Raw genomic sequence first — 111,484 nt, forward strand, 5'->3', positions numbered from 1 at the left:
TCCTCGGGATGATATTTCGCCTTGGGGCTGAACGGGAATTCCGCCTCCGGACCGAACACATGGACGTGCGCGTCGACCGCGCCCGGCGGCGGTACGAATGCTGGAGCTGATGGCGTGTCGATCCAGGTCTTGGTGCGGCTCATGCGTAGATCACCCCGTCCATCAGCTTTCGCGCGGTGCGCAACAGGGCGGCGCTGCTTACCTGGCCGTGCGCGTCGATCTCGAGCACGCAACTCATCTCGCCGGTCGGATGCTCCACCGATAACGTCTTGCGGGATCCGTCGGGCACCGCGGCCACCTCAGCCGCGGGGGAACCCTCGATCAGGCAGGCGGTCGCAACGCTGACCGCGCCGAGCACGCCGATCGTGGCGTGCGCACGATGCGGGATGAAACTGCGCACGCTAACCGCGCCGCCAAGCGCGGGCCGCGCGACCAGCATCATCTTCGGCACCGACTTTTCGGTGACGTCGCCCAGGTTCATCATCGGTCCGGCCTTCAGCCGGATCGCTTCGATCCGCGCCTTGAGCGCCGTATCCCCGTCCAGCGTATCGCGATCCTCGTAACCGGTCGCGCCGACGTCGCTGGCCCGGAACACCACGCAGGGCATGCCGTTGTCGATCAACGTACAGGCGACGCCATCGATCATGTCCGCCGCATTGCCGGTCGGCAGGAGCGTGCCGCACGACGACCCCGCCGTATCGCGGAATTCGAGCGGGATCGGCGCCGCGCCGCCCGGTACCCCATCGATCCGCGCATCCCCCGCATAGCTCACCGCGCCGCCAGGCGTCTGGATCGTCGCGATCGCAATCTGGCCGGTATTGGCCATGAATATCGCGACGCGCGTCTCGTCGCCGGTCGCCGGAACCAGGCCGCGCTCGATCGCGAACGGTCCCACGCCGGCGAGCATGTTGCCGCAATTCTGCGCGTCGGTGACGATCGCCTGATCGACGAACACTTGGAGGAACAGATAGTCGACATCGACCCCGTCCCGCGCCGATCCGGAGACGATCGCGACCTTCGACGTCAGCGGGTCGGCCCCGCCCATGCCGTCGATCTGGCGCGGATCGGGCGACCCCATCGCCCGTAACAGAAACGCATCGCGCGCTGCGGTATCGACGGGCAAGTCCTCGACCAGGAAGAATCCGCCCTTCGACGTCCCGCCGCGCATCCACGTGCAGCGGACGCCATCACTCATATTTCAGGCCCATCGCCTCGAGCTTGCCGCGCATGTCGTAGATATCGAGGCCAAGCTCCCCAGCCGCCAGCCGCGCTCGCTTCGACTCCTCGGCCGCTTCCCGCGCCTGCGCCTTTTCCAGCACCGCGGCGGCATCGGCGCGCCTCACGACGCACACGCCGTCATCGTCGGCGACGATCACGTCGCCCGGCTCCACGGCCGTTCCCGCGCACACGATAGGCACGTTGACCGACCCCAGCGTCGCCTTGACCGTTCCTTGCGCGAATATGGCTTTGGACCAGACCGGAAAGCCCATCTGGGTCAGGTCGCGCACGTCGCGCACGCCAGCGTCGATCACCAGCCCCCGGCATCCCCGCGCCATTGCCGAGGTGGCCAGCAAGTCGCCGAAATAACCGTCCTCGCACGGGCTCGTCGGGGCCAGCACCAGGATGTCGCCCGACTGCAACTGTTCGATCGCGATATGGATCATCCAATTGTCGCCGGGCGGCGCGGAGATGGTGACCGCAGACCCGGCAATCCGCGCACCCGGATAGATCGGACGCAGCCGGCTGGCGAGCAGGCCGATCCGTCCCTGCGCCTCGTGCACCGTCGCGACCCCGGCGGCGGCTAGCCCGTCGATCACCGAACCTTCTGCGCGAACGATATTGCGGACGACACGTGCCATGAGACGCTCCTTGCGAACTCCCCGACTAGGCCCGGCGCCCGGATGCTCCCAATTGGAATTGCGCGGGGGTCATAAGTTATTGCTATAGGATCACCATGGTTCGGCCGTTCGACCTCAATCTCCGCCACTTGCGCTCGCTGTCCGCCATCGCTGCGCGGGGCAGCATGAACGCGGCGGCAGAAGCCGTGAACCTGTCGCAGCCGGCGCTCACACAAGGGCTGGCCAAGCTGGAGCGGCAATTGGGCGTCGCGCTGTTCAATCGCCGATCCGACGGTGTCGCCCCGACCGAAGCCGGCGCGTTGATGGCCGAGCGGGCCGACGCAGCCTTTTCGTACCTCGCTGCCGCGATGCCGCGCCGGGGCGCGCGCACCTTCGCCCGGTCCGAGCACTTGATGACGGCGAGCCAGGCTCATGCCTTCCTCGCGCTTGCCGACGCCGGCAGCTTCGTCGCGGCGGCAGAGGCTACCGGCGTCTCGCAGCCCGCGCTGCACCGCGCCGCGCGCGATCTGGAAATGATTTGCGGTGTCGCACTCGCCGAACGGCGCGGGCGCGGCGTCATACTCACGGCGGCGGGACGGCGGCTGGCGCGAGGCATCCGGCTGGCGGCGAGCGAGATCGCGGCGGGCATCGCCGACCTGAGCGGAGAGGCGGAAAGCGGGCTGGTATCCATCGGATCGATGCCGCTGAGCCGCGCGCTGATCGTCCCCTATGCGATTGCCGGTTTCGTCGGCGGCGCGCCGCGCGCGGTGGTCGACGTCACCGAGGGGTCGTGGCGCGAACTCGTCGATCCGCTGCGCGACGGGATCATCGACATCATGGTGGGGGCGCTCCGCGACGAGACTCCGCACGGGCTGGACCAACGCGCCCTGTTCACCGATCGGCTGGTGGTGATCGGCCGCGCCGGCCACCCGCTGGCGACCATCACGGACCCCACGCTGGAGGACCTGGGGCGGTTCGGCTGGATCGTCGGCCACGCCGGAACCCCGCTGCGCGCACATTGGGACGCGCTGTTCGAGGGGCGGGACAAGCCCGAGGCGCTGATCGAATGCGGGTCGGTCATGGTGATCCGCGGCGTGCTGGGCGACAGCGACCTGCTCACCCTCCTGTCGCCGGACCAGGTGGCGCTGGAAATCGAGAGCGGGCTGCTCACCGCGATCGGCCCACCGTTGACACAGGCAGTGCGGACGATCGGCATCACGACCCGCACCGGCTGGCGCCCCACGGCGGCGCAACGGCGCTTCATCGCCTTGGTCGAGAAGGCGGTGGTGGAAACAAGAATTCCAAAATCCCAATAGCTGGTCCGGGAATTGGATTGGCAGTGGTGAGATGGGCTGGCCTAGACGCCGGTCGTGGAATCCACATTCGCCTTTATCGGGTTCGGGGAAGCCGGCGCCGCCTTTGCGAGTGGCGCCCAGGCGCGCGCCTATGACCGGAAGACCGATTTCGCGGAAACCCGCGACGCCAAGCTGGCGGATTTCCGCGCGGCGGGCGTAACGGCCTGCCTGTCCGATACAGAGGCGCTGGACGGGGCGACGGCCGTCCTGTCGCTCGTCACCGCCGACCAGGCACTGGCCGCCGCCGAGGCCGCCGCACCGAGCCTCAGCCCCGGGACGTTGTGGTTCGACATGAATAGCGTCGCCCCGGACACCAAGCGCGCCGCCGCCGTCGCGATCGAGGCAGCGGGCGGTCGCTATGTCGATGTCGCGATCATGTCCCCCGTGCATCCCGCCCGGCTCGCGAGTCCGCTGCTGGTCGCCGGTCCCCATGCGGTCGCTGGCGCCCAGGCGCTGGCCGCTTTCGGCTTCGCCAGTGTCGCGACGGTGCCCGGCGATGTCGGCGCGGCATCGTCGATCAAGATGATCCGATCGGTGCTGGTGAAGGGGCTCGAAGCGCTTACCGCCGAATGCTTCCTCGCGGCGGAGGCAGCCGGCGTTACCGATGCCGTCGGCGCATCGCTCGACGCGAGCTGGCCGGGCGTCAGCTGGGCGGCGAAGGCCGACTACAATCTCGAACGGATGATGGCGCATGGCGGCCGTCGCGCCGCCGAAATGGAAGAGGTGGCCAAGACGCTCGACGCGCTCGGTACCGGCGCGGCGATGACGCGCGGCACGATCGAACGCCAACGCGCGATCGGCGCGCTCGGTCTGACCGCGCCTCCCGGCCTTCGCGCCAAGATCGCCGCTATAAGAGGTGCAGCATGACGCTCGTTATCGACTGTCACGGCCACTACACCGTGCTGCCCAAGGCCCATGACGCGTGGCGCGAGGAGCAGATGGCGGCGTTCAAGGCCGGCACCCCCGCCCCGCTTTATCCGGACATTTCCGACGACGACATCCGGGAGACGATCGAAGCGAACCAGCTTCGCCTCATCAAGGAGCGCGGCGCGGACCTGACCATCTTTTCCCCCCGCGCGTCGGCCATGGCGCCGCATGTCGGCGACGAGGCGGTGGCGAAGGAATGGGCGCGGCGTTGCAACGACCTGATCGCGCGCGTCGTGGGACTGTTTCCCGATACCTTCGCCGGCGTCTGCATGTTGCCGCAGAGTCCCAAGGCCGGGATGGAAGCGAGCATCGTCGAACTTGAACGGTGCGTCACCGAACTCGGGTTCATCGGCTGCAATTTGAACCCCGATCCGGGCGGCGGCCATTTCACTCATCCGCCGCTGACCGACCGCTATTGGTATCCGTTCTACGAAACAATGGTCGCGCTCGACGTGCCGGCGATGATCCACGTCTCGGGAAGCTGCAACCCGGCGATGCACGCGACCGGCGGTTATTACATCGCCGCCGATACGATCGCCTTCATGCAGTTGCTGGAGGGCGATCTGTTCGCCGATTTTCCGACCCTGCGATTCATCATCCCGCACGGCGGTGGCGCGGTGCCTTATCATTGGGGGCGGTATCGGGGCCTGGCGGACATGCTCAAGAAGCCCGCGCTCGACACGCATCTGATGAACAACATCTTCTTCGATACCTGCGTCTATCACCAGCCGGGGATCGACCTGCTTGCCGACGTGATCGACAACAAGAACATCCTGTTCGGCAGCGAGATGGTTGGCGCGGTACGCGGCATCGATCCGACCACCGGCCATTATTTCGACGACACCAAACGCTATGTCGACGCGCTCGAGATCAGCGACGCCGAACGCCATGCCATCTTCGAGGGCAACGCGCGCCGCGTCTTCCCACGCCTCGATGCGAAACTGAAGGAGCGCGGCCTATGAGCCAACCACGCGACATCCACGCCTATCTCGCGGAGTTCGAGGATATTCCCGGCACGCGCGTGTTCACCGCGGCGCGGGCGCGCCAGGGTTATCATCTCAACCAGTTCGCGATGAGCCTGATGAAGCCCGAGAACCGCGAGCGATGGAAGGCGGACGAGGCTGCCTATCTCGACCAATGGCCGCTCTCGCCCGAGCAGAAGGCGGCGGTGCTGGCCCGCGACTATAACCGGCTGCTCGACCTCGGCGGGAATATCTACTTCCTGGCCAAGGTGTTTTCGACCGACGGACTCAGCTTCGTCCAGGCGGTCAGCACCATGACCGGCGTGTCGGTCGAGGAGTATCAAGCGATGATGATCGGCGGCGGGCGCTCGCCCGACGGCGTCCGCTCGAAGAGGGAACAACGCTGATGGCGCGGATCACGGCCGGGGTTGGCTGCAGCCATGTTCCGTTGCTTGGCGTGGCGCACGACCAGGGCAAGGATCGCGATGCGTATTTCGGGCCGATCTTCGCCGGGTTCGACTGGACGCGCGCGTGGGAGAAGGCCGAGCAGCCCGATGTCGTGATCCTGGTCTATAACGACCATGCCTCGGCGTTCGACATGAAGATCATCCCGACCTTCGCGATCGGCTGCGGCGAGCGGTACAAGCCCGCCGACGAAGGCTGGGGTCCGCGCCAGGTGCCCGACGTGATCGGCCACCCCGACCTTGCCTGGCATATCGCACAGAGCCTGATCCTCGACGAATTCGACATGACGATCATCAACGAGATGGACGTCGACCATGGCCTGACCGTGCCGCTCAGCATGATGTTCGGCCAAGTCGAGCAATGGCCGTGCACGGTCGTGCCGCTCGCGGTCAACGTCGTCACCTACCCGCCGCCCTCGGGCAATCGCTGCTGGGCGCTGGGCGAAGCGATCGCGCGCGCCGTGGCGAGCTTCCCGGAGGACCTCAACGTCCAGGTCTGGGGCACGGGCGGCATGAGCCACCAGCTGCAGGGACCGCGCGCCGGGCTGATCAACCAGGACTGGGACAATCGCTTCCTCGACGGGCTGATCGGCGACAGCGATGCGCTGCGCCACATCCCGCACATCGAATATCTGCGCGAGACCGGCAGCGAAGGCATCGAAATGGTCATGTGGCTCATCATGCGCGGCGCGCTCGGGCCCGCCACACGGCTGCTCCACCGCCACTACCACGTCCCCTGCAGCAATACCGCCATCGGTCATATCGTGCTGCAGCCGACCTGAACGATGAAGGCCGCTCCGCTTGCCGGGAGGGGCCAGGAAGGAAAGAAGACATGAAAATCGCCCTCGCCGGCGCCGGCGCCTTTGGGGAAAAGCATCTAGACGCGCTGAAGCTGATCGACGGCGTCGAGGTCGTCTCGGTCGTCGGCCGGCGGCTGGAGGCGACTCAGGCGGTCGCCGCCAAATACGGGATCGGGCACGCCTGCACCGATCTGGCCGAGGCGCTGGAACTGCCCGGTCTCGACGCGGTGATCCTGGCGACCCCCACCCAGATGCATGCCGACCAGTCGATCCAGTGCCTGGCGGCGGGCAAGCATGTGCAGGTCGAAATTCCGCTGTGCGACAACCTCGCCGATGGCGAAGCCGTTCTGAAGAAGCAGCAGGAAACCGGGCTGGTCGCGATGGTCGGCCATACGCGCCGGTTCAACCCCTCCCACCAGTTCATCCACAATCAGATCGCGGCGGGCGAACTCGCGGTCCAGCAGATGGACGTCCAGACCTATTTCTTCCGCCGCAAGAACATGAACGCCAAAGGTGAGCCGCGGTCGTGGACCGACCATTTGCTATGGCATCACGCCGCGCACACCGTCGATCTGTTCGCCTATCAGGCCGGCCCGATCGTCGCCGTCAATGCGCTGGAAGGCCCGATCCATCCCGAGCTCGGCATCGCGATGGACATGTCGATCCAGCTCAAGAGCGAAAGCGGCGCGATCTGTACGCTGTCGCTCAGCTTCAACAATGACGGGCCGCTCGGCACGTTTTTCCGCTACATCTGCGACAACGGCACCTGGATCGCGCGCTATGACGATCTCGTGACCGGCCGGGAAGAACCGGTCGATCTGGCCGGCGTCGCCGTTTCCACCAACGGCATCGAATTGCAGGACCGCGAATTCGTCGCCGCAATCCGCGAGGGGCGCGAGCCCAACGCCAGCGTGGCGCAAGTGTTGCCCTGCTACCGCGTGCTCGACCAGCTGGAGAGGCAGTTGAAGCGATGACCCGTGCGCGGGGCCAATCGCGATTTCGTATCCCGGCTTCGCGGCACGCTCAGGTAACGTCGTGAAGACTCAGGTCGCGATCATCGGCGGCGGTCCCGCCGGTCTGCTGCTCGGCCATCTGCTGCGCGCCGACGGGATCGATTGCGTCCTGATCGAGCGCCAGAGCCGCGAGCACGTGGTCGGCAGAATTCGCGCGGGCGTGCTCGAAACCTGCACCACCGACCTGATGACGCGGCTCGGGCTCGACCGGCGGATGAACGCGGACGGGATGATAGAGGGCGGGTTCAACCTGGCGTTCGGCGAGCGCATGACTCGGATCGACATCGCGGCGCTCACGGGCCGCCACGTCACCGTTTACGGCCAGACCGAGCTGACGCGCGACTTGATGGACGCCGCCGCCGATCGCGGGCTGACCACCATCTACCGGGCCAGCGACGTCGCGCTGCACGGCGTGACCGGCGACCGCCCCTTCGTGACGTTTTCGGTGAACGACGAACCGCTCCGCCTCGACGCCGACTTCATCGTCGGCTGCGACGGCTTTCACGGCCCCTCGCGTTCGGCCATTCCCGGCGATGGTCATGCGTTCGAACGAGTCTATCCGTTCGGCTGGCTCGGCATCATGGCCGACGTGCCCCCCTGCCACCCGGAGCTGATCTACTCCAACGGCCCGCGCGGCTTCGCGCTCGCATCGATGCGCTCGCCGACGCGCAGCCGCTATTACATCCAGGTGCCGCTGAGCGAGAGGATCGAGGATTGGCCGGAAGAGCGGCTGTGGGACGAACTCGCGTTGCGGTTCGATCCCATTTCCCAGCACGGCATCACGCGCGGCCCGGCGCTCGAAATGTCGATCGCGCCGTTGCGCTCCTTCGTCTTCGAAAAGATGCGTCATGGCCGGCTTTTCCTCGCGGGCGACGCCGCGCACATCGTCCCGCCGACGGGCGCGAAGGGGCTGAACCTCGCCGCGTCGGACGTCATCTATCTCGCCGAGGGGCTGATCGACCGGTATCGGCGGGACGATGAGGCCATGCTGGCCGCCTATGAGGCACGGGCGCTCGCGCGGATCTGGAAGGCCGAGCGGTTCAGTTGGTCGCTCACCCGGCTGATGCACCGCTTCCCGGAGGAAGGCGCGTTCGAACATCGGATGCAGGCCGCCGAGCTCGACTATGTCGCGTCCTCGATCGCGATGCAGACGGCGATCGCCGAGAATTACGTGGGCTTGCCGTTGTAGCGTCGCGGCGCGCTATCGGCTCAATCGGCCGGTCGAGCGCTCCAAAGCGTCCGCCGCCGCATGCTCTACGCCGCTACCGGTCCAGGCGACGAACTGGTCAGGCCGGACCAGGATCAGGGTCGCGCCATAAGCGTCGCGCAAGCCTGGATTCCCGTCCTCGACCACGTCGAGCGGGACGCCCAACGCCGCAGCCGCTTCCTTGAAAGAACTCACGACACCCGCGTCCGCACCGAACGCCAGCAAAGTGAAGCCCGTCCCCAGCGCATCGTGGACATTCATCCCCGAGGACAAGATCTGCGGCGCGAGATGACGCCCCGCCTCCGCCGCATAGCTGTGCGATCCCAGCGCGGTGCATCCCGACGCCGGATCGCCAAACACAATGGGCGATCCGCGATAATTGGGTTCGAAACGGATAACTTCACCCGATGCCCCGGCGCGCCGTTCCCCCCATGCATCGGCGAACGCTTCGGCGTCGCGTTCGGGATCATAGCTTTCCAGAAACGCGCGGTCGGTTTCGATCGACTTCGCGATGAAATCGGATGCGGTCGACGCGAACACGCCGTGCCGCTCGGCATGGTAACTCGCCAGCAAGGCGTCCCCGCCCCAGCCCTGCACCGTCGCCGCCAGCTTCCAGCCAAGGTTCCGGGCATCCTCGAACCCCGTGTTGATCCCGTACCCCCCATAGGGCGGGTGGCTGTGCGCGGCATCGCCCGCCACGAAGATTCGTCCTTTCCCGTACGCGTCGGCGATCGCGAAACGCAGATCCCAGAAGCCGACATGATCGATTGCGACGTCGAACGCCGCGCCCACCGCCTCGTGCAGCAACGAGACGAAATCGAACCCCGGCTCCCGCGCCTCGGGCGGCACCGGCGCGTGGAAGAACCAGTCGTCGTCCAGGCTTACGCGACCGAAGAATAGCCAATATCCCTTCTGCGACGGGTGAAGCACGTTGTAATAGGATTTACCGGGAAACCGCTCGAGCAGACGGCTCAATTCCTTGGAACGGAATACCAACAGCACCATCAGCCGGTCATGGTCGGACAGCGACTGGCTGATCCCCGCCTGCTCGCGCGCGATCGAGCGGCTGCCATCACAGCCGACCAGATACCGGCCCGTCAGCCGTTCGCGCTCGCCGGTGCGCGAGACGATCGAGAGTTCGGCGTGGTCGTCATTCTGCAAGGCCCCATCAACGGTCCAGCCATAGCGCACGTCGACGCAATCCAGTTCGGCGGCTCGCGCTCGCAAGACCGTTTCGGTCGCGTATTGCGGCAATCGTTCGTTGTCGGCGGCGTAATAGGACCGGACGACATCGCGTTGCAGCCAATCGTAATGATGCCCGCTCAACAGCGTGCCGTAGGCCGTCAGCCCGCCGATCCCATATTCGACCGGGATGGTGCGGGCGGCGCGCAGCGCATCCTCGCAATGCCAGCTGCGAAAATGCTCCATCGTCCGCTGGGTCAGGTTCTGGCCCTTCGGGATCGGCTGCGGCGTCGAATGCCGCTCGACGACGATCGTCCGTACGCCGCGCTGGCCGAGTTCGATCGCCAGCCCCATACCGACCGGCCCGCCGCCCGAGATCAGCACGTCGGCATCGACCCGCGACGTGGCGCCGGCAGCTTCGTTCGCCATCATGTACCTTTCAGTTGCAGCGCAACGGACGAGCGATCAGGAGTCGCGCGTATTCCACTCATCGACCAGGATGTCGCCGCCGCGCGTCAGGACTTGTCCGTCGACGGTGACTTCGGGCTTGTCGATCACGCCTTCGAGCCGGACGTTAGCGTGGCATGTGCCCCCCAGCGCGATCGTGTCGCCGACGCCGATATGAACGGCGCCGTATTTCTTCTTGTCGGTGCGCATCAGGCCCGTCGGGGTCACGCGCGGGTTAAGGCCGATCGCGATCTCTGCCGGGCAGTTGTAATTGTTGGGGTTGGGCCGCCGTTCGAGCAAGTCGCGCCAGATCGCTGCGCCGCGCCCGCCCTCGACATTCGTCACGCCCCCCCTTTCCACTGTCAGGATCAACGGCTCCTCCAGCCGGCCGGTGCTGTGCGCGGTAAGGTCGAACACGATCCTCCCCTCGCCGGTCCCCTCTTCCGGGCAGACATGCGTTTCGCCGTCGGGAAAGGCGCAGCCCGTGCCGCCCTTGCCCATCGGATGCGGAATACCCGCGATCGACCGGCCTATCCGCCCGCGGATCCCGGCGGTCAGATCAGTGCCGTTGGGGCATCGCACGCGCACGGTTTCTCCCGCGGTAAAGACATCCGCGAGCTTCTTGCCCAGCCGGTACAGGGCCGGGTAATCGGCGGTCCCCGGACCGCCCGGCGCGAGCATGTCCGGCGTTAGCTCCTCCATCAACACCACGCGCTTCATATGATCGCGCATGCGATGCGAGAAATCGGAGTGCGCCATCGCAGTGCTGGTGAGATAGAGGCACAGATCGGTTTCGGGGTCGATTCCCGCCGCGATCAGCGGCTGCGGCGGGTTCCTGGTGTGTCCCTCGCGCTTGTTCATGATCGTGACGAGCGGTTCCGCGCCCAGTTCGGTCGCCGCCGCCTGCGCCGCTTGCCACAGGCTCGGGTCCATGCCGGTATCCGTCAGGATCATCACCCGTTCGCCGGGCTGGACGTTGTTGAGTTCCAGCGGGGTCCGCAAGACCTTGGTCAGATAGGCAAGATCAGTCATTGGCGCCCCCCGTTCGGCATTGCGGATTCGGCTGCGCGGCGGCGGCGGTCGGCCCGGCCGAGCGGGATAGTGCACAACAGAGCAATCGTGGCGGGTACCACCATCATGCCGAGCGTGTGCGATACATCGAGCTTGAGGTCGATCAGCACGGCCGCGGTCAGCGTGCCGATCACGTTGCCCAACCGGCTCATCATGTTGCCCCAACCGACGCCGGTTGCCCGCACTGCCTTGGGATAGAGCGTCGCGTACAACCCACGTTCCGCAGTGTGCGACCCGCTCGACAGCAAGCCGGCGATCAGCAGCATGCCCGTCCAGACCGGCACCGATGGCGGGACGACCAGGAACAGCGCCATCGTCACGATCAACGCCAGGAAAGCGAACCGCAGCGCGACTGCCGCCCGGCCGATATCGACCAGAAAGGCGAGGACGATGCCGCTCATGACGCCCCCTATGGACACGATCGCGGGCGCACGGGTGGATTCGCCGAGCGTCCAGCCGATTCCCGTCAGCATGGTCGGCAGCCAGTTGAGCATCACGAACAGGATGGACGCGTTGCAGAAGCCGAGCAGCCATAACGGCAAGGTGACGCCTATCAGGCCGGGTTCGAACAGCCGCAGGATCGGCCCCTTGCCCGCCAGTCCTTCCGACGGCTCTGCTTCCTCCCGGACTTCCACCGACGCGCCGCCGCGAAGGGCTGCGCCGATGACCAGCCCGAGCGCGATGCCCGCAACGCCACCGATCACGAACAGGCCGCGCCATCCCAGCGCCGCCGTGATGCCTGCGGCGCCGAACCCGCAAAGCGCGCTGCCGAGCGGGAGGTTCGTGGCGGCCAGAACAACCAGCAGGGCCCGCCGGTTACGCGGGAACTGATCGGCCATCAACGCCACGACGTTGGCGGTGGCGACACCGAACGCCAGGCCGGAAATGAAGCGCCACGCCACGACTTGCGTGATCGAGGCCGCCGTGGCGGTCAACGTCACGCAGATACCGAGCAGAACGGTCGAGATCGTCACCGTCCATTTGCGGCTGAACCGGTCGCCGATCGGCGCAAGGAAGCCGTTGCCGATGATCGCGCCGATATTGAGTGCGACGATCGCCGTCCCCAGCCGCGTCGCATTGACCCCCAGTTCCTTGCCAAGCGTGGGCGCCGCGATCGGCATCGCGGCCATATCGTATCCCTCGATCAGGAAAGTCAGCGCGCACAACAACAACGCGAACCACTGGTATCCGGTCAGGCCAAGCGGCCCGAGCGAATGCCTGACGGACAATCCCTCAATCACGGGCCCGCGCCATCAGAATCGTGTGGTCAGCGTCACACCGACTTCTCGCGGATCGCCATACACTCCCTGCCCCAGCCCACGTTGGTTGTTGCCGACGACCAGATAGGCCTTGTCGGTCAGGTTGGTCGAATACACCGCCAGACTTATCCGCTCGTTGGCGGACGTGAAGGTCATGCGCGCGTTGAGCAGGCCATAAGCGGGCTGCAGGATGGTCGCGGCATCCGTGCTCGCTTCCTGCTGGTGCGATTTGTAGCCATAGTCGGCGCGCAGCGAGAGCTTTTCGCCGCCCGCGAACCGCACGTCATATTGCGCGCCGAGCGAATACGACCATTTGGGCGAGCGCGCGAGTTCCGACTTCAGCGTGATGCCCTGCGCCGTCCCGATATCGGTGTAACGCGCGTTGAGATAGCCACCCGCGAAGTTGATGCGGAACGCCGGCGTTATGACCGCGGCCCCTTCCACTTCCACACCATCCATCTTCGCCGCGCCGACATTCTGCGTGAAGGTCGTCGTCGTCCCGGGGAACGACGCGGTCAGTTGGAGATTATTGTAGAGCGCGTGGAAATAGGTGGCGTTCAGGCGCAACTTGCGGTCGAGCAGGTCGGACCGGAACCCGAACTCGTAATTGGTCATCGTCTCGGCATCGTAAGGCGAAAAACCGTTGTTCGGCAGCGTCACGTCGTATCGGTCGTTGAACCCGCCGCTGCGGAAACCCTTCGACCAGGACGCGTAAGTCATCAACGTCGGCGTCCATTGCGCTTGCAGGACGACGCGCGGCGAGAAATTGGTGAAGTTGCCCTTGTTCTGGCCGACCACGAGAGGCTGCGTCGGCCTGCCATTGTCGGTCGATGCGAACGTCCGCTTGTATTCGCTGGTATAACGGCCGCCGACGGTCAGGCTGAATACGTCGGAGAAGTTATATGTTCCTTCCCCGAACAGCGCCTTGCTGGTGCCGTGGATTCGCACTTCTTCGTTGCGGGGCAACGTGCCGGGCACGTCGGTCCCTTCCACCCTGATGCGCGAGTTGCTCGGCTTGATGTCGAACAGATAGGCGCCGACGATCCACTTCAGGTTCGGCAGGTTGCCGATAAGCTGAAGCTCCTCCGAATACTGACGGTGGTGACGCGATTCATATTGCTCGTAATAAGCGTACGGTGTTCCATCGCGATCGATGCTGTTCGATAGCGCATTCTTGCGCCAGGATGAGATCGACTTGATGTCGAGCCATGACGCCACCGACCAGTCCATCGTGACCGCGACACCGCCGACCTTCTGCCGCCGGAAGACGTCGCGGCTGGCATAGTTGGTGTAGGGATCGCCGGTCAGATATTTGGTCAGATCGATGCCGATCGCCTTGTATCTCTTGACGTTGCTGTCGTTGGGATCGACCGACAGGATCACGTTGCCGTCCCCGCGCGTGTCGTAGGTCGTATAGTCGCCCGTAATGCGGATCGAGAAGGAGTCGACCGGCTTCCCCACCACGTCCGCGCTAAGGAAGCGCGTGTTGAGGTTGTTGACGTCCTTATTGTTGTAAAGGCTGCGCACCGTCCCGTCGCGTGTCAGGACCGCGCCAGTGAATCGCGTGCGCAGATTGTCGGTTACCGGAATGTCGACGACCCCCGTCACCGCGATGCGGTTGTAGGAACCGTAGGTCATGCGAAGCTGCCCGCCGAATTTCTCCTTGGGCTCCTGCGTGATATATTGGATCGCGCCGCCCAGCGCATTCTTGCCGAACAGCGTTCCCTGCGGCCCGCGCAATACTTCGATGCGCTTCGGCTCGACCACCTGCAGCAGGGCACCGTCGGCGAACCCCTGATAGATGCCGTCGATATAGAGCGCGACCGGGGACTCGTCCTCGATCGCCGAACGGACGGTGCCGACCCCACGGATCGCATAATTGCCGAAGGACGGCCCGGTGCCGCCGCCCGCCGCGACCACGTTGGGGATGAAGTTGGTCAATTCCAGCATGTTGGTCGCGCTGCGCGCCTGGATGTCGTCGGTGCTCAGCGATGTAACCGACACAGGCACGCGCTGGAGGTTTTCCTCGCGCCGACGCGCGGTGATGACGATGTCGCCGAGACCGACGCTGGAATCCTGCGGATCGGCGGCCGGGGCCAGCTGGCTCTGCGGCGCAGGTGCATCCGTCGCCGCCTGCGCGAGAGCCTCCACTGGCGCTATGGCCGTCATGGCGGCGCTGGCGGCCAGCAATTTCATGAAGCCGGCCCGCCCCCGGCCCCTGAGTGCCGGAACTCGCTGCATCACGTCTTCCAAGGCGTCGCCCTCCCAATGTTCGGCGGTCTTCCGCTCGCTGTGCCAGGGCCGTCGTGGCAGGCCCGTTAGTGATGGGGGTATTCGGTTCGGGTCGGGCCTTGTCAAAGCCCCCTGCCCGGCTATCCCGCCTAGTTGGAAGAGAATTTCGCTGAACGGAATATTCGGGTTTTAGCCTGCCCCGAAAGCGGTCAGCCGACCAGCAGCGGCCGCAATTCGCACACGTTCGGAATCGAGTCGACCCGCAGGACCTGCTCGATCAGCCGATCCGCCCTGTCGCCCAGGATCGGCGCCAGCAGGTCGCTCGCCTTGGCAACGATCTCCGCCTCGCTCATCGCGTTTGCGGGCGTCCCGCGCACATGCAGGGCGTGGTGGCGGAAAATCTTCCCGTCATGCGTTTCGACCTCGACCAGCGCATCACGGCCCAGCCCGATCGTGTCGGAGGGAATGATCGTCACGCGTTCGCGCATCGCAAGCACCGCCGGATCGCGCATCCTCGCCTCGTCATGCGACGAATGGAAGGTCAGCGCGCCATCGACCGCCAGCAGAGCGAGCAGGTGCGCGGCATTAACGTTGGGCATGTTCCCGGTCACGACGCGCGCGCCGGTCGCACCGATGGTCGCGGCTATGCGCGCGATTGCGGTGGCGGTCAGCCCCTGATCCCGCATGATGACGTCGAGCGCATCGAGCGGTGCCTGCGCGGGGGTCGCGACGCACCATTTCTTGATCGACGTCTCGGCGACGTCGAACCGATCGCCGAGCGCCTCGATCGCCAGATACGGGTGCTGGGCGGAAAATGCCGAGAAAAAGCTTGGCGTGCCGTCCAGAACGTCGGCGACCCCGGTCATTCCCGATGCGACCATCAGCGCGGCCTGCACGCCGTTGCGCGCCGGCATGCCGGCGAAGTCGAACGCTTTCTCGATATGATCAGGGTCGCGCCGCCATGTCGTGATCCCTGCGCATTGCTGCGCCGCATACGACAACGCGAACCGGAACCGCCGCTCGTCGAGGTCGAGCAGGACACCCGCTGCCCCGGCCGCTCCGAACACGCCGCCGAACGCATGCGTATCGAAGCCCCGACCGAAAAAATCGTAGGAACCCAGCGCGAGCGCCATCCGGCAGCATAGGTCGTACCCAAGCGCGATCGCGCGCAGCAACATGACGCCGTCGGCTCCGGTCTTTTCCGCGACGGCCAGCGCCGCCGGAACAACCACGCTGCCGGGATGCGTCAACGATGCGGCGTGGGTGTCGTCGGTCTCGTCGGCATGAGCTGTCATCCCGTTGATGAGCGCCGCGTCGGCCGCGCCCAGCATCAGCGCGGTACCGGGTACGCAGGCGGCTGCCCCGGCCAGGGTGTCGGCATAGGCGATTGCGGCGACCCCCGCCGGCAACCGCGTGCCGGAAATCATCGCGCTGAGCGTATCGAGCAAATGCAGCCGCGCGCGCTCGGCGGCTTTTTCGGGCAACGGGCGGGTGCGGGCGCCGGCGGCATAGGCAGCGAGCGCGGCGGTTATCGGCGCGGCATCGCTCACGCGCGGAACAGGCCACCGTTGACGTGGATCGTCTGACCAGTGACATAGCGGAAATCAGGGCCAGCCAAAGCGCGCACGACGCGCGCAATGTCTTCGGGTGCGCCGAGACGACGCATCGGGATGTTCTCGATCGGCTGGTGACGAGCCGCGCGTTCGGGGGGGTCGTCGGACGCCGCAACGCTGCCCGGCACGACGCAATTCACCGTCACACCCATCGGCCCGAAATAGGTCGCGAGCGATCGTGTCATCCCGATCAACCCCATCTTCGCCGCCGATACATGAGGTGTCTGCGGCGCGCCCAGGATCGCGAACAAACCGCCGATGTTAATGATCGCGCCGGACGCGTTGCGCGCGAGATAGGGTTCTGCGGCCTGCGCGCAGAGAAAGGCGCCGTCCAGCACAATATCGGTAACACCGTGCCACTCCTGAAGCGTCAGGTCGGACAGGCCCGAATGCGGGCGTTTCGCCGCGTTGTTGACGAGAATATCCAGCCCGCCCAGCGTATCGCTGCCGCGCGCCACCATCTCGCAAACCTGATCGCGATCACGCACGTCTGCCTTGATCGCAACCGCGCGCCGCCCGAGTGCCTCGATCTCGCGCAAGGCGTTGGCCGCTTGGCTCTCATCGTTCGAATAATTGATGATGATGTCGGCGCCAGCCCCCGCCAGTTCGCGCGCGATGGCAAGGCCGATCCGGCGCGATCCGCCCGTGACCAGTGCCACTCGCCCTTCCAGATCACGCACCATTTCCTGAACTCCAGTCATCGTGGCGGCGGCGGCCAAACGGGGTCGCGAGCCCATCTCCGGCGGCCAGCGGTCCGGCGCGTCTACCCGGGTGGCCGTGCGAGGATCAATTGGTTCTTCCTGCCCTTACCCGTCAATTCCGACCACCGGAATTGTCCGGCCCGCCCCTTTCCGTTTCGCCGGCAACGAGTATTTCTTCGCCAATATTTCCATCTTTTTGCGGGATTTCATGTCAGCGTTCATCGACCGTCTTTGCAACGCCGTCCTGACCTCCGCCAGTCGCGATGAGGACGTTCGGCGAGAGATTGGCCGCACCGTCGCCGACACCGTCGCGGTCGCGGCCGCGGGCTTCGCGGAGCCGGTCACGCAGTCGACGATCAGCGCCTATGCCGGTGCCGGTCCGCGAGCCTGGAACGGAACCGCGATCGAAAGCCGCGACGCCGCGGTGATGGTAAACGCGGTCGCCGCGCACGCGCTGGATTTCGACGACGTCTATCTGGACAGCGGCAGTCATTCGAGCGCGGTCATCGTTCCAGCGGCCCTGACGCTCGATGACGGACCCAGCCCCGACATGGTGATCGACGCCTGCGCGGCTGGGCTGGTCGCAGCACGCGGCGTCGGGATGATGCTGGGGCGCAAGCACTACCAGCGCGGATGGCATGCGACGAGCACCGTGGGCGTCTTCTCCGCGACGGCCGCCGCCGCCACGATCGCCGGGCTCGATTCGATCCGCCTCCGGTACGCGTTCGGGCTGGCCGCCGCGATGGCCGGGGGGCTGCAGTTAAACTTCTCGACGATGGCCAAGCCAGCGCATGCCGGGTTCGCGGCCAGCGCCGGCATCCGCGCGGTGCGGCTTGCGGCCACCGGTGTGACGGCGGCGGACGACATTTTCGCGCCCGGCGGGTTCGGCGACCTGTATGATGCGGAAAACCAAGGGGAGGACGACGATGTCTTTGCGCTCCGTCCCGACCGCGTCGCGGTCAAGCTCTTCCCCTCCTGCTACGCCACGTCCCGGCTGATCGGGGTCGCGCTCGACGCGCGGAGGGAAACCGGGCCGATCTTCGCGAATGCGGACGTGACCGCGCGGCTCACCACACCTGCGGGCAGCTTGCGCGTGCTGAAATACGACCGCCCGACCGACGGCGCACAGGCCAAGTTCTCACCGACCTTTCCCGTGGCGGCGGCCTTGCTCGACGGATCGCCGGTGATCGCGCATTTCACCGCGGAAGGCGTGACGCGTTCCGACATTGCGGACATGATCGACCGCCTCGACATCGTCGAGGACCCAGATCGCTTCTACGACGGCAATCTTGAGACGGGTTCCGTCACGCTCGAAATCTTCGATCGGGACGAGAGGATCGTGATGCGGGAGCGCTCGGCGATTCCCGGCACCGACGCGGATCCCGTCACGCGCGATAAGGTTCGCGACAAGGCTGCCGGCTGTTTCGCGGCGTATCGCACGTCGTTCGGGGAGGACTTCCCCCTGTTGGCGCGCGTTCGCGCCATCCCGGAAGTCGCCCACTGGATCGATTGATTGCATTAGAGGATTTTATGACCGATTTCGCCCACCTGACGCAGGTGCTGCGTACACCGCTCGAACTGAACAACGTCAAAGCCGGTCAGAAGGTAATGATCCTGACCGACACCGGCATGGATCCCATCCTGTGGCAGGCGTTGCAGGCCGCGACGGATCAGCTCGGCGCCGAGCCGATCGTCGCAATCATGAACAAGCGCGAGACCCATTCGACCGACCCGCTGCATCCCCTGATGGCCGCCGCGCTCGATGACGACACGGATCTGTGCCTCTATCTCACTAGCACCGCGATGGCGCACGCCAAGTTCAACGACGCGATGCAGGATGCGGGCAAGAGCATCGTGCTGATGGAGGAACTGACTCCGGCGATGCTTGCGCCCGGCGGGCCGGCCACCGCAGACTATCGAGCGCTGGACCGTCTCGGCAAACGGATCGCCGAGGCCTTCACCGCGGGAGACACCGTGCGCGTGACGTGCCCCAACGGCACGGACCTGACCGCGAACATCACGGGCCGGATGGGCCGGTCGATCGCAGGCTTCCCGTTCCCGATGGGCACGGGATCAGGCTGCGCCTTCCCCGACGGCGAAGCACACGTCTGTCCCGTCGAGGGCACCGGCGAAGGACGCATCGTTTTCGATCTCACCGCGCACAATACCGGACTGCTCGAAGAGCCGATCGTGATGACGGTGGAAAAGGGCTTCGTGACCCGTATCGAGGGCGGCCGCGGCGCGGCGATCTGGCGCGATACGCTCGACCGGTTCGCGGACCCCAACAACTACAACTGCCCGGCAGAGATCGCGATCGGGCTAAATCCGCGCGTGACTCCGACGGGCCTGATGCGCACCGACAAGAAGAAATACGGCGCCGTCCATATCGGTATCGGCGATACGATCGCGCTCGGAGGCACCTGTCATGCCCGGCTCCGCCTCGAAGGGGTCATCGACAAGCCCGAAGTCACCGTCGACGGCGAGGTGCTGACTCGCGGCGGCGACATCCTGGTCGACGAATGGAACACGCGCGACTCCTGATCGCGCGTGTTCGATCAGTAGGCACGCATCCGCGCACTGTCATTGGCGTGGCTGAGCGCCGCCGCCCGCTCGCGCAGGATGGCGCCAAGTTCGGGTTCGCGCGACGGGTCGAAGCGGAATTCGGGGATCGTGAGGCACAGGCTGCCCACCGGCTTACCCGCACTATCGCACACCGGTGACGCCAAGCCCACCGCGCCCGCCATTCGCTGCGCGTTGGTCCGGGCATAACCACGCGCCGCGATGAGCCGCAGTTCCTCCCGAAACTCGGGATAGGGCGGCAACTCCGCCCCCGTCACCGGGGAGGGGCCGGTCTTGAGATAGATCGCCCGGATTTCGTTCTCGCACAGCGTCGCCAGGATCGCACGCCCCGACGCCCCCCACGCGATCGACAATTGTGAGAAAAGCTCGGGCCGATACGTCAGCGGATTTGGCGCCGCCACCGTGTGCACCAGCGTGAGCTTGTGTTCGGACGGCAGGTAGAGCGTCAGCATGCTGAACTCGCCAGATTCCGCCGACAGGCCCCGCATGATCGGGTCCGCGAGTTCGGTGAATCCCAGCTTGCGCGATACCAGGCATCCGAGCCGATACAATTCGCCCCCTACCCGATAGCTTTGAAAGCGCTTGCCGCGTTCGACGAAGCCCTGGTCCATCAGAAGATGAAGCAAGCGGTGAGCGGTGCTCGGCGGCAACGCCAAGTCGCGCGCCAACGTCGTGACCGCGACTTCGCCATCCTGTTCGGCGAGATAGCGGATTAACTCCGACGTTCGCGCTACCGTGCCGGTCGGACGCTCACGGGCACTTTCTTGCAGCATTTCCCCGTCCCATTCTTTCTTACTTTGGTCGGAGTTTTCGCCCCTCGGTCACGTTAGTCAATAATATCGGAAACTTGTTCCGTTGAGCGGAACGATTTCAGTGAACGGACAAGCAATAGGGGGAGGGCATCGGCCCTCCCCTGGCCGTCACGCGTCGGCCTTGGCCGTCCGCCAGCCCTGGTGATAGGTTTCGCGCGCGACGCGCGAATAGGGCACCGGACTCACCACCGCGCGGACCTCGATCTGCTTGTGTGGCTCGACCGTGGTCTTGCGGGTCCCGCCATCGGGTTCGCCCCACACGACGCGCAGCTCGGTGCCGACCGGGATTTCCGGATCGATCGTCGCGAGGCTAAGCGCGGCCTTCTCGTTATAGCTATAGCCGGTGAACATCGACAGGCCGACGGTGCGCCCGCCTGCGTCGACGACGCGGTCGTAGTTGGACGAGGCATAGTTCGCCAGCGGCAGATCGAAGAACTTGTACTGTTCGCCATCGGGATCGAACAGCGACGCGAAGATCTTCGCCATGTCCTCGCCGTTCCAGGCCAGTGTGACCTTGCGGCGCTGGCTGTCCGTATCGAGCGACTCGAGCGCCTCGCGGCCATGGAAGTCATGGTCGAACTTGACGAACGGGCCATAGCCCAGCTCGTACGGCGTCAGATAATAGTCCTCGATATTTTCGGACACGAAGCTGCCGCCAATAGCGCCAGTCGCCTCGTAGCTGTCCGCGCCCAGCCACTCGCGATAGGGCTTCAGCTTCTCGCCGGTATAGATTGCGGGCAGCGGCGAGGGAATCCAGCCGCTTTCGAGCGTGTTCGATGGGTAGGCTCGGCTGCCGCACGGCACGATGCCGAATTCCTTGCCCGCCTCTAGGATCGCCGCACGGATTTCCTCTTGCTCGTCATAGGGACCCCAGATCTCGAGGCCTGGTGCGCCCGACATGCCGTGGCGTAGCGTGCGCACCTTGCGCCCGGCGATGTTCATCTCGCTCATATTGAAGAATTTGAGCTGCTCGAGCGGGCCGCCGTGCAGCTTCTCGATGATCGCCCAGGCGTTCGGACCCTGAATCTGGAAGCGCCAGTTCACGCGCTTGACCGGCTTGCCCATTGGCCGTGACGGACTGCGATCGTCCTTCAGGATCTGAACGTTGTAGCCGCCAGTCTCGGCATGGAACATCAGCCAGTTCGCGGCGGGAGCGCGGCCGACATAGACGAACTCTTCCTCGGCCAGCCAGAACAGGATGCCGTCGCCGATGACGTGGCCGTAGGGCGTCGTCGGCACATATTGCTTGGCCTTGTTGACGGCGAAGCCCTTCATCGAATTGATGGCTGTATCGCTGATCAGCCGAAGCGCATCCGGGCCGCTGATGAACAGGTCGACCATATGGTGCGACTGGTCGAACAGCACGGCGCTGTGCTGCCACGCCCATTGTTCGGAACGCCAGTTATGAAATTCGGCCGCGACGACCGGATAGATGTACGCGCCGATCTGCGAATTGCGGAGCATCTCCACCGGATTGCCGGCGGCGCTCAACACCTGTTCCAAATTGCTTGCTGACATAATGCGATTCCTATCCTCGACCTACAATGTTCAAGCCGCCGGCTACGCGGCGCTTGCCCCTTTTTATGCGTGACAATATTGGTATGCAATACATACAATATTAAACGCTCTGGGGAAGATGACGAAATGACCCGAATGGCCCATATCCTCACGCTATCGTGCGCGGACCAGCCCGGCCTGGTCGCCGACATCGCCAGCCAGCTTTTCGCGGGCGGGGGCAACATCCTTGAGGCTCAGCAATTCGACGACGTCGAAACCGATCGCTTCTTCATGCGAATACTGTTCGACGCCGCGCCCGATGCCGGCGAGGCGATCCGCGCGCGTATCGCGGATGCCGCCACACGTTTCGAAATGACCTGGCGGATGCGCGAACGTGACCGGCGGACGCGCGTGCTACTGCTCGTATCCAGGATGGATCATTGCCTGGGCGACCTGCTATATCGCACGCGCATCGGCGAACTGCCGATGGACGTGGCCGGCATCGTCTCCAATCACCCACGCTCGGCGCTCAACGTGTCGTTGATCGGCGACATCCCGTTTCATCACCTGCCGATCAAGCCCGATACCAAGCCGCAGCAGGAAGCGCAGATCAAGGCGCTGGTCGATCAGACCGGCGCCGAGCTGGTGGTGCTGGCGCGATACATGCAGATATTGTCGGATGATCTCGCGACCTTCCTGTCAGGACGCTGCATCAACATCCATCACAGTTTCCTGCCCGGCTTCAAAGGCGCCAAACCGTACCACCAGGCGCATGCGCGTGGCGTGAAGATGATCGGGGCGACGGCCCATTACATCACTGCAGACCTCGATGAAGGGCCGATTATCGTGCAGGATGTCGAGGCGGTGAGCCACGCCGATACGCCCGAGGACATGGTCCGCAAGGGCCGCGACATCGAACGGCGCGTGCTGGCCCGCGCGGTGCGCTATCAGTTGGAGGATCGCGTCCTGCTGAACGGCACCAAAACCATCGTTTTTACTGGCTGATCCGTCGTGGCGGTAGTGATTGACGGCAAGGCGCTTGCAGAGCGCGTGACACGCGAGACGGCGCTGCGTGCAGCGAACCTGACCTCCGAACGGGGGATCGTTCCGGGACTGGCGGTGATCCTGATCGGTGACGATCCGGCCAGCCGAATCTACGTTGACCGCAAGGTCGCGCAGGCAAGCAAAGCCGGGGTGCGTTCGTTTGAGCATCGCCTGCCCGCCGACACGCCGGAACAGGAATTGCTGCGGCTGATCGCGGCGTCCAACGCGGACCCCGCGGTGCACGGCATCCTTATCCAATTGCCGCTTCCGCCCCAGATCGATTCGGCGCGCGTGCTCGACGCGATCGATCCGACGAAGGACGTCGATGGCTTTCATCCCGTGAATGTCGGCAGGCTGTCCACGGGGACCGGCGGATTGGTGCCGTGCACGCCGCTCGGATGCATGCTGCTGTTGGAAACGGTAATCGACGATTTCAGCGGGCTGAAGGCAGTCGTGATCGGCAAATCGAACATCGTCGGCAAGCCGGTGGCGCTGCTCCTCCTCGAACGCGAATGCACCGTGACGGTCACGCATATCCTCACCCGGAACCTTCCAGAGATCGCCCGCACGGCGGACATCTTGGTGGTGGCCGCGGGTAGCCCGGGGCTGGTCGAGGGTAGCTGGATAAAACCCGGCGCGGTGGTAATCGATGTCGGCATCAACCGCGTCTCCGGCATCGACGGCCGGGCGCCGATCGTTGGCGATGTCGCGCGCGAAGGGGTGGATCATGCCGCCGCAATCACGCCAGTGCCGGGCGGTGTCGGCCCGATGACGATCGCATGCCTGCTGGCCAATACAGTGCGCGCCGCCGAACGCCATGGCGTTTGAAAGCGAAGCGCTGCACGAAGTCACGGTGACCGCGCTTCAAGTCGCGGCGGACATTGGCGTTTACACACACGAGCATGGTCGCCCCCAGCCGTTGCTCGTCGACGTCATCGTTCGGATCACACCGCCCGAGGCTGACCGGCTGGAACAGAGCATCGATTACCAGCGCATCGCCGACGACGCTTACAAACTAGGCACCAGCCGCATCGCGCTGATCGAAACATATGCGCTGCGATTGGCGCAATGCTGTCTTTCGCATCCGCGCGCCCTTGCCGCCGAAGTTCGTGTTTCCAAACCCGGCGCGTTGCGTGGGGCGCTTGCGGGTACGCGCGTCCTGCTGACTCGGACGCTCGCATGACGCGGATGTCGAATACTGGACCTTGTCGCCGTAATCGCGCAGGGCATCTACAGATGAATCTTACTGACGGGGGTTGGTGTTGACGCAACCAAATTATGCGCCGCCAACGGACGACGGGGGGATCGGCGCCATTGGCGACATCCTGGGGTTCCATATCCGCCTGGCGCACGGCGCAGTCTATCGCCACTTCATGGACACGTTCGAGCATCTCGGACTGACACAGAAACAGGTCTCCGTGCTGTGGCTGATGGACGACCATCCCGGTATCGCTCAAGCAGAACTCGCGAGACGGCTCCAAATGGATCGCGCCACCGTGATGGCGATCGTAAACCGGTTGCAAGCGCGCGACTTTCTCGAGCGAGGCCAATCGAGCGAGGACCGGCGGCGCCAGACGCTGACGCTGCGCCCTGCAGGGAAGGCCGCGCTTGTGGAGGCGCGCAAGGCGATCGCGGAACATGAGAAATGGCTGAAGCAGCGTTTCAACAAGCGCGAATTCAAGCAGCTGATCGGACTGCTGACGCGAATACACGGCTAGAATTCAGATCGAATAGAAATCGACGACCGTGGGAATGGTATCGTTTAGCAGCACGATTTTCTTAGCGGCGATCCGCCATGCGCCGCTCTCCATTCTTAGCCGATGCTGATAGCGGCCGAAAAAGGAATGGCTGCGCTCCGCGCGTACATCGTGCAAGTGCACGACGAAGGATGCGGTGACATCCGCCACTTCCGCACCGCTGCTCGAGACGACCACATTGCTGATGCAATGGACGCAGCGCGGTCTCGGCCTCGACGCGACCGATTGCCCGGATCTCGCACGGACGACACGATCCTCCAAACCGGTGCGGCCTTCGTAATAGATCAATGACAACTCTACGCCCGGGTCGGCGGTCAGCGTCTCCTCATCCCGCCAAGCGGGCATCCAGAATATCGCGTCGTGGGTGTAGAGATTGAGCCATTCGTCCCACCGCCCGTAGTCGAGCAGCGCGGCCTCACGGTAGAGCAGGTCTTCCGCTTCGGCGCGGTTCAGCGTCATGGCCTCAATCCCTCGAGCACCGGGCCCAGCCGCCGAGCCCACTCGCGATAATAAGCGTGGTAAAGCGTCTCGTCGCACAGCTGCGAATCCGCGAGCACGCTGCGCGCCGGGGCGACGCCGATCGCATCGGACAACGGGTTGCCGCCTTCTCGGCTCGCCATCATGCCGCGCGCATAGCCCTGCAGCCACGGATCAACCGGGCTCGCATGGCCGCGCTGGCAGCTTTCATAAGCTGTCGTGTCGTCGGGCGTGGCCATCCCGGAAGGATTGAAGAAATCCTCATACTGTCGGATCCGCTGGCGGCGTGCCGCGGCGCTTTCGCCTTTCGGCGCGATGCACCAGGTCCGCATCAGCGTGCGCCCGGACGCAAGCGGCTGGATGACTCGCAACTGGCTCGACGCATTTTCGGCGATCTGGAGGTTCGGGAAGATCGTCAGGTTGCGCATGTTGAACACCCAGTCGCGCCCCGCATCGCCGTGGCGCGCGCGGATCGCGTCGGCGCTTTCATGCAGCGGATGAGCCTCCGCGTCGCCGATACGCCCCCAGTTGAGCACGTGGCCGTGATCAAAACTGTAGCTGCCGCCCTGTACGCCCTCGGCATCTTCGCGCCACGCCTGTGATTCTTCCCAGATGGATCGCACGGCGGTCGCGCCTTCGCCGCACTGCCGACGTTCCATGATCTTTATGTAGGAGGGGTGCGTCGAGGTGAAGTGGTAGGCGTCCGAACAGTTTTCGAGCTGGAGTTTCCAATTTGCGTCATAGGTGAAGCTTACCGCGCCGGGCACCAGCTCGATCCCCGCCTCGGGTTGGCCCACGACCAGGTCCAGGAAGTGCGCGGCCTCGCCGAGATGCTCCGCGAGCGGCGGGACGCCAGGCTCGAGACTGCCGAACAGGAACCCGGCATGTTCGGCAAAGTGCGGCAGCGCAGCGAGATCGTGACCGTCGCGGTCGAACGACTCGGTATAGCAACCCGCGCGCTGCCACTTGATCCCGCGGTTCCGGCCCGCGCTGTCGAATGTCCAGCTGTGGTACGGGCAGACGTGGAGACGAGAATTGCCCTGCTGCGTCTGGGCTACCTGCGCCCCTTTGTGGGGGCAGGAATTGACGAAGGCGCGCAACTGGCCGTCGCCGTCGCGCATCACCAGGATCGGGACCCTGCCCGCTCGCGTCGTGAAGAAATCATGCGCGGCGGGCGCTTGCGACGCGAGGCCGAGAAATACCCAGCCGCCCTCGAAAATGTGCTGCATCTCGAGTTCGAACAGCTCAGGCTCGCGAAATATTGCGCGATTGACGCGGAACACGCCGTCGCCCGGACGATCGTCGATCAACCAGGACAAAGCGGCCGTCACGCCGTGGCGCCTGTGGACTCGACCTCGCTTTGGGATACTGCGGCGGCGTAACGGCGTCCGGCTCGCCAGAAGCACATAGCGGCCAGCACTGGGGTTATGGCGATAAGCAACATCGAATAGCGGATCGCTTCGTGGCCGAGGCGATCCTTGAGCAGATCGTTGACGATCCCGACCGCGGTCGGGCCGAGCGCATTGCCGATCAGACTGGCGCCGAGCAACACTACCGAGATGGCCAGTGCGCGGCGGCGTGGGCCAACGATCGTCACGACTGCGGCGAAGATCGGCGCCTGGTGGATCAACGTGAAGAAACTGCTGATCGCAAAACCGCCTATCCAGGCGGCGTAGCTATTCCCCAGCAGGAACACGGCTTCCGCCGGGCCGGCCAGCAGGCAGGCGATCGCCGGAATGCCGATCCGCCAAAACGCGCGATCCTTGGGCAGTCGGTCGATCAGCGCGCCCCCCATCAGGATACCGGCAAGCCCGATCAACCCGCGCGTCGGGCCGACGATGTTCGCAACCTCGCTGACAGACAAATGATGGACCCGCACGAAAAAGGTCGGCGTCCACGCCCCCGCCGCCCAGACATTCGCCCCCATCAGTGTCACACCCGCGAAGATCCACGCAAAGCAGCGGTCGGAAAAAAGAGCGGCAAGATCTCCCCAAAGCGACCGCGCGAACGATAGGCGGGCTGGCGCCGGAGACATGCGCGGCGGTTCCTTGACGGTGAACATCGTCACCAGCGCGAGAATGACGCCCGGCAGTCCCATCACCACGAACATCGCGCGCCAGCCGTAGTGCTGGGCGATCCACCCGGCGAGCGGGAAGAGGGCGATATAGGCAAGCGGCGCGGCGGCACCAAAGATGGCGAGCGCCAGCGGCCGGCGATCCGGCTTGAAAAGATCGGCAATGATCGAGTTCGACGGCGCCATCCCGCACGCCTCTCCCGCGCCCATCAGCAACCGCACGGCGCCCAGCTGCCAGATCGTCGCGACGTAGCCGGTGAGCGCCGTCATCACGCTCCAGAACGCCAATCCGGCGGCTATGATGTTGCGCCGGTTCACGCGGTCCGCGAGCCAGGCGATCGGGATGCCGAGCGTCGAGTAAAAGAGGATGAAGGCGAGGCCGGACACCAGGCCAAGCACCGTATCGGACGACCCCAGTTCTTTCTTGATCGCTGGCAGCGCGAGTCCGAGCAGCGAGCGGTCGAGGTAGTTGAAGACCGAAACGAACGTCAGCACGATCAGCGGCCATGTCGCCGGCCACGGCCAGGGCGACCGATCGGCGGCGCGTGCGTCGCTCACAGCCGCGACGCCCGCGTTTCTTGTGCGGTGATGAATTCGAGTAGTGCCGGCTGGCCCGCCTCGGTCGCCGCTATACCGCGCCGTATCGCCGGGACAATCTCGTCGGGTTGGGAAATGCGCTCGCCATACCCCCCCATTGCCCTTGCAAACGCGGCATAGTCGCCCGAAATGTCCGTCGCGCGGAACCGGTCAGTGGCGACCGGCATGATCGGCAACTCGATCGCCATGGCCGAGTTGTTGAGCAGGATCGACAGGATCGGCAAGCGCTCCCGCACGGCCGTCTCGAAATCCATTCCGGTAAAGCCGATCGCGGCATCGCCCCACACATTGATGCACAATTTGCCGGGACAGGCGAGCTTCGCCCCCATCGCCAGCCCTAGCCCGTAACCAAGCTGTGTCGATTTGCCCCAGCCGATATAGCTGAGCGGTGTCCGCGTCTTCCAATAGGGGGTCAACTGGTCGCGCGGAGAACCCGCGTCATGCGTGATGATCGTGTTGGCGACATCCACCGTGTGCTGCAGGTCCCACAATACGCGATAGGGACTGAGCGGCGTGTCGTCGCTTTCGAGCAGCGGCAACCAGCCGGCAAGCCATTGCGCCTCGATCTCGGCGATCTCCGCCGCGACAGGCCCGGGATCGCGCGCGCTGGTCAACCGGTCACGGCATGCGTCGACCAGCATCGCCAGCGTCAGCCGCGCGTCCCCGATCAGCGCGTCGATGCACGGCACGCCCTTGTTGAGGTCCGCGGGGTCGAGCGTTGCGTGAACGATGTTCGCCCCCACCGGCATGGAGACCCCGAAAGCAGTCTCCGAAAAGCTGCAGCCGATGCCGAGGATGAGATCGGCCCGGTCGAGGAAGTGACGTAACTGGCCCGGAATCGCAGCCCCGCCGGATCCCAGCGCGAGGGGATGCGTCTCATCGAACGCGCTCTTGCCCTCTAGGGTCGTGGAAACGGGCGCGGCGAGCAGCTCCGCGAGCACCCGCAGCTCGGCATAGGCCTCGGCCCAATGTACGCCCTGCCCGGCATGAATGACGAGCCGTTTGGCCGCCACCAGGCGCTCGGCGACGCGCGCGATCGCGTCGGGATCGGGCGCGGTGCGCGTCGAGACAACAGGCGTATAGGCCAGCGGCTCGGGCATGTCCTCCTCGAGCACATCCCACGGCATCTCGACGAGAGCGGGGCGCAACCGGCCGTTGCGCAGCGCGGTAAAGGCTCGACGCAGAATGGCGGGCGTTTCCGCAGCAAGCAGAATGGGCTCGGCTGTCTTGGTGATGTCGCGCATCGCGATGCAGGCGTTGTAATTGTCCGGCACATGAGCGATCCGCCGCGCATAGCCTTGCGGCAAGACCAGCACGGGCACGCTCTCGGAATAAGCCTGAGCCACCCCTCCGTACGCGTTTTCGGTTCCCGGCCCATGTTGCATGGCGAACACGCCCATGCGGCGGCCGCGCGTCATGCGCGAGAGGGCGTCCGCCATATGCAATCCGGTCCGTTCCTGCCGGACGATTACCGTGCGGATACCGGCCGCGGCAGCCTGTTCGAGCACCGCGTTCCGCGGATAACCGAAGACGACGTCGATCCCCTCCAGCCTGAGGATTTCGGCAATCGCCGTGCTGACTTTCATGACCCGGCCGCGTCTCCGGGGCCGAGCGGCCGCTCTCCCACCACCGTGGTGCGGATCAAATGGCGACGCTCATACTTGAAATCGTGAATGCCGCGATGCAGCGTGAAGCGATTGTCCCACACGAGCAGCGTATCCTTATGCCACTTCACGCGGCAGTGATAATGGAGGTGCTGTGCCAGACTCTGCAGGTAGGCCAACAGCGCGCGGCTCTCCTCCTCGCTCCAGCCGACGAAGTGTTTGAAATAGGCGGTCGTCGCGAACAGAGCCTTACGCCCCGTAACGGGATGAGTGCGGACCGCCGGATGAATATTCTCTAGCTGATCCTCCGCGAAATCGTGGCTCTCCCGCAGCCGCAGCCGCTTTTCCGGCGCGAGCTTTTCGTTTTTCGACCAGATGTCCTTGCCCGAATAGACAACCTGCAGCCCGTCGAGCAGCGCCTTCATCCCCGATGAAAGGTTTTCATAGACCAGATAAGCATTGGAAAAGGCGGTATCGCCCCCCCATTGCGGCACTTCCAATGCGCGCATCACTATGCATTTGGGCGGGCGCAGGAGGAACGGGCTGTCGGTGTGGAAGTGTTCGAACGAGGGCACGACATTTTCCGGTTCGTGCGCCTCCCGACGAACCTCCTGCATGTCGCGGTGACCGTCATAGATCGGCGCTTGCGGCAACTCGGTGAGTTCCCCGAAATGCCGCGAAAAGGCCTTATGCTGCTCCGGCGTCAAATCCTGATCGCGAAACACGATGACGAGAAAATGCTCGAATGCCTTCATGATCTCGGCGAGCACCTCGGGGTCGAGATCCCCACGCAGATCGACCCCGCTGATCTCGCAGCCGCAAGCGCCGGAAATAGGCGTGACTCCGATCCGATGAAACTCGGGCATCGGCAGCCCGGCGACTATCGGTTGCCCGGCCGGGTCCCTGGGTTCGACGAGGTTCGGCTGACTGGCCACGAAAGTTCCTTACAAAATGAACTGAGGCGGTAGCCGGAGACGGCTTGCGGCCACCTCCGGCATCCCCCTGGATCAGAAGTTGCGCTTCAGCGTCACCGCCCAGGTCCGCGGTTCGCCAGGCGATCCCTGGATCGAGTTGGTCGAACCACGATTGTCGAAAATGTCGGTGTAATAGAGTTTGTTGGTCGCGTTGCGGACTTCGCCGGAAATCTCCCAATCACCGTTGGACGTCGCATAGGTGAGTCGGAGATTCAGCAGCGTTCGCCCAGGGACGAGTCCGAAAATATCGCGCCCCCCGGTCGCCGCGTCGACGTTGTTGGAGTTGCGGTTGAACGCATCCTCGTGCGCGACGTCGAAGCGCGGCGTCAGCGTTCCCGCCGAGCCGAGCTCGATCTTATACTGGGCGCTCACGCTCCATTGCCACGGTGAAATATAGACGCCCTTGTCCTCAAGCCCGATGCCGGAACTGGCCGCGATCGCGCTGATCGATGTGTACCTGAAGTAAAGATACGCGAGCGAGGCGTCGATCGACAGGCCCCGCAACGGACGGAGCGACAGCTCGGCTTCGAAGCCTTTGACGTCGGCCTTGCCGGCATTGAGCGGCAGTGCGCATGGCGTAACCGGCGCAAACGGGCAGCTCGAAACCGAGACGAGGATGTTGTCGTATTTGTTGATGAAAGCCGATGCGTTGAGGCGAAGCATGCGATCGAACAAGTCGCTTTTGAAACCCGCCTCATACGCCGTCAGCGTTTCCGCCTGGTGCGGCAGCGCCTGCGCGGGGAAGAACGGACGGGGATTGATCCCGCCCCCTTTGAAACCCGTCGAAATCTGGCCGTAGACCATCAGCTCGCTGCTAGGCCTGAATTGAACGGCGCCGCGATAGTCGAAGCGATCGCCGGCATATTTCCCGACCAGGCCGTTCAGCGAAGCGAGTGACGGCGGCACCGCGCCACCCGAGGAGGAGCCCGGCACGCCGAGGCGTCCGTAGATGAAGCTCTTGGTCTGATCCGTGTACCGCAATCCGCCGATCAAGGTCACCTGCGGAATCGGTGTCAATTCGGCGTTGATGAACCCCGCCTTTGTCCGGGCCGGCACCGAATTGTCCTCGATGAAGTCGAGCGTCGTCAGCGTGACGCGCGACCGGTTGCGGCTGCGCTTGTCGAAGTAGAAGCCGCCGACGGTAACGTTCAGGATGTCGCCGATCGCGGCGGTCAGACGTACTTCCTGGCTGAACTGTCGGTTATAGATCGCGTTGGCCTGAATCGTGGGGCTGAGCGGCGATCCGTCGCCCGACGTATAGACGCCGTCGAACTTGCGATAGGCGGTGATCGAGGTCAGCGTGACCTTATCGGCGAGTTCCGCAGTGATTGTCCCCGCTACGCCCCAACTGTTGATCGACGCCCTGTTGGGCGCGGCCCACGGCGCGGAACCGTCACGCGGCGCAAGGTTCGTGTTGTTCTCGTAATTGACGTACGGGCTGTTGGTATAGGTATCTTGCGCGTACGGGCCGAACGGCGAATAGCTGATAAAGGGCGATCCGGTCGCCGTGCCATAAACGTTGCCATTAAGGACGTACGGCGCGGCAACGGGCGTTGCGACGCCGGTCAGTGTCGAACCGGGCGCAGCGTTGCGGCCGACATAGAGCAATGTCGTCGGCCCGTCCTCGCTGGAGTCTCGAGTCACGTCACCCGTCAGATCCACAGTGATCCGCGAGGTTGGCAGCCAGCGCAGCGCTAGACGGCCGGCCACGTAATCCTTACCGCCCTGCGTCCCCAGCTTGCAGCCGTTGCCGACGACCGAACTAGGCACCGTCGAACCGGGATGCGTGCACGCATAGTCGAGCCGCGTGACGTACCCGTCCTTGCGCACACCAGCACCCGATAGCCTGGCGAACAGCTGGTCAGGGATGAGCGTGATGTTGGTCGCGCCGCGAATCTCGACCCGGTTATAACTACCGTACGTCGCCGACAGAAAACCGTCGGTGCTGCCGTCCGGCTTCTTCGAATAGAGCTTGATCGCGCCACCGATCGAATTCTGGCCTGCCAACGTACCCTGGGGGCCGCGCAGGATTTCAACGCGCTCCAGATCGAGCAAGTTGAGCATCGAGCCGTGCAAGGTCGGAAGATAAACGTCATCGACATAGATGCCGACGCCGGGTTCAAGTGCAAAGGTCGTGTCGCGTTGACCGACGCCGCGGATATAGGCGACGACCGACGGTCCATAGGTGGCCGAGGCCGCGCGCAACGTGACGTTCGGCGCGTAGCCGCCCAGATCGGCGACGGTGATCTGCCCGCGCTCGCTGAGCTGCTCCCCGCTCATGGCGGTGATCGCGATCGGAACGTCCTGAAGCTTTTGACCGCGAAACTGCGCGGTGACGACAATATCATCGCCCTGCGGGCTATTGTCCGTCGTCGTTGCGGTGGTCGTGGTGGCCTGGCCGTCAGACTGCGCGGCGGCAGGCGCCGCGATCCCCAGCGCGCCCGCGATCGCCACGAGTGAAGTGGCGGCGTTCAATCGGCTAAAACTTAGCGCCATAATCTTCCTCCCCAACGCCGCCCGTTTTTCCGGTGCGGTCGACGCTATCAAAGATGTTGATCAATCAACTGTCAATGCGTTTCCGCAGGGTGGAACTGTTATTCCGTATTACGGAATTGGGTACGGCGCAGCGCCGTCGTTGTTAGCTGTGTGAGATGGCCGCCATCTCGGTAAGCTTCTGTGCCGCGTCGCGGACCGAGAGCGCGAGATCGTCCTCGAGATGTCGCTGATACCGTTTGGACGGCATCGTGAGGCCCAAGCAGCCCAGAATCCCCCTGTCGGCGTCGAATATCGGCGCGGCCATGCCGGCAATATCGTAGCGAGGATCGTAGTAGCGGGCGAAACCACGCTCCCGAACCAGCTCCAGTTCCTTGTGCAATTCGCTTCGTGTCGAACGCGGCCTCCCTGTGAGCGGACCGACGGTGCACTCGCGCAACACGATTTCGATCTCGCCTTCGGAGAGAAAGGCCAGGATTGCGTGCCCCAGCGATCCCCAGGGCAGCGAAATCTCCACGCCGCGCTCGACCGCGAAGCGAAGCGGATTCGGCGTAATCGCGACGTCCGCGATCGTCGCCGTGCGGGATACCGGGCTGTAGAGGCAGAGCACAGCCGTTTCCTGCCACTGGGAAACCAATGCTTCGAGGAATGGGCGGGCGCTACGCACCAGATCGAACGCGGCGACAAGCTGCGACGCGAGCCGATGAAGTTCCCGCCCCGGGCGGTAGCTTTGGCCTCCCCCGCGTTCGACGAACCCGGAACGCAAGAATACTTGAAGCAGGCGATGCACGGAACTTAGCGGAAGATCGGCACGCGCCGCCAGTTCGCCGAGCGAAAACTGGGGAGCCCCGCTGGCGATCAACTTCAGCAGATAGACCAGCCGGTCTCCGGAGCCGCGCGGCGCTTTCGATGTCATTCGCGTCCAATTCCGGTGTTGATAAATCAACGTCATTGCCCGATGGTGGCCGAACCACAAGCGGGAGGATGCGCGGCAATATGTCGCACGCGGGCATGTTCGAGCAATATATGGCGGCATTCAACGCCGGCGATGCCGATCGGTACGCCCGCTTCTACGCGCCGCAAATCCGCTTCCGCAACGGCGCCAGCACCGAGCTGGTCGGTCCGGCGGCGATCGTCGACTATTACCGATCGTTCGCCGGACGGATGTCGCGCGTCATCGAGGTGCGCGCGGTTGCCTGGGGCGAACGGGCATTCGCCGCGGCGCTGGCGTCACGCTTCACGGTGCTCGCGGACAAGGTGCCTTTTGGGGGGGGAATGCTCGGCGCCGGGGATCGGGTCCACCTCGAAAGCATGGCTCTTTATGAACTCGATGGTGCGCAATTCGCCCGCATCGAAGCCACCACGCTGACCCGTCGCATCGAACGCCGGGAGGAGACAAGCCAATGATCGCGCCACCGCAGGAGCCCCCCAGTGCGGCCGTCCACCGCACCAAGGCCATGGTATTCATGCTGTTCGCCGTGTGCGCAATGAACTTTGCGGATCGAGCGGTTTTTTCGGCGCTCGCGCAAACGATCAAGGCCGACCTGCGGTTGAGCGACCTTGAACTTGGCCTGCTGCAGGGGCTGGTTTTCGCATTGCTCTATGCGTTGGTCGGTTTGCCGATCGGGCTTCTTGCCGAACGCCACTCGCGAAAGCGCATCGTCGCCGCGGCGACGGCGATATGGTCCGCGGCGACGCTCGCCACCGGCCTCGCGACCAATTTCCTGCAGCTCGCGGCGAGCCGGTTGATCGTCGGAATGGGCGAAGCCGGGTTCACGCCCTGCGCCGCCTCCATGGTGGGTGATGTCGCGCCGCGCGATAAGCGTGCGTCGACCATGTCGCTGGTGCTACTGGGGACTCCGGTCGGCATTTTCGCGGGTGCGACGATAGCGGGACTGATCGCGGCAAGCTGGGGCTGGCGCGCCGCTTTCGTCGCGTTCAGCATTCCCGGCCTTATTATCGCCGCGCTGTTCCTGCTCATCGTGGAAGAACCGCATCGCGGGATGACGGACAATACCGCCGCGCCAGAGAGCGCGCCGCCGATCGGCACATTCCTGGCGACTGTAGCGGGAAACCGATCGCTGGTCTGGGTCATCGCAGGCGGCAGCCTTGCCGGATTCGGCATGACCTCTATCTCGCAATTCCTGGCGGTGTTCCTCGCCCGCGCACACGGCCTTGGCGTCCGCGAAGCCGCAGCGACGTTCGGGTCGGTATCGGGAATATCGATTGCGCTCGGGCTGTTGGTCGGCAGCTTCGGGACCGACTATCTCTCCCGCCGCGATCCGCGCTGGCCGGCCTGGGGAGCAGCGATCGGCCTCGTGTGCGCGCCACCCATCTATCTGGCGGCGTTCCACGCCGGTTCGCTGTCGGTTTCGATTGCACTCCTGCTCTTGGCCGGTTCGTTCCTCCTGATGTTTTTCGGCCCCACCGCGGGCATGATCCAGAACCTGTTGCCGCCACGGATGCGCGCCAGCGGGGTGGCGCTCTACACCCTGCTGTACACGCTCATCGGTTCAGGTCTCGGGCCGGTTTTCGTCGGGGGAATGAGCGACCTGTTCGCCGCGCGAGCCTATGGCACCAGCTACACCATCGATTGTCCGCATGGCCTTGCGCCTGCGGGCGCACTCGCCGAACGGGCCGCGTCATGCGCTGCCGCGTCGGCCTCAGGCATACAAATGGCGCTTTCGCTGGCGGTATTGTCGCTCTTCGTGGCGGGGGCCTGCTTCCTGCTTGCCGCGCCGGGGCTGAAACGCAGCGCGTGAACTCGGACTCAAACCAACGCGTAGTAGCGGAACAGTGAGCGGTCCGGACCCGTCAGCCGCTCGCCCCCGCCGACGATCACTGTACGCGACAGCCAGTCGTGCGGCCCGGCGGGAACGCGAAAATAGGGGGTCAGACGGAAATAGGAAGGCTGTGGTTCACCCGGCTTAGGCCTGATTAGATAGCCCCGATTCTGAATGTAGATCTTCGTCCCGTCTTCAGCCTGGAGCAGATAGTGGGCGCTCAACTCGATCGTGCCGTCGTCGCGCACCAGCGCATAGTCCGCCCCGCTGTGCGGCACCACGGTTCCCGACAGCCGCGGCCCGCTGATCTTCCCGCCGATCGCCGGCGTATAGCCCTGACTCCCGCCACCGGGCAGCGGCCCGAAAATCTCGCGATCCGCGCCGAACAAAACTTCGATGTCGAACACATGCTCGAGGCGACAATCGGCTGGACTCATGTCTGGTCCTCCCTGGGCGGAACGAAGGGCAGCAGGATCGACGAATCGAACACGCCCCCGGTGCGAATGATGTGGGTGCCCGCGTTGCGGGTCTGTTCGTGCATCGGGAAGGGCAGGAACACCCCCTCCTCCTTGCGATAGATGTCGTGCCCCGCCACGATCAGCCGCAGCGTCTCCCCCGCGGAGAAGCGCGCCGAGAAAGGCCAGATCTCGATCTCCACCAACACGCACGCGCCCGGCTCCAGCCGCTCCTCGTACGTATGCAGATGAACCGGCTGTTCGGGCCGCGATCGCGCCGGATCGAGCGCCCGATGGCTCACCCGCTGCCAGCCGAGCGCCACGGGCCCGTTTTCGTAGAACGCGTAGAAGGTGAAGCCGACATGCCCGCCCGCGGTATTGATCTTTTGGAGCGCCACGAACAGGTCGACATCGTCGCTGCCATCGGCCTCAACCCACAAGCGCAGGCTGGCATGGCCGGTGATTTCGGTGTCAGTATCGAAGCTCAGGTCGAACGCCACGCTTCCCGTCTCCGCCGGATAACGCGCCTCCGCCTCGGCCGGTTCGCGGGCGGTCAGCGCCCCGTTCGCCGCGTCGAGCGCCAGCCGCCGGTAATCGGTGCGCGCAATCGGCCATTCCCGCTCGGCCCGTTCCTCGGCGACGCCGTGCCGCTCGCGCACTTCGATCCGCACCTTTGGCCAGGCGGGCAAAGACGTCGGCCGGTCGCGCAGGTAATGGTCGAAAAAGGCGAGCTGACGCTTGCGGCTTTCGGAGCGGTAATAATGCGCCCATTTCTTCTGGCCGTGGATCTCCAGCCATTTCTCCGCCGACCCCATCCGCCGGTATGCCTCGATCGTTCCGCGCAGGTGCAGCCCCTGATCGGACCAACTCGCCACGACATAGGCCGGCTGGCGGATCGCCTCGAGATCGAACTCCTTCGAACGCCAATAATCGTCGATAAGTTGGTGCGCGTTGATGTTCGCCCAGCTGTCTTCGGTGCGGTGAAGCGACCATTGGATGTTGTCGCACGCGCGCGGCAGGAAACTCGTTTCCAGGATGCCGCCATGATAGGCGAACTCGCGGTACCAGTCCGAAAACGCTTCCCATGGATTGAGCGCGGCGAGCGGACCGGGCCTGAGCGGTGCGACCAGATACTGGATGCCGGCGAGGTAGGATACGCCGCTTATCCCCACGCGCCCGTTCGCCCAGGGCAGCCGCCCCAGCCATTCGATCGCGTCGGCGCAATCCTCGGCCTCCTGGGAGCCGTTGTGATGAAAGTCCCCGCCCGACAGCCATGCACCGCGCGGATCGACTACGGCGACGGCAAAGCCCTGCTCGCCCCACCATACCGGATCAGGCGCCTCGAACGCGGTCAGGTCCGACAGCCAATCGGGGTCCACCCCCGACCGCGGCCAGAACACCCTGTCGGTCAGCGCGTGCTTGCCATAGGGGCCCCAGGCCAGCAGCAGCGGCACGCCGGACATGGCGTTTTCGGGGCGGTAGACGTCGCACAGCAACTCAACCCCGTCGCGCAGCGGAATGCGGCAATTGCGTTCGATGATCAGCCCGCGTTCGACGCGGCGGTGATAATCCGCGGGCGGCAGCGGCGGCTTGGTCGGGTGGGTGTACGGGTCGGTTCCCGCGCGCATCGACGGCTGGAAGCGCATCCCCCTATTCCACGACGAAATAATGGATCCGGTTGGCGCCAGGCGTCTTTTCCGCGACGCCGACAAACACATGCTGAGACAGCCATTCGTGAGGGCCGGCGGGCGCGTCGAAACGCGGGGTTACGCGCATATAATAGTCGCCGAACTCGACTGGTTCGTTGCGGCGCATCTTTTCGGCGATCTCCGGACTGCGCGCCCAGCGATACCCGCGATTTTCCAGGTAGATGATTGCGCCGTCATCCGCCTCCAGCAAGTATCGCGCGTCGAAATCTATCACGCCGTTGGGACGCGACAGCGGAAAGTCACCGCCCGACATCGGTACGACGCGCCCGTTCAGCCGGGGGCCTTCAACTACCCCTTCCGCGGCGTAGATTGCCGCCCGCATGTCGCCCCGCACGGCAGGTTTCACCCAATATGGCTTGGACAGGACGATCGAGATGGTGAAGGCATGGCTGAGGCCTGGCGTAAAAGGATGTTGTCCGCTCATGGATTAGGGTAGAAGCGGATATAGTTGATTTGTCAACATCTACTGCCAACAGCTGCATAGTCGAGACAGATCGGGCCGGGGGAATTAGAAGGGCAGGATGAACAGCATCAGATCGCGCGCGGCCGCACCTCTTGAAGAGCCGAATCCAAAGAGGTTCGTATTCGGACCGTCGCAAATCCCCTACCGCATATTATTGCTGTCCAAGATGATCGATCGGGTCACTGCGCAGCACGTTCGCGACACAGCCGAACTGACGCTCGCGCAATGGCGCGTGCTGACGCATGTTGAGATGATGGGCAAATGCAGCGCCGCGGAAGTGGCGAGCGCCGCCTATTCGGACCGCGCGGAAGTGAGCCGTGCGATTGCGGCGCTGGAGGAGCGTGGACTGGTTCACCGCGAAAGCAATCCGCGCAACCGCAAGAGCAGTCTGGTTTCGCTGACCACCGAAGGTCGCGCGATCCACGCGAGCGTCCGCGGAGAGCGCGGGAAGTTCTATGAGCAATGGTTGACCGACCTGAACTCCGAAGAGCGTGTCGCGCTCGACGCGGGCCTGGAGAAGATCACCGGGCGGATCGTGCTTAGCGCACCCGAAATGTTCGACCTTTAATACCGCGATCAGGCCAACCCGATGCTGGCTTCGATGATCCGGACCAGATCGCTAAGCGTGTCGCAGACCGGCGTCGGCACGCCCGCTCGTCCGCCTTCCGCGGCGATGGCGCCGTTGATCGCTTCGATTTCGCTGCGCCGCCGCGCTTCCCTGTCCTGTAGCATCGACGCCTTGTGGCCGCCATGCTCGCGCAACGCAGCGTCGATCTGCGCAAGCACGGCGTCGCGATCGAGCGCGAGGCCTTTGGCGGCAGCGACAGAAGCGGTTTCATCGACGACGGCGCTGGCGATTCGACGTCCCGGTTGGTTGTCGATCCCTGCGTTCGTCACCTGACAGATCATCCCGACGGCATTCAGCGCAGCGTTGAACGCCAGCTTCTCCCACATCGCCACGGCGACTTGCGGGTGCCGGTGCACCGCGAAGCGGGCCCGAGCGAGCAAATCGGCGACTGCCGCAAAATGATCGCGGTCGGTGCCGTCGAATGTCCCGATCTGCAGACTGGCGAAACCGCTGGTGCTGACCGAACGGGCATCGGTCAGATCCGCTGGAATGACCGCGGTGCCCATTAACACGCGGGCGGCGTCGAACGCGTCCGCCAGCAATTCGGCATTGCCGATCCCGTTTTGCAGCGTCAGCGCGATGGGTCGGAAGCGTCGCAGATGCGCCACCGACGCAAGCGCGCCTGCGCTATGCATCGCCTTGGTGAAGAGGATTACCAGATCGACGGGTCCGGGGACGTCCACTGCGCGCGCCGCTCTGACACGCACCGTGCGGCTGCCGCCGTCATCAGTGAACGCGATACCTTGGGCGGCGAGCGCGGCGAGCCGGTCTTCATCGACATCCACCACGGTAACGTCGGCGCCCGCTTCGCTCAGCCGCGCGGCAAACAGGCAGCCCATCGCACCCGCGCCGATGATCGCGACCGATCGCACGCGACTCAAGGAACGAGGACCTCGACCAGGGTCGGTCCGGGTTCCGAGAACGACCAGGTCAAAGCAGCGTCGAGTTCTTCGGGCGTCGTGGCGCGACGCGACGGCACCCCATGTCCCTTGCCGATCGCGACGAAATCCAGCCCCGAAAGATCGGTGCCCTCGACTTGGTCCAGCCCGAAATGGCGGCCGAAATGCTCGAGCGCTTCGTAGCGACGATTGGCGATCACGATCACGCTGACCGGCACTCGCGCCCGGCTGGCGCTGAACAGAGCCTGGATCGAATACATTGCCGAGCCGTCGCCGAGCAAAGCGATAACGCGTGCGCCCGGCCGCCCCATCGCCACCCCCACTGCTGCAGGCAAGCCGTAACCCAGTCCACCGCCCGCGGTCGTGTAGAACGTGTCGGGGCGGAGCATCGGGAGCCATCGCTGCATGGCCGGCCGGCTCGACGGCGCCTCCTCCACTACAATGGCGTCGGGGGTACGCAACGCCGCGATTCGCGCCATGACCAGCGCATCGCTCATTTCCGCGGGCGCGGGCTCGGGGTTCTCCAGCGGCGGCAAAGGTTTTCGCAACGAAGGGCCTGCGCCGGCAAGAAAGGCAAGCGCCATGCCGCTGTCCGCGACGATCGCGTTGCCACCCGGCGCACAGCTGAGGACCGCCGGGTCGTCATCGATGATCCACAGCGCCGTGTCCGCCGGCAGATGCGGTCCATCGGCTTCGGTATGGTAAAGATTGAGGGGTCCGCCAACAGCCACGACCAGATCATGCTTTGCCAGGCGGGCGACGATTTCGCCCCGGCTTGCCGGCAGGAACCCCTGGAACAGCCGATGGTCTTCGGGAAAGACATTACGGGCGGCGAACGGCGCGACGTGGACGGCGGCTCGCTGCCCCTCGGCCAGCGCGATCGCTTCGTCCCACCCCTGGGCGCGCGCAACGCCGGCGCCGAGCACCAGCGCCGGGCTTTCCGCCGCGCCGAGTTCGTGCGCGAGCCGCGCGAGGGCTGCCGGATCGCCCGGATTGCGCACGGCAAAGCTGCGCCCTGCCACTGCTTCGCCGGGTCGGTCCCAGTCATCGACCGGGACCGAGACGAAACAGGGGCCGAACGGTGGCGTCATCGCGGTTCGATAGGCACGCGCGATTGCCAGCGGCACGTCGGCGGCGCGCGCCGGTTCGCAGGACCATTTGACGAAGGGGCGGGGAAATTCGGTCGGCCGTTCGGCATAAAGAAAGGGCTCGAACGGCAGGATCGATCGCGCCTGTTGCCCCGCCGTCACGACCAGCGGCGTCCTATTTCTGAATGCGGTGAAAACGTTGCCGAGCGCATGGCCGACCCCGGCCGAGCTGTGCAGATTGACGAAAGCCGCGTTGCCCGTCGCCTGGGCATAGCCATCCGCCATGGCCACCACGCTCGCCTCCTGCAGTCCGAGCATATACTCGAAGTCCGCGGGGAAATCCCGGAACAACGGCAGTTCTGTCGACCCCGGATTCCCGAATATCCGAGTCATTCCCAAGCTGCGCAGCAAGTCGATGGCAATGGCGCGAACCGTGCTCATGGGCCGCACTTTAGTTGATTTATCAATACATGCTAGATATGTTGATCTGCAACGGCGTTTGTCGGCGCACATCAGCGAGGTCCGAATGAGCAGCTTTCCCGACACCCCGGCCTTCACCGGATTCAACGCCCCCTCCAGGGTCGAGGCCGATGTGTTCGACCTTGCGGTAGAGGGCACGATTCCGTCCGAAATCCGCGGCACCTTTTATCGCGTCCAGCCCGACCCGCAGTTTCCGCCGCTGCTCGGCAACGACATTCCGTTCAACGGCGACGGCATGATTGCCCGTTTCCATTTCGAGGATGGCCGCGTCCATTTCCGCCAGCGCTGGGCGCGGACCGACAAATGGAAGCTCGAACATGCTGCCGGCCGGTCGTTGTTCGGCGCCTACCGCAACCCGCTGACCGACGATCCGGCCGCCAAGGGCACGATCCGCGGCACCGCCAACACCAACGCTTTCCTCCACGGCGGCAGGCTCTATGCCCTGAAGGAAGACAGCCCGGCCCTGGTGATGGATCCGGATACGCTGGAGACATTCGGCTATACCGATTTCGGCGGCGATACGGGCCGGCGCATGACGGGCGAGACCTTTACCGCACACCCCAAGGTCGATCCGGAAACCGGCGACATGATCGGCTTCGGCTATGCCTCGAAGGGCATCTGCACGCGCGACATGACCTATTACGAGGTGGCGCCCAACGGGACGCTCAAGCGCGAGATCTGGTTTGAGAATCCCTATTACTGCATGATGCACGACTTCGCGATCACGCGCGATTATGCGCTATTCCACGTCGTCCCGATCGTCAGCAGCTGGGAAAGGCTGGCGGAGGGCAAGCCGCATTTCGGGTTCGACACCACGCTGCCCGTCCATCTCGGCGTGCTGCCGCGGCGCGAAGGCGCGACCGCGACGGACATTCGCTGGTTCACGACGGAAAATTGTTTCGCCAGCCACGTGATGAACGCCTTTCAGGACGGCGATCGCATCCATTTCGACACGCCGGTCGCGAAGAACAACATGTTCCCCTTCTTTCCCGACGTGCACGGCGCGCCCTTTAACCCGGCGGAATCGGCCAGCTTCCTGACGCGCTGGACCGTCGACATGGCATCCAACAGCGACGAATTCGAAAGCCGGACCCGCTTGACCAACATGGCTGGTGAATTTCCGCGGATCGACGATCGCTACCAGGGCTTGCCCTACCGCTACGGTTGGCTGCTGGTTATCGACCCCACCAAGCCGGTCGAGTTGAAGGGCGGCAGCGCGGGCGGCGCAGTGATGAACACGCTGGGCCTGATCGACCACAACACCGGCACCGAGCAGAGCTGGTGGTGCGGCCCAGTCTCCAGCCTGCAGGAACCCTGCTTCATCCCGCGCGGTCCCGACGCGCCGGAGGGCGACGGATGGATCGTCCAGATCTGCAACCGGCTGGAGGAACGCGCCAGCGACCTGCTGCTGTTCGACGCGACCGAGATCGCCAGGGGTCCGATCGCCAGCGCGCGAATCCCGGTGCGGATGCGCTTTGGCCTCCACGGCAACTGGCTCGCTGCCGAGGCCGCCTGACGTCGCTCAGCCCGCCTTGAATCCGAACACCCGCTCCGCATTGGTCTGCATCAGCTTGCGCAGCACCGCCAGCGGCACGTCGAGATTGTCGTGCGTACGCACTTCGTTCGCCACATACTGATAGGGGTAGTCCATCGCGTACATCACGCGATCCTCGCCCATCACGTCGATGCACAGCTTGATCGCCGGCTCCCAAGGCAGGCCGCTGGTCGTGGCGATCACATTCTCGCGCATGCACGCGATTAGATCCTTCTTCAGCGGCTTCATCCGCTCGTAGCGGCCCGATCGCACCCCGGCCTGATGCATGAAATTCAGCCGGAACAGCCAATAGGGCAACGCCTCGCCGCCATGGCCGACGATGATCTGCAGATCGGGATACCGATCGAAGATGCCAATCGTCATCAATCGAAGCAGGTGCATCCCCGTCTCGACTCCGAAACCGAAGATCGCCCCGTCCAGCCCCGCCTCCAGCAGTGGATCGATCATCGAATCCGGGGGCGATTGCGGATGGATGTAAAGCGGCTGTCCCGTGTCGGCGAGCGCGCGGAAGATTGGATCGAAGAAAGGCTCGTCGAGATAGCGGCCCTGGGTGTGGCTGTTGACCATCACGCCCTTAAAGCCGAGTTCGTCCTTACCACGCCGGATTTCCGCGGCCGACCAGTCCGGATCTTGCGGGGCGATGCTGGCCAGGCCGACATAGCGCTTCGGGTGCCGTTCCACAGCAGCGGCCAATTGATCGTTGGCCCGCGTGACGATGCCCTTCGCCTCTTCCGCGTCGAACGGCTGGCCGCCCGGTGACGTCAGTGCGAGCACCGCGACGTCGATCCCGGCCGCATCCATATCGGCGATCCGGCGGTCGTCGAGATCGACCAGCCGTTCCATGATGGTCATTGCCCGCTCCGACGGGGACTGGCCGTAAAAGCCCCACAGCGAGGTCGTCCCCTTGTCCGCTCGCCCTTCGCGGATCAGCCGCAGAAGGCCGTCGATCTGTTCGCGCGTGGCGAAGGCTTCCTCGGTCGCGATGCGCAGATAGCCGCGGCTGCCGCCGGTTTCGAGGGCGTGAGTCATGCTTCGTGTACCGCCTTTGTAATGAGACACGCCTGGAGGCCCTCGGGGCCGTCCTCGCTGCCATGTCCGGACCATTTGACGCCGCCGAATGGCGAGTCCGCGCCGCCGATCATCGACGTGTTGACGCCGACCATTCCCGCTTCGAGCTCGCGCGCGACCCGCTTCTGCCGCGTCGCGTCCGCGGTCCAGAGGTAGGCGGCGAGCCCATAGGGCAGCCGGTTCGCCTCGGCGAGCATCTCCGCCTCATCGCGGTACGGATTGATGATCGCGACCGGGCCGAACGGCTCCTCGTTCATCACCTCAGCCTCGGTCGGCACTTCGCTCAGCACGGTTGGCGCGAAGAAGAATCCCTGATTGCCGATTCGCTGGCCGCCCGCGTCGAGCCTGCCGCCCCGCGCGACCGCGTCCGCGATCAGCCGCTCCATCGCCTCCGGACGCCGCGCATTCGCCATGGGGCCCATCTGCGATTGCGGATCGAGTCCGTCGCCCACCCGAAGACTCCGCGCGCGTTCGACAAAGCCGTCGCGAAAGCGGGCGAATACGTCCTGCTGCACGATGTAGCGCGTCGGCGACACGCAGACTTGCCCTGCGTTGCGCCATTTGGACGCCGCCATCGTATCGAGCGCGCGATCGACATCGGCATCGTCGAACACGAGCACCGGTCCGTGTCCGCCGAGTTCCATCGTGGTGCGCTTCAGGTCCTCGGCGGCGAGCTTGATCAGATGCCTGCCGACCGTGGTCGATCCGGTGAAGCTCAGCTTGCGGATCACCGGCGAGGCAAGAAGATGGCGCGAAACCTCGTCCGGCACACCGAACACCGCCTGCGCGACCCCCGGGGGCAAACCCGCGTCGATCAGACATTGCAGAACCCCCAACGCCGATGCCGGAGTTTCCTCGGCCGCCTTGAGGATCACCGAACAGCCGGCCGCGATCGGCGCGCCGAGTTTCCTTCCTGGATTGCCCGCGGGGAAATTCCAGGGTGCGAAGGCCGCGACAGGTCCGACTGGCTCATGCGTAACGATCGAACGCTGTTCCGGCCCGCGCACCAAGGCGCGCCCATAGATGCGATGGCATTCGCCGGCATAAAACGCGAACAGCCCCGCCACCATTGCCACCTCGATCCGGGCTTCCGCGAGCGTCTTGCCTTGCTCGAGCGTCATGACACGAGCGAGCGTATCGGCACGCTCGTGAAGCAATCTGGCCGCGCCGTTGAGAACGCTGGCGCGCAGATGGGGCGTGGAATGACGCCATTCGCGGTAACTGCGAGCGGCCGCGTCCAGCGCAAGATCGAGATCGGCGGCCTCGGCGAGCGGTAGTTCGCCAAGCACGTCGCCATTCGCTGGATTTACGACCGGGAACGTTCGCCGCGCACCCCCTGCGATCCGTTCGCCGTCGATGTACAGGTAGAGATCGGGGAAACGATCCACTTTTTACTCCCCTCCGCAGCCAGCGCCGTTGCGATGAAAGGCAACGATCCACAAAACGATAACGCGGAAGCAATCTGTATGGAAGGCATACAATTTGCCGCCCGGCGTCCGGCCTGTGGCTGGGATAGCGCCGATCGTTACCCGCTGCCGTTTTATACGTCGAAGACGAGGATACGGGTCTCGACGCACAGCTGAAAAATGTCTTCGGGAACGCGCCGCCCCGGGCCCGCTCCATTCTTAACTGTTGCGCTGGCGGGCTGGCTGGGGCGCCAGGATTCGAACCTGGGAATGGCGGCACCAAAAGCCGCTGCCTTACCACTTGGCGACGCCCCAGCGTGCCGTGCCGGCCCGGCGCGTCTACGCGTGCCGGTTGGGCGGGAAGGCGCGCTTATAGCGGCGCTTGCCCGCCTGCCAACCCTTTAGAGGCGTTGCAGCCAGCCATGCGTGTCGGGCGCTGCGCCGGTCTGCACCGCGACCAGAGCGGCGCGGAGCGACGTGCTTAACTGCCCCGGTCCGCCCGACCCGATCGTGAAGTCGCCCGACGTCGCCTTGACCGCGCCGATCGGCGTCACCACCGCCGCGGTGCCACAGGCGAACGCCTCGGTCAGCCGGCCGCTGGCGGCATCGGCGCGCCAGTCGTCGAGCGAATAGCGTTCCTCGCGTACCGTGATCCCACGGTCGCGCGCCAGTGCGATCAGCGAATCGCGCGTGATCCCGGCGAGGATCGTGTCGCTGAGCGGCGGGGTCGAAATCGATCCGTCGTCGAACACGAAGAACACGTTCATACCGCCGAGTTCCTCGACATATTTGCGCTCGACCGCGTCGAGGAACACGACCTGATCGCACCCTTTGGCGATCGCCTCGGACTGCGCGGCGAGGCTGGCGGCGTAATTGCCGCCGCACTTCGCCGCCCCCGTCCCGCCCGGCGCGGCGCGGGTGTAATTCTCCGACGCCCAGATCGTCACTGCTTTGGGTCCGCCCTTGAAATACGCGCCGACCGAGGAGGCGAGGACCATGTAGATGTAATCGGACGACGGCTTGACGCCCAGGAACGTCTCGCTCGCGATCATGAACGGGCGCAGGTAAAGCGCGCCGCCGTCGCTCGTCGGGATCCAGTCGATTTCGCTTTCGACGAGCGCACGGCACGATTCGACGAACAGTTCCTCGGGCAGTTCGGGCATTGCCAGCCGCCGCGCCGACGCGGCAAAACGCCGCGCATTGGCTCCCGGCCGAAACAGGACGGTGCCGCCGTCGGCTGTGCGATACGCTTTGAGTCCTTCGAAAATCTCCTGCGCATAGTGCAGGACTGCGCAAGCCGGATCGACCGTCAGCGGCTGGCGCGGCGCGATTGCAAGATCGTGCCAGCCGTCCGTCGCGTTATAGTGCGCGACCGCCATGTGATCGGTGAACACGCGGCCGAAACCGGGATCGGCCATCCGCTCGATGCGGACATCGGCGGGGGTTGGCGAAGCGGTGGGGCTCAGTGGAAAGGTGGTGGCGATGGTCATGGTTCCCGTCCCATAGCGCGGGAAAATCGGTGCGTCCAAGGCTTGCGGGACGGTGATTGCGATGGCAGAACCGGTCAACATGACTGCCACAACCCCTACCGCTTCGGCCCAATTCCTTCGCGAAAACGAAATCCGGCGCGGCAGCGAACTGTTGTTCTTCGCTTATAGCCGCGTGACGCGCATGATCGATGACCGGCTCGGCGCGAACAGCATCGGACGTGCTCACCACCGCGCGTTGTATTTCATAGGTCGCCATCCCGACATTTCGGTCAGCGAATTGCTCGCGATCCTGGGCGTGACGAAGCAATCGCTCGGCCGCGTGCTGACCGAGTTGGAGGAGCGCAAGCTGGTCCAGGCACGCGTCGGCGATCGCGACCGGCGTCAGCGGCTACTGCGCCTCACCGATCAAGGGTACGCGCTCGATATGGAGTTGTTCAATGCCAGCCGCGACCTGATGGCGAACGCTTATGTTCAGGCGGGGCAGCAAGCGGTGAGTGGATTCTGGGCGGTGCTCGAAGGACTGATTCCCGACGCGGAACGCGCACGTATCCATTCGTGGCGCGAAAATTCGGTGCCCCCGGGCGAGCGCCCGTAGCGCAAACGCGCGAACGCCCATAACGCGAGCGCGCAAACGGTCTTAACGCTTCGCTTCCGCCGCCATTTCGCGGCCGCGACGCTCGGCGGCGGCGAGCGTTTCGGTCATCAGCTTTACCAGCGCGTCGTCGCGGTCGAGCACGTTCAGGCCCTGCCGCGTCGATCCGCCCGGGCTGGCGACCCGATCGGCCAGCTTCGCGGGCGATGCATCCGACGACGCCGCCATCGCCGCCGCGCCATCGACCGTCGCCAGCGCCAGCCGCGCGGCCTGATCGCCGGGAATGCCGAGCGCCTCGCCCGCCGCCGCCAGCGCGTCGATGAAGCGGAACAGGAACGCCGGGCCGCACCCTTCGAGTGTGCCCATCGCACCGTACATCGCCTCGTCATCGGTCCATTCGACCAGTCCGAGCGGCGCCATCAGCGCGGCGACCGCGTCCTTCGCCGATTGCGGCGCGGCCTTGCCGTGCAACACGACCACGCCCTTGCCTAGCGCAACGGGTAGGTTCGGCATCGCCCGCACGATCGCGGGGCCGGGAAACCGCTCGGCGAGCGTCGTTTCCTCGACCCCAGCTAGGATCGACACCAGCAACGGCGCCTGCGCGATCACCGCACCGTGCGTCACAACGATCTCGTCGAGTTGCTGCGGCTTCATGCCGAGCATCACGAGGTCGGGTGGCGGCCCGTCGGGCAAGGTTCGCGCTTGGCGAACATGGCCGGGCAGCGTACGATCATGACGATTGACGACATCGACCGTGTTGGCGGCAACGACGCCGCTCTCGATCCAACACTCCAGCATCGCGCCCGCCATGTTGCCGCAGCCGATCAGCCACAGGCGTTTGGGAACCGCGATGCTCACGCCTCGCCCTGCGTCTCCGTCATCGACGCGGCGAGCGCTTCCTTGGGCGTCTTGCCGCCCCACAGGACGAATTGGAACACGGGGTAGAAGCGTTCGCACTCGTCGATCGCCGATTCGATCAGCAGTTCGGCGTTTTCCAGGCTGAGCGTGCCGCCGTCGGTGCCGTCGATCACCGCGGCATGGCGATACAGCACGATCCCGCTTGACGACCACAATTCGAAATGGCCAATCCAGAGTTGTTCGTTGATCAGCCCGATCGCTTCGTAGATCGCGCCGCGACGCTCATCGTCGGTGACGCGGATGTCAGGGAAAGCGAGGAACTGCAGCACGCTGTCCTCCTCGCGCCACAACGCGCGGAGCTCGTATTGCGTCCAGCTTCCCTTGACCGTCGCGACCACCTCGTCGTCGTGGCGCTGATGGTCCCAGCCATGCGCGGCGTAGTAGTTCTCGATCATATCGATCGGCGCCGCGTCCTCACGCGACAGATCGTTTTCATCGAGCATCGTGGGTCTCGCAGTTCATTGCGGGCGATTCTGCGCGCGCGCGGCCAGCCACGCAACGACGGCCGTGGAGAAAGCTGTGGAAAATCGGTTAGGCCCCTGTGAACATCAGGCTTTGGGCTTCGGCTTCGCGGCGCCGGCCTCAAGCTTATCGAGCCGCGCTTTCAGCGCTTCATTCTCGTCGCGCGCGGCGGCGGCCATCGCCTTGACCGCTTCGAACTCCTCGCGGCTGACGAAATCGAGCCCGCCGATCCATTCGCGCGCACGCTCCCGCGTCGCGGCTTCGGCCTCGCGGCCCATCCCGGCCAGCGTGCCGGCGGCGCCGTTCACGAACTTCACCACATCGTCGAACAGGCGGTTTTCGGACTGCATCGCAACTTCCTTCGAAAAAATCAGATCGTCATCTGGGCATCCGACGACGACGGCACAAGCGCCTCGGCATTCGGGTTGAGCTGCATGATACTCCAGTTGAGCATCCCCGCGAAGCACAGCCAGGCCAGATACGGCACCATCAGCCACGCCGCCGCCGTGCGGATGCGACCGAACACTAAGGTGGCGACGAGCGCGGAGACGAACATCGCGACGATGATCAGGAATGCCGCGAACACTTGGTGTGCGCCAAAAAAGACCGGGGTCCAAGCGAGGTTGAACACCATCTGCAAGCCGAACAACGCGATCGCGAGCCCGCGATAGCGCGATCCACGCGCGTTGAGGATCATCGCCAACGCCAGCCCCATCAAGATATACAGCGCGGTCCACGCGATCGGGAATACCCAGCCAGGCGGATTAAAGGCGGGCTTGGCGAGCGCCGCATACCAGACGTTCTGCTCTCCCGATGGCACCAGCCGGCTCGATGCGAAGCCGAGCAGTACGATCAGTGGCACCGTCACCATCGCCCAGCGCAGGAAGGCCCAGCGTAATTGTCCCTTGGTCGCGAGTTCCATGTTCGTCCTTGTTGCGGTGCCCGCGTGCGAACGCAAGCGGTCTAGGCGGTTAACGTTGCTCCGATCAGGAACTCTATATTGCCCTCGGGGCCGGTAATCGGGCTCTGCGTCACGCCGGTGACCGCCCAGCCGCTACCCGCCAGCCAGTCGGCGACCTCTCGACATACGCGTTCGTGCACGGCGGGATCGCGCACCACGCCGCCCTTGCCGACCTCGTCGCGGCCCGCCTCGAACTGCGGCTTGATCAACGCGAGCAGCCGCGCGCCCGGCCGCCGAGCGAAGCGAATCGGCGTCTCCAGCACCTTCGCCAGGCCGATGAAGCTCGCATCGCACACGATCAGGTCGACGGGTTCGGGGATATGCGCGTCGGTCAGCACGCGCGCGCTGGTCTGTTCGTGGACGACGACTCGCTCGTCCTGGCGCAGTTTCCACGCCAGCTGGTTGGTCCCGCTGTCGACCGCATAGACTCGCGCCGCCCCGCGCGTGAGCAGCACGTCGGTGAAACCGCCGGTCGACGACCCCACGTCGATCGCCACCGCGCCCGTCACGTCCCAGCCGAAATGATCCAGACCGTGCGCCAGCTTGATTCCCCCGCGCGAGACCCAGGGATGGTCGCGGCCCTTGACCTCGACCGCCGCATCCTCGGCCAGCATCTGGCCCGGCTTTTCGATCTTGCGGTCGCCCGCGAACGCCAGCCCCGCCATGATCAGCGCCTGCGCTCGCGTCCGGCTTTCCGCCAGCCCGCGATCGGCGATCAACTGGTCGGCGCGCACCTTTGCCATGAGGCGGCAGTGGCCCCGAAATCCGACTGGCGCAACCGGCATTCGATTCGTCGCAGAGTCTATTCCTATCTATGAACTAGGAATTGCATTCGGCGTTGGGGAGAGGGTGAAAAAAGCTGCGCGGTCGTCCCCTAGAGCGCCCCGCCGCCTTCTTCCCACCACGCTTGGTGGAGGCACGATATGGGTCTGTTCACGCATCCCGACGGTACGCTCCCGACGATTCTCACGGTTCCCGGCCTCGGCGGATCGGGACCAAGTCATTGGCAGACCTTGTGGGAGAAGGCGCGGCCCGACACGCACCGAGTCGAACTCGGCCTGTGGAACGCCCCGCACCGCAACACCTGGGTGACGAAGATCGACCAAGCCGTCCGCCAGGCGCAAGCCCCCGTAATCCTCGCGGCGCACTCGCTCGGTTGCCTGGCGGTCGCGTGGTGGGCGGAGATGAGCCCGCAGCCTTATGGCTGGCCGGTGGCCGGCGCACTGCTCGTCGCACCCGCTGACGCCGACCGCGCCGACGCTGCGACCGAACTGAAGGGCTTCGCGCCGACACCGCGCAAGGCCCTTCCTTTCCCGTCGATCCTCGTCGCGTCGACCGACGACCCGTGGATCGACATCGGCAGCGCGCGCAGCCTCGCGTCGTTCTGGGGCAGCCATTTCGTCGACGCCGGCGCGCAGGGCCATCTCAACGCGGCCAGCGGCATCGGCTGGTGGGAAGAAGGCCGCCGCCTGCTCGACCGCGTGATCGCGGCGTCGGGCGACCGCTCAGGCCACGCGCTCACCCCCAGCGAGGCGCGCAGCGTGCTCGCGATCAACGCGACCGACGCGGCGCAAGAGTATTATTTGGGGCGGTGACGACGCGGCTCCTTGATTTGGCACGAGATGACCTTTAATTAGGTCTCGGAACAGGTCAGGACGAGCCATGGTCGATCCGCTTCTCGCCGATGCCAGCATCAGCATCAGCGATTTCAAGAAGAATCCCTCCGCCGCCATCGCCGCTGCGGAGGGCTTTCCCGTGGCGATCCTGAACCGCAACAAGCCGTCGGCGTACCTCATTCCGGCAAAGGCCTGGGAAGCATTGGTCGAACGGCTCGAAGACGCCGAACTCGCGGCGATCGTACGGACGCGCTCTGGGGAGACGCCGGTGCCGATCTCCCTCGATGACCTATGACCTCGCGTTTCTGCCAAGCGCGCTGAAAGAATGGCGCAAGCTCGGCGCGACGGTTCGTGAGCAGTTTAAGAAGAAACTAGCCGACCGCCTTCTCGACCCGCGGGTACCCGCTGATGCCCTGTCGGGCCTCGACGATTGCTACAAGATCAAGCTTCGTGCCGCGGGATTCCGGCTGGTCTATCGTGTCGATGACACCACGATCACGGTCGTGGTGGTGGCCGTCGGCAAGCGAGAGCGCAACGCGGTGTATAAGGCGGCTGCGAAACGGACCTGAATTTCGCTCAAGCCCGCGCGCCCTCCACGACGCCCGCGGCATTATGCCGCAGCGCCTTCAGCACCGTCTCCACGATCGCATCCGCGTCGAGCCCCGCCTCCGCGTACTGAACCTCGGGCTTGTCCTGGTCCTGGAACGTGTCGGGCAAGCGCAGCGTGCGGAGCTTCAGCCCCGCGTCGATCAGGCCGGTGTCGCTCGCGAGCGTCAAGACGTGCGCGCCGAGGCCGCCGACCGAGCCTTCCTCGATCGTCACCGCGACTTCGTGGGTGGTCAGCAGCTTGCGGATCAGTTCCTCGTCGAGCGGCTTGGCGAAACGCAGGTCCGCGACGGTCGTGGACAAGCCCTTCGCGTCGAGCGCGTCGGCCGCCTTCAGCGCCTCCGCCCGCCGCGTGCCGAGCGACAGGATAGCGACCTTCTTGCCCTCGCGGACGATGCGCCCCTTGCCGATCGCCAGTCGCTCCGCGACCTCGGGCAGCGCGACCCCGGTGCCGTTGCCGCGCGGATACCGCACCGCGATCGGCCCGCTGTCGTGCAAGGCGGCGGTGTGGGTCATGTGGATGAGTTCGGCCTCATCCGCCGCCGCCATCACCACGAAATTGGGCAGGGTCGCCAGATAGGTTACATCGAAACTGCCGGCATGCGTCGCGCCGTCGGCACCGACGAGGCCAGCGCGATCGATCGCGAACCGCACCGGCAAATTCTGGATCGCGACATCGTGGACGACCTGGTCATAGGCGCGCTGCAGGAAGGTCGAATAAATCGCGCAGAACGGCCGCATGCCCTGCGCCGCCAGCCCCGCCGCGAAGGTCACCGCATGCTGTTCGGCAATGCCGACGTCGAAGGTGCGGTCGGGATAGACCTTGGCGAAACGGTCGAGCCCTGTCCCCGACGGCATCGCCGCGGTAATCGCCACGATCCGGGGATCGGCGTCCGCGTCCTTGATCAACTGGTCGGCGAACACGTTCTGATAGGCGGGCGGTCCCGGCGGCGCCTTGGCCTGCGCGCCGGTGATGACGTCGAACTTCTGGACGCCGTGATATTTGTCCGACGCCGCCTCGGCCGGACCATAGCCCTTGCCCTTCTTGGTCACGACATGGACCAGAATAGGCCCGCGCTCGCTGTCGCGAACATTTTCCAGCACCGGGATCAAATGGTCCAGATTGTGCCCGTCGATCGGCCCGACATAATAAAAGCCGAGTTCTTCGAACAGCGTGCCGCCGGTCACCATGCCGCGCGTGAATTCCTCGGCCTTTTGGGCGGCGTTATGGACTCGGCGCGAAATCTTGGCGGTGATCCGCTTGGCGAGGTTGCGCAGCCCGAGATACTCGCTCGACGACACCATCCGCGCCAGATACGCCGACAGCCCGCCGACCGGCGGTGCGATCGACATGTCGTTGTCGTTGAGGATCACGACCAGCCGGTTGCCCGCGGCCTCGGCGTTGTTCATCGCCTCGTACGCCATCCCCGCCGACATCGCGCCGTCGCCGATCACCGCGATCGCCTTGCCCGGTTTGCCCGACAGCTTGTTGGCGATCGCGAAGCCCAGCGCCGCCGAGATCGAGGTCGAGCTGTGCGCCGCGCCGAACGGATCGTATTCGCTCTCGCTGCGCTTGGTGAAGCCCGACAGCCCGCCGCCCTGACGCAGGGTACGGATGCGGTCGCGCCGCCCGGTCAGGATCTTGTGCGGATAGCATTGGTGACCGACGTCCCAGATCAGCCGGTCGTCGGGCGTGTTGAAGACATAGTGAATTGCGGTGGTCAGTTCGACCACGCCGAGCCCCGACCCGAGATGCCCGCCCGTGGTGCCAACCGCGCTTATCGTCTCCGCGCGCAGTTCGTCGGCGAGTTGCCGAAGCTGTTTGGGATCGAGTTTGCGAAGATCGGCAGGCGTCGAAACAGTATCGAGCAGCGGCGTCGAAGGTAGATCAGCCATCGGGTGATGTTACCCCAGCCGACGACGGCTGTCGATTGACTGCGTTAAGGCGTCGACGCGGCGCGCGCGACCAGCCTAGAAGCAAAAGGGCGGCCCCAGGGGCCGCCCTTTCTTTCCTGTGCAAGCGGGTCGGGATTGGCGACGCCAATCCATTCGCTCTTAGCGCTTCGAGAACTGAAAGCTGCGACGCGCCTTCGCGCGGCCATACTTCTTGCGCTCGACGGTGCGGCTGTCGCGAGTCAGGAAACCCGCCCGCTTCACCGGGGTGCGCAGCGCCGGCTCGTACTTGGTGATCGCCTGGCTGATGCCGTGCTTCACCGCGCCGGCCTGGCCCGAGAGGCCACCGCCCTTGACGGTCGCGACAACGTCATACTGACCCTCGCGCTCGGCGACGCCGAACACCTGGTTGATGACGAGACGCAGCGACGGACGCGCGAAATAGACTTCCAGGTCACGGCCGTTGATCGTGATCTTGCCCGTGCCCGGCTTCAGCCAGACGCGCGCGACGGCATCCTTACGGCGGCCAGTCGCATAGGCGCGGCCCTGCGCGTCGATTTCCTGCTCGCGCAGCGGGGCAGGCTCGGGAGCTGGACCGCTGTTGTTCGCCGCATCCGCGTTCGCAACGACGGCATCGGGAGTCTGACCGGCAGCAATCGCGCCGAGATCAGCGAGGGACTGGCGCCCGTCGGAATTATTGGCGTCGGCCATTATGCGCCCACCTTGTTCTTGCGGCTCATCGCCGCGATGTCCAAAACTTCGGGGTTCTGAGCTTCGTGCGGATGCTCCGACCCGGCGAAGATGCGCAGGTTGCGCATCTGCTGACGGCCCAGCGGACCGCGCGGGATCATGCGCTCCACGGCCTTTTCCAGCACGCGCTCCGGGAACTTGCCCTCGAGCACCTTGCCCGCGGTGATCCCCTTGATGCCGCCGGCATAACCGGTGTGCTTGTAATAGACCTTGTCGGCCAGCTTCTTGCCGGTGAACCGGATCTTGTCCGCGTTGATGACGATGACGTTGTCACCGCAATCTACGTGCGGGGTGAAGCTGGTCTTATGCTTGCCGCGCAGCACGTTGGCGATCACCACCGCGGCGCGACCGACCACCAGGCCGTCGGCATCGACGATATGCCACTTCTTCTCCACCTCGTGCGGCTTCGCCGGCTTGGTGGTCTTCATCAGCGCCTTCATGGCGGTTGACCTCTTTGGCTGTAGAAAACAAACGCGCGGCCCCAGGCGGGGCCGCGTTCGTGGCGGCCAAATGCAATCGAACTGGGCCCAAGTCAAGCAAAACCGGGCTTTTGCTGACGGGTATTATGATACCCGATCGGTTGCTCGCGTGCCGATGACGTGGATGCCCCACGTTACCGCGATTACCAGCAGCGCGCCGACGAGTTGGTGAAGCCCCGCCAGCGTGACGTTCACGTCGCTCATGACGGTCGCGATGCCGAGCAGGATCTGCGTCCCGAACGCGATATGGATCGCGACCGAAGCACGGCGATAGAGCGGCTTCACCTTGCGCGCCAGCCACACGAGCATGACCACCGCGGCCCACGCCCACCAGCGGTGGATGAAGTGCACGATCGCCGGATCGTCGAACAGCATATGGCCGATCGACTCGCCGCTCTGCGTCGGGCCGGGAAACACCGACCCGTTCATCAGGGGCCAGTCGTTCGCCACCCGCCCGGCGCGCAAGCCCGCCATCAGCGCGCCGTAAAGCAACTGGATTGCCAGGATCGCCCCTGCCGCTAGCCCGAACCCGGTCAGTCGCGCGGGCCTCGCCCCCGGATCGCGCGCCAGCCGCCTGAGGTCGAGCGCCGTCCACACCATCCCCGCCAGCGTGAACAACGCCGTCAGCAAGTGCGTCGCGAGCCAGCCCGGCGCCACTTCGGTCCGATGGGTCAACCCCGACCGCACCATCAACCAGCCGAACGTCCCCTGCAGACAAATCAGCGCGAACAGCGCGAACAGCCGCAGGAAATAGCCGCGTGGGATCTGCCGCCGCGCGGCGAACCACACGAACGGGATCAGATACGCCATCCCGATGATCCGCCCGAGGAAGCGGTGGAAATATTCCCAGAAGAAGATCGTCTTGAACCCGGCGAGCGTCATGCCGTGGTTGATCGCCTCATATTGCGGAATCTTGCGGTAATTGGCGAACTCGGCCTGCCACTGCGCGTCGGTCAGCGGCGGGACGATGCCGGTCAACGGCTTCCACTCGGTGATCGACAGCCCCGATTCGGTCAGCCGCGTAACGCCGCCGACCACGACGATCGCGACGATCAGTGCGGCGACGATGTAGAGCCAATTGGCGATGGCGCGGGGACGGATGGTCATACGAGGCCGCTATACTCTTCGGTATTCCCGCGAAAGCGGGAATCCGGAGTCTCTTTCGATCTGCCCGTAACCCTGGGCTCCCGCCTTCGCGGGAGCACTGGAAGTTGGATCAGTTCGCCGACGTCCGCGCGTATTGCCCGTCGCCCTGGGGCGCGGCGACGATGTCGCGGGTGGTGCCGCCCTTGTCGACGATCTTGGTGTCGGGATCGCCGGCGTCGGAACGCACGCCCGGGCTCGCCGAATCGCCGCCAGCCGAATCGAGCGTCGACTTCTCGCCCTGGCTGCGCGGGGCCGACCCGCCGAACAGCGCGTCGAGCGCCTGTGCCGAGGGATTGTTGTCCTGCGGCCGAGCGACGCCCGGCTGCGGCGGACGCAGCGAGAAATCGGGCGGAACGATCAGCGGCTGCGTACGCGCGACGGCGAATTCGTCCGGGCGGACGCGGTCATAGCCACGCTTGCCGCAGGCGGAGAGGGTCAGGGCCACGCTCGCAACCGCGACGACCGTTACAAACTTACGCATTCGAATTCTCCACTTCGCCCGGCTCGGCCTTCGGCTTGTCGCGGACCAACAGGGCCCGCACGAGCAGGATGAGCACGCCTATCGTAATCGCCGCATCGGCAAGATTGAAGGTCAAAAACGGCGACCAGTCGCCGAAGTGCAGATTGGCGTAATCCTGTACATAGCCCAATCGCAAGCGGTCGAGGATGTTGCCCAGCGCGCCGCCCGCGATCATGCCGAGCGCGACCTGGTCCTGCCGGTTCCTCTCACGCCACATCCATACCAGCACCGCGCACGCGATCGCACCGGTCAGCACGACCAGCATCCACGCATTTTCGGGCGCGACTTTCAGGAAGCCGAGCGACACGCCAGGATTGTGGACGTTCTGCAGTTTGAAGATCGGCAGCAATTCGCGCTCGTCATATTCGCCGATCGCGAGCGGGCCGACGACCAGCCATTTGACGAACTGGTCGAGCACGAAGATCAGCATCGCCGCGATCAGCCCGGCCTTGGGGGTGGGGGTGGGCCGGGTCATGCCACCACCCCCGCGCAGCGATCGCACAACGCGCCGTCCACCGTCACTTCGGGCAAGTGCCGCCAGCACCGGCCGCATTTCAGATAATCGGTACGCGTGACGCCAAGGTCGCCCTTGGTCACCTTCGCAACGATGAACGTCTCCGCCAGCGCGGCGGGGTCGGCGGGCAAGGTCGGCACGGTCACTTCGGCCTCCAGGCTCGACTTGATCACCTTGTCGCGGCGGAACGGCTCGATCACCTCCGTCACTTGCGCGCGAAGGCTGCGGATGTCGTCCCAATTGGTCGCTAGCGGCGTGTCGCCCGGCAGCTTCGGCAGCACCGGCCAATCGAGCAGATGCACCGATCCGTCCTCGCTCGGGAACCGTTCCTGCCACGCTTCCTCGGTGGTGAAGCACAGGATCGGCGCGGCATACCGCACCAGCGCGTGGAACAGCACGTCAAGCACCGTGCGATACGACCGACGCTTGATGTCGTCGGCCGCGTCGCAATAGAGCGAATCCTTGCGGATATCGAAGAAGAATGCCGACAGATCGTCCTGCGCGAAATCGGTCAAAAGGCGCAGGTAACGGTTGAACTCGAACGCTTCCGCCGCCGCCTTCAGTTCGACGTCCAGATCGCCGAGCAGGTCGAGCACGTATCGCTCCAGCGCCGGCATGTCCGTCGGCGCGACGCGTTCCGCCTCGCTGAACCCATCGAGCGCACCCAGTAGATAGCGGAACGTGTTGCGCAGCTTGCGATACGCGTCGGAAGTCGTGGCGAGCACTTCCTTGCCGATCCGCACGTCCTCGAAATAATCGACCGACACCACCCACATGCGCAGGATGTCGGCCCCGCTCTCTGCGATGATCTTGAGCGGATCGACCACGTTACCGAGGCTCTTCGACATCTTGCGGCCGTTGCCGTCGAGCGCGAAGCCGTGGGTCAGCACCGCATCGTACGGTGCCCGCCCGCGCGTCCCGCAGCTTTCGAGCAGCGACGACTGGAACCAGCCGCGATGCTGATCCGACCCTTCGAGGTACAAATCGGCGCGGACGCCCTCGCCATAGCGCGCCTCGATCGTGAAGGCGTGGGTCGACCCGCTGTCGAACCACACGTCGAGAATGTCGTTGATCGGCTCGTAATCGGCCAGCGCGTAATCCGGGCCGAGCAGCGCCTGATGGTCTGCGGTGAACCAGGCATCCGCGCCGCCCGCCTCGAACGCCTTGACGATACGATCGTTGACCGCACGGTCGCGCAGATACTCGCCGGTCGCGCGATGGACGTAAAGCGCGATCGGCACGCCCCAGGCGCGCTGGCGGCTGATCACCCAGTCGGGCCGCCCTTCGACCATCGACCGGATGCGGTTCTTGCTCCGTTCGGGCACCCAGCGCGTCCGCTCGATCGCGTCGAGCGCAAGGCCGCGAAGCGTCGGCCCGTTGCCGATCCCCAGCCCGACGGTGGACGGACTCAGCCCCGTCGCGTCGATCGTCGGCAATTGCGACGCAATCACCGCTTCCGCGGACACTTCCGACTGGTCCATCGGGATGAACCATTGCGGCGTGGCGCGTTGGATCACCTTCGCCTTGGAACGCCACGAATGCGGATAGCTGTGCGCGAAATCGTCCGACGCCGCGAGCAGCGCGCCCGCCGCGCGCAAGTCGGCGCAGATCGGCCCATCGCTGGCGACGAACTTCTTGTTGATGACGCTCCCCTGCCCGCCGAGCCACGGCCAGTCATGCCGATAGAAGCCCGCGCCGTCGACCGCGAACACCGGGTCGATGCCGTGCGCCTTGCACAACAGGAAGTCGTCCTCGCCATGATCGGGGGCCATGTGGACGAGGCCCGTGCCCTGATCGGTCGTGACGAAATCGCCCGGCAGGAACGGGCGCGGTTTCGCGAAGAACCCGCCGAGTGCGTGCATTGGGTGGCGAGCGACGGCGCCGGCGAGATCGGAGCCCCGATAGATCTTGACGTTGGTTTCGCCACTCGGCGGCGCAGCGGCGCCCTTTTCATTCGCGCCAGTGCGGATCGAGAGAGCGTAACATAGGTCTTCAGCGACAAGATATTCACGGTCGCCGTAGCGCACCAAAACATAGTCGATATCAGGCCCATACGCGAGCGCCTGGTTCACCGGGATCGTCCACGGCGTCGTCGTCCAGATCACCGCATGCGCACCGACCAGTTCGGGCGCGTTCGGCGCCTCCACGATCTCGAACGCCACGTCGATCTGGGTCGACACGACATCCTCATACTCGACCTCGGCCTCGGCCAAAGCGGTCTTCTCTACCGGCGACCACATCACCGGCTTGGCGCCGCGATAGAGCTGGCCGCTCTCGGCGAACTTGAGCAATTCGCCGACGATCACCGCTTCCGACGCAAAATTCATCGTCAAATACGGATCATCCCATTCGCCCATCACGCCGAGCCGCTGAAACTGCTCGCGCTGCACCGCGACCCAGCGTTCGGCATAGGCGCGGCATTCGGCGCGGAACTGCGCGACGGGCACGTCGTCCTTGTTCAGCTTCTTCGCGCGATACGCTTCCTCGACCTTCCACTCGATCGGCAGGCCGTGACAGTCCCAGCCGGGCACATAGGGCGCGTCGTAACCAAGGAGCGTGCGGCTGCGGACGATGACGTCCTTCAGCACCTTGTTCATCGCATGCCCCATATGGATGTCGCCATTGGCATACGGGGGGCCGTCGTGGAGGATCCAGCGCTTGCGGTCCTTGCGCTGTTCGCGAAGCCTCCCGTACAAATCCATCGCCGCCCAGCGCGCGAGGATCGCCGGCTCCTTCGCCGCCAGCCCGGCCTTCATCGGGAAGTCGGTCTTGGGCAGGAAGACGGTGTCGCGGTAATCGGCGGGGGTGCTGGCGTCGGTCATAGGTGCGGGGGCATTAGCGTGTGAAATATCCCACGTCATCTCCTCCTTCGTCATGCCGGACTTGATCGGGCATCCCGCTTCTTTCTTCTGCGCTGGAAAAGCGGGAGCCCGGATCAAGTCCGGGGTGACGAGTGAGCAAGTAGCCGCTTCGCCGTCGCGACATCCTCCGCCATCTGCGCCATCAGCGCGTCCATCGTGTCGAACTTCGCCTCTGGCCGGATGAAGTCGACCAGTTCGACCGCGATCGTCCGGCCATAGAGGTCGCCGCTGAAGTCGAAGAAATAGGGTTCGAGCAATTCCTTCGGTGGATCGAAGCTCGGCCGCACGCCCAGGTTCGCCGCGCCGTCGAGCACACGGCCCCCAAAAGTCGAATTGGCGGGGAGCCGCCCGCGCACCGCATAGATGCCGAACTTCGGGCGCAGGTAATTGGCCATGTCGACATTCGCTGTCGGAAAGCCGAGCGTCCGTCCGACCTTGTCACCATGCTGCACCACGCCCTCGATCGTGTAGGGCCGCGTCAGCAAACGCGCCGCCGCGCGCGGGTCGCCATTGCGCAGCGCCTCGCGGATACGAGTCGAGGACACCGTCTCGCCGTCGAGCCGCACCGGCGCGATCGTATCGACCGCAAAACCATTCGCCTCGCCCAGCGCGCGCATCAGGGGGATGTCGCCGCTCCGCCCCTTGCCGAAAGTGAAGTCCTCCCCCGTCGCGACCCCCGCCACGCCGAGATCGCCAACCAGCCGCTCGGTCACGAACGCTTCCGCCGACAGCGCGGCAAGCGCGGCATCGAACTCGAATACGTACATCGCGTCCACGCCCGCTTCCGCGAACAATTGCTGGCGCTGATCGAGGCTGGTCAGCCGGAAATACGCGCTATCGGGCCGGAAATAGCGCATGGGGTGCGGGTCGAACGTCGCAACGATCGCCGGCCGGCCCGCCGCGCGCGCGCGCTCGACCGCGCGGCCGACCACCGCCTGGTGCCCGAGGTGAAACCCGTCGAAATTGCCGAGCGCGACGAAGCCGCCGCGCAGATGCCCGGGGACCGCCGAGCCGCTGGAAAGCCGCTCCATGCGTTCGGGCATTACGGGGAGCTTCCCGCACACACAACCGTCATGCCGGACTTGTTCAGGCATCCAAGGTGCTGCAGGCAACGTCGCTTGTGGAGGGTTGGACCCCGCAACAAGTGCGGGGTGACGGTCAGGGTTTGGCGAGCGTCACGAAGCTATAGGCCGGCCGGCCACTCTCGGCGGCATGCTCCTCACGCGCCACTTCGCGCCAACCGTCGAAGCCCGGCACCACCGTATCGCCCTCCGGCGCGATATCGACTTCGGTCAGTTCGACGCGGTCCGCGCGGTCGAGAAACAGCGCGTAGATCTCCGCCCCGCCGATCACGGAAGCGTCGCCGCCCGTAAGCGCCAGCGCTTCGTCCACCGAATGCGCGACCTCCGCGCCCTCGGCCGACCAGTCCCGGTCGCGCGTCAGCACGATATGCCGCCGCCCGGGCAGTGGCCGCGAAAAGCTCTCGAACGTCTTGCGCCCCATGATCATCGCCTTGCCCCCCCCTGACTCTCCAAGGGTCAGCGCCTTGAACCGCTTGAGGTCGGCGGGCAGGTGCCAGGGGATTGTCCCCTTGTTGCCGATCACGCCGTTCGCGGCGCGCGCGAGGACCAGGGTGATCAAACCGCCACCGGCGCCTTGATATGCGCCTGCGCCTCATATCCCGCGAGCTGGAAATCCTCATATTCGTAGGTGTCGATCGACGGCGGCTTGCGCAGGATTTCGAGGCGCGGCAGCGGCCCCGGCTCGCGCCCGAGTTGCTCGCGCGCTTGTTCCAGGTGGTTCGAATAAAGGTGGCAATCGCCGCCGGTCCACACGAACTCGCCGACCTCGAGCCCCGCCTGCTGCGCGAGCATGTGGGTGAGTAGCGCATAGCTCGCGATGTTGAACGGCACGCCGAGGAAGATGTCGGCCGAGCGCTGGTAGAGCTGGAGCGACAGCTTCCCGTTCGCGACATAGCATTGGAACAGGCAGTGGCACGGCGCGAGCGCCATGGCGTGGAGTTCGCCGGGGTTCCACGCGCTTACCACCATCCGGCGGCTGGCAGGATTGACCTTCAGCGTCTCGATCAGCTCGGCGATCTGGTCGACATGTCCGCCGTCCGCGGTCGCCCAGTCACGCCATTGCTTGCCATAGACGGGCCCGAGATCACCCTTCTCGTCGGCCCACTCGTCCCAGATGCTCACCTTGCGGTCCTGCAACCACTGCACATTGGTGTCGCCGCGCAGGAACCAAAGCAACTCGACGATGATCGAGCGGAGGTGGAGCTTCTTGGTGGTGAGCATGGGGAAACCCTGGCTCAAGTCGAAGCGCATCTGGTGGCCGAACACGCTCAGCGTGCCGGTGCCGGTACGGTCCATCTGCTCCGCCCCGTGATCGAGCACGCGCTGCATCAGGTCGAGATATTGCCGCATGGGTGTCACTTACCGTGCGCGGATGAGGTCGCCAAGCGCGCGCAAAGCATCCGCCGTGGATAAGTCGTCAATTGGTTGGTGAGCTTGCTCCGCACAGCATAAGGTCATGAGATCGGGACCTTTCGAACGGCGCGACGATGAGCCGCGCGACCGCGATTGGGCGTGTCGGCTGTTCGCCGGCATCGCGGCCGAGCGATCGGAGGTCGTCGTCCTGGTCTATTTCGATCCGGAATGGAGATACCTCGGCGCACGGCATTGCGCGTCGGACGCACCGGGCCGCATCACCCTGCCGGTTCGCGAAATCATGCGCGACGCGCTGAGCCTCGACGTGCGGCTGGTGATGATGGCGCACAACCACCCGAGCGGGGATCACCGGCCGAGCGAGGACGATCTGGCGGTAACGTCGCGCCTGTCGCGGACGCTGGACGCGATCGAGGTGCGGCTGGTCGATCACCTGATCCTCGGCCGCGACGGCTGCACCAGCCTGCGCGACGAAGGCTATCTCTAAACCGCGATTCGCCATTGCGAGCGCAGCGAAGCAATCCACGGGATCGCCTGGCGCTGGATTGCTTCGCTGCGCTCGCAATAGCGGGACTATTGCGGTTAGCTGATCAGCCGGCAGGCCTTGATTGTCTTCGGCTCCGGTCGCGCGCCGACCGCGCGGAACCGCGCCATGTAGCCGCCCGCCGAGGGCATGTCGTCGAACGCCACCAGCTCGTACCCGACCGCCGCGAATTCGCATTGCAGCAGCTTGGGCGGCGTGCCGTGATCCTGCGTGCGGCGATTGGCGTCGACCACGACAATCTCGCCGGCCGGTTTCAGCGACGGGCGGATGCGCCAGAGGAATTCGTATGGCTGCTCGATCTCGTGGTACATGTGGACCATCACGATCCGGTCGAAACTATTGTCGGGCAGCTTCGGATTGGCCGGGTCGCCCAGCTTCACGCTGACATTGTCGAGCCGGTCGCGAACCACACGCTGGGCCAGCGCGTCGCGCACCTCCGGCACGATGTCCTCCGCCACGACGCGCCCGTCCTTGCCGACGCGGCTCGCGAGACGGATCGTGTAATAACCCTCGCCCGCGCCGATGTCGGCGACGGTCATGCCCTTGGCGATACCCGCCTTGTTCATCACCTCGCCGGCTTCGTTGAGTCGGTCGCGCGCTTCCTCGGTCGACCAGCGCGGCGAAACGATCTTCGCGACCGGGCGGTCGGCGGCCGGGAACGGGCCTACGTTGTCGGGCTTGTCGCGTACTTCCACCGGCCCGCCGTCGCATGCTGCAAGCAACAGCAATCCGGCGACGAGCGACGCGGCGCGGATCAATCCACGTCCTCCACCTCGACCGCTTCGCCGGTCACGCGCTGCGACAGCGCCGCCGCCATGAACGCTTCGAGATCGCCGTCGAGCACATCGGCCGGGCTGGTCGAGGTAACGCCGGTGCGCAAGTCCTTCACCAACTGATAGGGCTGGAGCACGTAGCTGCGGATCTGGTGACCCCAGCCGATGTCGGTCTTGCTCGCATTCTCGGCATTGGCGGCCGCTTCGCGCTCGGCCAGTTCGCGTTCGTAGAGCCGTGCGCGGAGCTGGTTGTACGCCTCTGCCTTGTTCTTGTGCTGCGACCGCTGGTTCTGGCACTGCACGACGATCCCGGTTGGGATGTGCGTGATGCGCACCGCGGAGTCGGTCGTGTTGATGTGCTGCCCGCCCGCGCCCGACGCGCGATAGGTGTCGATGCGCAGGTCGCTTTCGTTGTAATTGACCTCGATATTCTCATCGACGACCGGATAGACCCAGACGCTGGCGAAGCTGGTGTGGCGACGCGCGGCGCTGTCATAGGGGCTGATGCGGACCAGGCGATGCACGCCGCTCTCGGTCTTGGCGTAGCCATAGGCGTTCTCGCCCTTGAGCAGCAACGTCGCCGACTTGATCCCGGCCTGTTCCCCCGAATGCTGGTCGACCAGTTCCACCTTGAGTCCGTGGCGTTCGCCCCAGCGCTGGTACATGCGGCTGAGCATACCCGCCCAGTCCTGGCTCTCGGTCCCGCCTGCGCCCGCGTTGATCTCGATATAGGTGTCGTTGGCATCGGCCTCGCCGGCCAGTAGCGCCTGGATCTTGTCGTGTTCGGCGCGCTTGGCGAGGTCGGCCAGCGCCTCGACCGCCTGCCCTTCCAGGTCGGCGTCGCCCTCCGCCTCGGCCATTTCGACCAGCTCGACGTTGTCGCTCAGTTCCTGTTCGATCTGGCGCGTCGCGGTGATGGCCTCGTCCAGCCGGCGGCGTTCGCGCATGACTTCCTGCGCGGCCTTCGGGTCGTTCCACAGCGCCTGGTCCTCGACGCGTGCGTTGAGTTCGTCGAGCCGGCGCAGCGCGCGGTCCCAGTCGAGGAATCGCCGCAGCAACGCCAGCGCCTCGTTGATCGTATCGACATGCGATTGCGCTTCGGCGCGCATCGGAAAACTCCAAATTCTAACGTGACGCGCGCGGTCAAACGCCACGCACACTGCAACATATAATGTCGCGACCTAGTAGATACCGCCCTGCCGTTGCAAGAAATCGCCGTCGTCGCTCGACTTGGGCGGCGGCGGGGCCTTTGTCGGCGCGACGGTGGGCACGTCGCGGCGGATCGGGCCACGGCGCATCTCGCTCTCGGGCTTGAACGCTTCCCAGATCACCGACGCCTTGGGATCATCAGTCGGCCACGCGCCATAGACCGGCTTGCCGGACGCGCGATCGATCCGCACCATCTGGATACCCGGCGGCGCGCGGAACGGCAGTTTGGGCATGCCTTCATACGCCTTGACCGCCCATTCCTTGAAAATCGGCGCGGCGAGCGTGCCGCCCTGGGCATAGCCGCCCAGGTTCACCGGGCTGTCGTACCCGATATAGACGCCCGCGATCATCTGGGGCGTCCCGCCGATGAACCACACGTCCTTCGGCCCCGAATTGGTGCCGGTCTTGCCGAACATCGGCCGGTCAAGGTCGCGCAGCACGACCGCGGTGCCCCGCTGGATCACCCCTTCCGCGATATGCACCATTTGATAGGCGCTCATCGGCTCGACGATCTGCTTGAGGCGGACGACCGGGCGCGGCATCGGCTTGCCGTTCCAGTCGGGCGCGTTGCAGCGATCGCACGGACGCCAATTCTCCGGCCAGATCACGTTGCCCCGGCGATCCTGTACATAGTCGATCAGGGTCGACGGCCGCCCGCGCCCGTTATTCTCCAGGATAGAATAAGCGTTGACCATCCGCGACACGGTGGTCTCCCCGGCACCGAGCGAGAAGGAGAGATAGGGCGGGTATTTGCCGACGCCGATCGCGTCCATCAGCTTGACGACGTTGGACATGCCGGTCTGCGCCGCCGCGCGCACCGTCATCAGGTTGCGCGACTGCTCGACGCCCCATCGCATCGTATGCGGACCGGACCCGCCACCGCCACCGAAGTTGCGGAAGCATTTCTGACCCAGCCGCCCGCCCTGATAGACGCAGAACGGTCCGTCGACGATGATCGACGCCGGGGTCATCCCCGCCTGGAGCGCGGCGGCATAAACGATCGGCTTGATGGTCGATCCCGGCTGGCGCATCGCCTGGGTGGTGCGGTTGAACGCCTGGACGCGGCTGTCGAACCCACCCTGCATCGCCAGAATGCGGCTGGTCCCCGGTTCCTCGACCAGGAAACCACCCGAAATCTTTGGGATCGAGCGCAGCGCATAGCCGCCGCCCTCCGGCGCGACCGCCAGGATGTCGCCCACCTTGATCGCGTCCGCGGCGACCCCGCCGCCGCCCCGGATCGGCATCGACGCCGCACCGCGCGACATTGTACCCGTCTTGCCGTTCGCGAAGCCGAGTTGGAAGTCGCCGTCCGCGCTCCTCACGATCGCCGCCTGCCAGTCCTCATAATCGAGTGCGACGTTGCTGCCGAGCAGAGCGCTCTGCCAGCTCGACCCGATCTCGACATGCTTGAGCGGCCCGGTCCAGCCGCGACCCTTGTCGTAGCGGAGCAGGCCGTTCCGGAGCGCCTTCTGCGCGAGCATTTGCTGGTTGGGGTCGAACGAGGTTCGGATCCACAGGCCGCCCGCATAGACGCTGTACGGATTGCGCCCGCCATCGGCATTCTCGCCGAACTTCTCGATAAGCTGGCGGCGGACTTCTTCCATGAAATAACCCGGCACCGATTCGAATGATGCGGTGCGCTTGTTGACCGTCCCGAGCGGCGAATTGACCGCGGCGTCGTGCTGCGCCTGGGTGATGTAGCCGTTAGCCAGCATCTCGTTGAGCACATAGTTGCGCCGCGCCAACGCTTTCTCGGTCTGGCGATCGGGGTCATAGCTCGACGGCGCTTTCGGCAGCACGGCCAGGTACGCAAACTCCGGAATGGTCAGCTGGCTGACGTCCTTGTCGAAATAAGCGTGCGCCGCCGCTTCGACGCCGTAAGCGTTGCGGCCGAGGAAGATCGTGTTGAGATAGATTTCCAGGATCTGCTGCTTGGTCAGCGCGTTTTCGATGCGATAGGCGAGCACCGCTTCCTTGAGCTTGCGGGTATAGCTGACCTCGTTGCCAATCAGCAGGTTTTTCGCGACTTGCTGCGTGATCGTCGATGCGCCCCGCGCGCGCTTGCCGCTGAACATATTGTCCCACACGGCCGAGACGACGCCCATGTAATCGACGCCGTGGTGCGAGAAGAACGTCTTGTCCTCCGCCGACAGGAACGCGCCGACCAGCAGCTTGGGATATTCGTCGAAACTGAGCTGCACGCGGCGTTCGCGGGCATAGGTATAGACTGGCATGCCGTTGGTATCGCGCACGTTGGACGGCAGCGGCGGCTCATAGGTCTTGAGCGTATCGACCGAAGGCAGCCCTGGCAGCACGAAGATCGCCATCGCGGCAATTCCAAGCATGCCGAGCGCGGCGAAAAACGCCAGCATCTTGACCCACCAGCGCCGCCACATGCGCCGCAGGAAGCCCGGACCGCCGGGGTCGCGCTTGATCGTGTAGGTCGTGCTTTCGGAAGCGTCGGCGGCCATAGGGCACCCGCCTTAGCAAATCCGCGCGCGGTTGCCAGCGATGTTCGACGGTCTGCTAGTTCGTCGCCATCCGCTTGGCGAAATTGATCTCCACCGCGCGCAGCACGCTGGTCGCGATGCGTTTGCGGCCTTCGTCCGAGTCGAGGAATGCGGCATCGTCGGGGTTCGAGATATAGCCCGTCTCGAACAGGATCGACGGCATGTCGGGCGCCTTCAACACCATCAGCGCCGCCATCTTGTGGAAGTTGGCGCGCAAGGGGATCAGCGGCGCGGCCTCGCGGCCGAGCAGGCGGGCGAAGGCGGCCGAGGCATTCATCGTCTCGCGCTGCGTCAGGTCGATCAGGATCGACGAGACGTCGGCATTCTCCCCGCCCAGGTCGATCCCACCGATGATGTCCGCCTTGTTCTCCCGCGACGCGAGCTTGGCGGCTTCCTTGTCCGACGCGATTTCGGAGAGGGTATAGACCGACGCGCCGGTCGCATCCCCGGACCCCACGCTGTCGCAATGGATCGAGATGAACAGATCGGCCTTGAGCTTACGCGCGATGCCGTATCGTTCCTGCAGGACGAGAAAGCGATCGTCTTCCCGCGTCAGGGCGACGCGAACACGCCCCGACTTGAGCAATTCGTCGCGAATCGCCTTGGCAATCTTGAGCGTCACGTCCTTTTCACGAAGGCCGGAGCTTGGCGAGACGGCCCCGGGATCAAACCCGCCATGCCCGGCGTCGATCACCACCAGGGGTCGCGACGGATCGCCATCGACGCGCGGCAGATCGAGCTTCTTGCTCGACCTCGGCACTGGCAACGACACGGCATAACTGGCCGGGGTCAGCCTGGTGTCGGGCATGTTGAACGGCGGCAGGAAGCGCAGCTTTCCCGCGGCCGCGGCGCGCGCGAAATCGGCATTGTCCACGGTCCTGAGCTGCAGCGTCAGCTGACGGCCATCGTCGCCGAACCGCCCGCTGGTGACGACGGCAGGACGAGTCAGGTCGAACACCACGCGCGCCCCGCCGTCGCGCGCGCCCTCGCGCACCGCGCCAACCAGCCCCCCGGTTTCGATAGTCCCGCCGGGTGCCGCGCCGGTCACGTCGAGCGCGACGCGATCGGGCGACGGAAGCAGGAAGCTCGCCGCGTCCGCCACGCGGGCGTCGAACGTCACGACGATCGAATCGTTCTTGACCTCGACGCGCTGGATCGTTCCGGCCCAGGCGGGACTACCGCCGAACCAAAGCGCCAGAAGTGCGAGAATGAACGACACGAGCCTGTAATGGCGCGCAGGCTCGCCGCCGGTCCAGCGAAAAACCGTCCTGCAAAATGCCCTCTTGATGCGCCCGATCATGCGAATGGTTATCGGCGCGCTCACTATCCGCGGGGTGAAGCGACATGGTTAACCGCGGATTAGGCTTTTCCTTTCAAGTGAAAACGGCCGGATACTGCCAGTTGATGCGCGGCCGTCGGGATGCTACCTCAATGTGCAACCGGCCGTTCGTATGATTTGCGTGGGGTCCGGTCCCACGGCCGCCCCGGCGTTTTTCGGACAAGGCGGCTTATCCAGGTTGACGCGCGCAATGATGCATTTCCCCCGATCCACGACCCGCCCGGCACTTGCCGGCGGCCGTGCTGACGGGGGTGTCCCGGGCCAGGCGCCCGGGCGTGCTCTGCGCGCGAAAGACGCACACCCACCCATCCGCACAGCCCGGCACCGGACTGACAATCCGCTGGCCGGCAGCGCGCGATTTATCGGCGCGCCCCCTCCTGCATTCACGGAGCGGCGCGCCCGGAGAACACTAAATGACCATGCGTATGTTGATCGACGCACGCCACCGGGAAGAAACCCGCGTGGCGGTCGTCAAGGGAAACCGCATCGAGGAATTTGATTTCGAGAGTGCCGAGCGCAAGCAGCTCAAGGGGAATATCTATCTAGCCAAGGTTACGCGGGTCGAACCGTCGCTCCAGGCGGCGTTCATCGATTATGGCGGCAACCGTCACGGCTTCCTCGCCTTCTCGGAAATCCACCCCGATTACTATCAGATCCCGAAGGAGGATCGCGACGCGCTGCTTCGTGAAGAGGCCGAGCACGCCGCGGAAGAAGCCGCCCTGCGCGCCGAACTCGATGCCGAGGACGATGAGCACGAAGAAGGCGACGACGAGGATCACGACCACGATCACGAACCGTCCGAGGCGGAACTCGAACGGCTCGACGACGATGGCGCGCCCGACGAGGACGTTGCCGCGGAACATGAAAGCAAGGGGCGCAACCGCCGCCGCGGGAACGGGTCGGACGATCAGGTGGAGGCGCTGCGCCAGCGCCGCATGAATCTGCGTCGCCGCTACAAAATCCAGGACGTCATCAAGCGCCGCCAGGTGCTGCTGGTCCAGGTCGTCAAGGAAGAGCGCGGCAACAAGGGCGCGGCACTGACCACGTACCTTTCGCTCGCCGGGCGTTATTGCGTGCTGATGCCCAACACGTCGCACGGTGGCGGGATCAGCCGCAAGATTTCGAACGCGGGCGACCGCAAGCGACTCAAGTCGATCATGGCGGACCTCAAGCTGCCGCCGTCGATGGGCTGCATCGTCCGCACGGCGGGGCTCCAGCGCACCAAGGTCGAGATCAAGCGCGACTTCGACTATCTCGCCCGGTTGTGGGACGAGATCCGCGAGAAGACCCTCGCCTCCGCCGCGCCCGCGCTCGTCTATGGCGACAGCGACCTGATGAAGCGCGCGATCCGCGACATCTACAACAAGGACATCGACGAGGTGATCGTCGAAGGCGACGAAGGCTATCGCCACGCCAAGGAGTTCATGAAACTCCTGATGCCGAGCCACGCCCGCCGCGTGAAGCACTACAGCGACCCCGTGCCACTGTTCCAGCGCGCCGGCGTCGAGGATCAGCTGTCCGCGATGTACAATCCGGTCGTCCAGTTGAAGTCGGGCGGCTATCTGGTCATCAACCCGACCGAGGCGTTGGTTTCGATCGACATCAACTCGGGCCGCTCCACCCGCGAGCATAATATCGAGCAGACCGCGACCGCGACCAACCTCGAAGCCGCGCACGAAATCGCCCGCCAGCTGCGCTTGCGCGACATGGCCGGGCTGGTCGTGATCGACTTCATCGACATGGACAACAATTCGAACGTCCGCAAAGTCGAGAAGGCGATGAAGGAGGCGCTCAAGAACGATCGCGCCCGCATCCAGGTCGGCCGCATCTCCGGTTTCGGCCTGATGGAAATGAGCCGCCAGCGGCTGCGCACCGGCGTGCTTGAGGCTTCGACGCGCCAGTGCCCGCACTGCGAGGGCACGGGTCTGGTCCGCACGGCATCGTCCGCCGGCCTGTCGGCGCTGCGCCTGATCGAGGACGAGGCCGCACGCGGCCGTGGTTCGGTCCTGACGCTCCGCGCGAGCCAGGAAGCCGCGATCTACGTGCTCAACAAGAAGCGCGCCGACATTGCCGAGATCGAGGATCGCTACGGCGTCCAGGTCGTAATCCTGCCAGATGGCGAGACCGAAGGGGCGCGCATGTCGGTCGAGGCGAGCGGCCCGCCCCCCGCCTATCAGCCGAAGTTCGAGCAGGTCGTCGAGGAAGAGGAAGACGATTACGTCGAGGAAGAGATCGACGAGGTCGAGGACGAATCCGAAGACGACGACCGTCCGCAGCGCGGTGCGCCGCGCGAGCGTTCGGGTGAAGACGACGGCGAAAGCGGGCGAAAGCGCCGCCGCCGCCGTCGCGGCCGTCGCGGCCGTGGCCGTCCAGAGGGTGAGGAAGGCGCCGATGCCGTCACGCAGCAGCCCGAAGGCGACGCCGCGGATAGTGACGAAGAAGGCGATGACGCGACCGAGCGCGTAACCGCCGACGAGGAAGGCGAACCCCGCCGCCGCGGCCGCCGTCGTGGTCGACGCGGTCGGCGTGGCGAGGGCAGCGCTGATGTCGCGCCGGCCGCCGAGGAAGCCGATGCCGCCGACGCCGGCGCGGTAGTCGCGACGCACGCTAACCCCGATGTGCCGGTCGATGTCGCGCCCGACGCCGAGGAGACGGAAGCGGCGCCGAAGCGGTCGCGTCGTCGTCCCCGCGCTCGCGCCGCAGAGGAGGCCGTGACACCTGCTCCGGTCGTCGAGGCCGCGCCGGAACCGGAACCTGAAGCGCCGGCCAAGCCCAAGCGCACGCGCAAGAAAGCCGCCCCCGCCGCCGAGGAAGCCGCTCCGGCCGAAACCGTCGCTGCCGAGGAACCAGCACCCGCCAAGCCGAAGCGCACACGCAAGAAGGCCGAACCCGCCCCTGCGGCGGCGAATGACGCCGACGAAGCCGCCGCCACGCTGGCCCCCGCGGACGAGGCCGTACCGGCCGACGCTACGGCAGGAACCGACGAGAACGCCGAACCGCGCCGCGGCTGGTGGCAGCGCACGTTCGGCGCGTAAGGACCGCCACGCCCTGCGCTTCATGGCGGGTTCACTCGCCGGAGCGCAGGGCGACGGCCGCATTGATCGACACGGCGAACGGGCGGATAATCGGCGTATGAAGCGTTATTTCGCGATTTTTGCCGCGTTGATCCTGATCTGGGTGCAGCCCGCGCGCGCCCAGTCGATCCTGCGCGATGCCGAGACCGAGGCGATGTTCAAAGACATGTCGCGGCAAATGATCATCGCCGCCGGCCTGTCGCCCAACAACGTCCAGGTCGTGCTGGTCAACGACGATTCGATCAACGCCTTCGTGGTCGGCGGCCAGACCGTTTATATCCACTCGGGCCTGATCCAGGCGGCCGACAACGCCAACCAGGTGCAGGGCGTGATCGCGCACGAACTCGGCCACATCGCTGATGGGCATGTCGTGCTTGCCGACGCCGGCTACAAACCGGCGCTCGGCATCTCGCTGCTCAGCATGGTGCTCGGCATCGCCGCGGTCGCCGCCGGTGCGGGCGAAGCCGGCGCCGGTATCTTCGCGGCCGGGCAACAGGCCGCACTCGGCAAGGTGCTCGCCTTCACCCGCGTTCAGGAAGCGACCGCCGACGCGACCGGCGCCAAGTTCCTCCGCGAAGCGGGAATCAGCGGCAAAGGCATGCTGCAATTCTTCAAGAAACTGGCGAACGAGGAATATAGCTACGGCCTCGCCAACATCGATCCCTATGCGCAGACCCACCCGTTGTCGAACGAGCGCGTCGCGACGCTAACCGCCGACCTGAAGGCGTCACCGGCCTGGAACACCCCGCTAGACCCGGCACTGGAGGAGCGTTTCAAGCGCGTGAAGGCCAAGTTGGAGGGCTATGTCGCCCCCTATGCGCGCACGCTCAACGATTATCCCGAGGGCGATAATTCGATCTACGCGCGCTACGCCCGTGCCTATGCGTGGCACAAGGCCGGTTATCCCGACAAAGCCGACGCGGAAACGCTCGCGCTGATCGCGGCGCGCCCGCACGATCCCTATTTCCTCGAAATCCGCGGACAGATCCTGCTCGAGGCCGGGCGGCCCCGAGATGCGATCGCCCCGCTCAAGGAAGCGAGCGAACTGACTCGATACGACCCGCTGATCGTCACGACCTACGGCCACGCGCTGATCGCGACCGAGGATAAGAGCAACTATGCCGAAGCGGAACGCGTGCTTCGCATCGCGGTCAACAAGGACAGCGACAATCCGTTCGCCTGGTATCAGCTCGGTACCGTCTATGAACTGAAGGGCGACACCCCGCGCGCGATGCTCGCCACCGCCGAACGCGCCAGCATGACCGGTGACTTCCGCACCGCGGTGTACAGCGCGCGCGGCGCGATGGCCGGATTGCCGCCCAATTCGGCCGACTGGATCCGTGCGCAGGACATCGCGCTGACCGGCCAAAACCAACTCGACGATCAGAAGCGTAAGAAGAAATGATGCAATTCCTGTCGTCGCGCGCCGCGCTTCCCCTGGTCGCGATTGCCGCCGCCTTGCTCGGCGCGGGCGCGACGTTGCTCGTGTCGCGGCACAACGACGGCAGCCAGATTCGCGAGTATCTGTTGGCGAACCCCGAGATACTGCCGGAGGCCATGCAGCGCCTCCAGGACAAGCAGACCGGCAAGGTCATCGCCGCCAACCGCGCGGACATATTGACCCCGGTCGGCAGCGCATGGGCGGGCAACCCGAACGGCGACGTCACGGTGGTCGAGTATCTCGATTATAATTGCGGTTATTGCCGTGCGAGCCTGCCGGTCATCGACCAGTTGATCGCCGCGGAACCCAATGTGAAGGTTGTTTACCACGAGCTCCCGATCCTCAGCCCCGAAAGCCAGACGGCGGCACGCTACGCGATCGTCGCCGCGCGCCAGGGCAGGTATCGCGCGCTCCACGCCGCGCTGTACGCGGGCGGCCCGCTGACCGACGCCAGCATGGACAAGGCGCTCGTCACCGCCGGTCTGGACCCCGCCAAGGTCAAGGAAGAAGCCAAGACCGCCTCGGTCGAAGCGGCCATCAACACCAACCTGTCGCTGATGCGCCCGCTGGGCATGACGGGCACGCCGAGCTGGGTGATCGGCAACCGGGTCGTTTCGAGCGTTATGAGCCTGGAGGATATGCGCGACGCTGTGGCGGCGGCACGCGCGAAATAGCGTGACGCGCGGTTGCGCGCGGCAGCCCCCTTCCCCATCTGTGCGGTCCAAGGGGACTCCATGACCGAACCGATCCTATCCGTCCGCGGCGTATCAAAGACCTATGCCTCGGGCGTCCACGCGCTTCATTCCGTCGATCTCGACATCAACCGGGGCGAAATCTTCGCGCTGCTCGGGCCGAACGGGGCGGGCAAGACGACGCTGATCAGCATCATCTGCGGCATCGTCACGCCCTCCACCGGGACGATCACCGTCGGCGGCCAGGACGCGATCCGAAGCCCCAAGCGTGCGCGGCGGCAGATCGGACTGGTGCCCCAGGAACTCGCGACCGACATGTTCGAAACGGTCGAGGCGACGTGCCGGTTCAGCCGCGGCCTGTTCGGCTACCCGCCGCATTCCGACCATATCGACGAGGTGCTCAAGGACCTGTCGCTCTACGACAAGCGCAAGTCCAAGATCATGGAGCTGTCGGGCGGCATGAAGCGCCGCGTGCTGATCGCCAAGGCGTTAAGCCACGAACCCGACATCCTGTTCCTCGACGAGCCCACGGCGGGCGTCGACGTCGAGTTGCGCCGCGATATGTGGAAGCTGGTCCACAAGCTGCGCGAGAAGGGCACGACCATCATCCTGACGACGCACTATATCGAGGAGGCCGAGGAGATGGCCGATCGCGTCGGGGTGATTTCCGGCGGCAGGTTGCTGGTGGTCGATGAGAAGGCCGCACTGATGAAAAAGCTCGGCAAGCGCGAGCTGGACGTCGCCCTATCGGAGCCGATGGGCGCGATCCCGACCGAACTGGCCGAATGGCATCTCAGCCTCGAAAACGACGGCAAGACGCTGCGCTATGTCTTTGATGCACAGGCCGAACGCACCGGCATTCCCTCACTGCTGCGCAAGCTCGCCGACCTCAATATCGGGTTCAAGGACCTCGAAACGTCGAAGTCGAGCCTGGAGGACATCTTCGTCGATCTGGTGAAGGACGGCGGCCAGCGCGCGGAGCAAGCGGCATGAACTTCCACGGCGTCTACGCGATCTATCGCTTTGAAATGGCCCGCGCGCTGCGCACCCTGTGGCAGAGCCTGGTCACGCCCGTCATCACCACCAGCCTGTATTTCGTCGTGTTCGGCGGCGCGATCGGATCGCGGATAAACCAGGTCGGCGGCGTGGGTTACGGCAGTTTCATCGTGCCGGGTCTCATCATGCTATCACTGCTGACGCAATCGATCAGCAATGCGTCGATCGGCATCTACTTCCCCAAATTCACCGGGACGATCTTCGAGCTGCTGTCGGCGCCGATCAGCTCGATGGAGATGGTCCTCGGCTATGTCGGGGCGGCGGCGACCAAGTCGGTGATCCTCGGCCTGATCATCCTCGCGACCGCGGCAGCGTTCGTGCCGATCCCGATCGCGCACCCGATCGCGATGCTCGCGTTCCTGATCCTGACCAGCTTGGCGTTCAGCCTGTTCGGGTTCATCATTGGCGTCTGGGCGAAGGGGTTCGAGCAACTCAATTTCGTGCCGGCGTTGCTGATCACGCCGCTCACTTTCCTTGGCGGCGCGTTCTATTCGATCGACATGCTGCCCCAGCCCTGGCGCACGGTCAGCCTGTTCAACCCGGTCGTCTATCTGGTCAGCGGGTTCCGATGGAGCTTCTTCGACAAGGGCGACGTGCCGGTCGGTATCAGCCTGGCGGCGACGGCGGCTTTCCTGCTGGTGTGCCTAGGCGTGATCGCGTGGATTTTCCGCACGGGCTACCGCCTCAAGAATTAAGGGCGCGCCGGCGGCAACCCGTCGGCGCGCCCTCCCCCGTTTACTTGATGAAGCCCGGCGCGCCGAACCGGTTGAGGAAGAACGCGTAGATGTCCGCCCGTTCTTCCAGCGCCTGGTCGCGAGTCGATCCCATGCCGTGCCCGGCCTTGCCGTCGGAGCGGATCAGCACAAGATGTTGCCCCCCCCAGCGCGCGCGCATCATCGCGACCAGCTTTGCCGACATCCAGGGATCGACGCGCTTGTCGTTCAGGCCGATCGTGAACAGAAAGTCGGGCCCGCCCTTCGCGCTAGGCAAATAGAGCGTCGAGTCCTGCACCGCGAGCGCCTTGAACCCGGCTTCGGTCGTCGCATCGCCCATCTCGCCATATTGGTTGGGGCCGTTATTGGCCGCCGCCAGCCGCGTCGCGTTGACGATACCGACTCGCGTCACCGCCGCTGCGAACAGATCGGGCCGTTTCATCGCCGCCATCGGGATCAGCAGCCCGCCCGCGCTGGCCCCGAAGATGCCCAGCGTCTTCGGCGTCGCGTAGCCGAGCTTCACCAGCCGCTCGCCGCACGCGATCAGGTCGTTGTGGCTGTTGACCTTGTTCGCCTGCATCCCCGCGCGATGCCACGCTTCGCCCAGCTCCCCGCCGCCGCGGATGTGGCAATAGGCGTAAACGCCGCCGCGCTGGTTCCACACGTCCCAGGTCGGGGTGTAATAGGGTGATCCCGACACGCCATAGCTGCCATAGGCATCGATCACGGTCGGCGCCGGCCCCTTTCGTGCGCCCGAATAGACGATCGTCAACGGCACTTTCGTCCCATCGGCGCTGGTCGCCCATTCTTCAACGACCGTACGGGCCTTGGCCGACGGCGGTGTCACGTTGGCGATTCCGGTTGGTTCGGCCTTGCCTGCCGTCGCCCGGAAGAAGGCATCCGTCTGTGTATAGCCACCCGTCGCGAACAGCACCGACTTGCGGTCGGGCGTCGCCGTCAAGCCGTCGATCGACTGGCTGGCGGGCAAGGCCATCTTGACCGGCGCACCGCCGCCCTTGGGCAGGAACCACATTTCGCTCGCAGCCGACGGCAGGGTCGTCGTGACGTACAGTCCGCTCTCGGTACCGGCGATGCCGAACAGAACACGCCCGTCCGACTTCATCACCAACCGGCTTTTGGCGAGCGACGGCGCGGGATCGTTCAGGTCGATCGCGCGCAACTCACCATTCTCGTCGGTCTTGCTGGTGATGTAATAAAGCGTGTCGCCGACGATCTCGGCATTGTTCACGCGGTCGTCATAGTCGGCGATCTTGGTCCAGACGGGCTTGCCGGCGCGGACATCGGACAGCTTTCCGACCGCAAACGGTATTTCCGCGCGGGCGTTCGCCGCCATCGCCAACACCCATCGCGAGGTCGGGTCGGGGAATACGATCGGGAATTGCGCTGCGTCTACCTTGAACCCGTTGTCCGGCGCGCCCGCACCGAGCAGCGGCTTATCCTCGCTGATCGGCGTGCCCATCACGTGCAGATAGGCGACCATGCCCTTCATCTGGTCGGCCCCCGGCGTCGTAGTCGCCAGCCGCGTATAGGTCATCGTCTTGTCGTCGATCCACCCAACGCGGAACTCGCCCCAGACCGGCGCCAGCGAGTCGGCGGCCGGCTGCCCCGTCGCGACGTCATAGATGCGGATCGCGCCCGTCTCGCCGCCACCCTCGCCGATATGGATGGCGGCGTACTTACCGTCAGGCGAAACTGAAAAGCTGGAAATCGCGCGCGGCGTCTTGCCGTCGGTCCCAGCCATCGGATCGAGCAGGAGGCGATCCTTGCCGCCCTCGCGCACCATCAGCACGGGGATCTGCTTGTCCGACGCCAGCTTCAGGTAGAACATTTTGCCGCCCGCTTCCTGAACGCCGTAATAGCGGTCGGCCGCGCGGCTCAACGCCTCCATATCCTTCAGCAACGCGGCCCGCCCCGGCAAGGCTGCGAGTTCGGTCGTGGTGTGCAGGCTCGATGCGTTGACCCATTTCTCCAGGTCGGCGCGGCGATCCGCCTTTTCCATCCAGCGATAGGGATCGTCGATCTTCACGCCGAACACGGTTTCGCTGACCGGTTCCGCCTTCGGGATGTCGACGAAGTTGGTCAGTCCGTTGCCCGATACCTGCGCCAGCGCTGCCGCGGGCAGCGCGATTGCCGCCAGCCAAAGTCCCCGTTTCATTCCGATTCCCCCGTCTGCTGAGGCTTCAGGGTTAGGACAGCAGCGTTCTGGCGGGATTGGATGGATTCGTCATTGTCGGGACGAAATGATTGACCTCGATCAGTTCATCACCGGCAACACGATCTTCGACCCCGAACAGACCTTTTGCGTCGCTTTCACGAAATCGCTCGGCTTGGCGCGCATGATGTTGGGGACGAACGTCTGCGGGTTGCGGTCGATCACCGGGAACCAGCTCGACTGGATCTGCACCATGATGCGGTGGCCCGCCTTGAACACGTGATCATGGTCCTTCAGCGGCAAGTCCCAGGCAATCACCTTGCCAGGCACCAAAGGCTGCGGATTGGTGTCACTCGCCAGGAAACGGCCGCGCCGCACGTCCATCGCGATCGGCAGCTGATAGCCGTTGAGCGTCCGCGCATAGTCGCCGATCGCCCAGTTTTTCGCACTGGTGTCGACATAATTGTCGGGCAGTACGTCGATCAGCTTGACGACGAAATCGCTGTCGGTGCCGCTGGTCGACGCCATCAGCTTGGCGGCGATCTCCCCCGTGACCGTCACATCCTTGTCGAGCGGCGCGGAGACGTAGCTCAGCACGTCCGGACGTTGATCGACGAACCTTTGGTCGTCGCTTTCCCAACTACGCCAGTCGGGCGTCGCATAGGTCCGGCTCATCGGACGCATCCGGAATGGCACCGGGTTGGCCGGATCGCTGATATAGTCGCGGCACCCCTCACTCGCTGCAGGCGCGGTAAACGACAGGCTGCCATCGTCGTGCAGGTAGAGGTCGGTCGGCTTCGCGCCAGCTGGCGGCCAGGCGGCATAGGTCTTCCACACGTTCGACCCCGACTGGAACATCTTCGCGGTAAAGTCCGGCTGCGCCCCCTTGCCGTGCAGCCAATAGGCGAAGAACGGCGCCTGGATCTGCGTCTGGAACTCGGTCCCGCTTTCGGTGCCGAGCGGGATCGAGCCGAGGAAATCGCCCTTGCGCTGCCACCCCCCATGGTTCCACGGGCCGGAGACGATCTGCGCGAGCTTGTCCGGATCGTTCTTCTTCTGCTGTGCGTAGATCTGCCACGATCCCCACGGGTCTTCCTGGTCCCAGAAACCGGCGACGTTGAGCGTCGGCACGGTCGTCTTGCCCAACGATTTCTGCCAGTTCTGGTCCGTATAGAAACTGTCGTGGTTGGGGTGGTCGAGCAACTGGGTGAACAACGGCACGCTGCCCTTGAATACGCTCTTCTCGATATTCTCGACCGGGCCCATCTTCAGATACCAGTCATAGGCATCGGTCATGCCGTCGAGGCTCAAGTCCTTGTTCTGGGTCTTGTCGTTTTGCAGCGAATAGACCCATTCGGTCGCGTAGCTCAGCCGCAGCGCGCCGTTCCTGTGCAAATCGTCCGACATCCAGTAATCGACCCACGCCGCCTGCGGACTGACTGCTTTCAGCGCCGGGTGGGGCTTAGCGAGCGCGACCGCCGCGGCGAAACCGGGATAGGACACACCCCACATCCCGACCTTGCCGTTGTTGTTCGGCACGTTCTTCACTAGCCAGTCGATCGCGTCGTACGCGTCGGTCGCTTCGTTGGGGGACGTCTTGACCCCCGTCGACATGGTGAAAACGCCGTCCGATCCGAACCGCCCGCGCATCGACTGGAACACGAAGATATAGCCGTCGGCGACCAGCGGCTTCCAGCTTGCCGGCACTTGCGGCGGCAATCCGCCGGGCACGCCATAGGGGGTACGCTGGAACAGGATCGGCAGCTTCGCCTTACCCTTCGGCGCGATGATCACCGTTTCCAGCTTCGCGCCGTCCTTCATGGGGACCATGACACGGGTGAAGGTGAACTGGTCGGCCATGCTGGGAGCAGCGGCGGGCGTAGCCTGCGGCCTCGCGACGACATAGGAGATCGGCGTAAGCGCGGCGAGCGCCGCAAGCATGGTCGCAGTTTTACGCATCAGGGCTCTCCAAATCCGTCACCCCGGCCTTGTGCCGGGGTCCACCGTGCCGCGAATCCGCACGTCAATCGTTGTGCGGCACCGTGGGTGCCGGGACAAGCCCGGCATGACGGTGGAGCTTACCCGATGCGATGCTCGCCCTTTACCCACCGCACGGTGCCAGAGCTCGCGCGCATCACCACAGTGTTGGTGGTCATCTTCTTGCCCTGGCGCTTGACGCCGTCGAGCAGCGAGCCGTCGGTCACGCCCGTCGCGGCGAAGATGCAGTCGCCCTTCGCGAGTTCCGACAGATCATATTGCTTGTCGAGGTCCGCGATCCCCCACTTGCGCGCGCGGGCGCGTTCGTCGTCGTTGCGGAACAGCAGGCGGCCCTTGAACTGCCCGCCGACGCAGCGCAGCGCCGCGCAGGCCAGCACACCCTCCGGTGCACCGCCCGATCCCATATAGACGTCGATCGTCGTATCAGGGTTAGTCGTCGCGATCACGCCCGCGACGTCGCCGTCGCCGATCAGCATCACGCCGCAGCCGATCCCGCGCAGCTCCGCGATCAACGCTTCGTGGCGCGGACGATCGAGCACACACGCGATGATCTCGTTGGGCTGCACGCCCTTCGCCTTGGCGATCGCAGTGACGTTCTCGGTCGGCGACTTGTCGAGGTCGATCACGCCCGCCGGATAGCCCGGGCCGACCGCGATCTTGTCCATGTAGACGTCAGGGGCGTTGAGCAGATTGCCCTCTTCCGAAATCGCCAGCACAGCGAGGGCGTTCGGCCCCGCCTTGGCGCAGATCGTCGTGCCTTCCAGCGGATCGAGCGCGATGTCGATCTTCGGGCCGGAGCCGATCGCCGAGCCGACCTTCTCACCGATAAACAGCATCGGTGCCTCGTCGCGCTCGCCCTCGCCGATCACCACTGTGCCGTCGATCGCGAGGTCGTTGAGCGCGGCGCGCATCGCTTCCACAGCGGCGGCGTCGGCGGCCTTTTCGTCGCCCCGCCCGATCAGCGTCGATGCGCCGATCGCCGCGGCTTCGGTGACGCGCACCATTTCGAGCACGAGGACGCGGTCGAGCACCTTGCTGGCGGTGGTCATGTTGTCGGGAATCCTCTCAGATGATCTGTTGGCGCGGGCGATAGGCGGGAGAGGTTACGAAGTCGAGACTAAGCAACCAGCCTCGTCACCCCGGCCTTGGGCCGGGGTCCCGCTAAACTTACTCCACGAAAAAGCGGGACCCCGGGTCGAGCCCGGGGTGACAAAGGGTGATGACTATTGCCCCACATCCTTCGGCGCCTTGATCTCGAAGACGTACGGCCAGTTCTTCCCCGTGACGAACAAGCGCCGCTTCCTTGCGTCCCAGGCGATGCCGTTGGCGACGTCGTTTTCCGCGGTGTTGCCGACCTGGCGGTGGAGTTCGGCGACGTCGATCCAACCGATTACGTGCCCATCCTTCGGGTCGATCCGCGCGATGCGATCGGTCAGCCAGACGTTCGCCAATATCTCGCCATCGACATATTCGATCTCGTTGAGATTGATCAGCGGCTGGCCGTCGTGCGTGACGGTCAGTGTGCGGCGGACGGTAAAGGTCGCCGGGTCGATGAAGCGCAGCACCGGTGTACCATCGGACATGATCAGGCTGGCGCCATCGCTGGTCAGCGCCCATCCCTCGCCGTCATATTTGAACTCGCCGATCTTCTTCAGCCGGTCCTTCGACCAGCGGAACCCGACGCCGTTCTTCCACGTCAGGCTGAGGATCTGGTTGCCCCACGGGGCGATGCCCTCGCCATAGAGCGGAGGGTTGACCGCGACGCGCATCAGCACCTTGCCGGTCAACAGATCGACCTTGCGGATGCCCGACTTGCCGACCGTGCCGGTCGATTCCCACAGCTTCCCGTTCTCGTAGAACAGCCCCTCGGTATAGGCCTGCGGATCGTGCGGATAGGTCGCGACGACCTGTGCCTTCGCGACCGGCAGCGTCGAGGCGTCGAGCACCGGAATGTCCTGCGCGACCGCCGGGCCGGCGAGGAAAGCGAGTGCAAAGGCTACGCGTTTGAAGTTCACCGCTTCACTCCTACTCCGTCATTCCCGCGAAAGCGGGGATCCATCTCCTACCGTTTCACCAAGCTGAACGGTTGGGAGATGGGCGCCCGCTTTCGCGGGGGTGACGGTTGAAAATCAGTCCCTCAGCAACTCGTTGATGCTCGTCTTCGCCCGCGTCTGGGCGTCGGCCCGCTTGATGATGACCGCGCAGTAGAGCCCGGGCTTGCCGTCCCCGCCGCCGATCGAGCCGGGCACGACCACCGCATAGGGCGGCACTTCTCCCATCGTCACTTCGCCGGTCGCGCGGTCGACGATCTTGGTCGATTTGCCGATGAACACGCCCATCGACAGCACCGCGCCCTCGCCGACGCGCACGCCCTCGACCACTTCGCTGCGCGCGCCGATGAAGCAATTGTCGCCGATCACCACCGGGTCGGCCTGCAGCGGTTCGAGCACGCCGCCGATCCCCGCGCCGCCCGACAGGTGGACGTTCCTGCCGATCTGCGCACAGCTCCCGACCGTCGCCCAGGTATCGACCATCGTGCCCTCGCCGACATAGGCGCCGATGTTAACGAAGCTGGGCATGACGATCGCGTTCCTGCCGATGAACGACCCGCGCCGCACGACCGCGCCGGGTACGATGCGAAATCCAGCTTCGCGGAAGCGGTTATCGCCCCAGCCGACGAACTTGGACGGCACCTTGTCGAACGCGGGCGCGCCAGCCGCGCCGCCGTCGATCACTTCGTTGTCGTTGAGCCGGAACGACAGCAGCACGGCCTTCTTCAGCCACTGATTGACCGTCCAGCCGTCGCCCGACGGCTCGGCCACGCGCGCCTCGCCCGAATTGAGCAGCGCCAGCGCCGCCTCGACCGCGTCGCGCACCGCGCCCGTGGTGGCGGTCGAAACGTTGGCGCGATCCTCCCACGCGGCGTCGATCGTCGCGGCCAAATCGGTCATGCTTCCTCCAATACCTCGTGCAACCAGAGCGTCACGTCGCGGGTCGCGAAATCGATGTGATCGCGCTCGGCGCTGTCGGCCTGTTCGGAGCCGTTGTCGACCCACAAGGTCGTCATGCCGATGTCTTTCGCGGGCTTCAGGTTGCGCGCCATGTCGTCGGCGAACAGCGATTCGTGCGGATCGAGGCCATAGGCGTCGCAGAGACTCCGATAGGCCGACGGTTCGGGCTTGGGCCGGTAATCGAGCGCGTGAACGTCATGGATCGCCTCGAAACTCTCCCTCAGCCCCAGCCTGGCGAGGATCTTGGTCGCATAGGCCTCGTCCGCGTTCGTGAAGATGATCTTGCGCCCCGGCAGCTTGGCAATCGCCGCGGCGAGCGGCGCGTTCTCCTCCAGCATGTCCATCTCGATGTCGTGGACGTCCGCCAGATACTCATGCGGATCGACGCCATGGTCGGCCATCAGCCCGGCGAGCGTCGTACCGCGCGTGTGGAAGTAATTCTTCTGAATACGATACGCCTCGCCGCGCTCCACCTGAAACAGCCGCGCGATATAGTCGGTGATGCGCCGGTCGACCTGCTCGAACAGCCGCGCGCCATGTGGATAGAGCGTGTTGTCGAGGTCGAAGACCCAGTTGCGGATCGAGGCCAAGCGCGGGAGCATGCGGGGGTGCCTCTACGCAGCGTGCCGCCGCCGAGCAAGACGCGCGACCCGGCGGCGATTTTAAGAACCCGTAAAGCAAACCTGATCCATGGTCCGTACCCGAAGGGGTTGGAAATCGTCATGACGATCGCGCGCGTACGGTTGTTGCAGTCGGCGGCACTCGCAATGTTCCTGGCAACCACCGCGTGCGGCGGCGGCGGCGGCGTCGCCAGCACCCCGACGCCAACCCCCGCGCCGGCTCCCTCGCCCACGCCGGTTCCGACGCCAACACCAACGCCAGCGCCGACTCCGACACCGACCCCGAGCAGCTTCGACACCAGCGAATATCGCGCGACGGTCGGCGCGGTCTCCGCCAATGCGCTGGTCGCCTATAACAACGGCGGCACCGGCAGCGGCATCAAGGTCGGCGTCATCGACTCGGGATTGGACATCGCCAGCGACCAGTTCACCGGGCGCGTCGACCCGGCCTCCGCCAACGTGGCAGGCGGCACCACCTATGACGATCAGGACGGCCACGGAACCGCCGTCTCCTTCACCATAGCTGGCGTCCGCAACGGCACGGGAACGCAAGGCATCGCGTTCGACGCGACGATCATCATGGCGCGCGCCGACACGCCGGGAACCTGCGCCAATACGACCGGCCCCGACGCCGGTTGCAGCTTCGACGACGTCAATATTGCCAAGGGTATCGACCTAGCCGTCAATGCCGGCGCGCGCGTCATCAACATGTCGCTGGGCGGCGATCCTCCGTCTGCCGCGCTGATCGCCGCGGTCGGCCGCGCGACGGCACGTGGCGTGATCATCGTCGTCTCCGCCGGCAATGACGGGGCGGCGACTCCCGACCCGTTCGGCGCGGGCATCGTCAACAGCGCCAGCGCGCGCAACCTGGTGATCATCGCCGGGTCGGTCGGCGCCAACAACAGCCGCACGCAAGGCGCGGATACGATCTCCACCTTCAGCGACCGCGCGGGCACCGGACCCGAAAATCAATTCTTCCTGACGGCAGTCGGGGAGAATGTCCGCGCGCCGTGCGACAATACGTCAGTCTGCCTGTGGTCCGGCACCTCATTCTCCGCGCCGCAGATCGCTGGGGCCGCCGCGTTGCTCGCCCAGGCTTTCCCGACACTGACGGGCACGCAGATCGTCCAGATCCTGCTGACCAGCGCGCGCGACGCCGGGACGACCGGCACCGATTCAATCTATGGGCGCGGCGTGCTCGACCTGACCAAGGCCTTTTCGCCGCTCGGCTCGACCTCGACCGCGACCGGCGCGCCGGTGTCGGACACGCTCAACGGCACGCTGTCCGCACCGATGGGCGATGCCCGAACAGGCACGCTTGGCGCGATCATCCTCGACGGATTCGACCGCGCCTTCGCGCTGGACTTCGCGCGCACGATCAACCGCACCGGGCCGCAGCGCACGCTCGCCGGCGTGCTGACGGGCAAGACGCGGACCAAGGCGTTGGATCGCGGTGCGATGAGCATCGCAGTCACCGTTGCACCTTTCCGGGGCGGGGGCGCGGTGCTGACCGGCCTGAACCTGAGTCCCGCCGATGCCGAACAGTCGCGGGCGGTCGCCGGCAGCATCGTGTCGCGGCTCGGCAGCAAGTCGAGCATCGCGATCGGCTTTGCGGAGGGCGGGCAAGGCTTGACCGCGCGGCTGGCGGGGCAGGACGCCCCCGCCTTCCTCGTCGCACGCGACCCGCTGACCAATCTTGGCTTCGACAGCCGGACCGGCAGCTCGATCGCGGTGCGCGAACAGGTCGGCCGCTGGGGCGTCACCGGCTCCGTCGAAAGCGGCGCGGCGTTGGTGCGCGGCGATCAGGAAGCGCTGCCCGGCGTCGCCTATCGCTATCGCCCCTTCAGCTACAGCCGCGTCGGCATGACGGTCGATCGGCGGTTCGGGCCGCTGGGCCTGTGGCTCGGCGCGAGCCGGCTGGCGGAGAGTGATACGTTGCTGGGCGCGAAGTTCAGTGCCGGTTTGGGCGCACCGCGCGCGACAAGCTGGTTCCTCGACGCGACCGCTCGGCTGGACGCGGGGAATGGCTGGTCGATCGGCGGTGCGTGGCGTCAGGGGTGGACCATCGCCGACCTGCGCTACGGCCTGGATGGCGGCGGCACGATCATGACCAACGCGTTCGACGCCGACGTCACCAAGCTTGGCGTGTTCGGCAAGACCGACCGCGCCGGTCTCCGCATCGCCCAGCCGCTACGCGTGTCCGACGGCGGTCTGAACCTAAACCTGCCGACCGCATGGAGCTATGTCGGGACGGTCGGGGTGTCGGATTATACGCGGCAATATTTCAACCTCGCCCCGACCGGGCGAGAGGTCGATGTCGAGTTCGCCTATGGCTGGACGCTATGGGGCGGAAGGGTGGAGTCGAATTTCTTCTATCGCCGCGATCCGGGCAATTTCGCAGCGCTCCCCGACGATTACGGCATGGCTTTGCGATACGGCGTGAAGTTCTGACGTTGCGGCCCGGCCGCGCGATCCCATATCGCGCGGCATGACCGCATTCTCCCTGCTCGATCTCGTCCCCGTCGTCGAAGGCGGCAGTGTCGCCCAGGCGCTGGCCAACGCCGCCGACATGGCTCACCACGCTGAAGCGACGGGCTATTCACGCTATTGGGTGGCCGAACATCACGGGATGGCGGGGATCGCAAGTTCGGCGACCGCGGTCGTCATCGCCCATGTCGGCGCGGCGACCAGCACGATCCGCGTCGGCGCTGGCGGGATCATGCTGCCCAACCACGCGCCGCTCGTCATCGCCGAGCAATTCGGCACGCTCGATGCCCTGTTTCCCGGTCGAATCGATCTCGGGCTCGGCCGCGCGCCGGGGAGCGACCAGCGCGTCGCGCAGGCGATCCGCCGTACGCTCGAAACCGATCCGAATGCCTTCCCGCGCGACGTGCTCGAACTGCAGAGCTATTTCGCCGATGACGGCCAGACCGGCATTCGCGCGACACCCGGCGCAGGCGCGAACCCCGAACTGTGGATTCTCGGCTCCAGCACGTTCGGCGCGCAGCTCGCCGCCATGCTCGGCTTGCCCTACGCTTTCGCCTCGCACTTCGCGCCCGACGCGCTCGACCAGGCGCTGGCGATCTACCGTCGTGATTTCCGCCCGTCCGCGGCGCTCGACAGGCCGTACGCGATGGCCGGGTTCAACGTCTTCGTGGCGGACACCGACGAGGAAGCGGAACTGCTCGCCAGCTCGCAGCAACAGGCGTTCGTCAGCTTGCGCACCGGCAACCCGCGCCAGCTTCCGCCGCCGGTCGTCGGCTATCGCGACAGCCTGCCGCCGCAACACGCCGCGATCCTTGACCATGTTTTGCAATGCTCGGCGGTCGGCACGGTGGATCGAGTCGCGCGCGGCCTCGCCGCGTTCGTCGAGCGCACCGGTGTCGACGAAGTCATGATCTCAAGTTCGATCTACGACGTCGCCGCGCGCAAGAAGAGCGTCGCGCTGGCGGCGGAGGCGATGCGCAGCCTCACGGTGCCGGCCTAGCCCGCCACCACCTTCAACGCCCCCCGCCTGACGCGGAATTCCAGCGGCGACTTAAGCCGCTGCACCTCGCCGTCGAGCGCGATCTCGATCGTCTTGCCGCTTGAGCGCACCGTCAGCGTTTCGCATTCGCCAAGCGCGACGAAATCCACGTCGCGCCGCGCGCGACCCACCAGCGTGCGCGCCGCGAACCAGATCAGCGACAGCCTGCTGCGATGCGATACGGCATAGACCGACAGCTTGCCGTCGGTCAGCGACGCCCGCTGTCCCAGTTCGCCAGCGTCGAGCGAATAGGTATTGTTGCCCACGAACAGCAATGGCGTGACGATCTCCCGCTCGCCCTCGCCCATATCGATCCGCAAGCGATGGTGCGGCAGGCGTTCGAGCGCCGCATAGGCCGCCGGGATCGTCGACAGCCATTTCGGCCAGCCTTTGTCGTCCTGCAGCCCTTCGCGCTCGCGCACCATCAGCGGGTATAGCCCGATCGACGCATTGTTGACGAATACCTTGCCGTTGACCTCTGCGACGTCGATCGCGGTCGCCTTGCCGGTCGCGGCGATCTTCGCGGCTTTCTTTAAGTCGTTCGGCAGGCCGAGGTCGCGCGCCAGATGATTGAGCGTGCCGAGCGGCAGCAGCCCGAGTTCGGCCTCGCTATCCATCAAGGCTGCTGCCGCGCACGAGACCGTGCCGTCACCGCCCGCGACGACGACGCGGCCCCGTTTCGCGGCTTTCCCGATCGCGTCGGCAATGTCCGCGCCGTCGAGCGGCTCGATCGCCACAGGCGCCCGGGCCGCGTCGAACGCCTCGGTCAGCTTTGGGACCAGGTCGTCGCCCATTTTCGACGCCGCACCGCCATTCTTGTTGACGATGACGGGAAGCTTCGCCGCCATGTCAGGCCGCCGCCGGGAGCCGCAGGCGGACGAGCAGTCCGCCCAGGTCTTCGCTTTCTTCGAGGCTCACGGTGCCCTCATAGATTTCCGCCACGTCACGCACGATCGCCAGGCCCAAGCCCGTCCCCGGCTTCCCCGTATCGAGCCGCACGCCCCGGTCGAAAATGCGGACGCGCTCCTCCTCGGGGATGCCCATGCCGTCATCCTCGATCTGGAATTCGACGAATCCGGCTTGGGCGGCGACCGTCACGAACACGCTGCCGCCGCCATACTTTGCGGCGTTTTCGATGAGATTTCCAAGCATTTCATCGAGATCCTGACGTTCGACATGAACCTGTAAATCCTTCGGCCCGTCGGCGTCGATACGGACGTTCGAGTAGAGCCGCGACACTGCGCGCTCGACCGATTCCAGGCTCGGCCAGACATCTGCGCGGCTGTGCGCCGATCCGCGCCGCCCGACCGCACGGGCGCGGGCGAGGTGGTGATCGACCTGGCGCCGCATCGTCCGCGCCTCACGCACCACCGTCTCGGCCAGATCGTCAGACTTGGCCGTCGCCGAGTTCATGATCACGGTCAGCGGCGTCTTGAGTGCGTGGGCGAGGTTCCCCGCGTGCCGCCGCGCTTCCTCGGCCTGACGGTCGTTATGCTCGATAAGCGCGTTCAACTCCTCCACCATCGGCGCGACCTCCGCTGGCATCGCGCCTTCGATCCGAGTTGCGAGGCCGCCGCGTAGCCGCGCGATCTCCGCACGGAGCCGCCGCAGCGGGCGCAGGCCGTACCAGGTCTGCAGCCCCGCCAGCACGATCAGCCCGAGCGCGAGCAGCAGGAAGCTGCGCACCAACGTCCGCCGGAGCGCGGCGATCTGCGCGTCCAGACCGTCACGGCTCTGCGCAACTTGGAACCGCCAGCGCACGTCCGACCCCGGCAGCTTGATGTCGCGCTCCAGCACGCGGAGCTTCTCGTCCTTGAACTGGTTGCTGTCATAGACATGCACTTCAAGGTCGGTGTGTGCGCTGCCATAGGCCAGCCGCCGGTCCCATAACGAGCGCGACGCCCAGGCCTCCTTGCCCGGCGCCGAGACTTGCCAATACAGTCCCGAATAAGGCTCGACGAACCGCTGATCAGCGGGCGGGCGATTGAAGATTACCTCGCCCTCCGGCCCGATCTCGGCCGATGTGAACAGCGAGGTCAGGACGTAATCGAGCTGGTCGTCGAAATTGCGCGTGACGGCGCTGGTCAGCACGCGATCGAGCGCGAACCCGCCGCCCGCCAGCAGCACGAGAATCCACAACGCCGCAATGACGATCATGCGCCGCCCGAGCGACCCCGTGACGCGCGTCGTCGGGATCGGGCGCGGCGCGTCCGCCGCGACGGCGGGAGTTAGCGTGCCGGTTAAAGGATCCTGTTCTGCCATTCCCTCATTCCGTCACCCCCGCGAAAGCGGGAACCCATCACCTGCGGCCCGATATTGAAGCAGCCGTAGGAGATGGGCCCCCGCTTTCGCGGGGGTGACGAGGAAAATTTGGCGCATCACTCGGTCGCGCGCGGCGGACCGTCCGGGTCGTCCAGGCTGTAGCCCAGCCCGCGGATCGTGGTGATGACGTCCTGCCCCAGTTTCTTGCGGATGCGCGTGACGAACACCTCGATCGTATTCGAATCGCGGTCGAAATCCTGATCGTAGATATGTTCGATCAGCTCGGTACGGCTGACGATCTTGCCCTTGTGGTGAAGCAGGTAGCTGAGCAGCTTGTATTCCTGTGCGGTCAGCTTCACCGGGTCGCCGGCCAGCGTAACCTTGCCGCTGCGCGTGTCGAGCCGCACGTCGCCCGCGATCAGTTCGCTCGACGCATTACCCGACGCGCGGCGGATCAGCGCGCGCAACCGCGCGATCAATTCCTCGGTCTGGAACGGCTTCGCGACATAGTCGTCGGCGCCGGCGTCGAGCCCCGCCACCTTGTCCGACCAGCTGTCGCGCGCGGTCAGCACCAGCACCGGGGTGGTCTTGCCCTGCTTGCGCCAGCGGTCGAGCACGGTCAGCCCGTCGATCTCCGGCAAGCCGAGGTCGAGCACGATCGCGTCATACGCCTCGGTCTCGCCGAGGAAGAGCCCTTCCTCGCCGTCGGTGGCGAGGTCGATCGCATAGCCCGCGCCTTCCAGCGTATTCTTGAGCTGCTGACCGAGGTTCGGCTCATCCTCGACGATCAGAACGCGCATATTGGTCCCCCAAATTCTCGAGAGCGGTTTGGACCGCTCAGTTGCCCGTGCGGCCGATGATCTGACCCGACCGGCCGTCGACCCGCACCCAGATGACCGTTCCATTGCGCAGGAACTTGAGCGTGTAAACGCCGCTGTCGAAATCGACCTCCGGCCCCAGATACTGTGCGCCCGCCATCGTCGGGATCACGCGGCGTTCGATTTCGGGCAGCGGCAGGATACGACCCTGCTTGCGCGCCTCGAACGCGCGGTCCTGGTCCCGGCGCTGCAGACACGGTTCGTCAACAGCCGGAATCACCGACGAGGACAGGGACAAAGCAAGCAACGCAAACATGAACATCGGGAATTGCATAGGCTGTGCGCCTTGAACAGCCTGTGAACGCACACGACAGCTGCCGACAAGGTTGCGCTGCCTTGCCGAGGCCCTAGATAGCCCCGCCATGGCCGCACCCGTATTAGCATATGAAGACCTCGGCCTCGTTCAGGGCGCGGGCTGGCTGTTCCGCCACCTCGACCTTTATATCGGGGAGCGCGATCGGCTCGCACTGATCGGGCGCAACGGCGCGGGCAAGACGACGCTGATGAAACTGATCGCAGGCGTGATCGATGCCGACGAAGGCCGGCGGACGATCGTGCCGGGCACCAAGGTGGTGCTGCTCGAACAGGATCCGAAGGTCGACGGCTTCGCGACGCTTTACGATTTCGTGCTGGCCGGCCCCGATGCCCCCCTGCCCCACGAAGCCGACGCGATCGCCGACCAGCTTGGGATCGATCTCTCGCGCGAGGCCAAATCCGCGTCGGGCGGCGAGCGTCGCCGCGCCGCCATCGTCCGCGCGCTCGCACAGGACCCCGACGTGCTACTGCTCGACGAGCCGACCAACCATCTCGACATCGCCGCGATCGAATGGCTCGAGGAATGGCTCAACCGGTTCACCGGCGCGTTCGTGGTGATCAGCCACGACCGCACGTTCCTGACGCGGCTGACCAGGCAGACCCTGTGGCTGGACCGCGGTGCGATCCGCCGGGCCGAGGTTGGCTATGGCGGGTTCGAGGCGTGGACCGAACAAGTCTATGCCGAGGAAGAGCGCAACGCCCAACGGCTCGACGCCAAGCTCAAGCTTGAGGAACATTGGCTGCAACGCGGCGTCACCGGGCGGCGGCGGCGCAACATGGGGCGGCTCGCGAAGCTCAAGGAAATGCGCGCCGAACGCGCTGCGATGCTCGGACCGCAGGGCGCGGCAAACCTCGTGACCGCCAGCGACGACACCAAGACCAAGGTGGTGATCGACGCGAAAGGCGTGTCGGTCGGGTTTGACGGACGCACGATCATTCGCAATCTCGATCTGCGCATTACGCGCGGCGACCGGATCGGCGTGGTCGGGCCGAATGGCGCGGGCAAGACGACACTGCTCCGTCTGCTGACCGGCGAACTTCAACCCGACGAGGGTGAGGTGAAGCTCGCCAAAACGCTCGACGGCGTCGTCATCGACCAGCAGCGCAAGCTGATGGCGCCGGACAAGCGCGTGCGCGATGTGCTGGCGGACGGCGGCGACTGGATCGAGGTGCTCGGCGTCAAGAAGCACATTCACGGCTATCTCAAGGAATTCCTGTTCGACCCCAATATGGTCGAGGCGCGCGTCGGCACCTTGTCGGGCGGTGAGCGGTCGCGGTTGCTGCTGGCGCGCGAATTCGCCCGCGCGTCGAACCTGCTGGTGCTCGACGAGCCGACCAACGACCTCGACCTCGAAACGCTCGACCTGCTGCAGGAAGTGATCGCGGAATATCAGGGCACGGTGCTGATCGTCAGCCACGACCGCGACTTCCTCGACCGCACCGTGACGCTGACATTGGGCCTCGACGGGTCGGGGACGGTCGACATCATCGCGGGCGGCTATGCCGACTGGGAAGCGCGGCGGCGGCCTAAGACGGAGAAGAAAGCCGCGTCCAAGCCCGCGCCGACGGCGCCGGAACGAACCAAGGCGGCAAAGCTCAGCTACAAGGACCAACGCGACTACGACCTGCTGCCAAAGCGGATCGAGGAGATCGAAGCCGCAATCGCCCGCGACGAGGAAGCGCTTCACGACCCCTCCCTCTACACCCGCGATCCCACGAAGTTCGCCGCGCTGACGGAGTCGATCGAAAAAGCGCGCGAGGAGAAAGACGCCGCGGAGATGCGCTGGCTCGTGCTGGCGGAACAGGTCGAGGCGTTGGGCTGATCGCGCTTGCGCCAATACAGCGGCTTCGGTATCGGCCCTAGGCGCGCGGGTGTAGCTCAATGGTAGAGCAGAAGCTTCCCAAGCTTACGACGAGGGTTCGATTCCCTTCACCCGCTCCAGCCTCCTGAACATCCTTCACGCCTTCCTTACCATTCCGCGCGTATCTCCACGCGCATGTATCACGACCCCGCCCTGGCGAGCGCTGCGAAGGCCGATCCGCGCCCCACATCCGCCGTTTCGACCGCGACCGGGATCGTCGGTCTCGTCGGCTTGCTCGTGTGGATCGGTATCGCGCGCTGGTTCGGGATGGACGGGCCCTACGCCGCACTCGTCAACGTCGCCGCGGCGGGGCTGCCGATGGTGCTGTGGTCGGTGCTGGTGGAAAAAGTCCATCGCAATCCGTCAACCGGGATCGATTGGGCCAATCCGAAGCCGTGGCGCGAGACGCTCGACCTGTCGATCACCAAGCTCGCCGGGCTGTGGCTGACCTGGGGCGGGATCGCGGCGACCTATGCGATCGGGCGCTTCTATTGGGAGGGCGGTTTCCGCTTCTCGATGTGGTGCTTCATGTGGGCGGCGCCGGTACTGTTCATGGCGTCGATCCCCTACACTTTGTGGCTCGATCGCCGCATGGTCGAGTCCAGGGACGGTTGCTACCATCTCGGCGCGTGGCTGATGGGACTCGACGGGCCGCGCGACAACGAAGCGATCTACAATCACTTGCGCAGCTGGGGCGTGAAGGCGTTCTTCACCGCCTTCATGCTGGCGATCGTACCGCCTGGCTTCGGCGATTTCGTCCGCGGCGACACCAGTCAGGTGCTGAGCAATCCGGTCGCGCTGGCCAACTGGCTGATCACCTTCATGTTCGTGATCGACGTGGCGTTCGCGACCGCGGGCTATCTGCTCGCATTGCGCCCGCTCGATTCGCATATCCGCACTGCTAATCCGTTCGCGGCGGGCTGGATGGCGGCGCTGATTTGCTATCCGCCCTTCGTGCTGATGGGCGATGGCGGGCCGCTCGATTATCATCCGGGCACGCGTGGCGAGGCGAGCTGGTCGCTGTGGTTCGCCGACCAGCCGGTGCTGCTGGCGGTGATCGGAAGCGTGCTGGTCGCGCTGACCGCGATCTACGCCTCGGCGACGGTGACCTTCGGCATCCGCTTCTCCAACCTGACGCACCGCGGCATCCTGACCAATGGCCCGTACGCGTTCAGCCGCCACCCGGCCTATCTGTCGAAGAACTTGTTCTGGATGATCTCGACCGTGCCATTCCTGACGACAGGGAGCTGGGTCGATGCCGTGCGTGCAACCGCGCTAATGGGGATTGTCGCGGGCATTTATTATTGGCGCGCCAAGACCGAGGAACGGCACCTCGGCATGGACCCCGCCTATCAGGAATATAGCGCGTGGATGGAGCGGAACGGACTCGTCCCACGCTTCTTCCAATGGCTGAAGGGCACAAAGACAGAGGCCTAAGCCTTCGTCACCCCGGACTTGTTCCGGGGTCCAACTCTCCCCAAACTATACCGCCAGCGGCACATGGGATGCCGGAACAAGTCCGGCAAGACGAAGTAGCTAGAAGCTCATCTCGCCATAGACACGACTGATGTCCCCGCCCCATTCGCCGTCGTAGCGGTCGAGCAAGACCTGCGCCGGGACCTTGCCGGTGCGCACCACTTCGCGAAGCGGTTCGAGGAAGCCGGTTTCGTTGCTCCCGCCCGCATCCATCCGCCCGCGCGCGGTTAGACCCGCGCTGGCTATGTCCAGCACCTCGCCGGCAATGTCGCGCAGCTTGCCGCCGCCCGGCAGCGGTGCGTCAAGCGCGAGTTCGGGCACCGCGTTCCGTAACGCCTCGCGGTCGGCCATCGACCAGCCCTTGACCAGGTCCCACGCCGCATCGAGCGCACCCTGATCGTAGAGCAACCCGACCCATAGCGCCGGCAGCGCGCAGATGCGACTCCACGGCCCGCCATCGGCGCCGCGCATTTCGAGGAAGGTCTTGAGCCGCACTTCGGGGAATGCAGTCGACAGGTGATCGGAGAAATCGTCGATCGTCGGCTTCTCACTGGGCAGGATCGACAATTCGCCCTTCAGGAAATCGCGGAAGCTCAGCCCCGACGCATCGAGATACTGGCCGTCGCGGTAGACGAAGTACATCGGCACATCGAGCGCATAGTCGGCGTAGCGCTCATACCCGAACCCGTCCTCGAACACGAACGGCAGCATCCCGGTGCGCGCCGGATCGGTATCGGACCAGATATGGCTGCGATACGACAGCATGCCGTTCGGCTTGCCCTCGGTGAACGGCGAGTTCGCGAACAGGGCCGTCGCAAGCGGCTGCAAGGCGAGGCCGACGCGGAACTTCTGCACCATGTCGGCCTCGGAAGCATAGTCGAGATTGACCTGGATCGTGCAGGTCCTGAGCATCATGTCGAGCCCGAGATTGCCGACCCGCGGCATGTGCCGCAGCATGATCGCATAGCGCCCCTTGGGCATGATCGGCAGTTCGGCGCGCGTCTTGTCGGGCCACATGCCCAACCCCAGGAAACCCAGGCCGAGCTTGTCGCCGACCGCCTTGACCTGCTCCAGGTGTCGTCCGGTCTCGGCGCAGGTCAAATGGAGGTTGTCGAGCGGCGCGCCCGACAGTTCGAACTGTCCCGCGGGCTCGAGGCTAATAGAACCGTCCGCGCCCGACATGGCGATGACCTTGCCGTTCTCCTCGACCGGCTTCCAGCCAAACTCGGTCAGGCCGTTGAGCAAGTCGCGGATGCCGCCCGGCTCGTCCCACGCCGGCGCGCGATGATCCTCGGTGCGATAGACGAACTTCTCATGCTCGGTGCCGATCCGCCAGCGCTCGGCCGGCTTTTCGCCACCGGCGAAGAAATCGATCAGTTGCTGACGGTCCTCGATGACCGCTGATTTGGTGGCCGAAACGGTCTTCGTCGTCATGGCGGCGCTTTAGCGGGCGGGTCGCGCCCGCGCCAGTATCTCGTATCGAAGAAGATCAGGCGGGTTTGACGATACGTATCGGGGTGTATTGCGCCGATACGAGCCGCCAGACGCCCGCATCGCGGCGTACCACATAGACCGCGCGCATCGCTCGCTCGCCGAACGCATAACGCAGGGTGACGATTGCGACGTTGCCGGTGGTCCGAACGGTGCGCTCGTCCATCGTGACGGCGGGGCCGGCGGCCTTCTTTTCCGGGGCGTAGAACCCGAGCATCTTGTCGCGCGGATCGACTTCGCCCAGCGGGGAAATCTCGACGAAATCTGGCGCAGTCAACTCGGCTAGCGCGGCCTGATCGAAGGATTGTTGCGCGGCGGCGAAGGCGTCGACCACGGCAACGGGATCGTTGACACGCGCCGGAGACGCCATCGCGGGAACGGCCGAGGCGATCGCGACGGCGAAAAGGACGGAACGAATCATGACGCCTCCTATGAGTGTATTATTATCATAGGACACGACCTGCGCTACCGCCAATCCCCCGCGACGCTCATCCAGATCGAAACAGCCGCCGCCGCCGCGGTCTCCGCGCGAAGGATGCGTGGGCCGAGGCCGATGCCGACAGCCTGCGGCACGCCTCGAATCGCGTCGCGCTCGGCATCGTCGAACCCGCCTTCGGGACCGATCAGGATCGCCGCCGGGCCTTTGTGCGCGGCCATCGCTTCGGCAGCGGGCGCGCCGCCCAGTTCGTCGGCGAAGAACAACGCGCGATCGACCGGCCAATCACGCAGCAATGCCTCCAGCTTCACTGGCTCAGCCAGCTCGGGCAGCGCGGTGCGATCGCATTGTTCGGCCGCCTCGATCATATGGCTGCGCAACCGCTCGCCATTGATCCGGTCGATCACGGTGCGCCGAGTCAGCACGGGCACCAGACGCGCGACGCCCAGCTCGCACGCTTTTTCGGCGACCCAGTCGATCCGCCCTTTCTTGATGGGGGCGGCACACAGCCACAGGTCGGGCGGCGCCTCACGATCGCGCAGATGCGCGGTCATGTCCAGGATCAGGTCTCGCTTGCCGATCGCGCTCGCGACCCCCAGCCACTCGCCTGTCGCGTCGTCAAACAGCTTGACCGGATCGCCCGCTTTCAGCCTTAACACCGATAGCAGGTAATGCGCTTGCCCCCCATCCACCCGCACTTGCCCACCCTCTGCAAGTGGAGTCTCGACGAACAGTCTCGGCGTCGATCGCGGTGGCCATGCTGGAGTTGCGGGCATACCCCTCCATAGCCCGTTCGTGCTGAGCTTGTCGAAGCACGTGTTCCAAGCCCGCCGTTCGACAGGCTCAGGGCGAACGGTTCGTTTGAATCAGCGCCTTCGCCGCGCCGAGCGCCACCCGATCACCAGCGCCGCGATCGCGAACGCGCCGCCGATCAGCGCCAGCCCCGCCGCTTCGACGATGCCCCAGAACAGCGTCTCGGCGAACCGCGCGATGGCGACGGAGAGATGGACCATCGTGGTCCTAACGGTCGAACCCGGTCAGGGTATCCGCGTCCAGTGCCGCGTCTGGCAAAACACACCCAGGAAGCACCCGACCGTCTTCAACGTGTCGCGATTGAGCAGCGTGATCGTGCCCGATACCGTCATGTCGCGATCGGGCACATAGACCGAACCCTTCCATTCGCTCGGGGCTGACTGGCGGAAATCGCGCAGTAATTGCATGCCGATGATGTCGCGGTTGCGCGCGGCGACCGCCGCTTTGGTCTTGTCGTCGGCCCATACCACGGTCGCGCACATGTTCGTACCGCACGGCGCGGCCTTGATGTGCACCGTATTGTTGGTGTTGCGCCACACGCCCGTCCAGGACGGCACGATCGCGCGCGCCGGCTCCGCGGTGGAGGGTACGGCGAACCCAACCGGCAACAAGGTTAGTGCAACACAGGCAAGCAATCGGGACACAGTCGTTCGCATTGTAAACTCCAGGCTCCCCGCCGTTCCGCCTGCCGTCGCAGCGTGACGACAGTGAGGCAAAGCGTGGCGCTGGTGCGGCAATTGGCATCCGGCTAGTGAACGGTCGATGACCGACACCCCCGAAATCGTGCCCGATACGCAATATAGAGGGCTGGTCGGCGCGCTGCCGCCCTATCCGCGCGCGCTGGCCTCGCTGGCGCGATTCGACCGGCCGATCGGCTGGCAATTGCTGTTCTGGCCGGGCGCGTGGGGCGTCGCGCTGGCGAAGGGGGCCATCGAGCGCTGGGACCTGATCCTATGGCTGGCGCTCGGCAGCATCGCGATGCGCGGCGCGGGATGCGTCTATAACGACATCGTCGACCGCGACCTCGACCGTCAGGTCGCCCGCACGCGGAGCCGCCCGCTCGCCAGCGGCGCGGTACGCCTGAAGGCGGCCTGGGCGTGGCTGGCGGCCCTGTCGCTGATCGGCCTCGTCGTCCTCCTGCAACTTTCGACCTATGCGAAGGTGGTCGCTTTGGTCAGCCTGGCCCCCGTCGCGGCCTACCCCTTCATGAAGCGCATCACCTGGTGGCCGCAGGCCTGGCTGGGCATCGTCTTTTCCTGGGCGGCGCTCGTCGGGTGGAGCGAGGTTGCGGGATCGCTCGCCCCGCCGGGCGGACTGCCGGGGCTACTGCTCTACGCAGGGTCGATCTTTTGGGTGATCGGATATGACACGATCTACGCGCTGCAGGATGTTGAGGACGATGCGTTGGTCGGCGTCCGATCGTCGGCGCGCGCGCTGGGCAGCCGGGTGCGGCCGGGCGTCGCGATCTTCTATGCGTTGGCTGCAGGGCTGTGGGGCGCGGCATTCTGGCAGTTGCGCCCCGACCCGCTGGTCCTCGCCGCTTTGCTTCCCGCCTCGATCCATTTCGCTTGGCAGGTTGCAACGCTCGTCCCAAGCCACGGCGGTAACGCGCTGCATCGCTTCCGTTCGAACCGTTATGCGGGGTTGCTAGTTTTCCTCGCGTGCCTGGTGGTCGGGCAGAGTAGTTTTTAATTCCCCCGTTCGTGCTGAGCCTGTCGAAGCACGTGCCCGGAGCACGCCCTTCGACAAGCTCAGGGCGAACGTAGGGATAGATGCCTTTGACCATCGGCTTCTCGCTTCCTAAGTGCCCTGAATGCTGACCCCCGACATGGCGCACGACCGCGCCTCCGATATCGTTTCCCGCGCCCGTGCCGCCGGTGCTGACGCCGCCGACGCCGTGCTGGGCGCGTCCGCCAGCGTCGATGTGTCGGTGCGGCTCGGCAAGCTCGAGGACGTCGGGCGGTCGGAAGAAGAGGAACTCGGCCTGCGCGTGTTCGTCGGGCGGCGATCGGCGTCGGCCTCGACCAGCGATCTGTCGTCCGACGCGCTCGACATATTGGTCGAGCGCGCGGTCGCGATGGCGCGCGAGGCGCCCGAGGATCAATGGGCCGGGCTCGCCCCGGAAGATCGTCTGCTCAAGGGCGACATCCCGAATCTCGACCTGCACGACGGCGACGAGCCTTCGCCCGCCTCGCTCAACGAAGCCGCACTTGCCGCGGAAGACGCCGCGCGCGCGGTCGCGGGCGTGACCAACAGCGAAGGCGGCGGCGCATCGGCGCATCGCACGACCTGGGCGCTCGCCACCAGCCACGGTTTCGCCGGCGCCTATCACACGACCAGCCACGGCATCCAGGCAAGCGTGCTGGCGGGCGGGGGCGAGGCGGCGATGGTGCGCGATTACGCCTATCACTCGGCACGCCATCTCCGCGATCTCGATTCACCGGAGGCGCTCGGCCGCAAGGCCGGGGAGCGCGCGGTCGCCCGCGTCGGCCCGGTTCAGCCGGCCAGCGGGCCGATGCCGGTGATCTTCGATCCGCGCGTCGGGTCGTCGCTGGTGGGCCACCTGGTCAGCGCGATCGCTGGTGCCGCGATCGCCCGCGGCACCAGCTTCCTGCTCGGTAAATTGGCTGAGCGCGTGTTCGCCGACGGGATCACCATTACCGACGACCCGCACCGCCCGCGCGGTCTGCGCTCTCGCCCGTTCGATGGCGAAGGGCTCGGCGTGTCGCCGACCGATCTGGTGCGTGAGGGCGTGCTGCAGACCTGGCTGCTCGAATCGGCGTCGGCGCGGCAATTGGGACTCGAGCCGACCGGTCATGCCGTGCGCGGCGGATCGGGCGCACCGGGGGTCGGCACCAGCAACACCTATCTCGAGCCCGGCACAGCGACCCGCGACGATTTGTTCGCGGGCGTCGCGCGCGGCGTCTATGTCACCGAGCTGATCGGCATGGGCGTCAACGGCGTGACGGGCGATTACAGCCGGGGCGCGGCGGGCTTCCTGATCGAAAATGGCGAGCTGACGCGCCCGGTCGATGAGTTCACCATCGCCGGCAACCTGGCCGACATGTTCCTCAATCTGACCGCCGCAAACGACTTGGAATTCCGCTACGCGACCAACGTACCGACGCTGCGGATCGACGGGATGACCATCGCGGGTGGCTGATCTCCGCACCCAGCCAAAACCAGGTGCTCCGGCGAAGGCCGGAGCGTTGGCAGTTTCGCGATGCAGCTCCAACGCTCCGGCCTTCGCTGGAGTGCGACTGAGTTGATGGCGACCCTAGCCGACCAGGTCACCGCCATCGCTGCGGAAGCGGGCGCCTATGCGCTCGGGCTGTGGCGGACCGATTACGAGCGCTGGGAAAAGGCGCCGGGCAATCCGGTGTGCGAGGTGGACCTGGCGGTCAACACGATGCTGCGCGAGCGGCTGACCGCGCTGCTGCCCGATGCCGGCTGGCTGTCGGAGGAGACCGCCGACGACGCGGTGCGGCTCAACCGCCGCCGCGTCTGGGTGGTCGATCCGATCGACGGCACGCGCGATTACATCCGCGACCGCGACGGCTGGGCGGTGTCGATCGCGCTGGTCGACGGCGAGCAGCCGGTGATCGGCGTGCTCGACGCGCCGGTGCGCAAGCAGGTGTGGCGCGCGGAAGCCGGCAAGGGCGCGACGCTCAACGGCCGGCCTATCGCGCATAGCGGCCGCACGATCTTCACCGGTTCGCGCACGCCGACGGACAGCCTGCCCAAGGTCGACGCCGACCTGGTCGCGGTCGCCAAGCCCAATTCGATCGCGCTGCGCATCGCGATGGTCGCGGCGGGCGAGGCCGATCTGCTCGCGACGATCCGCTGGGGCCACGAATGGGACGTCGCCGCCGCCGTCCTGATCGCGCGCGAAGCGGGGTGCGAGGTGACCGACGCGCTGGGGCGCAAACTGCGGTTCAACACGCCCCGCGCGGAAGCGTTCGGCGTGCTGGCTGTCGCGCCCGCGATCCAGCTCGCCGCGCTGGCGCGGTTGCATGATCGGGCAGTGGAGGCGTTGGGAAAGCCGCGGTAGGGTGCGCTGCTCACGAAATGGCCGACACCCAAAATATAGACTGGCGACCGCGTCTCGTTAGAGTGCTATGATTCTTGGTATTTCACCAGCATAAGCGCCAGGGGGTGGCAGATGCGGTTTGCAAATAAGAAGCTCACGATGCTGTCCGCATGCCTGGCACTGCTTCCGGTTAAGGTCGTAGCGGCGGATGATTGGATCAAACTGGCAGAAAGCGACAATGGAACTTGGGAAGGCAGGAGGGGATCCGCTCACTTCTCCAAAAACAACTCGGGGGAGGAAGTTGTCGTCGCCTCCGGTCGTATGACCGATTTGAGAACAAAGCAAATTTATTTCGAGCAATGGTATGTCCGGGTGTCAGCCTGCCGGAATGGCTCAGGCAAACTTGTTACCGCGGACATCTCAGGTAATTTTAAGTGGGACACCGACTTCGTGCTGAACGGAGGCAACATCGCTAGCTCCTTAGCGGACATGCTTTGCAGCTTTGTGCAAGAACGCGATGGCAAGGGTCTTTCAAGCTAAACAGCTAAACCCCCGCCGTATCCCCCTGATACTTGATCTCGAGATACCGCCCGCGCGTCGACAGCGCGTCAAGGTCGCCCTGCGCCAATTGCCCGGCCATCTCGTCGATCTGGCCGCCGATCACCTTCAGCCCGTCGACCAGTTGCTGGTCGGGCGTCTTGCCGTTGCGCTCGACGCCGCGCAGGGCGCTGGGCACGCGTTCGTAACCCTTGATGAATTCGGGGAGCTGCTCCCCCACCAGCTTGCGGATTTCGGCGGCGGCGGGGGCGTCGTCGTCGAGCGTCGCGAGCTGCGGCGACAGCGCGTTGAGCTTCACACCGATCGCATCGACGACGCTGATCGCCGGCGCGGGCAGCATCGGGCGCTGCGCGTCGAGCCAGCGGCCGGTCTGCGACGGCAGCGCCTTGAGGTCGGTCTGGCGCAGTTTCTCGTAGGTCACCCGCCGGCTGGTCGGGGTCGCGAGTAGCACCGCAGTCGCGACCAGCATCGCGACGATCATCAGGAAGAAGCCCATGATCCCGATCGGCCCGAACACCAGCCCGATCGTGAACGCCACGCCGATGATCGCGAGGTCGGCGATCGCGACGCGCGTCAGCCGCTTGCCGACATCGCTCTCGCGCTGCTGGCGGCGCGGGCCAACGGCATAGTTCATCGAGGTGCGGTCGAGCGCCTCGCGCGCTTTCGCGATCACCTCGTCGGTCGACGAACTCACGGGACTACACCGCCTCCAGCTTGAACGTGTCCACCTGCGGCCCTTCCAGCGCGGCCTGCGCCTGGCCTTCGGCTCGGGCGATATAGCCCTTCGACTTCTCGACCTCCGACGACAGCGTCGTCACCGTGGTCTTCATGCTGTCGAGCGCCTTCATCTTGAAGTCGTCGATCGCATCCATCGTGTCGTAGATGTTCTGGAACGCGCGCTGCAGCACCTCGACCGGGATGGTCGAGGCGGCTGCCTGTTCATGGATCTGCGCGGTCTGCGACTTCAAGAGCTTGCCGGTCGAATCGATGATGTTCGCGGTCGTCGTGTTGAGCTGCGTGATCTGCTCCAACACCAGCTTCTGGTTGGTCAGCGCCTGCGCCACCGTCACCGCCGTGCGGAGCGCCGCGACCGTGGTGGTCGAGGCGCGGTCGACGCCCTTCACCAGCTCGACATTGTTCTTCTTGACCAGGTCGAGCGCCAGATAGCCCTGCACCGTCACCGCCATCTGCGTCAGCAGATCCTGCGTGCGCTGGCGAGCGTAGAACAGCGCCGTCTCGCGCAGCGCCTTGGCCTTGGCCGGGTCGGTCGCGTCGAGGTCGTTGGCCTTGTTCTCCAGCTTTTCGTCCATCACCTTCGACAGGTGGATCATCTGCTCGAGCCGACCCATCGATGTCCACAGGTTCGACCGTTCGGTGTCGATCGCGGCGTTATCCATGAGGAGCTCATCCTTGCCCGAGGCAAGGCTCTTCAGGATCGCGGAGATGTGGTTCTGCGACGATTTGTACTGGTCGAAATAGCCGGTGATCCGGGTCCCGAAAACCTTGTCGAGGAACCCGCGCCCACCGCCGAAGAACTTGCCGTTGTTCGCCGGATCGAGCTTCTCGATCGTCAGGCGCAACTGGACGAGGTCGGCGCCGACGCCCTGATCCTTGTCCATCGCGCGGACCGGGCGGTCGAGGAAGCGGTTCGACTGGTTCGCCGCCTCGCGGATTTCCTTCTGGCCCATGCTGGTGATGGCGTCGACGCGCTTGCCGAACTCGGGGCTGTCGACGTCCTGCGCGACGAGATCGTCGATGAACGCATCGACTCGCGCCTCCAACTCGCTCTTCTTGGTGTCGTCGACCGGCACCAGCCCCGCCGCCTTGGTCGCGGCGACCACGGGCACGGGATCGGGCGGGGTCAGCACCAGATCGGGTTCGGCGGTCGTCGTTTCGGTCGGCGTGCTAGCCATCGAGTCCTCCTGAGCGTGTCCCCATCATATCGGGCGCGACGCATGCGGCACAAGTGTATTGCAAATGTAACACGCTAATAACGGATGACAAGGTTCAGGCGTTGCGCGCCGCGCGGAGCGCCCGGCCCCACCAATCGAGTTCGCCGAACAACGCCGCGAGCCGCCGGTTTTCTGCTTCGCCCGCAGTGAACCGGTCGCCGTCGCGCATCTGGTGCGCGCCCTGCAAATGCACCGCGCTGCTGAGCGGCGCCATCGCCAGCGCCGCGGTCACCTCGCGGAGTTGCTCGACCGACCGCGATCCGCCCATCCCGCCGTGCGCGACGAACGCGACCGGCTTCCTAGCCCATTCCGCCGCGACGGTGTCGATCGCGTTCTTCAACACCGCGCTCATACCGTGATTATATTCCGGCGCGATCAGGATATAGCCGTCCATCGGGCCGATCACCGCCGCCCATTCGCGCTGCTTCTCGCCGGTATATTTGCCCGTCGCGGGCGGATTGGGTTCGGCGAACATGGGTAATTGCCACTCCGCGAGGTCGAGCAGTTTGGCGTCGAACTCGACCAGCGCGTCGATCTGTTCCTTCACCCAGTTGGCGATCGGCAGCGAGATACGCCCTTCACGGACGCTGCCGACGATGATCCCTATCTTGAGCGCTTCGGCCATGCCTTCGAATTCCTCGCGTGTCGTCGTCCCGATCAAGCCCTAGCCGCACCGCACAAAACGCGCTACAGGCGCCGCCGAACCGCCCGCCGGGCGCTCCAATCAGGATATAGTATGAATCTCCGCAACGTGGCGATCATCGCCCACGTCGATCACGGCAAGACCACGCTCGTCGACCAGCTTTTCCGCCAATCGGGCACATTCCGCGACAATCAGCGCGTCGAGGAACGCGCGATGGATTCGAACGACCTGGAAAAGGAACGCGGGATCACGATCCTCGCCAAGCCGACCTCGATCGAGTGGGAAGGCACGCGGATCAACATCGTCGATACGCCGGGCCACGCCGACTTCGGCGGCGAGGTGGAACGCATCCTGTCGATGGTCGACGGCGTCGTCCTGCTGGTCGATTCGTCGGAGGGCGCGATGCCGCAGACCAAGTTCGTGACCGGCAAGGCGCTGGCGCTGGGTCTCCGCCCGATCGTCGTCGTCAACAAGATCGACCGCCCGGACGAACGCATCCAGGAAGTGCTGGACGAAGTGTTCGACCTGTTCGTGTCGCTCGATGCGACCGACGAGCAGCTCGATTTCCCCGTGCTCTACGCCTCCGGCCGCAACGGCTACGCCAACGAAGACCCGTCGTTGCGCGAAGGGACGCTGACGCCGCTGTTCCGGAAGATCGTCGACCACGTGCCCCCGCCCAGTCTGGACGAGTACGCGCCCTTCACCTTCCTGGTGACGCTGCTCGACCGCGACAATTTCCTCGGCCGTGTGCTGACCGGCCGCGTCCAGTCGGGCGTCGTGAAGGTCAACCAGCCGATCCATGCGTTGAACGACGACGGCAAGATCATCGAGACCGGCCGCGCTTCGAAGCTGATGTCGTTCCGTGGCCTTGAGCGCGTCCCCGTCGAGGAAGCGCGCGCGGGTGACATCATCAGCCTCGCCGGCCTGACGGTCGCGACCGTGGCCGACACCATCGCCGATCCGACCGTGACCGAGGCGATCCACGCGCAGAAGATCGATCCGCCCACGCTGTCGATGCGCTTCGCCGTCAACGACAGCCCGATGGCGGGCCGCGAAGGCAGCAAGGTCACGTCGCGCATGATCCGCGACCGGCTGGAGCGCGAGGCCGAATCGAACGTCGCGATCAAGGTGACCGAAAGCGCCGACAAGGACAGTTTCGAAGTCGCCGGTCGCGGCGAACTCCAGCTCGGCGTGCTGATCGAGACGATGCGCCGCGAAGGCTTCGAACTCGGCATCAGCCGCCCGCGCGTGCTGTTCCGCGAGGACGAGAACGGCAACAAGACCGAACCGTACGAAACCGTCGTGATCGACGTGGACGACGAATATTCGGGCACGGTCGTCGACAAGATGAACCAGCGCAAGGGTGAGATGACCGACATGCGCCCCTCGGGCGGCGGCAAGACGCGCATTACCTTCTCCGCCCCATCGCGCGGCCTGATCGGTTATCACGGCGAGTTTCTGTCGGATACGCGCGGCACCGGGATCATGAACCGGCTGTTCGAGAAATATGGCCCCCACAAGGGCCAGATCGAAGGCCGAAAGAACGGCGTGCTGATCTCGAATGGTTCTGGCGAAGCGAACAGCTACGCGCTCGGCCCGCTCGAGGATCGCGGCATCCTGTTCGTCGGGCATGGCGAAGCGCTCTACGAGGGCATGATCATCGGCGAGAACGCCAAGACGGAAGACCTAGAGGTCAATCCGATGAAGGCGAAGCAGCTGACCAACTTCCGCGCCTCGGGCGGCAAGGACGATGCGGTGCGCCTGTCGCCGCCGAAGAAAATGACGCTGGAACAGGCGATCGCGTACATCGACGACGACGAGATGGTCGAAGTGACGCCGAGCAAGATCCGGCTGCGCAAGCGTTTCCTCGATCCGCACGAGCGCAAGCGGGCGAGCCGGGCAAAGCAAGCCGCTTGATGCAAAAGGGGGCGCCGGAGATGATCCGGCGCCCCCTTTGTTCGATTGTCGGAAGATCGATCGGCGCAGGCGCTCCGGGAGCGTCCGTTCTTCAGACGGCGGCGCGGTTCCATGGCAGGCGCTGGAGCAACAGCGCCAAGCCGCACCAGCCGCTGATCCCGGCAAAGGCAAGCATACCCCCGAATAGCGCGGCGAGGTAGAAACCGAGCGCAAAACCAGCCAGCCCGGCCAGCGTGCAGGCAAGGACCAACAGACCGACGATCATCTGCACCTGACGGAAGATCGAGACGCGCGGCGTCCGACCACCGGCCACGGGCAGCCCGGCGGCGGCCCAAGCCTCTATCCCGCCTTCCATGTTCCGCACCCGCCCGGCAAGCGCCGCGGGCGCGGCAACGCATGCCTGCCCGCCCCGCGCGCCCTTCTGGCACTGAAAGATCACCGTCATGTCGTTGCCGAGCGGCATCCGGTCGAGCAGCGCGGGCGCCTGCGCCAGCGGCATCGATGCGGCATAAGGAATGTGGCCAGCACTGAACTCGTCGGGCTCGCGCACATCGATCAGGACGGCCCTACCCGCCGCCAGCAACTGTTCGGCCTCCATAGGCATGATGGGGTTCACGACGTTCATTCGTCTTCCTTCCTGCAGAAATGGCGGCGCAGCGTCGTCATCATCTCGGCGACGGCAGGGTGGACGATCGTGTAGTGCAGCGTGCGATGGTCGCGCCGCGCGGCGACGATCGCTTCGTCCTTCAGCTTGTTCAGATGCTGCGACATCGACGTCGGCGCGATGCCGGTCGCGGCGATCAACTGGCCGACGCTGCGTTCGCCTGCGGCCAGCTCGCACAGGATCATCAGCCGGTGCGGATTGGCGAGACCGGACAGGAACGCGGCCGCATTTTCGGCATGCGGCGCCATCTCATCGCGCAGGTTGACAGAAAGCGGGCTTGTTTTCATATCGTGAATATATAAATTCATACGAACATAAATCAATAGGAGTTTGACCATGGCCAAGGATTATCGAGCGATCACCCAGGACATCGGCGCCTATACCGCGCAGTTGCGCAAGCTGGCGCCCGAGACGATGCAGGGTTTCCACGCCATATCGAAGGCGGCGAGCGCGGACGGCGCGGTCGATGCGAAGACCAAGGAACTGATCGCATTGGCGATCGGCGTCACCCAGCATTGCGATGGATGCATCGGCTTTCATGCAAAGGCGCTGGTCGGCATGGGGGCAACGCGCGACGAGGTCGGCGAAGTTATGGCGATGTGCGTCTATATGGGCGGCGGGCCGGCGCTGATGTACGCGGCCGACGCCCTGCGCGCCTATGACCAGTTTGCCGATGGCGCACGCCAGGCGGCCTGAACGGGCGGTCCGGCGGGTGCTCCGGGAAACCCGTGCACCACCCGCCCGATCAGGCTGACGGATTAGGCTAGCGCCGGTTCGCGATACCGCTCACCCACGTCGCGTCGGCTGAGGTTGGGGCCCAGCGCGGCGCGCGCAGTCTGCATCTTCTCCCAATGCGCCACTTCGGCATCGGGCAGCGGCGGGATCGTCACGGTTTCGCGCTTGTCGAACCCTGCGAGCGCAGCATCGACCAGATCGTCCACGCCCATTACCATCTCCGCCGGGAAAGCGTCGATGTCCTTGCCCGACCGTTCCCAGATCTCGGTGCGCGTCGCGCCGGGTAGCACGGCCTGCACATACAGCCCCTTGCCGGCGAACTGATGCGCCAGGCTCTGCGTCAGGTTTAGGATATAGGCCTTGGACCCCGAATAGACTCCGTCGAACGTCTCCGGCGCCAGCGCGAGCACCGAGGCGAGATTGACGATCGAACCGCTTCCACGTGCTACGAACGCCTTGCCGGCCGCGGCCGCCAGCAGTGTCGGGGCGGTGATGTTGAGCGCGATCAGCCGCTCGGCCTCGATCGGATCGACGGTCAACAAATTGCCGGTCATCGACATGCCGGCATTGTTGACGAACAGCGTGACCGTCGGATCGCTGACCAACCGATCGGCAACGGTAGCGAGGCCGGCCTTCTCGATCAAATCGGCGCGCAGCACCTCTACCGTACGGCCCGTTTCGGCGCGCAGCCGCTCCGCTAGCTTTTCCATTCGGGCCTCGTCGCGCGCGACTAGGATCAGGTCATAACCGCGCCGGGCCAGCCGGTCGGCATAGACCGCCCCGATACCGGTGGATGCGCCGGTCACCAGCGCGGTTTCATTGTTCACTTGGGTCATCGCCAATCTCCTTCATGCCCGGCGAGTCGCCGAGTGACTTGCATAATGATATGAACGTGACTATCATTATGCAATGGACTTCGAAAAATTGTCGTCGGGCACCTGCCCCGTGGGTCGTGCGTTGGCCCATGTCGGCGATACGTGGAGCGTGCTGATCCTGCGCGACGTCACGTTCGGGATGCGCCGGTTCGACCAGTTGCAGAAGAATTTGGGTATTGCGCCCAACATTCTGACGCGCCGACTCGCCGCGCTGACAGCGGCGGGCGTGCTCGAACGGCGGCGCTATTCGGAGCGGCCGCCACGAGACGAATATGTGCTGACCGAAAGCGGGCGCGATTTCCTGCCGGTACTGCATGTGCTGGGCGCGTGGGCGCGCAAGCACCATGGCGAGGGGGCGCTGAGCGCACTGATCGATACCGCGACGGGGGACGCCGTCGACGCCGTGGTGGTCGATGGCCGCACCGGCCGCACTCTGGCTGAACTGGATCTCTCGCTGGTTCCCCCGCCCGCGATGTCCCTCAGCGATTCTGAAACAGCAGCCACACCTTAGCCCGTCCCGTCGGATGCGGCGTACCGTCGAGCCGCTGCGCCTTCAGGATCGTGACCGGTCGGGTCAGGATCTGGCCCTTCATCGCGCCCTCGCCGCCCGGATTGGTCGGCATCGCCAGGATGCGCTTGACCACGTCCATCCCGCCGACGACGCGGCCGAACACGGCGTAGCCCGGCGATCCCGGACGCGCATCCATGTTGGGCGACGCGCCGACTATCAGTGAGAAATTCGCGGTACCCGTGTTCGCGCCCTCGTAGCGCGCCATCGAAATCGCGCCGTCGATGTGGCGCAGGCCCGTCTTACTGGTCGGCTCCAGCGCGACCGGTTCAAGCCGCCGCCGGGCATCGGTGTCGATCCCACCCTGAACGAAGCCAAGCTGTGGTGCGCCCTTGCGTCGCGAAGCGCGGTAGAAGGTCGTCCCGTCGAGCCGCCCGTCATCGACATAGGCCAGGAAATTGCGCGCGGTAAGCGGCGCATGCTTCACGTCGATCGCCAGCGTGATCACGCCGGCTTGCGTGGTCAGCTTCACGCGGACGATCGGCGGTTCGGTAGTCGCCGGCCGCGCGCCGAGCAGCAGGAACGCCAATAGCCCGACAAATATCCGCATCCCTATCTCCAGCCCGCGCATCGCACTCGTTGCGAAACGCCACGCCCCCGCCTCGTTCAACTGGCGGCGGAGATCAAGCCGGGAAAGGCGGGTGACGACGCCGTCGCAATTACAGGGGGATCACGGCGCCGTCGGTACGTTCAACGCTCCTGCGGCGCAGACCCTTCGCCGGTCTGCAACCACCGTCCGCGACGCCGCATCCGCCATTCGCGAAGCTGCTCGCGCCGCGCCGCGCGCTGGTCCGGGGTCATCGCTTGCCAGCGTTGGCGCCGTTCGATGCGCTGGTCGGGCGTGAGTGATCGGCCCGGCGGCGGCGGCGTGGCGAGCGGCGCGGCGGGCGCAACGAGGGACGGCTTGTCATCGGCCGCGGCGATGTTGCGCGCCTCCAGCCGCTGCTCGAATCGCTTCGCCATCTGCGGATGGCGAGCGAGGAAATCGGCGCGGACCTTCGCCACCGCGATCTTGCGTTCGGCGGGAGGCAGCGCCTTGATCCGCCGCCACTCGGCGAGCGCCGCCCGGCGCTGGGCCGGCGGCAACCCGCGCAGCCTCTCGGCGATCGCGCGCTGCATCAGCGTCGGGCGCACCGGCAGGCCGGCGGCGATCCGCGCGGCGCGACGCTCCCGCCACACCTCCTGGGGCGTCGGAGTCGGCTCGGGCAGCGGTACGGGCGCAGGCGTGATGGCGGCCAGCGAAACCGCCTCGCCCGGCGCAACGCGCGGCTTTTCGGCGCGGACGACATGTTTGGGCTTGGGTGCAGGCGCTTCGGCGACGCGCGTGATGCCGGGGATGCGGATCGGCAATTTGTCGAGCAAACCGGTGGCCGCCGCCGTCGCGGTGGCGATGACCAGTGCGCCCGCCCCCAACAAGATTCGCCCGCGCCGCCGCCAGCCCCCGCGTGAACCGCGCCGCGGCGGGGGAACCGCAACATTCGCCGCAGCGACGATGTCGCGCGCCAGACCGCCGCGCATCGCCGGCACGGTCGCGCGGTCGAGCAGCGCGCGTTCGGCCGACGTGAAGTCGCTCATGCTGCGTCCCCCGCCAACGTCGTGAGTCCGCGTTCGGCGAGCGCCGCCCGCATCGCGCCCCGCGCCCGCAACAACAGAGATTCGAACGCCTTCAGCTTCATCTCCAGCACCTCGGCCGCCACAGCATTGGGCAGCTCCTCGTAATAGGTCAGCACGATCGCGGCGCGGTGCCGCTCGGTCAGGTCGCCGAGCGCGGCCAGCGCCGCTAAGCGCATCTGTTCAGCCGCCATCGCCTCGTCGGCGCCCGGCGTATCGTCGGCTCGCTCCGGCACTTCCGCGTCGCTCGAAAAGCGCCGCCGCCGCAGCCGATCGAGGCAAAGATTGACCGCGACCCGCGTCAGCCACGCCGCGATCCCCGACTGCCCGCTGCTCCAGCGATCGGCGGTGGACCACAACCGGAGCAACGCTTCCTGCGCGACGTCCTCCGCCTCGGTGCCGTCACCCAGCATCCGATACGCGACCCGGTGCAACATGCCGACCTGCGCCTCGACCACGCGCGAAAAGGCCAAGGCGTCGCGACCGGCGATGCGCGCCATCACCGCATCGTCGCCCTCCACCGCCACGGTCTCCCGCGCGGCCGCTTCTTGCGCCATCAACACGCCGTCACATCTACTCCGGGCAGATTAACGCAGTAAGTCGCGATACCCTTCGCGGGTGAGGCATGCGCCTGTTTTGGGGCCGGTTCAAATCCAGGAAGCTTGTCAAATCACTTCCTGCCAGCGCTCAATGATGTCTGACCAGAACGGAACATGGCGCGCGGTACCAATCGAATCCCACCCCGTCGTACCTTCGCGCGCAAAATAGTCTTCGAGATCGATCCCATAATAGATTGTATCGAAACCATGCATCGAAATGACGGGATTACCCGGTTTGCGTCCTTCGCTTTCGGGCAGGAAACGATGCCCAAGAATTGGGATGAGCTTCGGCGCGTCGTCCAGGGCTTTTCTCAATACTGCTAGGCGGTCATCGATGTGGCGAGG

The 111,484-nt window shown here is 65.3% G+C and carries 108 protein-coding genes and 2 tRNA genes (2 of these 110 cut by a window edge); 39 read left to right on the top strand and 71 right to left on the bottom strand.

The window, feature by feature from the left end; translation table 11 throughout:
• The 3 genes in view from J0J06_RS15385 to ligK are tightly spaced (each overlapping or abutting the next) and all read right to left on the bottom strand, a layout consistent with a single transcriptional unit that may run on beyond the window.
• Positions 1-143, bottom strand: partial view of an amidohydrolase family protein gene (locus tag J0J06_RS15385; protein WP_294043589.1) — the beginning only. The gene continues 736 nt to the left of window position 1, outside the view; 143 of the gene's 879 nt are visible here — the first part of the coding sequence; it begins with the start codon at positions 141-143; its stop codon lies beyond the left edge, outside the window.
• Complete coding sequence (locus tag J0J06_RS15390; protein WP_294043590.1) at positions 140-1,195, bottom strand: 4-oxalomesaconate tautomerase; 1,056 nt, start codon at positions 1,193-1,195, stop codon at positions 140-142. The genes J0J06_RS15385 and J0J06_RS15390 overlap by 4 nt, the downstream gene beginning before the upstream one ends.
• Complete coding sequence (gene ligK, locus J0J06_RS15395; protein ID WP_294043591.1) at positions 1,188-1,859, bottom strand: 4-carboxy-4-hydroxy-2-oxoadipate aldolase/oxaloacetate decarboxylase; 672 nt, start codon at positions 1,857-1,859, stop codon at positions 1,188-1,190. Before ligK ends, J0J06_RS15390 begins: the two co-directional genes overlap by 8 nt.
• A 95-nt stretch (positions 1,860-1,954) precedes the next feature.
• Here ligK and J0J06_RS15400 point away from each other — a divergent pair, with 95 nt between their 5' ends.
• The 7 genes from J0J06_RS15400 to pobA all read left to right on the top strand — a co-directional run bounded on the left by J0J06_RS15400 (position 1,955) and on the right by pobA (position 8,548).
• On the top strand, positions 1,955-3,154 hold the full coding sequence (locus J0J06_RS15400; protein WP_294043592.1) for a LysR family transcriptional regulator: 1,200 nt from the start codon (positions 1,955-1,957) through the stop codon (positions 3,152-3,154).
• A 54-nt stretch (positions 3,155-3,208) separates the two neighbouring features.
• Positions 3,209-4,060, top strand: coding sequence for an NAD(P)-dependent oxidoreductase (locus J0J06_RS15405; RefSeq protein WP_294043593.1), 852 nt, complete (start codon positions 3,209-3,211; stop codon positions 4,058-4,060).
• Positions 4,057-5,082, top strand: coding sequence for an amidohydrolase family protein (locus J0J06_RS15410; RefSeq protein ID WP_294043594.1), 1,026 nt, complete (start codon positions 4,057-4,059; stop codon positions 5,080-5,082). The genes J0J06_RS15405 and J0J06_RS15410 overlap by 4 nt, the downstream gene beginning before the upstream one ends.
• Positions 5,079-5,489 carry a protocatechuate 4,5-dioxygenase subunit alpha gene (gene ligA / locus J0J06_RS15415; RefSeq protein ID WP_294043595.1) on the top strand — a complete coding sequence of 137 codons (411 nt, stop codon included), beginning with the start codon at positions 5,079-5,081 and terminating at the stop codon, positions 5,487-5,489. Before J0J06_RS15410 ends, ligA begins: the two co-directional genes overlap by 4 nt.
• A complete protein-coding gene (locus tag J0J06_RS15420) occupies positions 5,489-6,328 on the top strand; it encodes a class III extradiol dioxygenase subunit beta (RefSeq protein WP_294043596.1) in 840 nt (279 codons plus the stop codon). Before ligA ends, J0J06_RS15420 begins: the two co-directional genes overlap by 1 nt.
• A 50-nt stretch (positions 6,329-6,378) precedes the next feature.
• Positions 6,379-7,320, top strand: coding sequence for a Gfo/Idh/MocA family oxidoreductase (locus J0J06_RS15425; RefSeq protein WP_294043597.1), 942 nt, complete (start codon positions 6,379-6,381; stop codon positions 7,318-7,320).
• Positions 7,321-7,381: 61 nt separating this feature from the next.
• On the top strand, positions 7,382-8,548 hold the full coding sequence (gene pobA, locus J0J06_RS15430) for a 4-hydroxybenzoate 3-monooxygenase (protein WP_294043598.1): 1,167 nt from the start codon (positions 7,382-7,384) through the stop codon (positions 8,546-8,548).
• A 12-nt stretch (positions 8,549-8,560) separates the two neighbouring features.
• Here the strand turns inward: pobA and J0J06_RS15435 are convergent, their stop codons facing one another.
• From J0J06_RS15435 to J0J06_RS15460, 6 genes are all read right to left on the bottom strand, one after another.
• Entirely contained in the window at positions 8,561-10,180 is a 1,620-nt protein-coding gene (locus J0J06_RS15435) for an FAD-dependent monooxygenase (RefSeq protein WP_294043599.1), read from the bottom strand.
• 33 nt (positions 10,181-10,213) lie between these two features.
• On the bottom strand, positions 10,214-11,227 hold the full coding sequence (locus tag J0J06_RS15440; RefSeq protein WP_294043600.1) for a hypothetical protein: 1,014 nt from the start codon (positions 11,225-11,227) through the stop codon (positions 10,214-10,216).
• Positions 11,224-12,507, bottom strand: a complete 1,284-nt coding sequence (locus J0J06_RS15445; protein WP_294043601.1) for an MFS transporter — start codon at positions 12,505-12,507, stop codon at positions 11,224-11,226. Before J0J06_RS15445 ends, J0J06_RS15440 begins: the two co-directional genes overlap by 4 nt.
• A 12-nt stretch (positions 12,508-12,519) precedes the next feature.
• A complete protein-coding gene (locus tag J0J06_RS15450; protein ID WP_294043602.1) occupies positions 12,520-14,766 on the bottom strand; it encodes a TonB-dependent receptor in 2,247 nt (748 codons plus the stop codon).
• Between the two features lie 200 nt (positions 14,767-14,966).
• Entirely contained in the window at positions 14,967-16,307 is a 1,341-nt protein-coding gene (locus J0J06_RS15455) for an MmgE/PrpD family protein (RefSeq protein ID WP_294043603.1), read from the bottom strand.
• Positions 16,304-17,071 carry an SDR family oxidoreductase gene (locus J0J06_RS15460; RefSeq protein WP_294043604.1) on the bottom strand — a complete coding sequence of 256 codons (768 nt, stop codon included), beginning with the start codon at positions 17,069-17,071 and terminating at the stop codon, positions 16,304-16,306. The genes J0J06_RS15455 and J0J06_RS15460 overlap by 4 nt, the downstream gene beginning before the upstream one ends.
• 208 nt (positions 17,072-17,279) lie before the next feature.
• Between J0J06_RS15460 and J0J06_RS15465 the strand changes: the two genes are divergently transcribed.
• Both J0J06_RS15465 and J0J06_RS15470 read left to right on the top strand, forming a co-directional pair.
• Entirely contained in the window at positions 17,280-18,584 is a 1,305-nt protein-coding gene (locus tag J0J06_RS15465) for an MmgE/PrpD family protein (protein ID WP_294043605.1), read from the top strand.
• A 17-nt stretch (positions 18,585-18,601) separates the two neighbouring features.
• Positions 18,602-19,612 carry an aminopeptidase gene (locus J0J06_RS15470; RefSeq protein WP_294043606.1) on the top strand — a complete coding sequence of 337 codons (1,011 nt, stop codon included), beginning with the start codon at positions 18,602-18,604 and terminating at the stop codon, positions 19,610-19,612.
• Between the two features lie 14 nt (positions 19,613-19,626).
• Here J0J06_RS15470 and J0J06_RS15475 read toward each other — a convergent pair whose 3' ends face one another.
• Positions 19,627-20,424 carry an IclR family transcriptional regulator gene (locus J0J06_RS15475; protein WP_294043607.1) on the bottom strand — a complete coding sequence of 266 codons (798 nt, stop codon included), beginning with the start codon at positions 20,422-20,424 and terminating at the stop codon, positions 19,627-19,629.
• Positions 20,425-20,571: 147 nt separating this feature from the next.
• Complete coding sequence (locus tag J0J06_RS15480; protein WP_294043608.1) at positions 20,572-21,981, bottom strand: aminomethyl transferase family protein; 1,410 nt, start codon at positions 21,979-21,981, stop codon at positions 20,572-20,574.
• Positions 21,982-22,107: 126 nt separating this feature from the next.
• Here J0J06_RS15480 and purU point away from each other — a divergent pair, with 126 nt between their 5' ends.
• From purU to J0J06_RS15500, 4 genes are all read left to right on the top strand, one after another.
• Positions 22,108-22,965 carry a formyltetrahydrofolate deformylase gene (gene purU, locus J0J06_RS15485; RefSeq protein WP_294043609.1) on the top strand — a complete coding sequence of 286 codons (858 nt, stop codon included), beginning with the start codon at positions 22,108-22,110 and terminating at the stop codon, positions 22,963-22,965.
• Positions 22,966-22,971: 6 nt separating this feature from the next.
• Positions 22,972-23,832 carry a bifunctional 5,10-methylenetetrahydrofolate dehydrogenase/5,10-methenyltetrahydrofolate cyclohydrolase gene (folD, locus tag J0J06_RS15490; RefSeq protein WP_294043610.1) on the top strand — a complete coding sequence of 287 codons (861 nt, stop codon included), beginning with the start codon at positions 22,972-22,974 and terminating at the stop codon, positions 23,830-23,832.
• Positions 23,822-24,187 carry a dihydroneopterin aldolase gene (locus J0J06_RS15495; RefSeq protein ID WP_294043611.1) on the top strand — a complete coding sequence of 122 codons (366 nt, stop codon included), beginning with the start codon at positions 23,822-23,824 and terminating at the stop codon, positions 24,185-24,187. The genes folD and J0J06_RS15495 overlap by 11 nt, the downstream gene beginning before the upstream one ends.
• Positions 24,188-24,266: 79 nt before the next feature.
• A complete protein-coding gene (locus J0J06_RS15500) occupies positions 24,267-24,722 on the top strand; it encodes a MarR family transcriptional regulator (RefSeq protein WP_294043612.1) in 456 nt (151 codons plus the stop codon).
• Positions 24,723-24,725: 3 nt separating this feature from the next.
• On the opposite strand, the gene J0J06_RS15505 is transcribed toward J0J06_RS15500, so the two are convergent.
• The 7 genes from J0J06_RS15505 to J0J06_RS15535 form a co-directional block, all read right to left on the bottom strand.
• On the bottom strand, positions 24,726-25,220 hold the full coding sequence (locus J0J06_RS15505) for an aromatic-ring-hydroxylating dioxygenase subunit beta (RefSeq protein ID WP_294043613.1): 495 nt from the start codon (positions 25,218-25,220) through the stop codon (positions 24,726-24,728).
• A complete protein-coding gene (locus J0J06_RS15510; RefSeq protein WP_294043614.1) occupies positions 25,217-26,569 on the bottom strand; it encodes an aromatic ring-hydroxylating dioxygenase subunit alpha in 1,353 nt (450 codons plus the stop codon). Before J0J06_RS15510 ends, J0J06_RS15505 begins: the two co-directional genes overlap by 4 nt.
• Complete coding sequence (locus tag J0J06_RS15515) at positions 26,566-27,870, bottom strand: MFS transporter (protein ID WP_294043615.1); 1,305 nt, start codon at positions 27,868-27,870, stop codon at positions 26,566-26,568. Before J0J06_RS15515 ends, J0J06_RS15510 begins: the two co-directional genes overlap by 4 nt.
• Positions 27,867-29,495: a thiamine pyrophosphate-requiring protein gene (locus J0J06_RS15520; RefSeq protein ID WP_294043616.1), complete on the bottom strand. Its 1,629-nt coding sequence runs from the start codon at positions 29,493-29,495 to the stop codon at positions 27,867-27,869. The genes J0J06_RS15515 and J0J06_RS15520 overlap by 4 nt, the downstream gene beginning before the upstream one ends.
• Positions 29,492-30,448 (bottom strand): TauD/TfdA family dioxygenase, encoded by a 957-nt coding sequence (locus J0J06_RS15525; protein ID WP_294043617.1) that lies wholly within the window; start codon positions 30,446-30,448, stop codon positions 29,492-29,494. Before J0J06_RS15525 ends, J0J06_RS15520 begins: the two co-directional genes overlap by 4 nt.
• A gap of 72 nt (positions 30,449-30,520) precedes the next feature.
• The gene (locus J0J06_RS15530; RefSeq protein ID WP_294043618.1) at positions 30,521-32,962 is read right to left on the bottom strand and encodes a TonB-dependent receptor; all 2,442 of its coding nucleotides are present in this window, start codon (positions 32,960-32,962) and stop codon (positions 30,521-30,523) included.
• 163 nt (positions 32,963-33,125) lie between these two features.
• Entirely contained in the window at positions 33,126-33,932 is an 807-nt protein-coding gene (locus J0J06_RS15535; protein ID WP_294043619.1) for an IclR family transcriptional regulator, read from the bottom strand.
• A 32-nt stretch (positions 33,933-33,964) separates the two neighbouring features.
• On the opposite strand from J0J06_RS15535, the gene J0J06_RS15540 reads away from it, so the two are divergent.
• Both J0J06_RS15540 and J0J06_RS15545 read left to right on the top strand, forming a co-directional pair.
• Positions 33,965-34,387 (top strand): nuclear transport factor 2 family protein, encoded by a 423-nt coding sequence (locus tag J0J06_RS15540; protein ID WP_294043620.1) that lies wholly within the window; start codon positions 33,965-33,967, stop codon positions 34,385-34,387.
• Complete coding sequence (locus tag J0J06_RS15545; protein ID WP_294043621.1) at positions 34,384-35,742, top strand: MFS transporter; 1,359 nt, start codon at positions 34,384-34,386, stop codon at positions 35,740-35,742. Before J0J06_RS15540 ends, J0J06_RS15545 begins: the two co-directional genes overlap by 4 nt.
• Positions 35,743-35,750: 8 nt before the next feature.
• Here the strand turns inward: J0J06_RS15545 and J0J06_RS15550 are convergent, their stop codons facing one another.
• From J0J06_RS15550 to J0J06_RS15560, 3 genes are read right to left on the bottom strand one after another with little or no spacing between them, the layout of a single operon-like run.
• On the bottom strand, positions 35,751-36,200 hold the full coding sequence (locus J0J06_RS15550; protein ID WP_294043622.1) for a DUF3237 domain-containing protein: 450 nt from the start codon (positions 36,198-36,200) through the stop codon (positions 35,751-35,753).
• Positions 36,197-37,864 carry a CocE/NonD family hydrolase gene (locus tag J0J06_RS15555; RefSeq protein WP_294043623.1) on the bottom strand — a complete coding sequence of 556 codons (1,668 nt, stop codon included), beginning with the start codon at positions 37,862-37,864 and terminating at the stop codon, positions 36,197-36,199. The genes J0J06_RS15550 and J0J06_RS15555 overlap by 4 nt, the downstream gene beginning before the upstream one ends.
• Positions 37,865-37,868: 4 nt before the next feature.
• On the bottom strand, positions 37,869-38,351 hold the full coding sequence (locus J0J06_RS15560; protein WP_294043624.1) for a DUF3237 family protein: 483 nt from the start codon (positions 38,349-38,351) through the stop codon (positions 37,869-37,871).
• A 205-nt stretch (positions 38,352-38,556) separates the two neighbouring features.
• Between J0J06_RS15560 and J0J06_RS15565 the strand changes: the two genes are divergently transcribed.
• Complete coding sequence (locus tag J0J06_RS15565; protein ID WP_294043625.1) at positions 38,557-38,958, top strand: MarR family transcriptional regulator; 402 nt, start codon at positions 38,557-38,559, stop codon at positions 38,956-38,958.
• Positions 38,959-38,966: 8 nt separating this feature from the next.
• Here J0J06_RS15565 and J0J06_RS15570 read toward each other — a convergent pair whose 3' ends face one another.
• Positions 38,967-39,890, bottom strand: a complete 924-nt coding sequence (locus tag J0J06_RS15570) for a 2-dehydropantoate 2-reductase (RefSeq protein ID WP_294043745.1) — start codon at positions 39,888-39,890, stop codon at positions 38,967-38,969.
• A gap of 5 nt (positions 39,891-39,895) precedes the next feature.
• Positions 39,896-41,446, bottom strand: a complete 1,551-nt coding sequence (gene mdlC / locus J0J06_RS15575) for a benzoylformate decarboxylase (RefSeq protein WP_294043626.1) — start codon at positions 41,444-41,446, stop codon at positions 39,896-39,898.
• An 85-nt stretch (positions 41,447-41,531) separates the two neighbouring features.
• Here mdlC and J0J06_RS15580 point away from each other — a divergent pair, with 85 nt between their 5' ends.
• Complete coding sequence (locus J0J06_RS15580) at positions 41,532-43,001, top strand: carotenoid oxygenase family protein (RefSeq protein ID WP_294043627.1); 1,470 nt, start codon at positions 41,532-41,534, stop codon at positions 42,999-43,001.
• A gap of 6 nt (positions 43,002-43,007) precedes the next feature.
• Here the strand turns inward: J0J06_RS15580 and J0J06_RS15585 are convergent, their stop codons facing one another.
• From J0J06_RS15585 to J0J06_RS15600, 4 genes are all read right to left on the bottom strand, one after another.
• The gene (locus J0J06_RS15585; RefSeq protein ID WP_294043628.1) at positions 43,008-44,069 is read right to left on the bottom strand and encodes an amidohydrolase family protein; all 1,062 of its coding nucleotides are present in this window, start codon (positions 44,067-44,069) and stop codon (positions 43,008-43,010) included.
• Positions 44,066-45,496, bottom strand: coding sequence for an NAD-dependent succinate-semialdehyde dehydrogenase (locus J0J06_RS15590; RefSeq protein WP_294043629.1), 1,431 nt, complete (start codon positions 45,494-45,496; stop codon positions 44,066-44,068). Before J0J06_RS15590 ends, J0J06_RS15585 begins: the two co-directional genes overlap by 4 nt.
• A gap of 258 nt (positions 45,497-45,754) precedes the next feature.
• Positions 45,755-45,829: transfer RNA gene (locus J0J06_RS15595), tRNA-Gln, on the bottom strand.
• Positions 45,830-45,915: 86 nt separating this feature from the next.
• Positions 45,916-47,004: a branched-chain amino acid aminotransferase gene (locus J0J06_RS15600; protein WP_294043630.1), complete on the bottom strand. Its 1,089-nt coding sequence runs from the start codon at positions 47,002-47,004 to the stop codon at positions 45,916-45,918.
• A gap of 79 nt (positions 47,005-47,083) precedes the next feature.
• On the opposite strand from J0J06_RS15600, the gene J0J06_RS15605 reads away from it, so the two are divergent.
• Positions 47,084-47,599, top strand: a complete 516-nt coding sequence (locus J0J06_RS15605) for a helix-turn-helix domain-containing protein (protein ID WP_294043631.1) — start codon at positions 47,084-47,086, stop codon at positions 47,597-47,599.
• 42 nt (positions 47,600-47,641) lie between these two features.
• On the opposite strand, the gene J0J06_RS15610 is transcribed toward J0J06_RS15605, so the two are convergent.
• The 5 genes from J0J06_RS15610 to J0J06_RS15630 all read right to left on the bottom strand — a co-directional run bounded on the left by J0J06_RS15610 (position 47,642) and on the right by J0J06_RS15630 (position 50,680).
• Complete coding sequence (locus tag J0J06_RS15610) at positions 47,642-48,406, bottom strand: pyrroline-5-carboxylate reductase dimerization domain-containing protein (protein WP_294043746.1); 765 nt, start codon at positions 48,404-48,406, stop codon at positions 47,642-47,644.
• Between the two features lie 44 nt (positions 48,407-48,450).
• Positions 48,451-48,957: a YbjN domain-containing protein gene (locus tag J0J06_RS15615; protein WP_294043632.1), complete on the bottom strand. Its 507-nt coding sequence runs from the start codon at positions 48,955-48,957 to the stop codon at positions 48,451-48,453.
• A gap of 105 nt (positions 48,958-49,062) precedes the next feature.
• Positions 49,063-49,326 carry an accessory factor UbiK family protein gene (locus J0J06_RS15620; RefSeq protein WP_294043633.1) on the bottom strand — a complete coding sequence of 88 codons (264 nt, stop codon included), beginning with the start codon at positions 49,324-49,326 and terminating at the stop codon, positions 49,063-49,065.
• A gap of 20 nt (positions 49,327-49,346) precedes the next feature.
• Positions 49,347-49,898 carry a TspO/MBR family protein gene (locus J0J06_RS15625; RefSeq protein ID WP_294043634.1) on the bottom strand — a complete coding sequence of 184 codons (552 nt, stop codon included), beginning with the start codon at positions 49,896-49,898 and terminating at the stop codon, positions 49,347-49,349.
• A gap of 41 nt (positions 49,899-49,939) precedes the next feature.
• Entirely contained in the window at positions 49,940-50,680 is a 741-nt protein-coding gene (locus tag J0J06_RS15630; protein WP_294043635.1) for a TlyA family RNA methyltransferase, read from the bottom strand.
• Positions 50,681-50,860: 180 nt separating this feature from the next.
• Between J0J06_RS15630 and J0J06_RS15635 the strand changes: the two genes are divergently transcribed.
• The 3 genes from J0J06_RS15635 to J0J06_RS15645 all read left to right on the top strand — a co-directional run bounded on the left by J0J06_RS15635 (position 50,861) and on the right by J0J06_RS15645 (position 52,122).
• Positions 50,861-51,532 carry an alpha/beta hydrolase gene (locus J0J06_RS15635; protein ID WP_294043636.1) on the top strand — a complete coding sequence of 224 codons (672 nt, stop codon included), beginning with the start codon at positions 50,861-50,863 and terminating at the stop codon, positions 51,530-51,532.
• 67 nt (positions 51,533-51,599) lie between these two features.
• A complete protein-coding gene (locus J0J06_RS15640) occupies positions 51,600-51,848 on the top strand; it encodes a type II toxin-antitoxin system Phd/YefM family antitoxin (protein ID WP_294043637.1) in 249 nt (82 codons plus the stop codon).
• Positions 51,838-52,122 (top strand): type II toxin-antitoxin system RelE/ParE family toxin, encoded by a 285-nt coding sequence (locus J0J06_RS15645; RefSeq protein ID WP_294043638.1) that lies wholly within the window; start codon positions 51,838-51,840, stop codon positions 52,120-52,122. The genes J0J06_RS15640 and J0J06_RS15645 overlap by 11 nt, the downstream gene beginning before the upstream one ends.
• 7 nt (positions 52,123-52,129) lie before the next feature.
• Here J0J06_RS15645 and dxs read toward each other — a convergent pair whose 3' ends face one another.
• From dxs to J0J06_RS15695, 10 genes are all read right to left on the bottom strand, one after another.
• Positions 52,130-54,055, bottom strand: coding sequence for a 1-deoxy-D-xylulose-5-phosphate synthase (dxs, locus tag J0J06_RS15650; RefSeq protein ID WP_294043639.1), 1,926 nt, complete (start codon positions 54,053-54,055; stop codon positions 52,130-52,132).
• 159 nt (positions 54,056-54,214) lie between these two features.
• Entirely contained in the window at positions 54,215-54,763 is a 549-nt protein-coding gene (rpsI, locus tag J0J06_RS15655; RefSeq protein ID WP_294043640.1) for a 30S ribosomal protein S9, read from the bottom strand.
• Positions 54,763-55,242, bottom strand: coding sequence for a 50S ribosomal protein L13 (gene rplM / locus J0J06_RS15660; protein WP_294043641.1), 480 nt, complete (start codon positions 55,240-55,242; stop codon positions 54,763-54,765). Before rplM ends, rpsI begins: the two co-directional genes overlap by 1 nt.
• A gap of 123 nt (positions 55,243-55,365) precedes the next feature.
• Positions 55,366-56,388, bottom strand: a complete 1,023-nt coding sequence (locus tag J0J06_RS15665) for a COX15/CtaA family protein (RefSeq protein WP_294043642.1) — start codon at positions 56,386-56,388, stop codon at positions 55,366-55,368.
• 109 nt (positions 56,389-56,497) lie between these two features.
• Positions 56,498-56,908 carry a DUF3035 domain-containing protein gene (locus J0J06_RS15670; protein WP_294043643.1) on the bottom strand — a complete coding sequence of 137 codons (411 nt, stop codon included), beginning with the start codon at positions 56,906-56,908 and terminating at the stop codon, positions 56,498-56,500.
• Entirely contained in the window at positions 56,901-57,422 is a 522-nt protein-coding gene (gene lspA, locus J0J06_RS15675) for a signal peptidase II (protein ID WP_294043644.1), read from the bottom strand. The genes J0J06_RS15670 and lspA overlap by 8 nt, the downstream gene beginning before the upstream one ends.
• Complete coding sequence (gene ileS, locus J0J06_RS15680) at positions 57,419-60,283, bottom strand: isoleucine--tRNA ligase (RefSeq protein ID WP_294043645.1); 2,865 nt, start codon at positions 60,281-60,283, stop codon at positions 57,419-57,421. The genes lspA and ileS overlap by 4 nt, the downstream gene beginning before the upstream one ends.
• A gap of 113 nt (positions 60,284-60,396) precedes the next feature.
• The gene (locus tag J0J06_RS15685; RefSeq protein ID WP_294043747.1) at positions 60,397-61,353 is read right to left on the bottom strand and encodes a bifunctional riboflavin kinase/FAD synthetase; all 957 of its coding nucleotides are present in this window, start codon (positions 61,351-61,353) and stop codon (positions 60,397-60,399) included.
• A gap of 127 nt (positions 61,354-61,480) precedes the next feature.
• Positions 61,481-61,963 (bottom strand): dihydrofolate reductase, encoded by a 483-nt coding sequence (locus J0J06_RS15690; RefSeq protein WP_294043646.1) that lies wholly within the window; start codon positions 61,961-61,963, stop codon positions 61,481-61,483.
• Positions 61,960-62,754 (bottom strand): thymidylate synthase, encoded by a 795-nt coding sequence (locus J0J06_RS15695; RefSeq protein ID WP_294043647.1) that lies wholly within the window; start codon positions 62,752-62,754, stop codon positions 61,960-61,962. Before J0J06_RS15695 ends, J0J06_RS15690 begins: the two co-directional genes overlap by 4 nt.
• A gap of 106 nt (positions 62,755-62,860) precedes the next feature.
• Between J0J06_RS15695 and J0J06_RS15700 the strand changes: the two genes are divergently transcribed.
• A complete protein-coding gene (locus tag J0J06_RS15700; protein WP_294043648.1) occupies positions 62,861-63,262 on the top strand; it encodes a JAB domain-containing protein in 402 nt (133 codons plus the stop codon).
• 95 nt (positions 63,263-63,357) lie between these two features.
• Here the strand turns inward: J0J06_RS15700 and J0J06_RS15705 are convergent, their stop codons facing one another.
• The 4 genes from J0J06_RS15705 to J0J06_RS15720 form a co-directional block, all read right to left on the bottom strand.
• Positions 63,358-64,074 (bottom strand): class I SAM-dependent methyltransferase, encoded by a 717-nt coding sequence (locus tag J0J06_RS15705; RefSeq protein WP_294043748.1) that lies wholly within the window; start codon positions 64,072-64,074, stop codon positions 63,358-63,360.
• Positions 64,074-65,201, bottom strand: coding sequence for a peptide chain release factor 2 (gene prfB / locus J0J06_RS15710; RefSeq protein ID WP_294043649.1), 1,128 nt, complete (start codon positions 65,199-65,201; stop codon positions 64,074-64,076). Before prfB ends, J0J06_RS15705 begins: the two co-directional genes overlap by 1 nt.
• Positions 65,202-65,273: 72 nt before the next feature.
• A complete protein-coding gene (locus J0J06_RS15715) occupies positions 65,274-67,772 on the bottom strand; it encodes a transglycosylase domain-containing protein (RefSeq protein WP_294043650.1) in 2,499 nt (832 codons plus the stop codon).
• Between the two features lie 55 nt (positions 67,773-67,827).
• Positions 67,828-69,111: an N-acetylmuramoyl-L-alanine amidase gene (locus tag J0J06_RS15720; RefSeq protein ID WP_366931234.1), complete on the bottom strand. Its 1,284-nt coding sequence runs from the start codon at positions 69,109-69,111 to the stop codon at positions 67,828-67,830.
• 464 nt (positions 69,112-69,575) lie between these two features.
• On the opposite strand from J0J06_RS15720, the gene J0J06_RS15725 reads away from it, so the two are divergent.
• The 5 genes from J0J06_RS15725 (at position 69,576) to J0J06_RS15745 (ending at position 76,108) form a co-directional block, all read left to right on the top strand.
• Positions 69,576-72,185 carry a ribonuclease E/G gene (locus J0J06_RS15725; protein ID WP_294043750.1) on the top strand — a complete coding sequence of 870 codons (2,610 nt, stop codon included), beginning with the start codon at positions 69,576-69,578 and terminating at the stop codon, positions 72,183-72,185.
• A 97-nt stretch (positions 72,186-72,282) separates the two neighbouring features.
• Entirely contained in the window at positions 72,283-73,629 is a 1,347-nt protein-coding gene (locus J0J06_RS15730) for a M48 family metalloprotease (protein WP_294043651.1), read from the top strand.
• Positions 73,626-74,339, top strand: coding sequence for a DsbA family protein (locus J0J06_RS15735; protein ID WP_294043652.1), 714 nt, complete (start codon positions 73,626-73,628; stop codon positions 74,337-74,339). The genes J0J06_RS15730 and J0J06_RS15735 overlap by 4 nt, the downstream gene beginning before the upstream one ends.
• A gap of 60 nt (positions 74,340-74,399) precedes the next feature.
• Entirely contained in the window at positions 74,400-75,350 is a 951-nt protein-coding gene (locus tag J0J06_RS15740) for an ABC transporter ATP-binding protein (RefSeq protein ID WP_294043653.1), read from the top strand.
• The gene (locus J0J06_RS15745) at positions 75,347-76,108 is read left to right on the top strand and encodes an ABC transporter permease (protein ID WP_294043654.1); all 762 of its coding nucleotides are present in this window, start codon (positions 75,347-75,349) and stop codon (positions 76,106-76,108) included. Before J0J06_RS15740 ends, J0J06_RS15745 begins: the two co-directional genes overlap by 4 nt.
• 40 nt (positions 76,109-76,148) lie before the next feature.
• Here the strand turns inward: J0J06_RS15745 and J0J06_RS15750 are convergent, their stop codons facing one another.
• From J0J06_RS15750 to J0J06_RS15775, 6 genes are all read right to left on the bottom strand, one after another.
• Positions 76,149-78,302, bottom strand: a complete 2,154-nt coding sequence (locus J0J06_RS15750) for a prolyl oligopeptidase family serine peptidase (protein WP_294043655.1) — start codon at positions 78,300-78,302, stop codon at positions 76,149-76,151.
• A 99-nt stretch (positions 78,303-78,401) separates the two neighbouring features.
• Positions 78,402-80,258 carry a CocE/NonD family hydrolase gene (locus J0J06_RS15755; protein ID WP_294043656.1) on the bottom strand — a complete coding sequence of 619 codons (1,857 nt, stop codon included), beginning with the start codon at positions 80,256-80,258 and terminating at the stop codon, positions 78,402-78,404.
• Positions 80,259-80,377: 119 nt separating this feature from the next.
• Positions 80,378-81,346 carry a class II fructose-bisphosphatase gene (gene glpX / locus J0J06_RS15760; RefSeq protein ID WP_294043657.1) on the bottom strand — a complete coding sequence of 323 codons (969 nt, stop codon included), beginning with the start codon at positions 81,344-81,346 and terminating at the stop codon, positions 80,378-80,380.
• Positions 81,347-81,520: 174 nt separating this feature from the next.
• Positions 81,521-82,312 (bottom strand): glutaminyl-peptide cyclotransferase, encoded by a 792-nt coding sequence (locus tag J0J06_RS15765; protein WP_294043658.1) that lies wholly within the window; start codon positions 82,310-82,312, stop codon positions 81,521-81,523.
• A gap of 114 nt (positions 82,313-82,426) precedes the next feature.
• Positions 82,427-83,248, bottom strand: coding sequence for a 2,3,4,5-tetrahydropyridine-2,6-dicarboxylate N-succinyltransferase (gene dapD / locus J0J06_RS15770; RefSeq protein WP_294043659.1), 822 nt, complete (start codon positions 83,246-83,248; stop codon positions 82,427-82,429).
• Positions 83,245-83,910 carry a pyrimidine 5'-nucleotidase gene (locus tag J0J06_RS15775; RefSeq protein ID WP_294043660.1) on the bottom strand — a complete coding sequence of 222 codons (666 nt, stop codon included), beginning with the start codon at positions 83,908-83,910 and terminating at the stop codon, positions 83,245-83,247. Before J0J06_RS15775 ends, dapD begins: the two co-directional genes overlap by 4 nt.
• Before the next feature lie 120 nt (positions 83,911-84,030).
• Between J0J06_RS15775 and J0J06_RS15780 the strand changes: the two genes are divergently transcribed.
• The gene (locus J0J06_RS15780; RefSeq protein WP_294043661.1) at positions 84,031-86,379 is read left to right on the top strand and encodes a S8 family peptidase; all 2,349 of its coding nucleotides are present in this window, start codon (positions 84,031-84,033) and stop codon (positions 86,377-86,379) included.
• Positions 86,380-86,416: 37 nt separating this feature from the next.
• The gene (locus tag J0J06_RS15785) at positions 86,417-87,415 is read left to right on the top strand and encodes an LLM class flavin-dependent oxidoreductase (RefSeq protein ID WP_294043662.1); all 999 of its coding nucleotides are present in this window, start codon (positions 86,417-86,419) and stop codon (positions 87,413-87,415) included.
• On the opposite strand, the gene J0J06_RS15790 is transcribed toward J0J06_RS15785, so the two are convergent.
• The 4 genes from J0J06_RS15790 to J0J06_RS15805 form a co-directional block, all read right to left on the bottom strand.
• Positions 87,412-88,302 carry a diacylglycerol kinase family protein gene (locus tag J0J06_RS15790; RefSeq protein ID WP_294043663.1) on the bottom strand — a complete coding sequence of 297 codons (891 nt, stop codon included), beginning with the start codon at positions 88,300-88,302 and terminating at the stop codon, positions 87,412-87,414. The genes J0J06_RS15785 and J0J06_RS15790 overlap by 4 nt on opposite strands.
• A 1-nt stretch (position 88,303) precedes the next feature.
• The gene (locus J0J06_RS15795) at positions 88,304-89,716 is read right to left on the bottom strand and encodes an ATP-binding protein (protein ID WP_294043664.1); all 1,413 of its coding nucleotides are present in this window, start codon (positions 89,714-89,716) and stop codon (positions 88,304-88,306) included.
• A 116-nt stretch (positions 89,717-89,832) separates the two neighbouring features.
• Positions 89,833-90,516 carry a response regulator transcription factor gene (locus J0J06_RS15800; RefSeq protein WP_146572508.1) on the bottom strand — a complete coding sequence of 228 codons (684 nt, stop codon included), beginning with the start codon at positions 90,514-90,516 and terminating at the stop codon, positions 89,833-89,835.
• Positions 90,517-90,553: 37 nt separating this feature from the next.
• The gene (locus J0J06_RS15805; RefSeq protein WP_294043665.1) at positions 90,554-90,868 is read right to left on the bottom strand and encodes a hypothetical protein; all 315 of its coding nucleotides are present in this window, start codon (positions 90,866-90,868) and stop codon (positions 90,554-90,556) included.
• Between the two features lie 88 nt (positions 90,869-90,956).
• Here J0J06_RS15805 and J0J06_RS15810 point away from each other — a divergent pair, with 88 nt between their 5' ends.
• The 3 genes from J0J06_RS15810 to J0J06_RS15820 all read left to right on the top strand — a co-directional run bounded on the left by J0J06_RS15810 (position 90,957) and on the right by J0J06_RS15820 (position 94,208).
• Entirely contained in the window at positions 90,957-92,732 is a 1,776-nt protein-coding gene (locus J0J06_RS15810; protein ID WP_294043666.1) for an ATP-binding cassette domain-containing protein, read from the top strand.
• A 45-nt stretch (positions 92,733-92,777) separates the two neighbouring features.
• A tRNA-Gly gene (locus tag J0J06_RS15815) sits at positions 92,778-92,851 on the top strand.
• Between the two features lie 55 nt (positions 92,852-92,906).
• Positions 92,907-94,208: an isoprenylcysteine carboxylmethyltransferase family protein gene (locus J0J06_RS15820; RefSeq protein WP_294043667.1), complete on the top strand. Its 1,302-nt coding sequence runs from the start codon at positions 92,907-92,909 to the stop codon at positions 94,206-94,208.
• A gap of 99 nt (positions 94,209-94,307) precedes the next feature.
• Here the strand turns inward: J0J06_RS15820 and J0J06_RS15825 are convergent, their stop codons facing one another.
• From J0J06_RS15825 to J0J06_RS15845, 5 genes are all read right to left on the bottom strand, one after another.
• Entirely contained in the window at positions 94,308-95,681 is a 1,374-nt protein-coding gene (locus J0J06_RS15825) for a glutamate--cysteine ligase (protein ID WP_294043668.1), read from the bottom strand.
• A gap of 55 nt (positions 95,682-95,736) precedes the next feature.
• Positions 95,737-96,159, bottom strand: coding sequence for a nuclear transport factor 2 family protein (locus tag J0J06_RS15830; protein ID WP_294043669.1), 423 nt, complete (start codon positions 96,157-96,159; stop codon positions 95,737-95,739).
• 44 nt (positions 96,160-96,203) lie between these two features.
• The gene (locus J0J06_RS15835; RefSeq protein WP_294043670.1) at positions 96,204-96,950 is read right to left on the bottom strand and encodes a 16S rRNA (uracil(1498)-N(3))-methyltransferase; all 747 of its coding nucleotides are present in this window, start codon (positions 96,948-96,950) and stop codon (positions 96,204-96,206) included.
• A 90-nt stretch (positions 96,951-97,040) separates the two neighbouring features.
• Positions 97,041-97,187: a hypothetical protein gene (locus J0J06_RS15840; protein ID WP_294043671.1), complete on the bottom strand. Its 147-nt coding sequence runs from the start codon at positions 97,185-97,187 to the stop codon at positions 97,041-97,043.
• Positions 97,188-97,211: 24 nt separating this feature from the next.
• Entirely contained in the window at positions 97,212-97,643 is a 432-nt protein-coding gene (locus J0J06_RS15845) for a DUF2147 domain-containing protein (protein ID WP_294043672.1), read from the bottom strand.
• 106 nt (positions 97,644-97,749) lie between these two features.
• On the opposite strand from J0J06_RS15845, the gene ubiA reads away from it, so the two are divergent.
• The 4 genes from ubiA to J0J06_RS15865 all read left to right on the top strand — a co-directional run bounded on the left by ubiA (position 97,750) and on the right by J0J06_RS15865 (position 101,557).
• Positions 97,750-98,679 carry a 4-hydroxybenzoate octaprenyltransferase gene (ubiA, locus tag J0J06_RS15850; protein WP_294043673.1) on the top strand — a complete coding sequence of 310 codons (930 nt, stop codon included), beginning with the start codon at positions 97,750-97,752 and terminating at the stop codon, positions 98,677-98,679.
• A gap of 121 nt (positions 98,680-98,800) precedes the next feature.
• Positions 98,801-100,150 carry a TldD/PmbA family protein gene (locus J0J06_RS15855; protein WP_294043674.1) on the top strand — a complete coding sequence of 450 codons (1,350 nt, stop codon included), beginning with the start codon at positions 98,801-98,803 and terminating at the stop codon, positions 100,148-100,150.
• Positions 100,151-100,255: 105 nt separating this feature from the next.
• A complete protein-coding gene (locus tag J0J06_RS15860; protein ID WP_294043675.1) occupies positions 100,256-101,038 on the top strand; it encodes a 3'(2'),5'-bisphosphate nucleotidase CysQ in 783 nt (260 codons plus the stop codon).
• Positions 101,039-101,149: 111 nt separating this feature from the next.
• Entirely contained in the window at positions 101,150-101,557 is a 408-nt protein-coding gene (locus tag J0J06_RS15865; protein ID WP_294043676.1) for a hypothetical protein, read from the top strand.
• A gap of 4 nt (positions 101,558-101,561) precedes the next feature.
• Here J0J06_RS15865 and J0J06_RS15870 read toward each other — a convergent pair whose 3' ends face one another.
• From J0J06_RS15870 to J0J06_RS15880, 3 genes are all read right to left on the bottom strand, one after another.
• Entirely contained in the window at positions 101,562-102,269 is a 708-nt protein-coding gene (locus tag J0J06_RS15870; RefSeq protein WP_294043677.1) for a hypothetical protein, read from the bottom strand.
• Between the two features lie 4 nt (positions 102,270-102,273).
• Positions 102,274-103,488 carry a toxic anion resistance protein gene (locus J0J06_RS15875; RefSeq protein WP_294043678.1) on the bottom strand — a complete coding sequence of 405 codons (1,215 nt, stop codon included), beginning with the start codon at positions 103,486-103,488 and terminating at the stop codon, positions 102,274-102,276.
• 94 nt (positions 103,489-103,582) lie between these two features.
• The gene (locus tag J0J06_RS15880) at positions 103,583-104,152 is read right to left on the bottom strand and encodes an NADPH-dependent FMN reductase (RefSeq protein WP_294043679.1); all 570 of its coding nucleotides are present in this window, start codon (positions 104,150-104,152) and stop codon (positions 103,583-103,585) included.
• A 111-nt stretch (positions 104,153-104,263) separates the two neighbouring features.
• Here J0J06_RS15880 and typA point away from each other — a divergent pair, with 111 nt between their 5' ends.
• The gene (gene typA, locus J0J06_RS15885; RefSeq protein WP_294043680.1) at positions 104,264-106,087 is read left to right on the top strand and encodes a translational GTPase TypA; all 1,824 of its coding nucleotides are present in this window, start codon (positions 104,264-104,266) and stop codon (positions 106,085-106,087) included.
• Positions 106,088-106,178: 91 nt separating this feature from the next.
• On the opposite strand, the gene J0J06_RS15890 is transcribed toward typA, so the two are convergent.
• Both J0J06_RS15890 and J0J06_RS15895 read right to left on the bottom strand, forming a co-directional pair.
• Positions 106,179-106,712, bottom strand: coding sequence for a rhodanese-like domain-containing protein (locus J0J06_RS15890; protein ID WP_294043681.1), 534 nt, complete (start codon positions 106,710-106,712; stop codon positions 106,179-106,181).
• A complete protein-coding gene (locus J0J06_RS15895) occupies positions 106,709-107,089 on the bottom strand; it encodes a metalloregulator ArsR/SmtB family transcription factor (RefSeq protein ID WP_294043751.1) in 381 nt (126 codons plus the stop codon). The genes J0J06_RS15890 and J0J06_RS15895 overlap by 4 nt, the downstream gene beginning before the upstream one ends.
• Between J0J06_RS15895 and J0J06_RS15900 the strand changes: the two genes are divergently transcribed.
• Entirely contained in the window at positions 107,088-107,447 is a 360-nt protein-coding gene (locus J0J06_RS15900) for a carboxymuconolactone decarboxylase family protein (RefSeq protein WP_294043682.1), read from the top strand. The genes J0J06_RS15895 and J0J06_RS15900 overlap by 2 nt on opposite strands.
• 62 nt (positions 107,448-107,509) lie before the next feature.
• On the opposite strand, the gene J0J06_RS15905 is transcribed toward J0J06_RS15900, so the two are convergent.
• Positions 107,510-108,322: an SDR family NAD(P)-dependent oxidoreductase gene (locus tag J0J06_RS15905; RefSeq protein WP_294043683.1), complete on the bottom strand. Its 813-nt coding sequence runs from the start codon at positions 108,320-108,322 to the stop codon at positions 107,510-107,512.
• Between the two features lie 73 nt (positions 108,323-108,395).
• On the opposite strand from J0J06_RS15905, the gene J0J06_RS15910 reads away from it, so the two are divergent.
• The gene (locus J0J06_RS15910) at positions 108,396-108,872 is read left to right on the top strand and encodes a helix-turn-helix domain-containing protein (protein ID WP_294043684.1); all 477 of its coding nucleotides are present in this window, start codon (positions 108,396-108,398) and stop codon (positions 108,870-108,872) included.
• On the opposite strand, the gene J0J06_RS15915 is transcribed toward J0J06_RS15910, so the two are convergent.
• The 4 genes from J0J06_RS15915 to J0J06_RS15930 all read right to left on the bottom strand — a co-directional run.
• Positions 108,841-109,479, bottom strand: a complete 639-nt coding sequence (locus tag J0J06_RS15915) for a peptidylprolyl isomerase (RefSeq protein ID WP_294043685.1) — start codon at positions 109,477-109,479, stop codon at positions 108,841-108,843. The genes J0J06_RS15910 and J0J06_RS15915 overlap by 32 nt on opposite strands.
• Before the next feature lie 140 nt (positions 109,480-109,619).
• Positions 109,620-110,504, bottom strand: coding sequence for a hypothetical protein (locus J0J06_RS15920; RefSeq protein ID WP_294043686.1), 885 nt, complete (start codon positions 110,502-110,504; stop codon positions 109,620-109,622).
• Complete coding sequence (locus J0J06_RS15925; RefSeq protein WP_294043687.1) at positions 110,501-111,097, bottom strand: sigma-70 family RNA polymerase sigma factor; 597 nt, start codon at positions 111,095-111,097, stop codon at positions 110,501-110,503. Before J0J06_RS15925 ends, J0J06_RS15920 begins: the two co-directional genes overlap by 4 nt.
• A gap of 108 nt (positions 111,098-111,205) precedes the next feature.
• Positions 111,206-111,484 carry the 3' portion of a hypothetical protein gene (locus tag J0J06_RS15930; protein ID WP_294043688.1) on the bottom strand. 234 nt of this gene lie beyond the right edge of the window, so the window shows 279 of its 513 coding nt (coding positions 235-513); the start codon falls outside the window, past its right edge; it ends in the stop codon at positions 111,206-111,208.

The sequence above is a fragment of the Sphingomonas sp. genome (assembly GCF_017304615.1).
GTDB lineage: Bacteria > Pseudomonadota > Alphaproteobacteria > Sphingomonadales > Sphingomonadaceae > Sphingomonas.

What these genes read in the sequence shown, in the direction of transcription:
- J0J06_RS15480 (WP_294043608.1), bottom strand. Translation starts at nt 21,981, where the DNA reads ATGTCAGCAAGCAATTTGGAACAGGTGTTGAGCGCCGCCGGCAATCCG.
- J0J06_RS15800 (WP_146572508.1), bottom strand. Translation starts at nt 90,516, where the DNA reads ATGCGCGTTCTGATCGTCGAGGATGAGCCGAACCTCGGTCAGCAGCTC.
- J0J06_RS15775 (WP_294043660.1), bottom strand. Translation starts at nt 83,910, where the DNA reads ATGCTCCCGCGCTTGGCCTCGATCCGCAACTGGGTCTTCGACCTCGAC.
- J0J06_RS15695 (WP_294043647.1), bottom strand. Translation starts at nt 62,754, where the DNA reads ATGCGGCAATATCTCGACCTGATGCAGCGCGTGCTCGATCACGGGGCG.
- J0J06_RS15780 (WP_294043661.1), top strand. Translation starts at nt 84,031, where the DNA reads ATGACGATCGCGCGCGTACGGTTGTTGCAGTCGGCGGCACTCGCAATG.
- J0J06_RS15665 (WP_294043642.1), bottom strand. Translation starts at nt 56,388, where the DNA reads ATGACCATCCGTCCCCGCGCCATCGCCAATTGGCTCTACATCGTCGCC.
- prfB (WP_294043649.1), bottom strand. Translation starts at nt 65,201, where the DNA reads ATGCGCGCCGAAGCGCAATCGCATGTCGATACGATCAACGAGGCGCTG.
- J0J06_RS15550 (WP_294043622.1), bottom strand. Translation starts at nt 36,200, where the DNA reads ATGAGTCCAGCCGATTGTCGCCTCGAGCATGTGTTCGACATCGAAGTT.
- J0J06_RS15545 (WP_294043621.1), top strand. Translation starts at nt 34,384, where the DNA reads ATGATCGCGCCACCGCAGGAGCCCCCCAGTGCGGCCGTCCACCGCACC.
- rpsI (WP_294043640.1), bottom strand. Translation starts at nt 54,763, where the DNA reads ATGGCCGACGCCAATAATTCCGACGGGCGCCAGTCCCTCGCTGATCTC.
- J0J06_RS15730 (WP_294043651.1), top strand. Translation starts at nt 72,283, where the DNA reads ATGAAGCGTTATTTCGCGATTTTTGCCGCGTTGATCCTGATCTGGGTG.
- J0J06_RS15790 (WP_294043663.1), bottom strand. Translation starts at nt 88,302, where the DNA reads ATGGCGGCGAAGCTTCCCGTCATCGTCAACAAGAATGGCGGTGCGGCG.
- J0J06_RS15420 (WP_294043596.1), top strand. Translation starts at nt 5,489, where the DNA reads ATGGCGCGGATCACGGCCGGGGTTGGCTGCAGCCATGTTCCGTTGCTT.
- J0J06_RS15910 (WP_294043684.1), top strand. Translation starts at nt 108,396, where the DNA reads ATGGACTTCGAAAAATTGTCGTCGGGCACCTGCCCCGTGGGTCGTGCG.
- purU (WP_294043609.1), top strand. Translation starts at nt 22,108, where the DNA reads ATGACCCGAATGGCCCATATCCTCACGCTATCGTGCGCGGACCAGCCC.
- J0J06_RS15835 (WP_294043670.1), bottom strand. Translation starts at nt 96,950, where the DNA reads ATGCCCGCAACTCCAGCATGGCCACCGCGATCGACGCCGAGACTGTTC.
- J0J06_RS15605 (WP_294043631.1), top strand. Translation starts at nt 47,084, where the DNA reads ATGACTGCCACAACCCCTACCGCTTCGGCCCAATTCCTTCGCGAAAAC.
- J0J06_RS15425 (WP_294043597.1), top strand. Translation starts at nt 6,379, where the DNA reads ATGAAAATCGCCCTCGCCGGCGCCGGCGCCTTTGGGGAAAAGCATCTA.
- J0J06_RS15805 (WP_294043665.1), bottom strand. Translation starts at nt 90,868, where the DNA reads ATGCAATTCCCGATGTTCATGTTTGCGTTGCTTGCTTTGTCCCTGTCC.
- J0J06_RS15460 (WP_294043604.1), bottom strand. Translation starts at nt 17,071, where the DNA reads ATGACTGGAGTTCAGGAAATGGTGCGTGATCTGGAAGGGCGAGTGGCA.
- J0J06_RS15600 (WP_294043630.1), bottom strand. Translation starts at nt 47,004, where the DNA reads ATGACCATCGCCACCACCTTTCCACTGAGCCCCACCGCTTCGCCAACC.
- J0J06_RS15630 (WP_294043635.1), bottom strand. Translation starts at nt 50,680, where the DNA reads ATGGCAAAGGTGCGCGCCGACCAGTTGATCGCCGATCGCGGGCTGGCG.
- J0J06_RS15610 (WP_294043746.1), bottom strand. Translation starts at nt 48,406, where the DNA reads ATGGCGGGCGCGATGCTGGAGTGTTGGATCGAGAGCGGCGTCGTTGCC.
- J0J06_RS15810 (WP_294043666.1), top strand. Translation starts at nt 90,957, where the DNA reads ATGGCCGCACCCGTATTAGCATATGAAGACCTCGGCCTCGTTCAGGGC.
- J0J06_RS15540 (WP_294043620.1), top strand. Translation starts at nt 33,965, where the DNA reads ATGCGCGGCAATATGTCGCACGCGGGCATGTTCGAGCAATATATGGCG.
- J0J06_RS15565 (WP_294043625.1), top strand. Translation starts at nt 38,557, where the DNA reads ATGATCGATCGGGTCACTGCGCAGCACGTTCGCGACACAGCCGAACTG.
- J0J06_RS15410 (WP_294043594.1), top strand. Translation starts at nt 4,057, where the DNA reads ATGACGCTCGTTATCGACTGTCACGGCCACTACACCGTGCTGCCCAAG.
- J0J06_RS15735 (WP_294043652.1), top strand. Translation starts at nt 73,626, where the DNA reads ATGATGCAATTCCTGTCGTCGCGCGCCGCGCTTCCCCTGGTCGCGATT.
- J0J06_RS15745 (WP_294043654.1), top strand. Translation starts at nt 75,347, where the DNA reads ATGAACTTCCACGGCGTCTACGCGATCTATCGCTTTGAAATGGCCCGC.
- J0J06_RS15400 (WP_294043592.1), top strand. Translation starts at nt 1,955, where the DNA reads ATGGTTCGGCCGTTCGACCTCAATCTCCGCCACTTGCGCTCGCTGTCC.
- ligK (WP_294043591.1), bottom strand. Translation starts at nt 1,859, where the DNA reads ATGGCACGTGTCGTCCGCAATATCGTTCGCGCAGAAGGTTCGGTGATC.
- J0J06_RS15875 (WP_294043678.1), bottom strand. Translation starts at nt 103,488, where the DNA reads ATGGCTAGCACGCCGACCGAAACGACGACCGCCGAACCCGATCTGGTG.
- dapD (WP_294043659.1), bottom strand. Translation starts at nt 83,248, where the DNA reads ATGACCGATTTGGCCGCGACGATCGACGCCGCGTGGGAGGATCGCGCC.
- J0J06_RS15645 (WP_294043638.1), top strand. Translation starts at nt 51,838, where the DNA reads ATGACCTATGACCTCGCGTTTCTGCCAAGCGCGCTGAAAGAATGGCGC.
- J0J06_RS15880 (WP_294043679.1), bottom strand. Translation starts at nt 104,152, where the DNA reads ATGGCCGAAGCGCTCAAGATAGGGATCATCGTCGGCAGCGTCCGTGAA.
- J0J06_RS15825 (WP_294043668.1), bottom strand. Translation starts at nt 95,681, where the DNA reads ATGACGACGAAGACCGTTTCGGCCACCAAATCAGCGGTCATCGAGGAC.
- ubiA (WP_294043673.1), top strand. Translation starts at nt 97,750, where the DNA reads ATGACCGACACCCCCGAAATCGTGCCCGATACGCAATATAGAGGGCTG.
- J0J06_RS15890 (WP_294043681.1), bottom strand. Translation starts at nt 106,712, where the DNA reads ATGAACGTCGTGAACCCCATCATGCCTATGGAGGCCGAACAGTTGCTG.
- J0J06_RS15915 (WP_294043685.1), bottom strand. Translation starts at nt 109,479, where the DNA reads ATGCGGATATTTGTCGGGCTATTGGCGTTCCTGCTGCTCGGCGCGCGG.
- ileS (WP_294043645.1), bottom strand. Translation starts at nt 60,283, where the DNA reads ATGACCGACGCCAGCACCCCCGCCGATTACCGCGACACCGTCTTCCTG.
- J0J06_RS15475 (WP_294043607.1), bottom strand. Translation starts at nt 20,424, where the DNA reads ATGCTGCAAGAAAGTGCCCGTGAGCGTCCGACCGGCACGGTAGCGCGA.
- J0J06_RS15470 (WP_294043606.1), top strand. Translation starts at nt 18,602, where the DNA reads ATGACCGATTTCGCCCACCTGACGCAGGTGCTGCGTACACCGCTCGAA.
- J0J06_RS15895 (WP_294043751.1), bottom strand. Translation starts at nt 107,089, where the DNA reads ATGGTCAAACTCCTATTGATTTATGTTCGTATGAATTTATATATTCAC.
- J0J06_RS15865 (WP_294043676.1), top strand. Translation starts at nt 101,150, where the DNA reads ATGCGGTTTGCAAATAAGAAGCTCACGATGCTGTCCGCATGCCTGGCA.
- J0J06_RS15785 (WP_294043662.1), top strand. Translation starts at nt 86,417, where the DNA reads ATGACCGCATTCTCCCTGCTCGATCTCGTCCCCGTCGTCGAAGGCGGC.
- J0J06_RS15635 (WP_294043636.1), top strand. Translation starts at nt 50,861, where the DNA reads ATGGGTCTGTTCACGCATCCCGACGGTACGCTCCCGACGATTCTCACG.
- J0J06_RS15740 (WP_294043653.1), top strand. Translation starts at nt 74,400, where the DNA reads ATGACCGAACCGATCCTATCCGTCCGCGGCGTATCAAAGACCTATGCC.
- J0J06_RS15725 (WP_294043750.1), top strand. Translation starts at nt 69,576, where the DNA reads ATGTTGATCGACGCACGCCACCGGGAAGAAACCCGCGTGGCGGTCGTC.
- dxs (WP_294043639.1), bottom strand. Translation starts at nt 54,055, where the DNA reads ATGGCTGATCTACCTTCGACGCCGCTGCTCGATACTGTTTCGACGCCT.
- J0J06_RS15505 (WP_294043613.1), bottom strand. Translation starts at nt 25,220, where the DNA reads ATGACGCTGAACCGCGCCGAAGCGGAAGACCTGCTCTACCGTGAGGCC.
- J0J06_RS15625 (WP_294043634.1), bottom strand. Translation starts at nt 49,898, where the DNA reads ATGGAACTCGCGACCAAGGGACAATTACGCTGGGCCTTCCTGCGCTGG.
- J0J06_RS15855 (WP_294043674.1), top strand. Translation starts at nt 98,801, where the DNA reads ATGCTGACCCCCGACATGGCGCACGACCGCGCCTCCGATATCGTTTCC.
- J0J06_RS15900 (WP_294043682.1), top strand. Translation starts at nt 107,088, where the DNA reads ATGGCCAAGGATTATCGAGCGATCACCCAGGACATCGGCGCCTATACC.
- J0J06_RS15755 (WP_294043656.1), bottom strand. Translation starts at nt 80,258, where the DNA reads ATGCGTAAAACTGCGACCATGCTTGCGGCGCTCGCCGCGCTTACGCCG.
- J0J06_RS15920 (WP_294043686.1), bottom strand. Translation starts at nt 110,504, where the DNA reads ATGAGCGACTTCACGTCGGCCGAACGCGCGCTGCTCGACCGCGCGACC.
- J0J06_RS15495 (WP_294043611.1), top strand. Translation starts at nt 23,822, where the DNA reads ATGGCGTTTGAAAGCGAAGCGCTGCACGAAGTCACGGTGACCGCGCTT.
- J0J06_RS15585 (WP_294043628.1), bottom strand. Translation starts at nt 44,069, where the DNA reads ATGACTCACGCCCTCGAAACCGGCGGCAGCCGCGGCTATCTGCGCATC.
- J0J06_RS15905 (WP_294043683.1), bottom strand. Translation starts at nt 108,322, where the DNA reads ATGACCCAAGTGAACAATGAAACCGCGCTGGTGACCGGCGCATCCACC.
- J0J06_RS15435 (WP_294043599.1), bottom strand. Translation starts at nt 10,180, where the DNA reads ATGATGGCGAACGAAGCTGCCGGCGCCACGTCGCGGGTCGATGCCGAC.
- J0J06_RS15520 (WP_294043616.1), bottom strand. Translation starts at nt 29,495, where the DNA reads ATGAAAGTCAGCACGGCGATTGCCGAAATCCTCAGGCTGGAGGGGATC.
- J0J06_RS15925 (WP_294043687.1), bottom strand. Translation starts at nt 111,097, where the DNA reads ATGGCGCAAGAAGCGGCCGCGCGGGAGACCGTGGCGGTGGAGGGCGAC.
- J0J06_RS15700 (WP_294043648.1), top strand. Translation starts at nt 62,861, where the DNA reads ATGAGATCGGGACCTTTCGAACGGCGCGACGATGAGCCGCGCGACCGC.
- J0J06_RS15390 (WP_294043590.1), bottom strand. Translation starts at nt 1,195, where the DNA reads ATGAGTGATGGCGTCCGCTGCACGTGGATGCGCGGCGGGACGTCGAAG.
- J0J06_RS15535 (WP_294043619.1), bottom strand. Translation starts at nt 33,932, where the DNA reads ATGACGTTGATTTATCAACACCGGAATTGGACGCGAATGACATCGAAA.
- glpX (WP_294043657.1), bottom strand. Translation starts at nt 81,346, where the DNA reads ATGACCACCGCCAGCAAGGTGCTCGACCGCGTCCTCGTGCTCGAAATG.
- J0J06_RS15750 (WP_294043655.1), bottom strand. Translation starts at nt 78,302, where the DNA reads ATGAAACGGGGACTTTGGCTGGCGGCAATCGCGCTGCCCGCGGCAGCG.
- J0J06_RS15555 (WP_294043623.1), bottom strand. Translation starts at nt 37,864, where the DNA reads ATGCGCTTCCAGCCGTCGATGCGCGCGGGAACCGACCCGTACACCCAC.
- typA (WP_294043680.1), top strand. Translation starts at nt 104,264, where the DNA reads ATGAATCTCCGCAACGTGGCGATCATCGCCCACGTCGATCACGGCAAG.
- J0J06_RS15845 (WP_294043672.1), bottom strand. Translation starts at nt 97,643, where the DNA reads ATGCGAACGACTGTGTCCCGATTGCTTGCCTGTGTTGCACTAACCTTG.
- J0J06_RS15465 (WP_294043605.1), top strand. Translation starts at nt 17,280, where the DNA reads ATGTCAGCGTTCATCGACCGTCTTTGCAACGCCGTCCTGACCTCCGCC.
- rplM (WP_294043641.1), bottom strand. Translation starts at nt 55,242, where the DNA reads ATGAAGGCGCTGATGAAGACCACCAAGCCGGCGAAGCCGCACGAGGTG.
- J0J06_RS15560 (WP_294043624.1), bottom strand. Translation starts at nt 38,351, where the DNA reads ATGAGCGGACAACATCCTTTTACGCCAGGCCTCAGCCATGCCTTCACC.
- J0J06_RS15685 (WP_294043747.1), bottom strand. Translation starts at nt 61,353, where the DNA reads ATGGAGCGGCTTTCCAGCGGCTCGGCGGTCCCCGGGCATCTGCGCGGC.
- J0J06_RS15860 (WP_294043675.1), top strand. Translation starts at nt 100,256, where the DNA reads ATGGCGACCCTAGCCGACCAGGTCACCGCCATCGCTGCGGAAGCGGGC.
- J0J06_RS15440 (WP_294043600.1), bottom strand. Translation starts at nt 11,227, where the DNA reads ATGACTGATCTTGCCTATCTGACCAAGGTCTTGCGGACCCCGCTGGAA.
- mdlC (WP_294043626.1), bottom strand. Translation starts at nt 41,446, where the DNA reads ATGAGCACGGTTCGCGCCATTGCCATCGACTTGCTGCGCAGCTTGGGA.
- J0J06_RS15830 (WP_294043669.1), bottom strand. Translation starts at nt 96,159, where the DNA reads ATGATTCGTTCCGTCCTTTTCGCCGTCGCGATCGCCTCGGCCGTTCCC.
- ligA (WP_294043595.1), top strand. Translation starts at nt 5,079, where the DNA reads ATGAGCCAACCACGCGACATCCACGCCTATCTCGCGGAGTTCGAGGAT.
- J0J06_RS15840 (WP_294043671.1), bottom strand. Translation starts at nt 97,187, where the DNA reads ATGGTCCATCTCTCCGTCGCCATCGCGCGGTTCGCCGAGACGCTGTTC.
- J0J06_RS15450 (WP_294043602.1), bottom strand. Translation starts at nt 14,766, where the DNA reads ATGCAGCGAGTTCCGGCACTCAGGGGCCGGGGGCGGGCCGGCTTCATG.
- J0J06_RS15615 (WP_294043632.1), bottom strand. Translation starts at nt 48,957, where the DNA reads ATGCTCGATGAAAACGATCTGTCGCGTGAGGACGCGGCGCCGATCGAT.
- J0J06_RS15795 (WP_294043664.1), bottom strand. Translation starts at nt 89,716, where the DNA reads ATGGCAGAACAGGATCCTTTAACCGGCACGCTAACTCCCGCCGTCGCG.
- J0J06_RS15670 (WP_294043643.1), bottom strand. Translation starts at nt 56,908, where the DNA reads ATGCGTAAGTTTGTAACGGTCGTCGCGGTTGCGAGCGTGGCCCTGACC.
- J0J06_RS15620 (WP_294043633.1), bottom strand. Translation starts at nt 49,326, where the DNA reads ATGCAGTCCGAAAACCGCCTGTTCGACGATGTGGTGAAGTTCGTGAAC.
- J0J06_RS15720 (WP_366931234.1), bottom strand. Translation starts at nt 69,111, where the DNA reads ATGATCGGGCGCATCAAGAGGGCATTTTGCAGGACGGTTTTTCGCTGG.
- J0J06_RS15640 (WP_294043637.1), top strand. Translation starts at nt 51,600, where the DNA reads ATGGTCGATCCGCTTCTCGCCGATGCCAGCATCAGCATCAGCGATTTC.
- J0J06_RS15820 (WP_294043667.1), top strand. Translation starts at nt 92,907, where the DNA reads ATGTATCACGACCCCGCCCTGGCGAGCGCTGCGAAGGCCGATCCGCGC.
- lspA (WP_294043644.1), bottom strand. Translation starts at nt 57,422, where the DNA reads ATGACCCGGCCCACCCCCACCCCCAAGGCCGGGCTGATCGCGGCGATG.
- J0J06_RS15715 (WP_294043650.1), bottom strand. Translation starts at nt 67,772, where the DNA reads ATGGCCGCCGACGCTTCCGAAAGCACGACCTACACGATCAAGCGCGAC.
- J0J06_RS15580 (WP_294043627.1), top strand. Translation starts at nt 41,532, where the DNA reads ATGAGCAGCTTTCCCGACACCCCGGCCTTCACCGGATTCAACGCCCCC.